The 112,841-nt window shown below is 44.9% G+C and carries 130 protein-coding genes, 1 tRNA gene and 29 pseudogenes (2 of these 160 only partly in view); 58 read left to right on the top strand and 102 right to left on the bottom strand.

What is annotated here, in order from left to right; all coding sequences use genetic code 11:
* Positions 1-565, bottom strand: a pseudogene (locus tag JCM11217_RS04545) (AMP-binding protein) (its annotated part extends 709 nt beyond the left edge of the window); the annotation flags it as partial.
* Between the two features lie 205 nt (positions 566-770).
* A tRNA-Val gene (locus JCM11217_RS04540) sits at positions 771-871 on the bottom strand.
* A gap of 91 nt (positions 872-962) precedes the next feature.
* Between JCM11217_RS04540 and JCM11217_RS13780 the strand changes: the two genes are divergently transcribed.
* From JCM11217_RS13780 to JCM11217_RS04530, 3 genes are all read left to right on the top strand, one after another.
* Entirely contained in the window at positions 963-1,322 is a 360-nt protein-coding gene (locus JCM11217_RS13780; RefSeq protein ID WP_243678343.1) for a PfkB family carbohydrate kinase, read from the top strand.
* A gap of 101 nt (positions 1,323-1,423) precedes the next feature.
* Entirely contained in the window at positions 1,424-1,936 is a 513-nt protein-coding gene (locus JCM11217_RS13775; protein WP_243678342.1) for a PfkB family carbohydrate kinase, read from the top strand.
* Positions 1,937-1,996: 60 nt separating this feature from the next.
* Positions 1,997-2,620, top strand: coding sequence for an NAD-binding protein (locus tag JCM11217_RS04530; RefSeq protein WP_243678341.1), 624 nt, complete (start codon positions 1,997-1,999; stop codon positions 2,618-2,620).
* On the opposite strand, the pseudogene JCM11217_RS04525 reads toward JCM11217_RS04530, so the two are convergent.
* Positions 2,595-3,937: pseudogene (locus tag JCM11217_RS04525) on the bottom strand (APC family permease). The gene JCM11217_RS04530 and the pseudogene JCM11217_RS04525 sit on opposite strands and share 26 nt — an antisense overlap.
* Before the next feature lie 118 nt (positions 3,938-4,055).
* Here JCM11217_RS04525 and JCM11217_RS04520 point away from each other — a divergent pair.
* Positions 4,056-4,628, top strand: coding sequence for a DUF4382 domain-containing protein (locus tag JCM11217_RS04520; protein WP_243678340.1), 573 nt, complete (start codon positions 4,056-4,058; stop codon positions 4,626-4,628).
* A 137-nt stretch (positions 4,629-4,765) separates the two neighbouring features.
* On the top strand, positions 4,766-5,068 hold the full coding sequence (locus tag JCM11217_RS04515; RefSeq protein WP_054842197.1) for a winged helix-turn-helix domain-containing protein: 303 nt from the start codon (positions 4,766-4,768) through the stop codon (positions 5,066-5,068).
* Here the strand turns inward: JCM11217_RS04515 and JCM11217_RS04510 are convergent.
* The gene (locus JCM11217_RS04510) at positions 5,018-5,620 is read right to left on the bottom strand and encodes a MarR family transcriptional regulator (RefSeq protein ID WP_054842196.1); all 603 of its coding nucleotides are present in this window, start codon (positions 5,618-5,620) and stop codon (positions 5,018-5,020) included. The genes JCM11217_RS04515 and JCM11217_RS04510 overlap by 51 nt on opposite strands.
* 98 nt (positions 5,621-5,718) lie before the next feature.
* Between JCM11217_RS04510 and JCM11217_RS04505 the strand changes: the two genes are divergently transcribed.
* From JCM11217_RS04505 to JCM11217_RS04490, 4 genes and pseudogenes are all read left to right on the top strand, one after another.
* Positions 5,719-7,218 (top strand): cobyric acid synthase, encoded by a 1,500-nt coding sequence (locus JCM11217_RS04505; RefSeq protein ID WP_054842195.1) that lies wholly within the window; start codon positions 5,719-5,721, stop codon positions 7,216-7,218.
* Between the two features lie 76 nt (positions 7,219-7,294).
* Positions 7,295-8,374, top strand: a pseudogene (locus tag JCM11217_RS04500) (asparagine synthetase A).
* A 98-nt stretch (positions 8,375-8,472) separates the two neighbouring features.
* The gene (locus tag JCM11217_RS04495; RefSeq protein WP_054842194.1) at positions 8,473-9,627 is read left to right on the top strand and encodes a cobalamin-independent methionine synthase II family protein; all 1,155 of its coding nucleotides are present in this window, start codon (positions 8,473-8,475) and stop codon (positions 9,625-9,627) included.
* Between the two features lie 293 nt (positions 9,628-9,920).
* A pseudogene (locus JCM11217_RS04490) lies at positions 9,921-10,504 on the top strand (MarC family protein).
* Positions 10,505-10,591: 87 nt separating this feature from the next.
* On the opposite strand, the gene JCM11217_RS13770 reads toward JCM11217_RS04490, so the two are convergent.
* The 4 genes from JCM11217_RS13770 to JCM11217_RS04475 all read right to left on the bottom strand — a co-directional run bounded on the left by JCM11217_RS13770 (position 10,592) and on the right by JCM11217_RS04475 (position 13,035).
* The gene (locus tag JCM11217_RS13770; RefSeq protein ID WP_243678339.1) at positions 10,592-10,756 is read right to left on the bottom strand and encodes a DUF2057 domain-containing protein; all 165 of its coding nucleotides are present in this window, start codon (positions 10,754-10,756) and stop codon (positions 10,592-10,594) included.
* A gap of 20 nt (positions 10,757-10,776) precedes the next feature.
* The gene (locus JCM11217_RS04485; protein ID WP_054842193.1) at positions 10,777-11,919 is read right to left on the bottom strand and encodes a hypothetical protein; all 1,143 of its coding nucleotides are present in this window, start codon (positions 11,917-11,919) and stop codon (positions 10,777-10,779) included.
* Positions 11,920-12,025: 106 nt separating this feature from the next.
* Complete coding sequence (locus JCM11217_RS04480) at positions 12,026-12,262, bottom strand: hypothetical protein (protein WP_054842192.1); 237 nt, start codon at positions 12,260-12,262, stop codon at positions 12,026-12,028.
* Between the two features lie 215 nt (positions 12,263-12,477).
* Complete coding sequence (locus JCM11217_RS04475) at positions 12,478-13,035, bottom strand: hypothetical protein (RefSeq protein ID WP_243678338.1); 558 nt, start codon at positions 13,033-13,035, stop codon at positions 12,478-12,480.
* A 94-nt stretch (positions 13,036-13,129) separates the two neighbouring features.
* Here JCM11217_RS04475 and JCM11217_RS04470 point away from each other — a divergent pair, with 94 nt between their 5' ends.
* Positions 13,130-13,657, top strand: coding sequence for a hypothetical protein (locus JCM11217_RS04470; protein WP_054842191.1), 528 nt, complete (start codon positions 13,130-13,132; stop codon positions 13,655-13,657).
* Between the two features lie 23 nt (positions 13,658-13,680).
* On the opposite strand, the gene JCM11217_RS04465 is transcribed toward JCM11217_RS04470, so the two are convergent.
* The 7 genes from JCM11217_RS04465 to JCM11217_RS13760 all read right to left on the bottom strand — a co-directional run bounded on the left by JCM11217_RS04465 (position 13,681) and on the right by JCM11217_RS13760 (position 18,956).
* Positions 13,681-14,619 carry a hypothetical protein gene (locus tag JCM11217_RS04465; RefSeq protein WP_054842190.1) on the bottom strand — a complete coding sequence of 313 codons (939 nt, stop codon included), beginning with the start codon at positions 14,617-14,619 and terminating at the stop codon, positions 13,681-13,683.
* A 191-nt stretch (positions 14,620-14,810) separates the two neighbouring features.
* A complete protein-coding gene (locus tag JCM11217_RS04460) occupies positions 14,811-15,122 on the bottom strand; it encodes a nucleotidyltransferase domain-containing protein (RefSeq protein WP_243678337.1) in 312 nt (103 codons plus the stop codon).
* Positions 15,095-15,487: a HEPN domain-containing protein gene (locus JCM11217_RS04455; RefSeq protein ID WP_054842188.1), complete on the bottom strand. Its 393-nt coding sequence runs from the start codon at positions 15,485-15,487 to the stop codon at positions 15,095-15,097. The genes JCM11217_RS04460 and JCM11217_RS04455 overlap by 28 nt, the downstream gene beginning before the upstream one ends.
* A gap of 79 nt (positions 15,488-15,566) precedes the next feature.
* Positions 15,567-17,291 carry a radical SAM protein gene (locus JCM11217_RS04450; RefSeq protein WP_243678336.1) on the bottom strand — a complete coding sequence of 575 codons (1,725 nt, stop codon included), beginning with the start codon at positions 17,289-17,291 and terminating at the stop codon, positions 15,567-15,569.
* Between the two features lie 17 nt (positions 17,292-17,308).
* Positions 17,309-18,163, bottom strand: coding sequence for a thioredoxin family protein (locus tag JCM11217_RS04445; RefSeq protein ID WP_243678335.1), 855 nt, complete (start codon positions 18,161-18,163; stop codon positions 17,309-17,311).
* Positions 18,164-18,199: 36 nt separating this feature from the next.
* Positions 18,200-18,481 carry a hypothetical protein gene (locus tag JCM11217_RS13765; RefSeq protein WP_243678334.1) on the bottom strand — a complete coding sequence of 94 codons (282 nt, stop codon included), beginning with the start codon at positions 18,479-18,481 and terminating at the stop codon, positions 18,200-18,202.
* Between the two features lie 61 nt (positions 18,482-18,542).
* Positions 18,543-18,956, bottom strand: a complete 414-nt coding sequence (locus tag JCM11217_RS13760) for a hypothetical protein (protein WP_243678333.1) — start codon at positions 18,954-18,956, stop codon at positions 18,543-18,545.
* A 133-nt stretch (positions 18,957-19,089) separates the two neighbouring features.
* On the opposite strand from JCM11217_RS13760, the gene JCM11217_RS13755 reads away from it, so the two are divergent.
* Positions 19,090-19,302: a hypothetical protein gene (locus JCM11217_RS13755; RefSeq protein WP_243678332.1), complete on the top strand. Its 213-nt coding sequence runs from the start codon at positions 19,090-19,092 to the stop codon at positions 19,300-19,302.
* Complete coding sequence (locus JCM11217_RS04435) at positions 19,289-20,512, top strand: DNA double-strand break repair nuclease NurA (RefSeq protein WP_243678331.1); 1,224 nt, start codon at positions 19,289-19,291, stop codon at positions 20,510-20,512. The genes JCM11217_RS13755 and JCM11217_RS04435 overlap by 14 nt, the downstream gene beginning before the upstream one ends.
* Positions 20,513-20,520: 8 nt before the next feature.
* Here the strand turns inward: JCM11217_RS04435 and JCM11217_RS04430 are convergent, their stop codons facing one another.
* Positions 20,521-20,985 (bottom strand): hypothetical protein, encoded by a 465-nt coding sequence (locus JCM11217_RS04430; RefSeq protein ID WP_054842187.1) that lies wholly within the window; start codon positions 20,983-20,985, stop codon positions 20,521-20,523.
* A gap of 49 nt (positions 20,986-21,034) precedes the next feature.
* A pseudogene (locus JCM11217_RS04425) lies at positions 21,035-22,300 on the bottom strand (molybdopterin molybdotransferase MoeA).
* Between the two features lie 84 nt (positions 22,301-22,384).
* Here JCM11217_RS04425 and JCM11217_RS04420 point away from each other — a divergent pair.
* On the top strand, positions 22,385-22,852 hold the full coding sequence (locus JCM11217_RS04420; RefSeq protein ID WP_054842186.1) for a hypothetical protein: 468 nt from the start codon (positions 22,385-22,387) through the stop codon (positions 22,850-22,852).
* A 14-nt stretch (positions 22,853-22,866) separates the two neighbouring features.
* On the opposite strand, the gene JCM11217_RS13750 is transcribed toward JCM11217_RS04420, so the two are convergent.
* From JCM11217_RS13750 to ilvA, 4 genes and pseudogenes are all read right to left on the bottom strand, one after another.
* Positions 22,867-23,136, bottom strand: coding sequence for a hypothetical protein (locus JCM11217_RS13750; protein WP_243678330.1), 270 nt, complete (start codon positions 23,134-23,136; stop codon positions 22,867-22,869).
* Positions 23,111-23,599, bottom strand: a complete 489-nt coding sequence (locus JCM11217_RS04415; protein ID WP_243678329.1) for a hypothetical protein — start codon at positions 23,597-23,599, stop codon at positions 23,111-23,113. Before JCM11217_RS04415 ends, JCM11217_RS13750 begins: the two co-directional genes overlap by 26 nt.
* 82 nt (positions 23,600-23,681) lie before the next feature.
* Positions 23,682-24,064, bottom strand: a pseudogene (locus tag JCM11217_RS04410) (RidA family protein).
* Between the two features lie 32 nt (positions 24,065-24,096).
* Positions 24,097-25,350 (bottom strand): annotated as a pseudogene (gene ilvA, locus JCM11217_RS04405) (threonine ammonia-lyase).
* An 85-nt stretch (positions 25,351-25,435) separates the two neighbouring features.
* On the opposite strand from ilvA, the gene JCM11217_RS04400 reads away from it, so the two are divergent.
* A complete protein-coding gene (locus tag JCM11217_RS04400) occupies positions 25,436-26,434 on the top strand; it encodes an AIR synthase family protein (protein WP_054842185.1) in 999 nt (332 codons plus the stop codon).
* Positions 26,435-26,489: 55 nt separating this feature from the next.
* Positions 26,490-27,662: a lactate utilization protein B gene (locus JCM11217_RS04395; RefSeq protein WP_054842184.1), complete on the top strand. Its 1,173-nt coding sequence runs from the start codon at positions 26,490-26,492 to the stop codon at positions 27,660-27,662.
* A gap of 20 nt (positions 27,663-27,682) precedes the next feature.
* On the opposite strand, the gene JCM11217_RS13745 is transcribed toward JCM11217_RS04395, so the two are convergent.
* From JCM11217_RS13745 to JCM11217_RS13740, 4 genes are all read right to left on the bottom strand, one after another.
* Complete coding sequence (locus JCM11217_RS13745) at positions 27,683-28,222, bottom strand: hypothetical protein (RefSeq protein WP_243678328.1); 540 nt, start codon at positions 28,220-28,222, stop codon at positions 27,683-27,685.
* Positions 28,192-29,679: a proton-conducting transporter membrane subunit gene (locus tag JCM11217_RS04390; RefSeq protein WP_243678327.1), complete on the bottom strand. Its 1,488-nt coding sequence runs from the start codon at positions 29,677-29,679 to the stop codon at positions 28,192-28,194. Before JCM11217_RS04390 ends, JCM11217_RS13745 begins: the two co-directional genes overlap by 31 nt.
* Before the next feature lie 235 nt (positions 29,680-29,914).
* Positions 29,915-30,955 carry a complex I subunit 5 family protein gene (locus tag JCM11217_RS04385; RefSeq protein WP_243678326.1) on the bottom strand — a complete coding sequence of 347 codons (1,041 nt, stop codon included), beginning with the start codon at positions 30,953-30,955 and terminating at the stop codon, positions 29,915-29,917.
* Positions 30,956-30,957: 2 nt separating this feature from the next.
* The gene (locus tag JCM11217_RS13740; protein WP_243678325.1) at positions 30,958-31,176 is read right to left on the bottom strand and encodes a hypothetical protein; all 219 of its coding nucleotides are present in this window, start codon (positions 31,174-31,176) and stop codon (positions 30,958-30,960) included.
* A 192-nt stretch (positions 31,177-31,368) separates the two neighbouring features.
* On the opposite strand from JCM11217_RS13740, the pseudogene JCM11217_RS04380 reads away from it, so the two are divergent.
* The 6 genes and pseudogenes from JCM11217_RS04380 (at position 31,369) to JCM11217_RS04350 (ending at position 36,621) form a co-directional block, all read left to right on the top strand.
* Positions 31,369-31,923 (top strand): annotated as a pseudogene (locus tag JCM11217_RS04380) (pyrimidine dimer DNA glycosylase/endonuclease V).
* Positions 31,924-32,086: 163 nt separating this feature from the next.
* Positions 32,087-34,469 (top strand): annotated as a pseudogene (locus tag JCM11217_RS04375) (tRNA(Met) cytidine acetyltransferase TmcA); the annotation flags it as partial.
* Between the two features lie 45 nt (positions 34,470-34,514).
* Positions 34,515-34,742 carry a hypothetical protein gene (locus tag JCM11217_RS04370; protein WP_054842183.1) on the top strand — a complete coding sequence of 76 codons (228 nt, stop codon included), beginning with the start codon at positions 34,515-34,517 and terminating at the stop codon, positions 34,740-34,742.
* Between the two features lie 469 nt (positions 34,743-35,211).
* Positions 35,212-35,583, top strand: coding sequence for a hypothetical protein (locus JCM11217_RS04360; protein WP_243678324.1), 372 nt, complete (start codon positions 35,212-35,214; stop codon positions 35,581-35,583).
* Entirely contained in the window at positions 35,580-36,086 is a 507-nt protein-coding gene (locus JCM11217_RS04355; RefSeq protein ID WP_243678323.1) for a hypothetical protein, read from the top strand. The genes JCM11217_RS04360 and JCM11217_RS04355 overlap by 4 nt, the downstream gene beginning before the upstream one ends.
* A 130-nt stretch (positions 36,087-36,216) precedes the next feature.
* Entirely contained in the window at positions 36,217-36,621 is a 405-nt protein-coding gene (locus JCM11217_RS04350; protein ID WP_054842181.1) for a hypothetical protein, read from the top strand.
* Here JCM11217_RS04350 and JCM11217_RS04345 read toward each other — a convergent pair.
* From JCM11217_RS04345 to JCM11217_RS04335, 3 genes are all read right to left on the bottom strand, one after another.
* The gene (locus JCM11217_RS04345) at positions 36,580-37,359 is read right to left on the bottom strand and encodes a hypothetical protein (protein WP_243678322.1); all 780 of its coding nucleotides are present in this window, start codon (positions 37,357-37,359) and stop codon (positions 36,580-36,582) included. The two genes, JCM11217_RS04350 and JCM11217_RS04345, sit on opposite strands and share 42 nt — an antisense overlap.
* A 114-nt stretch (positions 37,360-37,473) precedes the next feature.
* On the bottom strand, positions 37,474-37,791 hold the full coding sequence (locus JCM11217_RS04340) for a hypothetical protein (RefSeq protein ID WP_243678321.1): 318 nt from the start codon (positions 37,789-37,791) through the stop codon (positions 37,474-37,476).
* Between the two features lie 31 nt (positions 37,792-37,822).
* Positions 37,823-39,358 (bottom strand): type II/IV secretion system ATPase subunit, encoded by a 1,536-nt coding sequence (locus JCM11217_RS04335; protein WP_054842179.1) that lies wholly within the window; start codon positions 39,356-39,358, stop codon positions 37,823-37,825.
* Between the two features lie 105 nt (positions 39,359-39,463).
* Between JCM11217_RS04335 and JCM11217_RS04330 the strand changes: the two genes are divergently transcribed.
* Complete coding sequence (locus tag JCM11217_RS04330) at positions 39,464-40,456, top strand: hypothetical protein (protein WP_243678320.1); 993 nt, start codon at positions 39,464-39,466, stop codon at positions 40,454-40,456.
* The gene (locus JCM11217_RS13735; RefSeq protein WP_243678319.1) at positions 40,422-40,826 is read left to right on the top strand and encodes a hypothetical protein; all 405 of its coding nucleotides are present in this window, start codon (positions 40,422-40,424) and stop codon (positions 40,824-40,826) included. Before JCM11217_RS04330 ends, JCM11217_RS13735 begins: the two co-directional genes overlap by 35 nt.
* 39 nt (positions 40,827-40,865) lie before the next feature.
* On the opposite strand, the gene JCM11217_RS04325 is transcribed toward JCM11217_RS13735, so the two are convergent.
* The 11 genes from JCM11217_RS04325 to JCM11217_RS04290 all read right to left on the bottom strand — a co-directional run bounded on the left by JCM11217_RS04325 (position 40,866) and on the right by JCM11217_RS04290 (position 44,241).
* On the bottom strand, positions 40,866-41,276 hold the full coding sequence (locus JCM11217_RS04325) for a DHH family phosphoesterase (RefSeq protein WP_054842178.1): 411 nt from the start codon (positions 41,274-41,276) through the stop codon (positions 40,866-40,868).
* Between the two features lie 8 nt (positions 41,277-41,284).
* A complete protein-coding gene (locus tag JCM11217_RS13730) occupies positions 41,285-41,452 on the bottom strand; it encodes a hypothetical protein (protein ID WP_243678318.1) in 168 nt (55 codons plus the stop codon).
* A complete protein-coding gene (locus tag JCM11217_RS04320; RefSeq protein ID WP_243678317.1) occupies positions 41,421-41,858 on the bottom strand; it encodes a DHH family phosphoesterase in 438 nt (145 codons plus the stop codon). Before JCM11217_RS04320 ends, JCM11217_RS13730 begins: the two co-directional genes overlap by 32 nt.
* Before the next feature lie 95 nt (positions 41,859-41,953).
* Positions 41,954-42,139, bottom strand: a complete 186-nt coding sequence (locus JCM11217_RS13725) for a hypothetical protein (protein WP_243678316.1) — start codon at positions 42,137-42,139, stop codon at positions 41,954-41,956.
* Positions 42,132-42,521, bottom strand: coding sequence for a prefoldin subunit beta (locus JCM11217_RS04310; protein WP_054842176.1), 390 nt, complete (start codon positions 42,519-42,521; stop codon positions 42,132-42,134). The genes JCM11217_RS13725 and JCM11217_RS04310 overlap by 8 nt, the downstream gene beginning before the upstream one ends.
* 86 nt (positions 42,522-42,607) lie before the next feature.
* Positions 42,608-42,856, bottom strand: coding sequence for a hypothetical protein (locus tag JCM11217_RS04305; protein WP_054842175.1), 249 nt, complete (start codon positions 42,854-42,856; stop codon positions 42,608-42,610).
* On the bottom strand, positions 42,849-42,995 hold the full coding sequence (locus JCM11217_RS13720) for a hypothetical protein (protein WP_243678315.1): 147 nt from the start codon (positions 42,993-42,995) through the stop codon (positions 42,849-42,851). The genes JCM11217_RS04305 and JCM11217_RS13720 overlap by 8 nt, the downstream gene beginning before the upstream one ends.
* Entirely contained in the window at positions 42,974-43,189 is a 216-nt protein-coding gene (locus JCM11217_RS13715) for a hypothetical protein (protein WP_243678314.1), read from the bottom strand. Before JCM11217_RS13715 ends, JCM11217_RS13720 begins: the two co-directional genes overlap by 22 nt.
* Positions 43,190-43,197: 8 nt before the next feature.
* Entirely contained in the window at positions 43,198-43,440 is a 243-nt protein-coding gene (locus tag JCM11217_RS13710) for a hypothetical protein (RefSeq protein WP_243678313.1), read from the bottom strand.
* Between the two features lie 11 nt (positions 43,441-43,451).
* On the bottom strand, positions 43,452-43,730 hold the full coding sequence (locus JCM11217_RS04295; RefSeq protein ID WP_054842174.1) for a 50S ribosomal protein L37ae: 279 nt from the start codon (positions 43,728-43,730) through the stop codon (positions 43,452-43,454).
* Positions 43,731-43,779: 49 nt separating this feature from the next.
* A complete protein-coding gene (locus JCM11217_RS04290) occupies positions 43,780-44,241 on the bottom strand; it encodes a hypothetical protein (protein ID WP_054842173.1) in 462 nt (153 codons plus the stop codon).
* 105 nt (positions 44,242-44,346) lie between these two features.
* Here JCM11217_RS04290 and JCM11217_RS04285 point away from each other — a divergent pair, with 105 nt between their 5' ends.
* Positions 44,347-45,024, top strand: a complete 678-nt coding sequence (locus tag JCM11217_RS04285) for a DUF2848 domain-containing protein (RefSeq protein WP_054842172.1) — start codon at positions 44,347-44,349, stop codon at positions 45,022-45,024.
* A gap of 54 nt (positions 45,025-45,078) precedes the next feature.
* Here JCM11217_RS04285 and JCM11217_RS04280 read toward each other — a convergent pair whose 3' ends face one another.
* From JCM11217_RS04280 to JCM11217_RS13695, 5 genes are all read right to left on the bottom strand, one after another.
* A complete protein-coding gene (locus JCM11217_RS04280) occupies positions 45,079-45,453 on the bottom strand; it encodes a hypothetical protein (RefSeq protein ID WP_243678312.1) in 375 nt (124 codons plus the stop codon).
* A 15-nt stretch (positions 45,454-45,468) separates the two neighbouring features.
* The gene (locus tag JCM11217_RS04275; RefSeq protein ID WP_243678311.1) at positions 45,469-46,413 is read right to left on the bottom strand and encodes a hypothetical protein; all 945 of its coding nucleotides are present in this window, start codon (positions 46,411-46,413) and stop codon (positions 45,469-45,471) included.
* 90 nt (positions 46,414-46,503) lie between these two features.
* Positions 46,504-46,929, bottom strand: coding sequence for an ATP-binding protein (locus JCM11217_RS13705; protein ID WP_243678310.1), 426 nt, complete (start codon positions 46,927-46,929; stop codon positions 46,504-46,506).
* 29 nt (positions 46,930-46,958) lie between these two features.
* Positions 46,959-47,240, bottom strand: a complete 282-nt coding sequence (locus JCM11217_RS13700) for a hypothetical protein (protein WP_243678309.1) — start codon at positions 47,238-47,240, stop codon at positions 46,959-46,961.
* A 43-nt stretch (positions 47,241-47,283) separates the two neighbouring features.
* Positions 47,284-48,114, bottom strand: a complete 831-nt coding sequence (locus tag JCM11217_RS13695; RefSeq protein WP_243678308.1) for a DUF87 domain-containing protein — start codon at positions 48,112-48,114, stop codon at positions 47,284-47,286.
* A 267-nt stretch (positions 48,115-48,381) separates the two neighbouring features.
* Between JCM11217_RS13695 and JCM11217_RS04265 the strand changes: the two genes are divergently transcribed.
* Entirely contained in the window at positions 48,382-49,077 is a 696-nt protein-coding gene (locus JCM11217_RS04265; protein ID WP_243678383.1) for a protoheme IX farnesyltransferase, read from the top strand.
* Positions 49,078-49,113: 36 nt separating this feature from the next.
* Here JCM11217_RS04265 and JCM11217_RS04260 read toward each other — a convergent pair whose 3' ends face one another.
* Complete coding sequence (locus JCM11217_RS04260; RefSeq protein ID WP_054842170.1) at positions 49,114-50,283, bottom strand: hypothetical protein; 1,170 nt, start codon at positions 50,281-50,283, stop codon at positions 49,114-49,116.
* Between the two features lie 216 nt (positions 50,284-50,499).
* Here JCM11217_RS04260 and JCM11217_RS04255 point away from each other — a divergent pair, with 216 nt between their 5' ends.
* The gene (locus JCM11217_RS04255) at positions 50,500-51,165 is read left to right on the top strand and encodes a DUF981 domain-containing protein (RefSeq protein WP_054842169.1); all 666 of its coding nucleotides are present in this window, start codon (positions 50,500-50,502) and stop codon (positions 51,163-51,165) included.
* Between the two features lie 120 nt (positions 51,166-51,285).
* Here JCM11217_RS04255 and JCM11217_RS04250 read toward each other — a convergent pair.
* The 3 genes and pseudogenes from JCM11217_RS04250 to JCM11217_RS13685 form a co-directional block, all read right to left on the bottom strand.
* Positions 51,286-53,158, bottom strand: a pseudogene (locus JCM11217_RS04250) (threonine--tRNA ligase).
* Positions 53,159-53,218: 60 nt separating this feature from the next.
* Positions 53,219-53,854: a hypothetical protein gene (locus tag JCM11217_RS13690; protein ID WP_243678307.1), complete on the bottom strand. Its 636-nt coding sequence runs from the start codon at positions 53,852-53,854 to the stop codon at positions 53,219-53,221.
* Positions 53,794-54,375 (bottom strand): NAD-dependent epimerase/dehydratase family protein, encoded by a 582-nt coding sequence (locus JCM11217_RS13685; RefSeq protein ID WP_243678306.1) that lies wholly within the window; start codon positions 54,373-54,375, stop codon positions 53,794-53,796. The genes JCM11217_RS13690 and JCM11217_RS13685 overlap by 61 nt, the downstream gene beginning before the upstream one ends.
* A gap of 120 nt (positions 54,376-54,495) precedes the next feature.
* On the opposite strand from JCM11217_RS13685, the gene uppS reads away from it, so the two are divergent.
* A complete protein-coding gene (gene uppS, locus JCM11217_RS04240) occupies positions 54,496-55,212 on the top strand; it encodes a polyprenyl diphosphate synthase (protein ID WP_054842168.1) in 717 nt (238 codons plus the stop codon).
* Between the two features lie 5 nt (positions 55,213-55,217).
* Here the strand turns inward: uppS and map are convergent.
* A pseudogene (map, locus tag JCM11217_RS04235) lies at positions 55,218-56,125 on the bottom strand (type II methionyl aminopeptidase).
* Positions 56,126-56,232: 107 nt separating this feature from the next.
* On the opposite strand from map, the pseudogene dnaG reads away from it, so the two are divergent.
* Positions 56,233-57,610, top strand: a pseudogene (gene dnaG / locus JCM11217_RS04230) (DNA primase DnaG).
* A gap of 35 nt (positions 57,611-57,645) precedes the next feature.
* Here the strand turns inward: dnaG and JCM11217_RS04225 are convergent.
* Together JCM11217_RS04225 and JCM11217_RS04220 are read right to left on the bottom strand one after the other, a co-directional pair.
* A pseudogene (locus JCM11217_RS04225) lies at positions 57,646-60,013 on the bottom strand (DNA polymerase II).
* A gap of 75 nt (positions 60,014-60,088) precedes the next feature.
* Positions 60,089-60,553 carry an Lrp/AsnC family transcriptional regulator gene (locus JCM11217_RS04220; RefSeq protein WP_054842167.1) on the bottom strand — a complete coding sequence of 155 codons (465 nt, stop codon included), beginning with the start codon at positions 60,551-60,553 and terminating at the stop codon, positions 60,089-60,091.
* Positions 60,554-60,927: 374 nt separating this feature from the next.
* Between JCM11217_RS04220 and JCM11217_RS04215 the strand changes: the two genes are divergently transcribed.
* Positions 60,928-61,134: a UPF0147 family protein gene (locus JCM11217_RS04215; RefSeq protein ID WP_243678305.1), complete on the top strand. Its 207-nt coding sequence runs from the start codon at positions 60,928-60,930 to the stop codon at positions 61,132-61,134.
* Between the two features lie 2 nt (positions 61,135-61,136).
* On the opposite strand, the gene JCM11217_RS04210 is transcribed toward JCM11217_RS04215, so the two are convergent.
* The 9 genes and pseudogenes from JCM11217_RS04210 to JCM11217_RS13660 all read right to left on the bottom strand — a co-directional run bounded on the left by JCM11217_RS04210 (position 61,137) and on the right by JCM11217_RS13660 (position 67,243).
* On the bottom strand, positions 61,137-62,477 hold the full coding sequence (locus JCM11217_RS04210; protein WP_054842237.1) for an NADP-dependent malic enzyme: 1,341 nt from the start codon (positions 62,475-62,477) through the stop codon (positions 61,137-61,139).
* A 100-nt stretch (positions 62,478-62,577) separates the two neighbouring features.
* The gene (locus JCM11217_RS04205) at positions 62,578-63,642 is read right to left on the bottom strand and encodes an ABC transporter ATP-binding protein (RefSeq protein ID WP_054842236.1); all 1,065 of its coding nucleotides are present in this window, start codon (positions 63,640-63,642) and stop codon (positions 62,578-62,580) included.
* Positions 63,626-64,450, bottom strand: coding sequence for an ABC transporter permease (locus tag JCM11217_RS04200; protein WP_054842235.1), 825 nt, complete (start codon positions 64,448-64,450; stop codon positions 63,626-63,628). The genes JCM11217_RS04205 and JCM11217_RS04200 overlap by 17 nt, the downstream gene beginning before the upstream one ends.
* A gap of 13 nt (positions 64,451-64,463) precedes the next feature.
* Positions 64,464-65,395: pseudogene (locus JCM11217_RS04195) on the bottom strand (substrate-binding domain-containing protein).
* A gap of 38 nt (positions 65,396-65,433) precedes the next feature.
* Positions 65,434-65,619 carry a hypothetical protein gene (locus JCM11217_RS13680; protein WP_243678304.1) on the bottom strand — a complete coding sequence of 62 codons (186 nt, stop codon included), beginning with the start codon at positions 65,617-65,619 and terminating at the stop codon, positions 65,434-65,436.
* A gap of 80 nt (positions 65,620-65,699) precedes the next feature.
* Complete coding sequence (locus tag JCM11217_RS13675) at positions 65,700-65,888, bottom strand: hypothetical protein (RefSeq protein ID WP_243678303.1); 189 nt, start codon at positions 65,886-65,888, stop codon at positions 65,700-65,702.
* Positions 65,833-66,165, bottom strand: coding sequence for a hypothetical protein (locus JCM11217_RS13670; RefSeq protein ID WP_243678302.1), 333 nt, complete (start codon positions 66,163-66,165; stop codon positions 65,833-65,835). The genes JCM11217_RS13675 and JCM11217_RS13670 overlap by 56 nt, the downstream gene beginning before the upstream one ends.
* Positions 66,141-66,443: a hypothetical protein gene (locus JCM11217_RS13665; RefSeq protein WP_243678301.1), complete on the bottom strand. Its 303-nt coding sequence runs from the start codon at positions 66,441-66,443 to the stop codon at positions 66,141-66,143. Before JCM11217_RS13665 ends, JCM11217_RS13670 begins: the two co-directional genes overlap by 25 nt.
* Before the next feature lie 35 nt (positions 66,444-66,478).
* Entirely contained in the window at positions 66,479-67,243 is a 765-nt protein-coding gene (locus JCM11217_RS13660; RefSeq protein WP_243678300.1) for an amino acid permease, read from the bottom strand.
* 126 nt (positions 67,244-67,369) lie between these two features.
* Here JCM11217_RS13660 and cyaB point away from each other — a divergent pair, with 126 nt between their 5' ends.
* From cyaB to JCM11217_RS04175, 3 genes are read left to right on the top strand one after another with little or no spacing between them, the layout of a single operon-like run.
* A complete protein-coding gene (cyaB, locus tag JCM11217_RS04185) occupies positions 67,370-67,921 on the top strand; it encodes a class IV adenylate cyclase (RefSeq protein WP_054842165.1) in 552 nt (183 codons plus the stop codon).
* A gap of 23 nt (positions 67,922-67,944) precedes the next feature.
* A complete protein-coding gene (locus JCM11217_RS04180) occupies positions 67,945-68,658 on the top strand; it encodes a hypothetical protein (protein WP_054842164.1) in 714 nt (237 codons plus the stop codon).
* Positions 68,613-69,134 (top strand): hypothetical protein, encoded by a 522-nt coding sequence (locus tag JCM11217_RS04175; protein ID WP_054842163.1) that lies wholly within the window; start codon positions 68,613-68,615, stop codon positions 69,132-69,134. Before JCM11217_RS04180 ends, JCM11217_RS04175 begins: the two co-directional genes overlap by 46 nt.
* 50 nt (positions 69,135-69,184) lie before the next feature.
* Here the strand turns inward: JCM11217_RS04175 and JCM11217_RS13655 are convergent, their stop codons facing one another.
* The 3 genes and pseudogenes from JCM11217_RS13655 to JCM11217_RS13645 form a co-directional block, all read right to left on the bottom strand.
* A complete protein-coding gene (locus tag JCM11217_RS13655) occupies positions 69,185-70,363 on the bottom strand; it encodes a hypothetical protein (protein ID WP_243678382.1) in 1,179 nt (392 codons plus the stop codon).
* Entirely contained in the window at positions 70,255-71,172 is a 918-nt protein-coding gene (locus JCM11217_RS13650) for a helicase-related protein (RefSeq protein WP_243678381.1), read from the bottom strand. Before JCM11217_RS13650 ends, JCM11217_RS13655 begins: the two co-directional genes overlap by 109 nt.
* A 294-nt stretch (positions 71,173-71,466) precedes the next feature.
* A pseudogene (locus tag JCM11217_RS13645) lies at positions 71,467-72,046 on the bottom strand (DEAD/DEAH box helicase); the annotation flags it as partial.
* Between the two features lie 210 nt (positions 72,047-72,256).
* On the opposite strand from JCM11217_RS13645, the gene JCM11217_RS04165 reads away from it, so the two are divergent.
* Together JCM11217_RS04165 and JCM11217_RS04160 are read left to right on the top strand one after the other, a co-directional pair.
* Complete coding sequence (locus JCM11217_RS04165) at positions 72,257-72,418, top strand: hypothetical protein (protein WP_243678299.1); 162 nt, start codon at positions 72,257-72,259, stop codon at positions 72,416-72,418.
* Positions 72,419-72,442: 24 nt separating this feature from the next.
* A complete protein-coding gene (locus tag JCM11217_RS04160) occupies positions 72,443-73,018 on the top strand; it encodes a hypothetical protein (RefSeq protein ID WP_054842161.1) in 576 nt (191 codons plus the stop codon).
* Between the two features lie 175 nt (positions 73,019-73,193).
* On the opposite strand, the gene JCM11217_RS04155 is transcribed toward JCM11217_RS04160, so the two are convergent.
* From JCM11217_RS04155 to JCM11217_RS04105, 12 genes and pseudogenes are all read right to left on the bottom strand, one after another.
* Positions 73,194-73,751 (bottom strand): XTP/dITP diphosphatase, encoded by a 558-nt coding sequence (locus JCM11217_RS04155; RefSeq protein ID WP_054842160.1) that lies wholly within the window; start codon positions 73,749-73,751, stop codon positions 73,194-73,196.
* A gap of 47 nt (positions 73,752-73,798) precedes the next feature.
* Positions 73,799-74,551: a thioredoxin family protein gene (locus tag JCM11217_RS04150; RefSeq protein WP_054842159.1), complete on the bottom strand. Its 753-nt coding sequence runs from the start codon at positions 74,549-74,551 to the stop codon at positions 73,799-73,801.
* Positions 74,552-74,618: 67 nt separating this feature from the next.
* Positions 74,619-75,104: a hypothetical protein gene (locus tag JCM11217_RS04145; RefSeq protein WP_054842158.1), complete on the bottom strand. Its 486-nt coding sequence runs from the start codon at positions 75,102-75,104 to the stop codon at positions 74,619-74,621.
* A 297-nt stretch (positions 75,105-75,401) separates the two neighbouring features.
* A complete protein-coding gene (locus tag JCM11217_RS04140; protein WP_054842234.1) occupies positions 75,402-75,650 on the bottom strand; it encodes a 50S ribosomal protein L23 in 249 nt (82 codons plus the stop codon).
* An 8-nt stretch (positions 75,651-75,658) separates the two neighbouring features.
* Positions 75,659-76,497: pseudogene (rpl4p, locus tag JCM11217_RS04135) on the bottom strand (50S ribosomal protein L4).
* Positions 76,498-76,499: 2 nt separating this feature from the next.
* Positions 76,500-77,542, bottom strand: a pseudogene (locus JCM11217_RS04130) (50S ribosomal protein L3).
* Between the two features lie 52 nt (positions 77,543-77,594).
* Positions 77,595-78,463: pseudogene (locus JCM11217_RS04125) on the bottom strand (hypothetical protein).
* Positions 78,464-78,668: 205 nt separating this feature from the next.
* Complete coding sequence (locus tag JCM11217_RS13640; RefSeq protein WP_243678298.1) at positions 78,669-79,310, bottom strand: hypothetical protein; 642 nt, start codon at positions 79,308-79,310, stop codon at positions 78,669-78,671.
* 49 nt (positions 79,311-79,359) lie between these two features.
* A complete protein-coding gene (locus tag JCM11217_RS13635) occupies positions 79,360-80,115 on the bottom strand; it encodes a hypothetical protein (protein WP_243678297.1) in 756 nt (251 codons plus the stop codon).
* Positions 80,116-80,147: 32 nt separating this feature from the next.
* A pseudogene (locus JCM11217_RS04115) lies at positions 80,148-80,600 on the bottom strand (50S ribosomal protein L15); the annotation flags it as partial.
* A gap of 127 nt (positions 80,601-80,727) precedes the next feature.
* Positions 80,728-81,286, bottom strand: a pseudogene (locus JCM11217_RS04110) (50S ribosomal protein L30).
* A 52-nt stretch (positions 81,287-81,338) separates the two neighbouring features.
* The gene (locus JCM11217_RS04105) at positions 81,339-81,953 is read right to left on the bottom strand and encodes a 30S ribosomal protein S5 (protein WP_054842156.1); all 615 of its coding nucleotides are present in this window, start codon (positions 81,951-81,953) and stop codon (positions 81,339-81,341) included.
* 112 nt (positions 81,954-82,065) lie between these two features.
* On the opposite strand from JCM11217_RS04105, the gene JCM11217_RS04100 reads away from it, so the two are divergent.
* The 6 genes from JCM11217_RS04100 to JCM11217_RS04080 all read left to right on the top strand — a co-directional run bounded on the left by JCM11217_RS04100 (position 82,066) and on the right by JCM11217_RS04080 (position 86,053).
* Positions 82,066-82,509 (top strand): hypothetical protein, encoded by a 444-nt coding sequence (locus tag JCM11217_RS04100; RefSeq protein ID WP_054842155.1) that lies wholly within the window; start codon positions 82,066-82,068, stop codon positions 82,507-82,509.
* Between the two features lie 44 nt (positions 82,510-82,553).
* Positions 82,554-82,925 carry a hypothetical protein gene (locus JCM11217_RS04095; RefSeq protein ID WP_243678296.1) on the top strand — a complete coding sequence of 124 codons (372 nt, stop codon included), beginning with the start codon at positions 82,554-82,556 and terminating at the stop codon, positions 82,923-82,925.
* Positions 82,926-83,083: 158 nt separating this feature from the next.
* A complete protein-coding gene (locus JCM11217_RS04090; protein ID WP_054842154.1) occupies positions 83,084-84,406 on the top strand; it encodes a type II/IV secretion system ATPase subunit in 1,323 nt (440 codons plus the stop codon).
* A gap of 516 nt (positions 84,407-84,922) precedes the next feature.
* Complete coding sequence (locus JCM11217_RS04085) at positions 84,923-85,267, top strand: hypothetical protein (protein WP_054842153.1); 345 nt, start codon at positions 84,923-84,925, stop codon at positions 85,265-85,267.
* Positions 85,268-85,380: 113 nt separating this feature from the next.
* Positions 85,381-85,539, top strand: coding sequence for a hypothetical protein (locus JCM11217_RS13630; RefSeq protein ID WP_243678295.1), 159 nt, complete (start codon positions 85,381-85,383; stop codon positions 85,537-85,539).
* Positions 85,540-85,570: 31 nt separating this feature from the next.
* Entirely contained in the window at positions 85,571-86,053 is a 483-nt protein-coding gene (locus JCM11217_RS04080) for a hypothetical protein (protein WP_054842152.1), read from the top strand.
* On the opposite strand, the pseudogene JCM11217_RS04075 reads toward JCM11217_RS04080, so the two are convergent.
* The 8 genes and pseudogenes from JCM11217_RS04075 to JCM11217_RS04055 all read right to left on the bottom strand — a co-directional run bounded on the left by JCM11217_RS04075 (position 86,028) and on the right by JCM11217_RS04055 (position 90,156).
* Positions 86,028-86,529: pseudogene (locus JCM11217_RS04075) on the bottom strand (adenosine-specific kinase). The gene JCM11217_RS04080 and the pseudogene JCM11217_RS04075 overlap by 26 nt on opposite strands.
* 24 nt (positions 86,530-86,553) lie before the next feature.
* Entirely contained in the window at positions 86,554-86,988 is a 435-nt protein-coding gene (locus JCM11217_RS04070; RefSeq protein ID WP_054842151.1) for a hypothetical protein, read from the bottom strand.
* A 22-nt stretch (positions 86,989-87,010) separates the two neighbouring features.
* Complete coding sequence (locus JCM11217_RS13625; RefSeq protein ID WP_243678294.1) at positions 87,011-87,184, bottom strand: hypothetical protein; 174 nt, start codon at positions 87,182-87,184, stop codon at positions 87,011-87,013.
* Positions 87,185-87,216: 32 nt separating this feature from the next.
* Positions 87,217-88,764, bottom strand: coding sequence for a type II secretion system F family protein (locus JCM11217_RS04065; protein ID WP_243678293.1), 1,548 nt, complete (start codon positions 88,762-88,764; stop codon positions 87,217-87,219).
* A 32-nt stretch (positions 88,765-88,796) separates the two neighbouring features.
* Complete coding sequence (locus JCM11217_RS13620) at positions 88,797-88,985, bottom strand: hypothetical protein (RefSeq protein ID WP_243678380.1); 189 nt, start codon at positions 88,983-88,985, stop codon at positions 88,797-88,799.
* Between the two features lie 49 nt (positions 88,986-89,034).
* Positions 89,035-89,361, bottom strand: a complete 327-nt coding sequence (locus JCM11217_RS13615; RefSeq protein WP_243678292.1) for a hypothetical protein — start codon at positions 89,359-89,361, stop codon at positions 89,035-89,037.
* Complete coding sequence (locus JCM11217_RS13610; RefSeq protein ID WP_243678291.1) at positions 89,358-89,702, bottom strand: ribose-phosphate pyrophosphokinase-like domain-containing protein; 345 nt, start codon at positions 89,700-89,702, stop codon at positions 89,358-89,360. The genes JCM11217_RS13615 and JCM11217_RS13610 overlap by 4 nt, the downstream gene beginning before the upstream one ends.
* Positions 89,703-89,718: 16 nt before the next feature.
* Positions 89,719-90,156 (bottom strand): RNA-binding domain-containing protein, encoded by a 438-nt coding sequence (locus tag JCM11217_RS04055; protein ID WP_054842150.1) that lies wholly within the window; start codon positions 90,154-90,156, stop codon positions 89,719-89,721.
* Positions 90,157-90,242: 86 nt separating this feature from the next.
* Between JCM11217_RS04055 and JCM11217_RS04050 the strand changes: the two genes are divergently transcribed.
* Complete coding sequence (locus tag JCM11217_RS04050; protein WP_054842149.1) at positions 90,243-90,938, top strand: HAD-IA family hydrolase; 696 nt, start codon at positions 90,243-90,245, stop codon at positions 90,936-90,938.
* Positions 90,939-90,940: 2 nt separating this feature from the next.
* Here JCM11217_RS04050 and JCM11217_RS04045 read toward each other — a convergent pair.
* Positions 90,941-91,414, bottom strand: a pseudogene (locus tag JCM11217_RS04045) (ribosomal protein L13e).
* Between the two features lie 100 nt (positions 91,415-91,514).
* Between JCM11217_RS04045 and JCM11217_RS04040 the strand changes: the two are divergent.
* A complete protein-coding gene (locus JCM11217_RS04040; protein ID WP_054842148.1) occupies positions 91,515-91,868 on the top strand; it encodes a hypothetical protein in 354 nt (117 codons plus the stop codon).
* Here JCM11217_RS04040 and JCM11217_RS04035 read toward each other — a convergent pair.
* From JCM11217_RS04035 to radA, 7 genes and pseudogenes are all read right to left on the bottom strand, one after another.
* The gene (locus JCM11217_RS04035) at positions 91,854-92,228 is read right to left on the bottom strand and encodes a hypothetical protein (RefSeq protein WP_054842147.1); all 375 of its coding nucleotides are present in this window, start codon (positions 92,226-92,228) and stop codon (positions 91,854-91,856) included. The genes JCM11217_RS04040 and JCM11217_RS04035 overlap by 15 nt on opposite strands.
* On the bottom strand, positions 92,218-92,613 hold the full coding sequence (locus JCM11217_RS04030; protein ID WP_243678290.1) for an HIT family hydrolase: 396 nt from the start codon (positions 92,611-92,613) through the stop codon (positions 92,218-92,220). The genes JCM11217_RS04035 and JCM11217_RS04030 overlap by 11 nt, the downstream gene beginning before the upstream one ends.
* 50 nt (positions 92,614-92,663) lie before the next feature.
* A pseudogene (locus JCM11217_RS04025) lies at positions 92,664-93,679 on the bottom strand (transcription initiation factor IIB).
* Positions 93,680-93,748: 69 nt separating this feature from the next.
* Positions 93,749-94,739, bottom strand: a pseudogene (locus tag JCM11217_RS04020) (replication factor C small subunit).
* 23 nt (positions 94,740-94,762) lie between these two features.
* Entirely contained in the window at positions 94,763-95,236 is a 474-nt protein-coding gene (locus JCM11217_RS04015) for a hypothetical protein (protein ID WP_054842146.1), read from the bottom strand.
* Between the two features lie 41 nt (positions 95,237-95,277).
* Positions 95,278-96,457 (bottom strand): annotated as a pseudogene (locus JCM11217_RS04010) (TGS domain-containing protein).
* Positions 96,458-96,505: 48 nt separating this feature from the next.
* Positions 96,506-97,448 (bottom strand): annotated as a pseudogene (radA, locus tag JCM11217_RS04005) (DNA repair and recombination protein RadA).
* 100 nt (positions 97,449-97,548) lie between these two features.
* On the opposite strand from radA, the gene JCM11217_RS04000 reads away from it, so the two are divergent.
* Both JCM11217_RS04000 and JCM11217_RS13605 read left to right on the top strand, forming a co-directional pair.
* The gene (locus tag JCM11217_RS04000) at positions 97,549-98,265 is read left to right on the top strand and encodes a lysine exporter LysO family protein (protein ID WP_243678289.1); all 717 of its coding nucleotides are present in this window, start codon (positions 97,549-97,551) and stop codon (positions 98,263-98,265) included.
* A 22-nt stretch (positions 98,266-98,287) separates the two neighbouring features.
* Positions 98,288-98,485 carry a LysO family transporter gene (locus JCM11217_RS13605; RefSeq protein WP_243678379.1) on the top strand — a complete coding sequence of 66 codons (198 nt, stop codon included), beginning with the start codon at positions 98,288-98,290 and terminating at the stop codon, positions 98,483-98,485.
* On the opposite strand, the gene JCM11217_RS03995 is transcribed toward JCM11217_RS13605, so the two are convergent.
* Genes JCM11217_RS03995 through JCM11217_RS03990 form a run of 4 tightly spaced genes read right to left on the bottom strand, consistent with a single transcriptional unit; the run spans position 98,459 to position 101,538 of the window.
* Positions 98,459-98,962, bottom strand: coding sequence for a CBS domain-containing protein (locus JCM11217_RS03995; RefSeq protein WP_054842145.1), 504 nt, complete (start codon positions 98,960-98,962; stop codon positions 98,459-98,461). The two genes, JCM11217_RS13605 and JCM11217_RS03995, sit on opposite strands and share 27 nt — an antisense overlap.
* Positions 98,963-99,005: 43 nt before the next feature.
* Positions 99,006-99,527: a hypothetical protein gene (locus JCM11217_RS13600; protein WP_243678288.1), complete on the bottom strand. Its 522-nt coding sequence runs from the start codon at positions 99,525-99,527 to the stop codon at positions 99,006-99,008.
* Positions 99,515-99,724, bottom strand: a complete 210-nt coding sequence (locus tag JCM11217_RS13595) for a hypothetical protein (RefSeq protein WP_243678287.1) — start codon at positions 99,722-99,724, stop codon at positions 99,515-99,517. The genes JCM11217_RS13600 and JCM11217_RS13595 overlap by 13 nt, the downstream gene beginning before the upstream one ends.
* Positions 99,682-101,538: a V-type ATPase 116kDa subunit family protein gene (locus JCM11217_RS03990; protein WP_243678286.1), complete on the bottom strand. Its 1,857-nt coding sequence runs from the start codon at positions 101,536-101,538 to the stop codon at positions 99,682-99,684. Before JCM11217_RS03990 ends, JCM11217_RS13595 begins: the two co-directional genes overlap by 43 nt.
* A 113-nt stretch (positions 101,539-101,651) precedes the next feature.
* On the opposite strand from JCM11217_RS03990, the gene JCM11217_RS03985 reads away from it, so the two are divergent.
* Positions 101,652-101,927: a 50S ribosomal protein L35ae gene (locus JCM11217_RS03985; protein ID WP_243678378.1), complete on the top strand. Its 276-nt coding sequence runs from the start codon at positions 101,652-101,654 to the stop codon at positions 101,925-101,927.
* Positions 101,928-101,943: 16 nt separating this feature from the next.
* Here JCM11217_RS03985 and JCM11217_RS03980 read toward each other — a convergent pair whose 3' ends face one another.
* The 6 genes and pseudogenes from JCM11217_RS03980 to JCM11217_RS03960 form a co-directional block, all read right to left on the bottom strand.
* Positions 101,944-102,648, bottom strand: coding sequence for a hypothetical protein (locus JCM11217_RS03980; protein WP_054842143.1), 705 nt, complete (start codon positions 102,646-102,648; stop codon positions 101,944-101,946).
* 65 nt (positions 102,649-102,713) lie between these two features.
* The gene (locus tag JCM11217_RS03975; RefSeq protein ID WP_054842231.1) at positions 102,714-103,418 is read right to left on the bottom strand and encodes an AMMECR1 domain-containing protein; all 705 of its coding nucleotides are present in this window, start codon (positions 103,416-103,418) and stop codon (positions 102,714-102,716) included.
* A 46-nt stretch (positions 103,419-103,464) separates the two neighbouring features.
* The gene (locus JCM11217_RS03970) at positions 103,465-104,010 is read right to left on the bottom strand and encodes a Mut7-C RNAse domain-containing protein (protein WP_054842142.1); all 546 of its coding nucleotides are present in this window, start codon (positions 104,008-104,010) and stop codon (positions 103,465-103,467) included.
* Positions 104,011-104,016: 6 nt separating this feature from the next.
* Entirely contained in the window at positions 104,017-104,754 is a 738-nt protein-coding gene (locus JCM11217_RS13590) for an NFACT RNA binding domain-containing protein (RefSeq protein WP_243678285.1), read from the bottom strand.
* A pseudogene (locus tag JCM11217_RS03965) lies at positions 104,721-106,039 on the bottom strand (NFACT family protein). Before JCM11217_RS03965 ends, JCM11217_RS13590 begins: the two are co-directional and overlap by 34 nt.
* 42 nt (positions 106,040-106,081) lie before the next feature.
* Positions 106,082-106,339: a hypothetical protein gene (locus JCM11217_RS03960; protein ID WP_054842141.1), complete on the bottom strand. Its 258-nt coding sequence runs from the start codon at positions 106,337-106,339 to the stop codon at positions 106,082-106,084.
* Between the two features lie 56 nt (positions 106,340-106,395).
* Here JCM11217_RS03960 and JCM11217_RS13585 point away from each other — a divergent pair, with 56 nt between their 5' ends.
* From JCM11217_RS13585 to JCM11217_RS13545, 11 genes and pseudogenes are all read left to right on the top strand, one after another.
* Entirely contained in the window at positions 106,396-106,692 is a 297-nt protein-coding gene (locus JCM11217_RS13585) for a hypothetical protein (protein ID WP_243678284.1), read from the top strand.
* Between the two features lie 4 nt (positions 106,693-106,696).
* Positions 106,697-107,264, top strand: a pseudogene (locus tag JCM11217_RS13580) (hypothetical protein).
* Positions 107,230-107,448 (top strand): hypothetical protein, encoded by a 219-nt coding sequence (locus JCM11217_RS13575; RefSeq protein ID WP_243678387.1) that lies wholly within the window; start codon positions 107,230-107,232, stop codon positions 107,446-107,448. Before JCM11217_RS13580 ends, JCM11217_RS13575 begins: the two are co-directional and overlap by 35 nt.
* A gap of 175 nt (positions 107,449-107,623) precedes the next feature.
* Positions 107,624-108,127 carry a hypothetical protein gene (locus JCM11217_RS03950; RefSeq protein ID WP_243678283.1) on the top strand — a complete coding sequence of 168 codons (504 nt, stop codon included), beginning with the start codon at positions 107,624-107,626 and terminating at the stop codon, positions 108,125-108,127.
* 43 nt (positions 108,128-108,170) lie between these two features.
* Positions 108,171-108,443 (top strand): hypothetical protein, encoded by a 273-nt coding sequence (locus JCM11217_RS13570; RefSeq protein ID WP_243678282.1) that lies wholly within the window; start codon positions 108,171-108,173, stop codon positions 108,441-108,443.
* A gap of 2 nt (positions 108,444-108,445) precedes the next feature.
* Complete coding sequence (locus JCM11217_RS03945; RefSeq protein ID WP_243678377.1) at positions 108,446-109,018, top strand: hypothetical protein; 573 nt, start codon at positions 108,446-108,448, stop codon at positions 109,016-109,018.
* Complete coding sequence (locus JCM11217_RS13565) at positions 109,015-109,308, top strand: NTP transferase domain-containing protein (protein ID WP_243678281.1); 294 nt, start codon at positions 109,015-109,017, stop codon at positions 109,306-109,308. Before JCM11217_RS03945 ends, JCM11217_RS13565 begins: the two co-directional genes overlap by 4 nt.
* A gap of 29 nt (positions 109,309-109,337) precedes the next feature.
* Complete coding sequence (locus tag JCM11217_RS13560; protein WP_243678280.1) at positions 109,338-109,550, top strand: hypothetical protein; 213 nt, start codon at positions 109,338-109,340, stop codon at positions 109,548-109,550.
* Positions 109,547-109,747 (top strand): DUF86 domain-containing protein, encoded by a 201-nt coding sequence (locus tag JCM11217_RS13555; RefSeq protein ID WP_243678376.1) that lies wholly within the window; start codon positions 109,547-109,549, stop codon positions 109,745-109,747. Before JCM11217_RS13560 ends, JCM11217_RS13555 begins: the two co-directional genes overlap by 4 nt.
* 83 nt (positions 109,748-109,830) lie before the next feature.
* Positions 109,831-109,974, top strand: a complete 144-nt coding sequence (locus JCM11217_RS13550) for a hypothetical protein (protein ID WP_243678279.1) — start codon at positions 109,831-109,833, stop codon at positions 109,972-109,974.
* Positions 109,952-110,167 (top strand): hypothetical protein, encoded by a 216-nt coding sequence (locus JCM11217_RS13545; RefSeq protein WP_243678278.1) that lies wholly within the window; start codon positions 109,952-109,954, stop codon positions 110,165-110,167. The genes JCM11217_RS13550 and JCM11217_RS13545 overlap by 23 nt, the downstream gene beginning before the upstream one ends.
* Before the next feature lie 508 nt (positions 110,168-110,675).
* Here JCM11217_RS13545 and JCM11217_RS03935 read toward each other — a convergent pair.
* Positions 110,676-111,702, bottom strand: a pseudogene (locus JCM11217_RS03935) (ATP-binding protein).
* 324 nt (positions 111,703-112,026) lie between these two features.
* Between JCM11217_RS03935 and JCM11217_RS03930 the strand changes: the two are divergent.
* Positions 112,027-112,254, top strand: coding sequence for a hypothetical protein (locus JCM11217_RS03930; protein ID WP_054842139.1), 228 nt, complete (start codon positions 112,027-112,029; stop codon positions 112,252-112,254).
* Positions 112,255-112,376: 122 nt separating this feature from the next.
* A protein-coding gene (locus tag JCM11217_RS03925) for a PaREP1 family protein (protein WP_243678277.1) crosses the window boundary here: on the top strand, positions 112,377-112,841 show its 5' portion. It continues 60 nt past the right edge of the window; only the first 465 of its 525 coding nucleotides appear in the window; its start codon is at positions 112,377-112,379; the stop codon falls past the right edge of the window.

Genomic DNA, 112,841 nt, shown 5'->3' with positions numbered 1-112,841 from the left:
TACCCGTAGTACCGGATGTATAGCACGCACAGCATGCCGATCTTTCATCAATGAAAGGAAAATCGTACTTACTACCACTCTTTATTAGGTCTTCATAATCGTAAACCTTCAATCCGCTTAATTCAATGGGCTCGCTTACCTTACCCATAACCACTACCTTCTCAACATGCTTAAATTGCGGAATTACGCCCCCCCTAAATTGAGTTAGGAGTGGCGCATCTATGAAGAGCACCTTAACCTTTGAGTGGTTAGCCACATGCGCTATCTCAATGGGTGATAGCCTAAAATTCATCTCAACGAAAACGGCACCAATACCCGACACAGCAAAGTAAAGCTCGTAATACCTATGGGTATTAACACCGAGCGCGCCAACCCTATCACCAGGCCCCCCCACACCCAACTCACTCTCAAGCATGGAGGACATTCTCTGAACTCTATCATAAACATCGCGATATGTTAATCTAACAATACTACCATCGACATCCCTAGACACAACCTCATTCTCACCAAAATACAACGCGGCATGCCTTAATATTGCATGGACATTTAGTGGATAATCATCCATCATGGTTGATGGGAAACCCTTGATGAAACGCATAATGTTATTATTAATATTAATATTTATAAATTTTATCCATAAATCTAACTTATAGTATTATACATGTAAAAGAATTAATAATATCTAAACCTAAGCAAAACGCCATTATTAACATCGTGTAGATGAAGATTGATAGTCACGTAAGCCGAAACAACTTAGGTAGTAATAAACGTGGTGGGCCCGCCGGGACTTGAACCCGGGATCTCCCGCGCGTCAGGCTTGTACGGGGGGGCGTCAGCCCCTGGGCATCCTACCAGGCTAGACTACGGGCCCGATGATTCATTAATTGTGTTGTTTTTAAGGTTTTAGCTTCCCTGAATTTGTTAGAGTAATTCCTTAATAGGCCGCGGTCTTTACACCTTCAATGCCTGAGGTTGTGGCTTTGGGCGAGCCCTTGGTTCAGTTTAATGCCGTTACTGATGGACCGCTTAGGCACGTTACTTACTTCGAGAAGCACGCAACGGGTACCGAGGCCAACGTATGCGTTGCCCTGGTTAGGCTTGGCGTTAGTTGTGGGTTGATAACTAGGCTTGGTGCTGATGAGTTTGGTCTATTCATCTATAATTGGCTTAGGGGGGGCGAGGGTGTTGATGTTAGTCATATTAAGTTCGACCCTGAGAGGCCCACGGGCATATACTTCGTTCAGAGGAATTATCCAATACCTGGCGTCAGCGATGTTCTCTATTACAGGAGGGGGGGTTCCGCAGCCTCGGCCTTAAGCTGATGATGTGGACCCAGACTACGTTGGTAGTGCCAGGGTTTTTCATACGACGGGCATAACCATGGCCATTAGCGACACCGCTAGGTCAGCAGCATTTAGGGGGGTTGGAGATCGCCCGCGGTAAGGGTGTTACTACGTCATTTGATGTTAATTATAGGAGGAAGCTGTGGGTGCGGGTGGAGGATGCGATTAACGTGCTTTCGAAGGCGCTTAGTTTCGTGGATATTGTGTTCCTCGATGAGGATGAGGCAAATTTATTGCTTGGCGTGTCCGCAATTGATGATGTGTTTAAGGAGTTACGTTCAAGATTCGGCATTGATAGGATTGTGCTTAAGCTTGGCGTTAAGGGCTCGGTGGCATATTGGGAGGGTAGGGTTGTTAAGGTCGATGCATTTAGGGTACCTGTTAAGGATCCCATAGGTGCTGGTGATGCCTATGCGGGTGTTTTCCTTGCATCAATACTTAGAGGTCATGATGTGGAGAGTGCCATGAGGAGGGCTTCGGCAGCGGCTGCGATGGTGGTGATGGTTAGGGGGGGTGATGAGGAAAACCTGCCTAGGGAGGATGACTTGAGGAGGTTTCTTGAGGGTTATGGTAGGCAGGTTGACCTTAGATAAATCGGTTTTTAAATACAGCCTTGCTTAAGGCTTGTGCGTAAGGCGTTGATTATAGGGGGGGTGAATGAGATAAGCGTCGTAGTTGCTAGGCTATTAGTCGGTAATGGCTATGATGTAAGTATGATAGCGGGTAATGAGAATGAGGCAAAACTGGGTAGGGGGGGTGTCCCTGCCTATGTCCATGTAGGTAATCCAAGGGATGAATCAATACTCAGGGATGCCGGAATTGATGAGAGTGAGGTTGTGGTTCTATCCATGGATGATGAATCCAACCTGGAGGTTGCTAGGATTGCGAAGTCGAGGGGTGTACCAACAATAATAGCATTGGTTAGTAATAAGGAGAGGTACCTTGACTCATTCATTGAGTTAGGCATCTACGCAATACCTATTGTGGACGCCATCCTATCGAAGATTGCCCATTATCTAAGGTTGCCATTTAAGCAATTGCTTTATTCCGATGATAAGGTGCAGGCATATTACGTCGTGATTAGTTCGGAGTCGCCATACATAAACCAGGAGGTTAGGGATGTTGCCAGGAAGTGCGGTGTGGCAATACCACTGATTATAAGGGGGGGTGAGGACGTGATAATTAGTGATGAGGAACTTAGGATTGAGGCTGGTGATAAATTACTTATTGTTGGTGCCTCGGACTCCGTGGTCAAGTGCGTCGAGAAGATTTATTAAGCATGTACAGTAGCGTGCCTATGAATAACCATGACAACACCATTAACACGTATATCGCCTTAACTAGGGTTATGAGAATAATCGAGAATGTATATATGGCAATACCGACAATAGATACAATGGGTATTTCTAATTGCCCTACGACTATGCCCGGTATTCTGAAGTAACGCATTAGGTTGGGTTCCTTATTTCTATATATTATTAATGCGATCATAGTCATTAAATATACGATGGTTGAGGCTATTGCGTAGGAGTCCGTAATAAGCTCAACACTGCCTGGTATCACGAATAGCATAGCTACTAATGATGAGATTATTATTGCTAAATGAGGCGTTCTATACCTACCATGAACACTGCTTAACCTGCCTGGTAACAAGCCGTCTTCACTCATTACGTAGATACTCCTTGAGAAGTCCACGATGCCGGCATTGACGGATATGAGGAGCACTATTGCTATTGATATCGAGATATAGGTGGATAGATACGTATTATGGAGCAGGTATCTCGCCAGAGCACCTATGGGATCACCAACATTGCTGGAAACTATCGTTAACGCGCCCGATAATATCGCCAATAATGATAGCAGCAATGCCACGACAGTCGATAACGCAGATACCCCCCCAATTATTGCTCTTGGTACTGATATGTAAGGCGTCATGGCCTCTCCAGTTGACTGAGCAATAACGTCAATGCCTGTGTAACCCCTAAGTGAATATGTCAGTCCATGAACTAAATAATCATAATTGAATGTTAGCCTAGGCATGGCAACTCCACGATTAATCACCAGGTAATAACCGAATACTAATAATGCCATTATTCCAATTAAGTCAATCGTCAGTAGGGTTAGGTTAAAACGGGCTGAGGCCTTTACTCCAAGTATATTTATCACCATTATCATTATTATTACTAAATTATTACTAAGATTGATAATATGGAGTTAATGGGCCATCGTGAGGCAGGAGGTATAATTACGCTGAGGTAATTAATCGTGCCCAGGGCGCCGTATGCTATCATTAGTATTTGGTCAAAGCTCAATAGCCAACCTGCAATAAAGCCCCAGGTATTACCCAGTTCACGGCGTATGTAGTAGTAGGCACCGCCTGTCCTTGGTATTGAACTTCCAAATTCCACGTATGCTAGCCCAACGAGCCATAGGGATAGGGATCCTAGAAGCATCGTTATTGGCAGTAGAGGCCCTGAGTTAAGCGCAACTATGCCTAGCGTGAAGTAATAGGTTGATGATACATCCGAGTAACCAAGAGCTAGCAGCTCCAGTGTGCTTAGGTCCCTCTTTAGCCAGGTGATCCTTTCAGTCATTACGGTTGGGTTTATGTAATTTTCATGTTTTAAAATAATTAATGGTGCTTTTCACGGAAATTCCACGGTGGTTTCTCCAGTATACCTTATTAAAATTGGGGGGGTGTCGTGACGTTGGGTGGTTCAGGTGAAGGGTTGGGTCATAGGTGCAATAGTGGTTGTAGTGGTAGTAATAGGAGTAGTTGCATACTTAATGCTTAGTGGGCATGGCATAGGCATAGCACCTAGTGGAATTACAAGCCCCGCGAGTCAGGTATATGTTTACTTATCTGACAAGCCTGTTAAGGTTGATCACCTATACGTAACAATAAGTGAGATCGCCTTTCATAAGGAGGGTGGTGGCAACAATACTTGGGTAACCTGTAGCCTAACACAAACGACTTTTGACTTAGTACAGTTAGTTAATACAAGTCAACTCGCTGCCCAGTGCTCACTAACTAATGGTACGTATAACATAATACGACTATACGTTGTTAGTGTTCAAGCCGTAGCCAATGGGCAAACATATAATTGCACATTACCGAGCGGCAAGTTCGAAATACCCCCCCTTGGACCAAGCCCCATTATTGTTAATGGCACTAGTTACGACGTTAATGTGGACTTTGGTGCTGTGAATAATGTTGTCATTACGGGCAGTGGCAAGTGCGTGATGATTCCAGTAATTCATGTATCGGTTAAGAAGCACTCATAATTCCCTACAGTGTTAAAAATAATTTAAAATTATTGCGTGTTTTGCAACCTTAATAAAGGTTGCAATAAGGTTGCCGTTTAGTTGCCTGTGCGCCTTTACGATATGGTTAAAGACTGTTGCAGAGACTATGTCTCTTGATGTACAGGAAGAAACCGAGGACTAGGATTGAGATATACGCGGACATACTGCTTTCCCTAGATAAAATGGGGAGTTGTGATAAATTAAGTAGGCTTGCAATGATGGTTGGTGTACCTTATGATAGGTTAATACGTTACTTAAATGAGTTGAAGGGTCTAGGCCTAGTTAGGTGGGAACCTTACTCAGGGGGGGTTTACCTTACTAGGAAGGGCCTTGAGGCATTGATAAATGCTCAGAATAATAGGGATAACCTAGTTCTCATTCTTTCTGGGCTTGTCCAGGGTGTTAAAACCATTACGTAGAATTAAAACATTGGTGACACCAGCCCTCCTCCTCTCAATAACCCCCCCCTTCACCTCAAGTCTCTTCACAAGCCTTGATACCTGGTACTTACTCAACCCTAACTCACGCCCTAACTCCGCCTGCGTTATCATGCCACCCCCCCTCCTACGTATCACCTGAAGGGCTTTCTTCTCTAGACTTGATAATGCAATGGAACTTATGGCGTTAATGACCCTATCATCATTCACGCTGACGACTGAACCACCTTGATTAGCGGCATTGCCTCCATACCTACTACTCACTATTGAGGAGTAAATAAGTACCGAGGCTAGTGATGATAAAATTGCCGTCAATACTATGCTTAGTATGATATCGTATGCAAGAACGGGGCTTGTGAATGGCTGTATTGACCCAATAACCTTTAAAACGCCATCAGGGCCTATGGCAACAACAGGCACCTTAAGGCTTAGGAAGAGGTTATCATAAAGCTTAATGATTAGGTATGTGGATAACGCCATGAGGGCTAAGCCCACCCATAACCTATAATTCCTCATTGTGGCCCACTCGGTCATATAAACATCACTTGATAATTCTTTACGCTAAGGTACTTAAATTTTCTTCTTTAGATGATGAGGTAAAGATTTATTGCCTTAATACTATAACGCCCTTAGTGAATATATACATATTATCAACAATGAGCGATTCAGGAAAGACCGCAATAGTTAGTGCATTACTAAGAATACTTAGGGTCCGGGGCTTTCACGCATCACCGTTTAAGGCGCAGAACATGTCACTTAATAGCTACCCAGCCATTGAGGGTGGCGAGATAGCGCTGGCCCAGGCCATGCAGGCCTACGTGGCCGGCTTAATGCCCAGCATTTATCACAACCCAATCCTAATAAAGCCCATGTCAAGTGATAGGGCTGAATACGTAATACTTGGTAAGCCAAGGGCTCAACTATCCTTCAACGAATACCTTAACAATTATCCAATACGCCGCCTCGCAATTAATGCCGTTAAGGTCAGCATACGTAGGTTGACTGAGGAATATGATGTAGTAATTGGCGAGGGCGCTGGGTCGGCTTATGAACCCAACCTCGCTAATAGGGATATAGCTAATTTCAGACCCGCTGAGTGGCTTGGCGCAAACGTGTTTGTGGTACTTGACATAGATAGAGGTGGCTCATTTATTCAGGGGCTTGGCTTAATGAGGTCATTACCACCGAGGTGGAGGAGGTTAGTTAGGGGCTTCATCATCAATAAGTTCAGAGGTGACGAGAGACTACTTGATAGCGCAATAAAGTGGCTTGAGGAGAGGACGGGTAGGCCTGTCCTTGGGGGGGTTTTACCCTACGTTGATGACTTGTGGCTGTGGCCTGAGGATTCCATGGATTTAAGGCCAATTGGTAATGGACCACTAGATATTGCGTTAATTGCGTATCCATACATTTCTAATTTCAATGATGTTTACCCATTGATTCTCGAGGATGATGTCACGGTTAGGGTAGTCAGGAGCCCAAAGGAATTAGGTGAACCGCACCTCGTTATACTGCCTGGTTCCAAGAACGTTGTGGCGAGCCTTGATTGGATGAGGAGGGTTGGTTTGGATAGGGCATTAATGAGGATTAAGGGTTCAGCCGTTATACTAGGCATATGTGGTGGCTTTCAAGCATTGGGTAAGGTATTAAGCGATCCGCATGGTCTTGAGGCAGGTGTTCCAGGTAACTATAACGGGCTTGGCCTGGTCAATGTCAACACGGTATATGGCGTTGAAAAGATAGTATCGCTCTCAAAGGCTGTTGGATTAAGGGGGGGTGAGTTAGAGGGTATTGAGGTTAGGGGGGGCTATGAGATACATAGGGGCGTTCCTCAGTACGTTGGTGATGAACCATTGATAATGATTAAGGAGAGGAATGGAAGACCTGCGGAACAGGTAGATGGGGGGGTGTTTAGGGAAAGGGATTTGGTAATCGGAGTAACGCTTCATGATTCATTAGGTGATCCCAACTTCAGGAATTTCGTGCTTAATATGGCCAGGGAAATCGCTGGACTGCCTAAACGTAATTCACAGGGCTTAACTAGCATTGACTTGTTAATGAGGCAAATTGACAAGTTTTCCTCAGTAGTTAAGGATGCATTAAACATTGACTTCATGATTAATAACGGATAATATGTTGGTATTAACGCTGTTCTTATTGTCATTTTTTAAGGCATGTTTAAAAGACAATTAACATTAGAATTGCCGTATGGATAAGTGGCCCGAGAGGAGAGAGCCTTATTTCCACCCTGCCGTCCTGGAGTTTGAAAAGATGGTTTCTGACCAGGGTAAATACCTGGAGTTCCTCAGGGAGTGGCTTGTTCACTCGTGGAGGTGGGCCAGGGAGGATAAGTATAAACTCGTCTTTAAGGTCCAGGCCGAGATAATAGACGCGTTAAGGGACTTCCTAAACTCAAGGGGGGGTTTTACTGAGGTATTGGCACCAATAATAGGCCCAGTGACTGATCCAGGGATTAGGGGGTGCGAAGCAAGCCACCGTGGATTTCTACGGCATGGAGTATAAGGTTATGTCAAGCGCCATACTCTATAAGCAGTACATGGCTGCGTCATTAGGCAAGATCTACTTCCTAAGCCCTAACATTAGGTTTGAGCCAAATGATAGCGTCTTTACTGGTAGGCATCTTGTTGAGTTTTACCAACTTGATCTTGAGGTTTATGGCGCCACTTACGACCAGGTAATCGACCTTGCTGAGGACATGATTATATACGTGGTTAAGAGGGTTAAGGATAACTACGGTAAGGAACTTGAGACGAAGCTCAATAGGCAACTCCCAGATTTTAAGAAACCATTCAGGAGGTATACGCATAAGGAGGCTGTGGAGCTCGTTAATGAACTTGGATGTAAAAATCCGCCAAATACTGAGATTAGGTGGGAGTGTGAGAAGCTTCTTTCCGCATATCATGAGAATCCATTCTTCATAATTGATTACCCCAAGGGAGCTAGGGGGGGATTCTACGACCGTGAAGACCCGCAGAGGCCTGGCATACTTAGGGACTTTGACATGCTTTATCCTGAGGCTTCGGTGAGGCTATTAGCGGTGCTGAGCGTGAGTATGAACCTGTTAAGGTAATCGCTAGAATGAGGGAGGGTGGTGAGGACCCAAATAAGTATAGGTGGTACCTGGAGATGCTTAGGGAGTTATACCCACTGAAGACCGCGGGTTTCGGCATTGGCGTGGAGAGACTGACAAGGTATGTGTGCGGTTTGAGGGCTGTTTGGGAGGCTAGGCCGTACCCAAAGGTTGCTGGTATTGGGCCGGCGCCGTAAACTTTATACTCACATCTATAAATTCTAAATAATTAGTTGTTACCTCCGTGTTGGGCTTTGGCGTAATACTTTATAAACTAAGTAATTCGTACTAAGTAATGCAGGAGCTAACCTTCACAACGTCGGTAGTCGGCAGTTTCCCAAGGCCAAGGTGGTTGATAGAGGCCTTTGATAGGTATAATAAGGGTGAGATTAGTAAGGAGGAGCTTGATGAGTACTTAGACGATGCGGTTAAGTTGACGGTTAAGGAGGAGGAGCTCGCAGGTTTGGACGTCATAACTGATGGGGGGGAGCAGAGGAGGACTAGTTTCGTGGCGTTTGTCGGCCAGAAAATACCTGGGTTTAAGTTGATTTATGTGACTGACATTAATCCAAGGGCGATAGAGATAATGAAGCAGTATAAGGCTCAGTTGACCTACTGGAGGGCTGTGGCTGTTGAGCAGATTAGGGATGCCGTGATAGCGCTTGATGAGTTCAGGTTCACTAGGTCTGTCACGGATAGGAGGATTAAGGTCACGTTGCCAAGCCCGTACTTGATCATGTGGGAGACCTGGGACGCGAAGTACTCAAGGCAGGTATACCCACAGCCTGAGGATTTGGCCCAGGACTACATTAAGGTGCTTAGGCAGGAGATCATTAGGCTTAGAGACGCCGGTGTGGACTTCATACAGCTTGATGAACCAATGCTTGGCGACTTAATAGAGGCTAGGGAGAATGAGCCGGACAGGTATAGGAAGGTCATTGAGGCAATACATGGGCAGAAGTACAGGGGGTTTAAGAATGAGCTTTACCTGGCCAGGGACTTAATAAATGAGACGATAAAGGGGATTGACGGTGTTAGGATTGGCATGCACATGGATAGGTGGCCGAATCCAGACTCGCCGTTCTACGGTATAGGCTTCGAGAGGCTCGCGCCTGAGGTCTATGACATAAAGGTTAGGCAGTACGTACTTGAGTATGCAAGCCCAGGTAGTGGTGACCCGGCGGTCTTCGCTAAGGACTTGCCCAGTGATAAGGAGCTTGGGCTTGGCGTCATTGACGTTAGGAATCCGCAGGTTGAGGATCCGCAAACCGTGGTTCAGAGGGTTGAAAGGGTTGTGAGGGTTCTTGACCCGAGGAGGATTTGGCTGAACCCAGATTGTGGATTTGCGCCTGGTATGTATAGGAAGTTTGAGAGGAGGATAGCCTTCTCAAAGATACGCTCAATGACTGAGGCGGCAAAGATTTTAAGGAGTAAGTACGGTGAGAAGTGAGGTTGTTCCTTAAGTGATGAGTACGGACCGGCTCGATAAAAATGAAGAGTGCTATCCTTGCTGATCAGTTAGGATACCCATCGTCACTAATCAGTTCCCAATTCATCATCATTAATTACCCAACACCGTAAGGGCTTTAAGCGGGTTTTTACGCATTAATTATCGCACTGGTGATCAGTGAGCCACTTGCCCCCCCCACTGAGTGTGTGATGATATAAATGATTGAGTGAAAGGTTATTATAGTAATTATGCGTTAATTAACCGTGCCTGGAGCCTTAATAGACATTCTAAATATGACGGGGCAATTAATAGCAATACTCAACCCAATAGGTGCGATACCGACACTCTCCATATACATAATAAATATGGAACCAGAACAATTAAGGAGGGTCTACCAACTGGTTGGTATCAGCGTACCCCCCCTATTAATGGTGATATTCGCAGTCGGCGGCAGGTACATACTGCAGGCCTTCGGCGTTAACCTGGACGCCTTCAGGATAGCAGGTGGCATACTCCTCATGGGCATAGCATGGAGACGCTAATGGCCGGCGGACCCAGGGCGGTTGGCACTGTTAAGGAGCCTGAGGAATTCGTACTTGTGCCCATAGTGACCCCATTACTTGTTGGGCCAGGTACAATAACAGAGTTAATACTCTTCTCAGCACTATACCCAATCTACGAGGTTATAATAGCGGCGCTCCTAAGCTCAGCATTTACATACGTCGTAATCAGGTTCTCACAACCATTACTAAGAAAACTGGGCAGCAACACACTTAAGGTGCTTGGCAGGTTCATGAGCCTAATAATAGCCGCACTAGCCATAGGAATGATACTAACCGGAGCAACGAACTACATAGAATCACTACATATTGCCTAGAATTTGCTCGCCTTTATCTAGCTTATGCTAGTAAAATTATGTATTATGTATGTTGGTTTTTAACTCCATAAACTCCATTATCTCAACTTAACCACAGGGTGTTGCCTGCACGTTAGTATACACTATCGCTGGCCCTGAGGAATAAAACGTAATCGTACCCTCCTGCGTTGTGTAGCCATTGTAGTAAAATTCAATTTCATATTGACCAGGCGGTAATGATATACTTAACTGAGCCGTTTTATGGAAGGGCACGTTGATAGTACCCGAGGCAACTAGCTGTCCGTTAACCTCATTATAGACATAGTACGTAATCGTACCTCCCGGCACAAGTAGTGGGGGGGATTCATCAATGTATACATTAACGTCATAGGTGATTGTTGGTGGAGGTAAACACTCAGGCGCTGAAACACTGCTAGGACCCCCCCACGCAACAATGTTCGTTGACGCAGAATAACTACCTGGCGGTTCAACATAGAAACCACTAAGCACTGGGTAGAATGTCTGACCATTGTATTTATACTGAACATTGGCGCTATCCCCAATAAGTCACCGTAAACTAACGTATTTAAATAATCAGTTATTATTAAATTACTATACGTAACACTTACCGACTGCGTTTGCACCTCGGCGAATAACGAAGCCTCAATAGCCGGGTCAAACGGTATGGTCTCAGGACTTAATAAATTAAGTATCATGTCGCCAACGGGTATTGCGTAGAGGAATGGGTAGTCCTGCGAGTACTCCTGCATGTAGAGATAACTATACTCATATGCCTGCCCAGCGGATGACAGATCAAACTCGTCAAATGGTACCGTGACTATACCCACGTACTGGTTCAGGAAGTTCAACGCATTACTCACGTACTGCGTACCGACTTTATGCGCCGTATATAACATGCTTAAATTTGCGCTTTGAACATAGGCTTCATAAGCATAATAGTTGGGGGGGTTGCATGAATCTACGAACTCCGCCGTACCTAACGTGCCCTGCACGTAAATAGCGGCTATAGGCCACTCATAATCGAATCCATCAGCAGTATAATTATAACTAAAGGATTGATAAAATGACTCGCCACTAACTTCATATATGAATTCAGTGGTTTCTATACCCACTGATGCGTAAAAATAAAGTGTTGTTGATGATGACTGCGCAACACCAGCTGCCGTATCACCTATAAAGTTCGTATTACTGGTATACTGGTCCACTGCGAATATAAGCGGTATATAAGTCGTGCCGGTCTGCTTACTCCAGACAAGATTCCATTGGCAGAATGGGTAGCCTGGCGGAGGTGGCGGTGTTGGAGTGCTAAAGGTTGTGCCACTATTCACGTTAATAGTCCCCCCCAACCTCTCAAGTCTTATACTTACGGATCCATAGTTTAAGAATGGTATTGATAGCGATGCCGTGTTGAGCAAGTCCTTAGGATTATACGTTATGAAGTAGAAGCGTGAGTATAGCGTCGTCCCATTGACATAAGTTACTATTACCTCCAGACCAACGCCGGCATTACCGAAGCCCTCCTTAACCCACTCCCTGGCTATTGGGGGCTATACTATTTAGCGGTACGTAGGCCTGCCCAAGCGTGTTTGTCGTGCCATTCCACACCTCCACCAACGATTCCTTATAACCTGGCGGTAATAGTGCGAAGACCTGCACGTAGGCGTTCGTGATGGTCTTATTTTGTGGTGTTAGGACGGTTATCGTGATGTACGGCGTGGTTGGTACGCCCATACTCAATAACGTACCCATTAGGGACATTACAGATATCAAAACGAGTATAGGTACTAGGTATACAACCCCCCTTCTTCATTATCCTAGGCATAATCTCTTCAAGCTTAACTGATATATATATATCGGCTCGACTCACCAAGAGACTTGTAACGCATTATATATTGATAAAATTAAATGCATATATGGTGTATAGGATAATTATTTCCTAGGATATTTATAGAAATAATATAGACAAATACTCATTATGACTGCTGTTGCCTCTTCTTTCCGTACAATTTATAAGCCCTCACTATACTCGCCACCTGGAATACCTTGAAGGCTATTTCGGAGTTGTCCTCCCACCACCAACGCTTTGCAATCTCAATGACCCTCTCAAGCTCCTCAACGCTCATTTGATCAGGGTCCTTGGAGAACACGGACTTAATGAACTCAAGCTCCTCCTTACTAATTGGGTTAGCCCTAACCATACCGACGATCCTACTAACCTCATTAGTCAACACCTTAACCTCATCCTGCGAGAACAAGCCCTTAAGCCCCCCCATGTACTCAATAAGGAGTGAATTAACATTTACAACAGCCGACTTAAGCCCACCCTCTAAATTACTCATTCTATTCTCTAAATTAGCTACCCTATTCTCCAACCTAGTCTCTACCTCCTTAATCCTATTACTCAATCTCTCCTCCAAATCCCTAAACCTCCAATCAATGCCCTCGAACTTCCTGCCCAGCCAATACGTGAATGCCGCCAGGTAGGCTATTATCGTGATCAACAGACCAATCACGTAAATAATCTCATCCACAGTAACCACTTAGCAATAAGTTATTAATAAACTCTAATTTAGGCCCTGAGAAGCCCAAACAAGGCTTTTGAACCTAAATTAAGAAACTAACCTAATGAGTGAGCCAGTGCCAATACATGCCGAGGGAATATTCACGATGGGCATTGATGGCGGTGTTTGGGAAGATTTGATCTTTGAGTATTTAGATAAGGATCATTATTACAGGAACCTGCTTAGGGATAGGGAGGGACTACTTAATGAGTTGAGGACTATCATGGGGGGGAATATGCAGGGCTTCCTGGACGAGGAAACTATTAAAATTAATGGTGAAGTTATTAGGGCTAGGGTAGTTGATGTTGGTCTCGGCTTTAGGGGCTCCTTTGATAGGCCGTATCTCGAGTTTTATATTTACTTCAAGGGCAATTTAAGGAAAGGTATTAACAAATATGAGGATTATTATGAGGAGGAGGTTGCTGAGTATGACTATGAGATTGTTTGGCTTTTCCCACCTGGCTTCAGGATTATTGAGTATGAATTCGCCGGCGAGGGCTCCATACTGGGTGGTGGGAACATACTGAGGTTGACGGTAAAGAAGGGCCTTAGGGTTGGCAACTACGAGAGTATAACGTTTGAAGTTCCTTGATTAGACTTTGAGGTATTAGGTAATTAACCCTCACCGGGTAAAGGCGGTGGTGCTTCGAAGTAAAATGATGCACCAGTACATATGCATGCCGCCTCTATGGACTTGGCGCCGGGGGGGAATGAGGTTGGGTAATAAACATTGCCGTTGGCGTCCATGCCAACCCAAGGCCAGTTACTTAATACGACAGTAATTCCACAATCATAAAATGCGTAGCCTGCATCGGTTTGTGTTTGTGCAGCGAATGACCCAACACCATAATTAGTCCCTGGCGCATTTGTCGCGCCAGGACATAATGCATAGCCAAAACCTGGCTGGGCATTACCATCATCCAATATACTTTCAACGGAAACTCCCGGATTAATGAAGAACCAACCCGCGGCGGTGGTATTGGCGGCCACGGCACTGCCAATATACCACACGGCTGAGTAAGACTCAAAATAAACCTCTGGATCATTGGCGCTGCTTAGCCCTGGTAATGGCACTACGAATTTCTCAATCCTGAATATACCCACTGGCGTGAAGTTTCCTTCACGTGGATAAATAATTTCTACTCTCACGCTGGCCATTGGGCGCTTTACAACGGCATATAGTTTATAGTCGTTAGCGCTATTCCATAAGTACACGTATAGCACACCCTCATGAACGATAATCGATGCGTATCTATATCCATAGTTGTTGGGTAATTGGAATGTGACCAACGTATTTTTAAAGGGTTTGACATTAATTATTGGGTATGGTGGTTTGGTTAAAGTAATGAAACCACTCAGGGCACTACTAAATGTGTTCTTTATCATTTCCTGCATCATTGTTTGGTTAACATTTCCATCACTAAAGTTCGCAATAACGCTAAAGGAATATGTCGGTGTTAATGAGTTGTAGATACTTATTGGGTTTGTTCCATATATTGCCAATACCATGACTATGGCTAGGACAAGCATTACCGTTATTGCCGCGGCACCCACCCTCCAGTTTAATAGAGGGCTTGTGCGCATCATTTTTATCATTAGTTAGTGGGCTTTTTTGTTTCGGCTGTTCACTTAAAATACTCGTTTCTCAGGGATCGACCACCAACTACCCACTCTCCTAATTACTCCCTCATTAATGGCTTTCCTGAAAATCTCCCTTAGTTTCTCGAAGGTCCCATCATCATGTATTACAATGCCGTAGTCCAGAGCATCATAGAGTGAGATTGAGCCCTATTCATCAGCCTCTTAACCTCATCAAGCGTGTATGGGAAAACCTCAAGGGCTATTCTCGAGTCCCAGCAAGCCGTGAATTCACGAATCCTGTTAAGGAAGTCCTTACCCGAGTTTGGGACGATGATTAGTAAGTCAACATCACTATCAACTAGCCAGTCACCCCCCCTTACACGTGACCCAAACAGTACGACTGAGTTAATGCTAAAGCCACGATTAATTAGGCACTTAACGTATCTCCTCAACTCACTAATAATTTCTTCACCCATTCAATCACCCGAGAAGCAGACTCAACACAATGCTGAGCCTCCCTCTTTGAATAAACCTCGCTAGGCACGCCATTGGCTGCGTCAGGATAACGAGCGACCAGGTAATGGAGATTCAAATCTCTTAAATCGTCAATCACCTCATCAACAGGTATACCACTACTCCTCAATCTTTCAGCCAACTCCAGTAGATGGGTCTTTGGTGGTAATAGCCTTAACCTTGCTATGATTAACGCCTTTAACGCCTTCTCCGCAGCTTGATGAGAGTGAAACGCTGCATAATTGAGGTATCCAATCTCAAGTAAATGGCGCGCTAATTCAAGTTCTCTAGTCGCCTCCCTTAACCATTGCTCTGCCTCCTCACGCATTTCCCTTCAAACCCCCCCTACCTCTGAAGTACTTTATATCCTTAATAATGATTTATATAATTATAATTATGCGGAATCTTCATAACGTTAAATACTTACTTAATTCATCGTTATTATTTATTATATTCCTTAGCTGTTCATGGTCCTTTATTGGCCTTGCCGCAATTATTTTGTTCAGTATTTCCCTACTCATGTGGGGGGGAACGTACTTAAGAAGTCTCTTTGGTGCCTCATTAACGCTAACCGGATATGGCACGCCAATCACGGATCTAAAGCCGTGCTCTGACACAACAACGTCGATCCACCTCCCAAGCTCTATCCTTGCAGGTATGTAAATTAACAGTGGGTATGAACCGACTTGTCTCGCGTACGTTCCATTTCCATAGTGAACCTCCGTGAATACTCTCCTCAGTATTGTACCCTTAGGCACGACTCTCCTGAGCATTTCATGGTCGAAGTACCTCCTGACCCAGTATTTAAAGGCTAGAAAGTACTTCCTATGGTCCTTCAGTAATTGCCGGATGTCCTCTGCCTGGTTCCATAGTGGTGTTGGTGGTAGTACAAGGACCTGCCTAATGTTAACTCTCCTGACCCAAACATCATCATTCAACAACCTCCTAAGGAATTCAATATTCAATTTGAAGGTCTCCCTTGTCTCGCCAGGCAGTCCAATGACGAAGTTAATGCCGGGCAGTAACTCAGGCATTCCATTCCAACCCCCCCTAGCCCTACCCAACTCGCTGATTGTCTTAATTGCGAAGTAAGCCTCGTCAGGCATCACCTTGAGGTTATTCAACTTGACAACTCTAGGGTCCGCAGTCTCAATGCCCATCGCAGCCACGTCACCAGGCGTGTGGTACTTCATTAATATCTTCGTAACCTCAATACTCTCCCTAGGCCAATGATAAATTGTACCTGGATTAACATTATCAATATGCAGCGTCTCTAGTTCAGGCGCCACATTTCTAATGCCAACGAGCAACCCCTCAATAGCCCCCTGGGTTAGGCCTTGGGAAGTCCAGCTTACCCGTGTCGTGAGCCATGTAGGTGTAGAAGTCGGCCTGCCTACCAAGCCTAAAGTGCTAACCCCCCCGAGGCTATATAATGCCTCAACCTCCTCAACAATTGCCTTAGCCTCCCTATACTTAACTGGGCCATACCTAACAGTGGCGCAGAAGGAACAGCCGCCAGTGATGTACCTTGGGCAGGACTTATACGTCTCAAGCTCGATGATCAGGTTCTTGCCGTAATTGGGGTGTTGGGTGACTACTCGAGCGCCAAGCACGGCGAATTTATTGATTAGCCCGTAGTCAACGTGCATCAACGCGGGTGAGACCTTCGATGATTGGTAGCTATTCCTCAGTAATTCATAAACGACCAAATCAACATCACCCGTGACCACCAAATCATAATACCTCTGAAACCTACTCCTAGGAATAGCTATTGTACCACCTGCTGAACCATAGCCAAACCTGGCCACTGGGCCTCCGAGGATCTTTATGGGCTTGGTAATTATGTTGGCGATTCTTTCAATCTCCTCAAGCCTTATGGCTCGCCCCCCAAGGTACTTACCAGGCGTTACAATGCCTGCTATTACAATGAGTACCCTGGCATCATTGGCAATCCTAACAAAGCCTGCCCAATCATTCCTGACCTGATCTATCGTGAAATACCTAACATCGACGGACTTATCCACACTCCATACAGCACCAGCAACATAACGCGGATAAACATCTAGGTAAGGCGGTACACCAAGCCCTGCCGGCTCATCCGTATACCCATCAAGTATTACTACCCTATCCATGCCTCACCAAATCATGCTTAAGACCCCCCCTTTATACTTTTCATGAAGCCTTCAATGACCTCAACATACTCCGAATCACCGAATATACTTGTTTGCTCATCAACGACTTGCTTCATGTACTCATCAAACGTCCTACTCATGTATTCATAAACCCTCTCAACCTTCTCCCTAAACCTCTCATTACTGATTGGGTACGCCCTAAGGCCAACCCTGCCAAGGGCACTTCGTATGATCATCCAGTGGGCAATGACCTCCTTGCTATATAACTTCGACACCTCACTCCAACCCAGGAACTTATTATGAAGCCAATAAATCTCCCTGGCGAAGTTCTTGGTTATCACAGCTAGAAACCTATCCTCCCTACTCCTTATGGCCTCCCTACATGTGTTGACATCGCTTAAGTACCTACGTAATTCATCATATGCCTCATCACGATTACTGTAAATCGATATGTTCGTTATTGCCAACGTAAACTCCCTATCACGTAGAAAGGCATTGCAGTCTTCATTAACGTATAGCCATAATGCCGTTGCCACACTATCGAGAACGCCTCGGAAAAATCTCTCCTCAAGCTCCTTTAAGTCACCCTCAAACCTATTACCTAAATACTCACCGTCCAATAACGCCTTGAGTCTCTTGAAATCAACTATCCCAGCGAACACCAACTCACCATTAATGAATATGCTTGGCACTGATCTAACGCCTCTCTCCATGGCCGTGTATGGGTCCCTAGACGTATCTATTATCCTAACCCTATCCAGGTAACCCCCCCACTGCTTAAGCAACCTAATTAGTGTGTGGCACGTGCTACATGTTGGGTGCACAAATACCTCTACATTGGGCGTACTCACGGCATCACGGTTAATAAACACCTCCTTTTAAACTAATGGCGACTTACATTAAATTTTTCATCCTGTCTCATTAATGCCTAAGGACTCGAGTAAGGCTGTGGCGTTATTGCTTAGATAAACGCCATCCTGAACACTAATGGCCTGTAATGACTGAGTTATGTTTATTGGCGCCGAATACCCACTTATACTCAATGTCGTGAACACGCTCAGCTTTATTAGGAGTGGCACGCCGTCCTGTGTCATGCAGACCTCGCTCGTTACATTTACGGGTACTGAGCCAAGGCCTGCCTGTATGGCGCTTGGCATCACGTTACCGAGCATCGTAGTGTTCCTGGACATGTAGCAGTAGGCATTGTAACCAAGTATTTTCTGTTCACTGATTAATGTGAATGACGATGTATTAACTATGGGGGAGTGCTAGGTATACTAAATTGAATGTTTGATTTGTGGATGAGCAACCAGCATATAGGGGCTCAACTATGCACTGTATTATAGTGCCATTACTTAATTCGGTGGTTACTATGTATAGGCTCATTTGTGGAGCGCTCGTTGTTGTGACGACTATGTACCTATCCGTAGGTCCCCCCCTCTGGCTATACGTGAAGAGATAACTCTCAGTACTTACCTGCCCAGCAATGTTTGAGTAGATATAGTAGTTATAATTAGCCGTGTAAGTATTATTGCTTGTGTACGTAAATAATTCATTAAAGGTTGGCCCAGTCGGCTTATAGAGTATGCGCAATGCAAAGACCGCGCCTATTACTGCTACGGCTATTGTAATCACGGCAATCGCTATTACGTACTTTAGGTTCATAATTCATTACCGGCACTGGGGGGGCACAGGCCCTATTAATAAATGTTTACTTACACATCACCAAAACTAACACTAAGCTCAGCAGCACTTGAGTAAGCAAAAACTATTATAACGTTGCCTCGTTGATGGTTTAGTGGCCGACTTATTTTATGACATTTACTATAGGAGGTTAATGGAATTAAATAATGATCATAGGCTGGGTAGGATTAATGCAATGCATGGTACATTAAGTAAAATTATCGATGCCAGCGATGCCAAGGATCTCTGGAAACCCCCCTACCCATACCTAGTAAGTCTGATGGCATTAGGGCAACTGCCGTTGATGGGGGGGTGTGAGAGAGCTTGAGCTTAGGGATGGAAGCGCCATAATAATTGCGAGGGCCATCGCCGTTAATAATGCTGGTGAGCAGCCAATAAGGGATGTAATTGTCAATTGGGTACCTGTATTCGCGCCAACTATTAAATGGGTATTGCTGTCATACATAGAGAGCGAGGTTGCGCTGAGGGCGATAGAGGGTGGTAGGTATGACTTCCTATTGTTGGATGGTAGTTTATACGCTAAGATTACTGCGTTAATTCATGAGTTGATATTAACGAAGGGATTCCTAGACCTTTATTACGTACCCGAGGTCATAAGGGCTTTGGAGAGTTTATATAATGTGCTTGATAGGGCTAGGGAACTTGGCGTTAACGTGGTGTTCGTAGCCAAGGACTCTAAGTTGAAGATCTTTAAGGACTATATTCTGTTTAAGGCGCTTAAGGAGATCATACTTAGTGATGCGCCGTTCATTAACGTGAGTAAGGAGTTACTCGATATACTCAATAGGGGTATTGATTGGTACAGCATTGTCTGGATTAGGAATTATAGGGGGGGTAAGTTGATAGAATTAGCCAGGAATTATAATGGTGCGCACAGGGATCTAATAAGGGTTGGTATTAGGACTGCCCTTAGTCAGTCAATATCCGATGTAATGCTCCTGGAGGAGTTGGCTAGGATGCAGGGTATTAGGGTTGGTGTGACCAGGAAGTTATTAATCGGAGCCATGGATGCATACCTAAACCATAAATCGTTGACCCAGCTAGATAACCTCTTGAAGTTTATTAAGAATAGGATTGAGGACAGTGAGGGATTAAGAACTGTCGATGATTACGGCAACCTAGACATCAATCACGAACTGGACAGGGTTAGGAGGGTATTAATGAACTTCCCAAGGATAGTGATGACTTATGTTAAGTTCCATGAAAGCGATACGCCTTTCACGGTTGAGATTCCGTACTACGATTGGCCAATGTTTAATCAGGGAGTTCCCTGGAAATTATTTTATGATAAAATTGACATTAATGAGCACATAAACCTACTGATGAGTATGTACAGGGACCCAATACACTACAATAAATTACTCTGGCTGGCCCATGAGTATGCCAACTTTGGCGAGGATCAATTTCTTGAGTACGCAATGGCGGCTGTAAATAAATTGAAGATTCAGACAAAGAGGAGGTTTGGCTTGGCATTCAATGTTGATTTAAATCCTCAGCTTGACGATCTTCAAGCCTAACCCTAAGTTTAGAAGTGTATGAGGTATCTAACCACGCCCCTATAACCTGCAAGCCTAATTATGTCCACCTCAACGTAACTCACGTATTTAAATGCCACTATCTTGAGGAAGTTCTTAATACCATTTACATGGATGTAAGCTGAGTACGCCACATTACCCTTACCCTCCATTGACGTACCATCAACCTCATTATTAAGTAGATCGGGTAATTCAAGTTCATTGTACTGCCACGGCTCGGAATCCAGCCTTATTGCGTACAACTTCTCAATTGTTTTTCTACCAAGCTTTAACTCATTTATCTTATTTATCAGCACCTTCTCATCGACATTGAGGGGGGGCAGGGTTAAGTATGTTATTTCCTCATTAACGAAGAATTTATGCGGAGGCACCTTAAATGAGTTTATCTCCACACCATCGACGGTCTCCTTAACCTTAACCGACTGCCTTAGATATTCAGGAATGGAGGATGACATCGCCTCCAAGAGGAAGGGCTAAATGAATTAGGTTAAAAAGTTATCTTTGTTATATCTCCTCCACGAATAAGGGCCTTATTAACGTTACCTCAACCTCATCACCCTCATCAAAACCCTCCCTATTCTCAGGAACAACTAGGATCCCATTACCCCCCCTAACTAAAGTACTAAGTATGCCACTACCCGTTAATGCCAATGGCTCGACATAGACCCTACCATCCTTACCCAGGTAAGCCCTAACCCTAACGAAAGACCTGGTATTAACGGGAGTCGAAACCCTCCTAGTTAGGATTCCCTTAATGACTGGTTTGGGATCATCAATAGCGCCCATCATATGTAGCAAAATAGGTCTTACTAATACATCAAAACCGGTCGCCGCAGCCACGGGAAAACCACTAAGCATGAAGATGGGCTTGCCATTAACCACAGCTATACTATTTGGTCTTCCAGGCCTAATTGAAAGACCATGATTCAAATACTCAGGGTTTAACCTTGACACAGCCCTTATGGTATAATCGACCTTGCCCACGGATACTCCGCCTGTCGTAATTACAGCATCATAATCCTTAAGAGCATTACTCACGGTCTTAGCAATCTCATCTTCATTATCACCAACGATACCCAGGTAATTCGGTTCACAACCAAGGGATTTAAGTAATCCCTCAATCACGAACCTTGAGCTATTAATCACCCTGCCAGGCGGTGGTCCATTAACTGGTACATCCGTTACCTCCACAAGTTCATTACCAGTGCTTATTATCGCAACCCTCGGTGAAAACACTTTAACCCTGTAAACACCCATCGATGCCAGAACCCCTAAATCCCAGAAGAATCTTCATCCCCCCCCTCCTATACATCACTTCATTTGCCCTAACATCCTCTCCTCTCCTTGATACGTTACCCATGGGTGGTACGGGTCTCAGCACCTCAACGTAATCGCCAGACCTACGTGTATCTTCATACATGACCACGGCATCCGCGTTGATGGGCAATGGAGCGCCCGTACTTATCTCAACTGCCTCACCTGGATTTAATGAGTACTTACCTGGGTCATCACCGACAGCATGAATCCCACGACCCTAAGCGTTATCGGATTAGTTGGCGAAGCACCAAACGTATCCGTACTCCTCACGGCGTATCCATCAACTGCAGACCTGTTGAATCCAGGTACGTCAAACCTAGCCGTTATATCCTCGGCAATGTACTTATTCAGCGCCTCGCTTAGGGTTACCTCGATTATCCTAGGTACATGCCTAATGTACTTAATGGCGTCATTAAGTACTTGATCTACTGTCTTCGTCTCCTTGAAGCCCATGCTAAGGCTCAGTGTTTTTTATGGCATTTAACTTTAATTAGGTTATTAAAATGGCTTAAAAATGAGGGTTATGCAAGTAATTACGTGAGTTCCACCTACCTAAGGACGCCGCCTAGGATTAAGGTTCTCGAGGCTCTTGGGGCCCTTGCCGATGGTAGGGTTGAGGTGATTAATGATAAGGAGGCAGTGGTTAAGTCCTCTGATGGTACGAGGATGTATAAGGTCTATGTGGATGTTTCCAGAAGGGAGGTTGATAGTACGGATAATGGAACCGTGCATAGGGGGGGTTATGTTGGTTACCCAATAATATCATTCCTAATGGTGAAGAAGTTATTGCCAATTAATGAAGGATTAATGCAGTCATTGAAAGGTATACCCTGGAGGAGGTTAAATGAGGAGTACAGGAGCTATGCCAGGGTTATGGAGGTGATAATTAAGGATAAAGGGTTGAATGAAAACGAGGTGAATAAGTACATTGACCAGGTATTGTCAATGTTAAGGCGAATGAACCTAAAGCGTGTTCAAAAGTACAATGAGGTCGTTGAGGAGTAAAAAGGATGAGGCACTTATTGAGTTGATCCGTAGATCCTGAATGGGCACTTATAGTTAAACTCACATACAGCGCATTTACCAATTGATGGTGCGGCCTTAGGTTCTCTACGCATTAGCCAATAATCAAGGGCCCACTTAAGGTGCGCCTCTATTGACTTATCGAATTCGTTAATGTACATTGTATAGTCCCTAAACCTGACCTTGGCAGGCAATTCCACGGCGCTCATTAGGTACTTAATCGCATTAGAAAATACACTTCTACGTAGTTTCTCCGTAATACTCACGTCGCGCTTTACCTTCACCACCATAACGAGGGGGGTTAACACCCAGACCAAGTTTGTTGATTAGGTACGCGTACAGTTGTGCCTGTACATACTCACTATCAAATAATCTGTCCAACCACCTATTACTCGTCTTTAACTCAATGACTGCCTTGGCAACACCCCTCATAAACACTATGGCGTCTGGTATACCGATTATGCTAATCCCATCTATATTAATCATTAATGGTAATGTTGCGACCACAAGTTCATTATTCTTAACGGCTTTCATGAATTCCTCCTCATTAACCCTTCTCCCCCCCCTAAATACCTCATCGTGAATTATTATCCCTAATTCCATCGCTGGTGTTTGAATCCTACCCTCAATTATCGACATGTGTAACTTATACTCACAGAATAGTTGCTGGGCTATTTCGGAGACCGTCACATAATCCCTATTAAATCTAACCATCGAGTTACTTGCCAAGCAACGTTAGTTGATTACCTGGCCATTAATAAGAATAGCGTATAAATCATAACAATCAATTTGAAGATTAGGAATGAATTCATTAGTCCTTAACTGCTATAACCGATATCTCCACCAAGGCGCCACTAGGCAAATTGCTAACCTCAACGGTGATGCGCGCCGGCGGGCTCTCCTTAAAGTACCTAGAGTAAACCTCATTAAACTCCGAGAACTTACTCAAGTCCTTAAGCGCCACAAAGACCCAAGCAACGTTACTCAACGAGTAACCGGCGGTCTCGAGTATGGCCTTAATATTCTCGAGAACCCTCTCAGTCTGTTCCCTGATACCGCCCTTGACTAACTGCCCAGTGGATGGATCAATGGTATTTGACCACTAACAAATAGTAGGTTACCGACCTGCACGGCCTGTGAGTATGGGCCTATTGGTTTAGGCGCCTTCTCCGTAAATACCGTAGTCCTCGGCATTATTAAGGATTAATGCCACGTACTTTAAAGTATTACGGCTTCTCAATACTGAAGTTAAAGCCAAGCTCCTTAAGCTTATTAATGACCTTAACTGCGGCATCCTCCTCAGGCGGTAGTTCCACGATGAATGAGACCTCGGCATAGCCCGGCGTTATTGTTGGGTCAAACCTCTCATGGAAAACATCGAGTATGTTAACCCCCCCAAGCTCACCCAATACTGAAGTGACCTTACCAAGCATGCCCGGCCTATCCGGTAATAAACCACTTATCTTTACAATCCTACCCTCAAGGGCCAACGCCTTACTAATTACCCTAAATAGCATGTTCATATCAATGTTACCACCACTCACGACAACGACAACATTACCGCTGACCTTAACCTTATTACTAATTAAGGCTGCGACGCTAGCAGCGCCTGCGCCCTCGGCTATTACCTTCACGCTCTCGGCTATTGTGAGTATGGCCTTGGCAATCTCTAGATCATTAACGAGCACAATGTCATCAAGTAACTCACTCATTAATTTAAAGGTTAAGTCGCCAATCCTCTTAACAGCGATACCGTCGGCTATCGTGTCGACCTTCTCGATTGTAATTATCTTACCACTCTTAAGGCTTAGGTAAGCCCCCCCTGGTGCACCCTCACTCTGAACGCCAATCACCTTAACCCTGGGATTGATGGTCTTGATTACGGATGCTATGCCCGAGATTAAGCCTCCACCACCCACCGGCACTATTACGTAATCAACATTACTGAGGTCCTCAAGGATCTCAAAGCCTATGGTCCCCCCCTGACCGGCTATAACGTCTGGGTCATTATAAGCATGTACGTAGTAAGCCCCCCCAACTCCTTCGCTAATTTCATTGCATAATCCTCAGATTCACTGTAGGATTCGCCATGGAGTATTACGTCAGCCCCCCCATACCTCTTAGTCCTGGCTATCTTAATCCAGGGAGTGAACTGCGGCATGACCACGGTTGCCTTAATACCAACGAGACTAGCCGAGTACGCAACACCTTGTGCGTGGTTCCCTGCGGATGCCGTAATCACATGCTTAACACCGAGTTTATTAACGACATTATTAATCGCGAAGTAAGCGCCCCCTAACCTTAAATGACCCGGTTTTCTGAAGAGCCTCAAGTTTCAACCAAACATTTGCACCCGCCATACTGCTTAAGGTCTCAGACCTTATTAATGGCGTTCTATGTACGAGGCCTTTTGCCTGGGCCTCCTTAATTACCTTCAGCGCCTCAAGTGACCTTTCATAAATCTCGCGCGGTGTCACCATACCTCACTAATACGTTATTAATATTATATTAACCTTACCTACCCTAACCTGAACCTTTAAATGAGTTTAAGGGTAGCCCTAGGTAATGGTTAAACTAAGTAATGATGTTTTAAGGAGGATTATTTTTGCGAACCTAGGTATTGAGGATAGTGATGTAATTATTGGACCTAGGGTTGGCGAGGATGCTGCGATAATTAAAGTTGGTGATAAGTACATGGCGGTGCATACGGATCCAATAACGGGCGCTGTTGAGGGTATTGGCTGGTTTGCGATTAATATAGTGGCGAATGACATAGCGGTTAGGGGTATTAAACCAAGGTGGTTCTTACTCACCTTATTATTACCGCGCGACGTAAATGAGGACGGTATTAAGACCATAATGTCCGACGTCAATAAAGCACTTACTGAGTTGGGTGGTTCATTAATCGGTGGTCATACAGAGTACACACCAGGCCTTGATAGGGTTATTGCATCAACCACAGCAATGGGCGTCGGCGATCATTACGTAACAACGTCCGGCGCTAAGCCAGGTGATTTGGTTCTTGTGACTAAGTACGTGGCCTTAGAGGGAACGGCGGTATTAGCTAACGACTTTAAGGAAGAATTGATGAGTAGAGGTATTTCTAACGAGACCATTAATAAGGCGAGGTCGCTCCTCAAAGAGATAAGCGTTGTTAAGGAGGCGCTTGAAATTGCCGATATTGCAAATTCAATGCATGACCCAACAGAGGGCGGCCTACTTCAGGGTTTGCTCGAGGTTGCTGAGGCTAGTAATGTACGGTTAAGGATTAACTTGGATAAGATACCAATCTTACCGGAAACTAAGCTCATATTTAATGCGTTGGGCATCGACCCACTTAAATCCCTAAGCTCCGGTATGTTAATAGCCACTGTTCCTAGGGATCAGGCTGAGGTTGCAATGACTAGGTTGGGAAAGTTGGGCATTAATTACTCAGTGATTGGCGAGGTCGTGGGTGGTAGACCCGGCGTTGATTTGATGAGTAATGGTAGGGTGTTGGAGGAGGTTCATGAATTTATTGAAGATGATGTCATGAGACTGTGGCATTTAAAGTACGGCAAGTAAATGCAGTGCTGTTAGATTTCATATTTAAATACATGGCAATGTAGTGATTACTCATATGGAGTCCTTAGCACCACCGAATTGGGACGTAGCCATAAGTAGGGCTAAGGCATCAAACATACCGTCAGTCTTCGACATACTAAGGAGACACCCATACCTGTTGGACCTGGCCAAGGAACTCAGGAAGGCTAAGGAGGAGGTAATTAGGAACTTTGATTATTACATAGATTTGACGAAGAAATCCGTCGAGAGGATAGGCGGCAAGTTCTACCTGGCTGAGACGTCTGATGAGGCTAGAGAAATCGTGGGTAAGATAGTTGGTAGTGGTAAGATAATCGTTATGAGCAAGAATAACGTAGCCTCAGAAACAGGGCTTAGACCTTACCTGGAGGGGGGGTTGGGTAATGAGGTTTGGGAGACGGACCTTGGGGGGGAGTTCCTGGTGCAGATCGCCAATGAGGAGCCAAGCCACATACTGGCGCCTGCCCTGCACATGACTAAGGAGAGGATTGCCCAGGTGATGAAGGAGAGACTTGGGATAGACGTTCCACCAGACCCAGTAGCTATTGCACAGAGGGCTAGGGAGTTCCTCAGGGAGAAGTTTCTCAGGGCTAATGTGGGTATTACGGGCGCAAACGCGATAGCCGCCGACACAGGTGCGGTATTGCTTGTTGAGAATGAGGGCAACATAAGGATGACGAGTGTGCTACCCACCGTGCACATCGTCTATGACGGTATTGAGAAGATTGTACCGACACTATACCACGCAATGATTGAGACCCTCGTGCAAGCGGCGTATGCAGGGCTTTACCCACCAACATACGTGAACCTAACCGCCGGACCAAGCAGTACCGCCGACGTTGAGATGTACAGGGTATCACCCGCCCAGGGACCTAAGGAGTTCCACATGGTCCTTGTAGACAATGGTAGAAGAAAAGCCGCAAAGGACCCAGTGCTTTGGGAGATACTGCTCTGCATAAGGTGTGGCAGGTGTAGTATGCATTGCCCAACCTACTGGGCCATAGGTCCAAGATTCGGTAAGCCACCGTACACAGGGCCTATGGGTATTCCATGGACGGCCGTGACTAGGGGTATAATGGAGGCAGGACCAGCCGCAATGCTCTGCACACACTCTGGTAATTGTAAGGAGGTATGCCCAATGGGCATTGACCTACCCAAGTTAATATTGTATGTTAAGAATGAATATCTAAAACAAATAATGAGGAAATAATCATTTGAGATCTTTCAACTTTAAAGTAACGCAATTATTATTAGTATTATCAGTATCGCCACGGCCAGCGTAACCAGAATCATCTCAAGGTAAGTCCTTAAGTAGCCTCTCTGTATCGTCCTTATGTACCTCGATAATGCAGTCGTCGCGTCTGGTATAATGAAGTTGAAGAATATATCAATGCCCCTGTAAATGTAGAATGCAGCAAGCGTTAGTATAGAACCAAAGCCCGCTAAAATCACATCCATAAAAGCTTGTATATAATACCTTCTCTCGAAGATCTTCGTTATTAATCCTAAATTACCAACCCTAGGCTTTATCAGCGCAGCTACGAAAATTATCCATAAAACAATGCCTATGGTAATAACCACGGGATCTATACCTGCCTCAATGAATATGTGAGGCGTTAACACAAAGGGTATTGCCAGGGCTGCCAGCGCTGCGGTACCCGTTATTGTGTAAGCAGCAACCATTAATGAGTACTTCCCATGCTCCTCATGAATATGCGGTGCCTCACCCTTAACGAAGTTTAGGGATGTAAACCTTGCCAGGAAAGCCACGTAGCCAGACTAGCCAGTAACATCAGTATGTACGCGCCGTAGCCAACCACGGATATGGTCTCCGTAGCCACCTCATCCATTGCTGCGTGTATCCAATAACCAGCGAGCGGTGGTACGCCGCCAAGGGATATTGCTGCCGCTAACGTAGCATAGAATGCAAGCTTCATTCTCCTGCCCAACTCTAGGTTACCCATGTTAAACCTGGTATGAGTTACATGGATCAAATGCCCACTCACTAGGAATAACGTAGCCTTTGATAGGGCATGAAGTATTAAATATGAGAACGCGACTAATACCGCCAACGGCACGATGTACTCACCCACATGAATTACTTGAGGTATGAATGGAGTCAAAGCAGTCACGCCCATCATGAAGCCTAGTGAGGACATTGTGGATCCCGCCAGGATAACCTTCCTCTCATCAATCATCATCGCAAACAATGCGCCAAGTAAGGCCGTTAGGAGTCCTACGTAGACCGTCACTAGGTACATGATCTCAACGCCTGGGTAGGTGATAACGCCGGCTGCGTAGAGGGACTCGGTTAATCTCATGAATATGTAAACGCCTGCGGCGACCATCGTTGCCGAGTGAAGTAATGCTGAGACTGATGTTGGGCCTGTCATTGCTGTGAGCAACCAATCATTGAATGGAACTTGAGCGCTCTTGGTGTACGGACCAAGCATAAAAGCTAGTAGTAGGGCTACGGTACCACCAATGCCGAGTGTTGATATTACACGTGACCAGTTTATGGCTGAGACACCACTTACCGGTGTTAGTATTAGGGAACCACCCAGTATGCCTATTGCGGCTATTGCGCCGAGCATCGGCATGTCGCCGAACCTTATTGTGGCTATTGCTCTATAGGCTGCGTATGACGGTGTTGTCCAGGCTGGCTTATCGAGAATTAATTTCTCACCAAATCTACCAACGTAGGATAACTCATCATCATCCTTATACCAATGCCCTATCAATGCCCATGAACTAAAGCCAAGTCCTTCCCATCCAATAAACATGAATAATAAGTCATTAGCATACACAGTAAGTAACATGGATGCAGCAAAAAGATTATAGAAAAACCAGAACCAACCAAGTCTATAATCATTGGCTAGGTAATCAAGACTGTAAATACCAATTATGAAGGCCAGCCAAGCCGTTAGTAGGCCCATGTTTCGACTAAGGAAATTAACTACGAATGACACATATATGGTAATACTACCACTTGATGTTGGTAAAATCATCCATGGTATATTATAAGCTACAATTTCCCACGGGAATACAACCTCTATATATGTAGCTATTATTGCAGAGATCCCAAGACCAATAACTGCTAAGTAGGCCAGTGGCTTAGCCTTCCTTGGGTCTTGGTTAAATAACCAGTAAATAGCTATTGGTGCTGCAAGTATTATAGGTGATAATAGCATTAATCCCATTAATTCACCAAGTGAACTTGAGAACATTGCCATCACCTCATTATCATGCTAATACTCATTAATATTGAATGCACGATATACGTTGACGCTGGTGGGAATAAAAGTATTATCGCAGCGAGACCAAGCACGTATAATGGTATCACGAGCTTAGGATCAACATTAACCTTATGATAATTACCCCTAGGTTGCCCATAAAATACCTGCTTCAGCGTCCAAAAGCCGTAGTATCCCGTTAATACGAATATTGTGGCTAAACCAATGGCTAAGCCAATAAATACCCATAGTGGGTATGATGCAGTATGACGTTTACTAAGCCGAGAAATAGATAGAATTCAGCGAGCATTGATAGAGTTAATACTCCAGAAAGAGCCATCCAACCGAGCACTGCGGCCGCGCCAACCGATGGTATATATGTTTGTAGCCCACCCATCTTCCTTATATCAAACTCCTCATAGTAAACAATTATTGAGGCTGCGGTCATGAAGAGGACTGTTTTGCCGAATAAATGCGATATGTAATGCATTGTTAATCCAAGTATTCCGTAAGAACCCAATGCCAATCCTATTAGTAGGTATGTGGAGTTTGCCGCTGTTGAGTACGCCAGTAACCACTTATAATGATATTGATGCCTAATTACGCCAAGGCTTATTATTATACCACCAACTATGGCGTAAATAAGTATTGGTAATCTAAACTCATTAATGAAGTATGGGGGGGAGATGATGTAGATCCTTGCTAATACGTAAGCCATTAAACCAACGAGACCCGATATCAGGGCTGCGACCGGTGTCGGATGGGAACCATGGACCCAAGGTATCCACACATGCGGACCGAAGCTTGGCAACTTAATTAGTAACCCAATGAACATCAGTGCCCATGCTATGAGCGATATGTTCTTTATCGCGGCGAGGTCCATAGTATTATTCTCTAGGGCAACCAGGACTGCGCCTATTAAGAATAATGTGCTTGCCAGCATTCCATATACGAAGTACAGAAGCGCTATCCAGCGTCTTGATTTGCCCTGGGTATCATAGCCATAGTAATAAATTAGTATGACCGGTGTTATTAGTGATACTTCAAGGGCTATATAAATTAATAGTAGGTTGTATGAATATATTAGTAACTCCATGCTTGCAGCACATAATGTGAAGAGTAGGTAGTATACGTCGAATTGCTCAGGTAGTTCCAGAACATGGAATCTATGCTTCATGTATGGATAAGAGGCGATCTCTAGTGCAACTCCTACAAGCGCTATTGCTAAGCCAAAGGCGTTGCTAAGGCCGTCACTTATTAAATATATCATGCCTATTGGTCTCGGTAAAGAACCAAGGGGGGTATTAAGTAAGTTTTACCGAGCGCTAATAGGTATGATGCATATGCGAAAAGCGGTGCAAAAGAAGCTGAGGTAATTATCATGGCAGCCCTACTAAACTTTTTACCTATTGCCCCCCCAGCTATTACTGAGGCTATGAAGGGTAAGGCTAATGACGCTATTAGTATGGGGTCGCTGTGTATTGGTATCATGCGGTATCACCCTGGTTCAATGCCTCATTATTTAATGGGTCCTTTAACGTATTTTTTACGTAATATCTATGTAATTGGATGCTATTCATAAGCATACGTGCCTTAAGGAGAGACCGTATTTTTAAGTACTACCTTCATTAATTATTACCTTAAGGACTAAAAATAAAGACCTCCATAATTTACGTTCCATTAATGCAGGTGTTTAGGCCGTACATTGACCATGGGAGATCGGCGGGTTTCCTGGATGATTTAAGGCTTGGTAAACAGAGGGTTGAGGCTAAGCAGGTAATACTTGCAATACTTAGGAGGCTCGGCATTCTCAGGATGGCAGGACTGGCTGGCTTAATCACCCAATAGTCCTCATGTACTTTAATAATGGGCGCCATACCTAGATGACCTAATTAAGTACTTCTATTCCGTTGTTGATGAGTGGGAGCGCAGGGTTTTGTGAATAATATTTCGTTAAGTGATGTTGAGCCGTTAATCAAGCATATTAATTATGAGCTGGGGACGCCGGTTACTGAGGTTATGGCTCGGGAATACCGTAGGGTATTACTACTTAAGGACCCTTGTTATTACGTAAATAAGTTAAGTGCTGATGAGCTGCTTGAGTTATTGAATACAGAGCCTGTGTACTTTAAGGGTATTAATATGTGGATTAGGGATGTCTATGACTCATACACTAAGTTCATGAACATGCTTAGGAAAGGTGAGGTATCCTGCAGGTCAATATTCCCGAGGAGGTAGTCATCCTTCTCGCCCGTCACTCATCACTGCTCAGAACCAACGCGCCTAATCACCAATTAATGCAATTCGCATATGTTTATAAGCCCTAATTCACATTGGTAAGGCTGTACAGAGGATATGGGCTGGGTAGAACTGTTGCAGGGCTTGGTTAAGGAGGGGGTTATCCTCAAATCATAGAGGACTCGTAGTCCTCGTAGGCACTGATGAGGAAAAACTCGCCAAGTACGCCGCTGAAGTCCTCAGGGTATTCTCATCAATGGTTAAGGAACCGCATGGGCTGTACATGTATCAACCCGAATATTCAGATGCACAGAGGAGAATGAGTAAGTTTAAGGAGTTTGTTGAAGGGATTCCCGTAAGTATTGACTATAGGCCATATAAGGATACGGATAAGCTCCTCGGCACCACAGTCGACTTCGCAATCCTTGACTTAATGAATGACCTAAAGCCAAATGATGTCGGTAGGTTGGGCGGCATTGTTAGGGGGGGTGGTGGTGTTTACGTATTCATGATACCACCGCTGGATGAGTGGGTTAGGCAATTAACGAAGTTTCAGCAGAGCCTATTAGTTCCTCAGTACAGGCCTGAGGATGTTAGGCATTTCCTGAAGATTAGGTTCTGGAATAAGTTAATGGGCATGAGTAAGGCGTTAATAATTAATGTTGGTAATGATGAGGTAATCAAGGAACCTGTCATTGGCGATTCACAGCCCTGGAAGCCAAGGGAGATAGTAATGCCTGAGAGAATTAGGTTTTCAAAGGTCATTTACGAATTAGCGAAGACCCAGGACCAGGTTGAGGCCCTTAGGGCAATGGAGGTATTGCTTGAGAGACCTCCGAAGGGTAAAAAGGTAAATGTCGTGTTAATTGCGGATAGGGGGGGTAGGGGGGGGTAAGTCAGCAATCATTGGCTTGGCGCTGGCGGCTCTTGCTCATAGGCTTAGGAAGGCTAAGGGTAGGGCTCGGTTCGCAGTCACGGCAATGAACCCGAGCAATGTCTCAACGCTGATGGAGTTCGTGATAAAGGGCCTTAAGGCGTTGAATTACGACGTAGACGTGAGTTACTGGGGCGGTGATGTTGTTTCGGTCAAGGTCGGCATCTCCATCTTCATAGATTATGTGAGGCCATACGACATGCTCAGCGAGGAGGGTAGGGACATAGTGGTCGTTGATGAGGCTGCAATGATACCGCTCCCAGTACTATATGGAATACACGAGAGGTTTAACAGGGTTATATATGCATCCACAATACATGGCTATGAGGGTGCAGGTAGAGGCTTCAGCCTTAGGTTCCTTAAGTATTTGCGTGAGGATAGGAGTACGAAGGTTATTGAGTACGAACTCAAGGAACCAATTAGGTATGCACCAAATGACCCGGTGGAGCAATGGTTATTTGATACACTATTGCTTGATGCCGAGCCCGCAAAAATAACTGATGAGGATTATGAATTAATAAGTAAGCATAAATTCGAATACCTAATACCTAATCCCAAGGAGTTTTTCCTGGAAAGTGAGGATAGGCTTAGGCAATTCTTTGGCATTTATGTCCAGGCTCACTATAGGAATGAGCCTGATGACCTTGGCATGATGATGGACGCACCGCACCACTTCATAAGGCTCTAACACTTAGTAATGGAAAGATCGTGGTATCCGTGGAGTTGGCTGAGGAGGGTGGCATAAGCGATGACTTAATCGACATGGTTGTGAGGGGATTAAAATTGCCCGGAAATATAATACCAGATAGGTTGATTAAGTATTGGGGGGGGCTCACGGACTTCGCGAAATTGAAGGGTTGGAGGATTATTAGGATTGCGACGCACCCCCCCGAGCTTCAGGATAGGGGGGGCCTTGGTACTGAGATGCTTAGGAGGATTGAGGAGGAGGCCAGGGAAAAGGGTATTGACTGGGTTGGTGTTGGCTTTGGTGTAAATGCAAAGTTACTGAATTTCTGGATTAAGAATGGTTACATGCCTGTTCACATAAGCCCCCGAGAGGAATCCAATAAGTGGTGAGTATAGTGTATTGCTTGTTAAGCCGATAAGTGAGAAGGCTAAGGACGCTGCAATATATGCGAATAAGGAGTTTAGGCTAAGGCTACTTAATTCATTGCAGGGTCCATTCCACGACATGGAACCTGATGTAGTCAGGATGCTACTTACTGACTGGGGGGGTCAGGCCCTAGACCCAGAATACAGCCCTAGGCTCACGGAGGCCCAGGTTAGGCGCTTGGTCGCCTATTCATGGGGGGGTCCAATGACCTATGAGAACACGGCCGATGCAATAACGGAGCTTGTGAAGACTTATTACCTGAGGAGGGGGGGCATTGATAATATTGCCCTGCCCCAGTTCTATGAAGAGGCACTAATCTGTAAGGTGTTGCAGGCGAGGCCATGGAGGGAGGCAGCCAAGGTTCTTAATATTAGAAAGTCAACACTTATGTTGATGCTTAGAGAGGTAATTAAAGTCCTCATTCAATACTATGTAAAGTATGTCGAAATACCGGAATTCATGATCAGTGTTACAAAGTCGCTAAAAAGAGGTAAGTAGTTCTAGAAGGTTAACTTTAAAATTAGTTAATAGTCCATTAGCTGCATGGCTAAGAATGGCAAGAAGAGGATCGTGATAGAGGTTGATGAGCAGCAATATGAAGAGCTGAAAAAGCTTAAGCAGATATATCACTCAAAGAGCTGGGCTGACCTACTCATTAAGTGCCTTGATAATTCATTAATCATTGCAGAGATAGTGGCAATACATAATGATATTAGGGACATAAATAGAGCCATAAGTGAGATCTCCAGGTTAATTAGGGAGGAGACTTAATACACGGACTCACGTGGAATCTCATCATCAATTCCACAAGTAAAGAATAAATATAGCCTAATTAATGAGAATCTGAATGTTAGTGCTATTATTTAATACGGTTGAGGATGCAATAACTAAATTGAATATAATTAAAGAACAATTATTGAATCTAAGGGAACGTTATGGTGAAATTAGGGAGAAACTGAAAATAAATGCTGACACGGAAGAGAAACTCGCGAAACTTGGTTTTCAACCATCCCATCAGGTAATAACGGTGCAAGCTATACCACATGCACTGAATATACATATCGCACCCCCACTCAACATGGTTATTGAACAAATTAAATACGATAGATGGCAATATTAATTATGTAGTAGGTGAAATTGATAAGGTGAGTAAGTACTTAAGTGGAATTAAGGATAGAAATGCATCTGTAATGATCATGATAGACTATGCTAATAAGAAGACGAAGTTGGTGATAATGCCATGAGTGCGAGTCTCGATATAAGCATCGATGTAAAGGAATTGCATAGGAGGATACTCGAGAGTAAGAGAAGGGTTACGGAGTACGTGAAGAACTTATATGAAATATACAATAAGATTAATAATGAAGGCAATTTACCTGATAAGAGCGAGAAGTTGATCATTGATATACCTAATTCAATATCGATAGTCCTATATAAAAAACCGTCAAAGGAGGCTTATAGGGAGTTGTTTTTAAAGGCTGTTCAATTTCTTAAACTAGAATACGCAATTTATGAAGCCCTTGATGCCAGGTTAGGTAAGCTTAAGGATCATGAGCTTAAAGCCATGGTTAGGTACTTCGGTGATGTACCATCTAGTGGTGATCAACCTTGATAGTACTAAGAAGTGATAAGTTAAGGGATATAGTGCTGGATCTTGGCAATAGGCTTAATGAAATAATGCAGATTATTAATGAGATATATGCGTATAACCCTGATAACGAACTCATGAGCAAATTAACAAGAGAGTTAAGGGGCAAGTCCTCAGCTACGTATGTTAAGGGCGATTCTAACATAACAACTAAGGTTGATGATATTGAGGTAATATATGTATTAACGGCTAATGGCTACAAGGAGGTGATTAGGGACGCAATTAATTATTATACAAACGTGCTCATGTCCATTAAACAGGTCATGGAATTTGCCGAGAAGCTCGGTGTGAATGATGAATATTTGGTTATGATAGATGACTCATCAATAGACGTAATAATAGGCTACTCATTACCTGATATGTCAGACACATCATTGCTCTACTTACCCAGTATTAAGGAAACGACTGAGGTGCCGAGTATTCTAAACGGTATTATTGGATTAACGGCCGATGAATTGGCAGGATAATGAAGATGATTGATGACGCGATCTCAGCGATTAATAGTAACTCAAGGAGTTTTGAAACAACGATTAAATTAAGTGATATAAATTACCCGGAGCAGTTTAGGAAACTTGAGGAATTGATTGGTGAATCACCATGATTATAGAAATTAAGAGATTTAAGTCAATGAATGAGTTAATTCAAGCATTGAAGGGTGAATTAAGTAATTCGTATAGGTTCATGTATATGCTTAGGCAAAATTGGAATGAGGTGCTTGGTTCTGAGAATAATACTGCATTGGCGAGTGAGATTTCTGAGAATATTAGGTTTATTGATGGTTCCTCAGAGGTATTCTCCCTAAGGATTGTTTATAAGCCGGGTACTAACACAAAAAGTAATGTTATCAATGATGTTGCCGGCTATGTGCAGAGGAGGTCGGCAATTATAAAGTCAGTAATTGATAGGTTAGAATCACTTAATATTGATAAGAACCGCCCAATAATCGCCTTACTTGTTGATTCAATACCTGCAATGATTATTATGCAGAATGAGGAGGGTTAACCACCCCCTATTAATTGTTATGAACTTCCTAGGTATGCCATCCACATAGAGAACAAGTATTTGTGAATTAACCATGTACTGAGAGATCTCCTTATCGTGAATCAACTTTTCAAATATTTCGTTGAACTCATCAACATAACCACTCATTAACTGTGCAGTGGACATCAACTCACTAACTAGCTCCTCAGGCCTAACGTAGGTCACCAACCTCTCCTCACCGCCTTTAGCCCTTGACCTCCTCTGCTTCTTAAAGGCTGATTCCTCCCTAAGGGTTAGGCCAAGTGCTAGGGCCTTGCTTTCATATTGCTTAATCCTTGATAGGAATAGTGCATCCTTATTTATAATATCGGCACTCTCCTTAATATCAATAAACCTCCTGGAAATACTTATTATGGCGTCTGTCCAACCATCATAATACTCAACCCAACTACCCAATGCCTCATTGGTCGATATGCCAAGTCTCAATGCACTAATTGACTCATTAATGAGCTTATCTAAATCCTCAGGCTTAATCTCAGGCTTCTTTTCAATCTTTTGCTTACTTACGGTTTTTGGCCTCTTAACCTTCCTTTGAGGCCGCCCTAATCCAAGTAATGAACGTACATCAATATTCATATACTTACTTATTAATATGGATAATCCATAGCCAATTGCTAAACCTATTACTGGAAGTACTATGTATTTAATATTAAGGTATTGATTAATCATTAGGTTTGGTAATATGTAGGGTATTAACATTAATATTATGTAAATGCCAAGTAGGGGTAGTATTACCGTGAGGGGGAGGCCTAATTAGGCCTAGTATTATCATTCCGATCATTATCGCTATCACTAATATGGGTATTGGCACTATCATTGGAATTCACCCAGGGTTAAGGGTTGCGATAGCAACACTCGGTTTGGTATTCCATTATTGAATTCTAGCAATACAATTCCCGTGAAATTACTATCATTAAATTCCTCCTTAATCTCCTCAAGCAATAGGTTTATTTGTTCAATTCTACTATTAAGCTCCTTAATCATCCCGTTCATTATTTCTGATATTCTATCCCTCCTCATGTTAATATTACCATTGTTTCCTATCTCGATTACATCCACGAGAGAATCCTTCTTCATTTCCTCCTCCAGTACTTTCTTGGCTATTAATAATTTATTCAATTCCTCATTCAAATACTTAACTAGGGAGTTAAGGTCTTTAAATTTAAGTAGTACTTTCAACTTCACTCACCTTCCCAAAGACCTGGTTAAGTATCTTATCTGGGTTTGTATAGTACGTCTGTACGTACGTTGAAACATCCTCAAAATTGAATATTCCATTCTCCAACATCCAATTAACGATCTTAGCCCTAGTATCTATCTCCCTGAGAATTTCATCAACATCTTTACCCGTCATATCACTAATTTGCTTAACCAAAATACTCTTTTCAACGAAGGAATCATGAGTGTCAGTCCTCGGATTCCACCTAAATACCGTGTTAAACCTTATCTTATCACCATCCATGTAAACCTCACCAACCTCGGTGACCCTCCTTGTCAGCTTACCACCAATTTTAACCCTCTTAATCATGACGAATATGTTCATGGCGGGTATATATGCTGGTGGTATGTTCATTGGTGGGCTCATAAGCCTATTAACAGCTGCCTCGAAGGACTCCGCGTGCATAGTTGATATACCACTATGGCCGGTATTCACTGCTTGGAACAATACGTAGGCCTCCTCACCCCCCCTAATCTCACCAACGATTAGGTAGTCAGGCCTCATTCTAAGTGTTGCCTTGACTAGGTCAAATAGCGTGATTTCATTTATTTTCTCAGTTCCATAACTCTGCCTTGTGACGAGCCTAACCCAGTTCTTGTGAGGCAGGTTTATCTCTGGGACTTCCTCAACGGTTATTATCTTCATGTGAGGCCTGATGAATGTTGCCATGGCATTGAGGAAACTCGTCTTACCGGCGCCAGTGACGCCAAGCACCAGGAATGACCTGCCATTATCAAGCATCACCCAGAAGTAACCAGCAATCTCAGCACTAATGTTACCAAACCTAACGAGCTCCGTGAATGTTAATGGGTTCTTCCTAAACTTCCTTATCGTGAACGTCGAACCTCCAGGCGAAACCTCCCTCCTATACGTGACTGCTATTCTAGAACCATCAGGCAACTGAGCATCGACTATTGGCGTTGCTACCGAAACGTGCCTACCGGACATGTGTATTAACTTAACGACTAAGTCATCAAGGGCCTGGTCAGTCATTGGAACTATATTCGTAGGTATAGACTCATATCTCCTGTGAAATACATAGATGGGCCTACCAACGCCATCACATGATATATCCTCAATATTCTCATCCCTCATCAGGGCATCAATAGGTCCATAACCAAGTAAATCCCTCTCCATGTAATATAGGAACTTGGCGAATGACGATGGTGGCACGTTTCTAAAGAGTCTCCTGTACCTACCAACAATCTTCTTTAACTCGTTAAGCAAGTAATTCTTCACGTCACCCATTTTTGTCAATTCCTCAGGTGGTGGTAGCTCAAGCATTACAATCCTCACCAACTCCTTATATACCTGTTGCTCGATGGGGTCAAGTGTTATTTCCTCGAGGTAATACATTATATCCCCCCCGGTCCTCTCATCCTGGACTATTGTGGCGTATGCAAATGGCTCATATAATGGGTATCTCTCTAACTCCTTAAGTTGACCAACTGGTTTTATTAACTGAAAGTCTAGGCTCATTCAATTTATTAAGTAACAAACCCCCCCTAAAATACTTCTGTTTCATAATTTCAGTAACTCTTAGCGGTGAGAAACTTATATATAATTGTAGCACAACGTTAAATAATGATGATGACTAATAAGTGGATATTATTTACAGTATCTCTAGTGATTTTATTGATATTTATCTCATTTATTACCTACGCAGGTACTATTTATGGCCCAGCACCTACACCGGTAGTCTACACGACATATGTAATAAGCATGAACCTAACGGACTCAAGACCCACAGTGCAGTTCCTAAGTAACATCGTTAATGTGTACCCATTAACTTATCGTGAAGACTCATTGATTAGCAACATAACACCTATCTGGGTGGCAACGGCAGGTAGGGAGTTCACACTATACGTAATCAATGCGTCAAGAACCACCATACAACAGGAGGTTTTGCTCAATGCAACAGCTATCGCAAACGACACCGGCGGTATTACGTGGGCATTAAAAGTCCCGTTATACCTACTATATCCACAACCCACGTATGCGAATTGGTACGTATTAATAACCGAGGACTTAAATAACATGGAGTATGTGGTCTTCGCCTTCGAAACAAGCAATGAAAGTCTTGCGCAGGTATTAAGTGGGTTAAGTACGGTTGGTGGTTACTTGGTTGCCCTCAATGGTGAGCCGTATTACCTATGGAATTATTACTACGGCTATAACCCAGCCACCAATAGCGTCAGTGAGTATTACGAGGTTGGTTTACCTGGATTAAGCATATTCACCATGTGGGTTGGTCAAGGCATTAATGCGAGTTCATGGCCAAGCTCGGGCTTTCAGGAGGTACTTCAAGTCCTTAGCTACTCATTTAGTGAGTACGTTAATTCATCATTGATAACCCACATAACTCTTAGTCCTAATACAACCATTGGTGAAATAACGAATTATGGATATGCAATATACCAAAGACCGAGACTTGCGCTTCGGGCCTGTGATATATGCATCGCCAATACTCCTACTGTCAAATGGCACGTTAATAAATCCAACATGCTTACCAGGTACTTACTACCTGCTTCAGGTCAATTACGTGACGCAGAGCGGCTATTCAATACCTGTTTATGAAACGAAGGATTACCCAATGGGGGGGTTATACCTACTCAATGGCTCATTACTATTTGGAGGCTATTTGCAGGCGTATGATTTCTTCAACAAATCGGTAATACCGGTAACCCCCCCAACGCAATACCTATCGCCAATATATCAATCGCAGTTAAGTGAGGTTTCATGGTGCACACTGCAGTTATTTAACGGGGTAGCCAGGACGAATCAGTCATTTGATGCTCAGGTGGGTAATGTAGGTGTTGGAGTTGGTGTGAGTACCGTAAGCGTTAATGATGTTGTGATTAATGTAAATGCGCATCGTATGGTTAATGAACCTAGAGAACCAATGCCCTTAATTGACAAGGTTATTATGGAATTAAGATTAAGGTAATAAGCCCTAACGCGCCCAGCCATTAATAGTTAAAATAACTTATTCAATTATTCTCGACGCCTTAATACCAAGCCTCTCTTCAATACTATTCAAAGCCTTTATCAACATTGTCGTTGCGTCAATCCTGGCCTTAACACTTAAGGCAGCGGCCGTCGCGTGACCGCCACCCTCGCCACCGAAGTACCGTGCTAAGTCATTAAAGACCTCAGCCAATGAGACCCTCTCAGCAATTCTCCTACTACACCTGCCAAATAACCTCATTTCTCCATCATGCTCCGAAACCACCAATGCTACATCACAGCCCGACTTTATTAATACGTCAGCAAGTGATGATTCATAGGCGTTCACATTGCTTAGGCATATTATGTATTCACCAGCTCTATAGGCCCTCATCCTAAGTAAACCCTTAACCCTAGCCATCCTCTCAGAAAACGTAACCTCCTCACTCATCGCATTAATTATATCTCTATAATCCTACCTGCCAATTTGAGCAACCACGCTAATACCTCAAAGGTCTCAGGCCTAGCCCTACTCAACCTACCACTATCACTCAGTATACCACCAATAAGTAATGTGGCGCTCTCAATACTCGGCTCAAACCCCCAATTCCCTAAATACCTGGGCAATGATTTCAGAACAACTCGTGGCGCTAGGGTCGATAAGCGACACCGTAGGAATAGCATTACGCACCTCATGATGGTCAATAACCACCACAGGCTTATTGCTAATCACGTTCCGAAGCTCATTTAATTGGGCGTATGTACTGACATCAACCAGGAATATCAAGTCCGTCTCATTACAGTTGCCTAAGCCTTGGTAATTAATGCCGAGTTTAGTGATGAAGGATTTAACATCGCTGGAGGGGGGGCCCTCAGGAATTATGAGGATTGCATCGATACCAAGCCTATTAATTAATTCCTTAGTAGCCACCCCACATGCGTATGCATCCAAGTCTGCGTGTCTATGTGTTATTACGCAGGCTCTTTGCGTATTCCTCAGCAATTCTCTCAATTTCTCCAACTGATAAACCAATTAATTCACCCCCCCTCCTAAACTTATCCATTAGGTAATCCGCTATTTTAAACCCAAACTCAACCGCGTCATTAATGATGTCGTCAAGCCCCCCCTCAATAGTGGTTCGTCATCGCATCAATGCTTATCTCAAGCGTGTAATTACTAATGTCTGTAAACCCCCCCACATTAATTACTATGTCCTCAAGAAGCTTCTCAGGGAGCCTACGCATCAAGTACTTATAAACCTCCTCAGCAACCACATTAACTATTTCATTAAGCACTTCATTATTACTACTCATTAACCACCGCCTTTAGCACCCCCCCGCCGGCTCCACCCTGGAGCTTCGCCAACGCCTCATTTATCTGGGTCCTCAAATCCTCAATCTGCTTCATCAACATACTCTCCTGCCTAGACAAGGTCTTTATATGAAGTTCAAGGAGCTCCTTCCTATCCTTAAGCTCCTGAAGTGCTTGGTCCTTGGTTACCAGGACTAGGAATGAGCCGACGATCTTATAGACCTTACTCTCAGCCGGTATCTTCTCAATCTCCGAAATAGCCCTCTCAACCTCCTTAAGCTCGCTCTCGAATTGTTGCTTCCTAACCCTAACACTATTTAATTGATCCTGCAGTGCCTGAAGCTTCTCCAGGTCTGACTGTAGCGATGGTGGTAATGAACTCATTAAGGCGCCATTGATCTAAGCCTTAATAAATATTAATCCTCACGTTAATTATGGGTTACACCACCCTACACATGCGAATTCACGATTTAATCAAGCTCCTCAACCTTGAATATTAGGTATAGCGACTTCATAACCCCCCCACTAACTAGGCTCCTCAGGCTTGTTAAGTCCTTAGCGCAGACCGTTATTACTACGTCATTATTACGCACATCAACACTCACAAACCCCCCCCTCCCAAACCTCATCTCTTTTTCGAGAGTCCTAAATGACTTAATAACCAACTCCCTATCAACACCCTCCAAGTGAAACATTGCCCTAAATTCACACTCACTCAATCCTAATCACCCTAAGCCTTGTATACATAACATCGCTAATCCTCAGGAATGGACCGTAAGGCCCCAGGTCTTTACCATTTAATATTTGTACTTCATACTCACCATTAATTCTGTGAATCAGGAAAACAACATCATACATACCCCCCCTAATGCTCTCAAAGTCATAAACCTCATACTCGGCAGCTCAAGCTGTTCGCCCAATATGTCTATTAATTCCGTATACTCCCTCAGGGATACCACAACCCCCCCGCTACGCGCCTTTTGCCTATGCGTAACGTTAACGGGCATGTCCATAAGCAATTTAACACCAAATATCCTTATTAAATACGGCAATACCTCAATTACCCCCCCTCCTTAACTCTTAGGAACCGGATAAACCCTGGATTGCCGCCCCCCCTAGAACCAATATAAAGTATCTTATTAGCCCCCCCCAAGCTTAATGCCTTACCCGCAATCTCAATGATTGATGACTTACCCCCCCTATTCACCTTAACCGCATTTGGAATAACCAACTCCAATTCATTGAGGAATTGCCTCATTCTAATGCTGGCGTCTCTTGATGATGTTAATACTATAAGGCCCATTATGGCATTACTCACTTAGTGCCTTGCTTAGCCGCAGCCTCGGTAGCCAGTGTTTTACCCATTATCGTCTGTGGAACCCAGGCACCACCGGCGAAGGTATAACCGCACTTCGGGCACCTCCAAATGCCAAAGGCTATCCTCTCCATTTTAACCAGTGACTTACACCTTGGGCACCTATGCTTACCCCTCTGCTTAACCTCTATTTGTAGGACCTTCCTTCTAACGCCCATGCCATACCTAGCGCCGTACCTTCCCGTGGGCCCTACAATCTTTGTATGGCTAAATGGCATCAGGGACCTAGCATTTAACTAAATAAAAGCATTTCTATCGATGACTTCGTCAAATGATGACACCGCCCTGTCCCTTGGGCACGCTTGGTAATGGCTGCAACTCTACGTCAGAGTTCATGAAAACCCTGAAGAGAAGGAGTATCTTCTCCCTATCCCTACTCATCTCATCCTTACTCTTGTACATCTTTAGTATGGTTCCTCCTGAATCTAATACAACACCTATAAAGTTAATACCGCTCACCTTACTTATCAAGTCCTTAGACGTTCTAATTCTTATTAATGGCATCAGAGGTGAGTAGTGTATTGATATTTCGGCTTCACCATCGGCAGGCTTCACGAATATCGGTATCTCAGGTTTGACACTTTGAGCCAGGGCTGGGGGGGGTATTGAGGCCATCAAGCCTATTAGATTATTTAGCATTAGCCTTAGGTAATCAAGTGCATCATCAGCGCTCGGTATTGTTAGCCTAATCTCCGAGACGAGGCCCACCCTGACTATTTCAGAAATCATCTCGACAGTGTTGAATCAGGATTTTATTAGTATTTCCGTTCACTTAGGCTGAATATGGAACCAAAAATTTAATAAGGTTATTGCTTTATAAACCAGAGTTCGTCTATGCATAGACTTAATGTAACTATAGAGTTTAAGAACGGTAATGAGAGAGACATTGAAATCGCCGTTAGTGACCTAGTGATTTTTGTCTGGTCAGGGAGGACTACGGACATTATTAAGAAGGAGGTTGAGGAGCTAAGTAGGATAGGCATTAGTGGGCCTAAGAACATACCCGAAATATACATATTACAGCCGTACTTGGTAACCACGAGCAACTACATTAGGAAGGTAAGCGACTTGCACAGCGGTGAGGTTGAGTATGTATTGTTGATTAAGAATGAGGATGAGATCTACGTAACTGTTGGTAGTGATCACACGGATAGGGAGGCCGAGAGATGCAGCGTACTTGCTGGTAAGCACATGTATCCAAAGATTGTTGCGAGGAGGGCATGGCCGCTTAAGGAGATTGAGGATCACTGGGATGACTTGGTACTGAGGAGTTGGATACTTGAGGACGATAAGAAGACCCTATATCAGGAGGGTACCATGAAGTTCCTACTTACGCCAGAGAAGCTCGTTGACTTAATACGCGAGGTCGTGCCCGACCTGAAGAATGTGGTTGTTTTCTCAGGCACAATACCAACAATAAAGGGTCAGATAAAGCCCAGTGGTTACTTCGAGATTGAGCTCTACGACCCAGTACTTAATAGGTCCATAGATCATTATTACTGGATTGAGTGACATTAAGTGATGATGCTTGCAAGGCCTGACCAATGATGTGCTGGGCTAAGCTGATTACTTCAGTTTCTCATAACTAATGTTTACCGGTAAATCAATTGTTGATAATACGCTGTAACTATCACAACCACTGAATATGTTCTTATTGAGTTCATTAATTAACGAGTTCATATCGTCAAATTCGTAAACGAATACAGATACTGAGAAGTTATTAGCGACCACGGAATTCAATTCCCTAATATACTTATTAAAATCAAGCTCCTTACACTTATAAACCAGCACCCTCACCGCACCTCCAAAACCAGCCCTCCTAATGGCCGTATTCATAAAACCCTTAAACCTATCCAGGGTATCATTACAAACATCCACAATAAGCGTTAAGCAATTTTTCTGGGTTTTTCTCACGGTAATTACATGAGGATCCCTTAGCATTAATAAATATAATCCCTAACGCGCACCCTCGATTACCTGCTCCACAACCTCCCTCGCAAATTCTTCATACATAGCCCTAAACACGCCACTCCCCCCCGGCACTTCAAAACTGTTAAGCACAACCCACGCATTAACTAAGGCCCTATACTCAAAGCTCGTTGCGATCTCATTAAATTGATTAATCATAGGAAAGCCTGTGGCCTTAAGGAATGCGTATAACCTCGTCAAGTCATCATCCGTGGCCTCCTTACCTCCAAAGTTAATGGGTCTACCACTAACGTGCCTCTCACCACCGCCTGGCATAACAACCTTGCCATAGGCTGCCTTAACCCTCCAGGTACTTGTGTCAGTACTATCGACGTTAATTAGCTTAAGTATTGGATTTATTACTGGTGAGCCAAGGCCAAGTACGTGTATGCACATGCCTATCTCCTGCTTAATATTCAGTAAAAACCTCAGTGCTGACCTTCGCGAGTCCCTGGGCACGCCCCTACTTATTAATACGTAAGGTACCAAGCCGCCTATTGCTATGCAGTCTGGGTTGAAATCCAGGTACTTAAGCACGTACTTAGTGATTACGCTGGTTCTCCAGTGGTAATGAATTACTGGTAGGACGTTATCAAACTTCTTAGCTAAATACTCATAATTAATGAGTGACCTCCTTAATTTTAATTCCAGTTCATGTTCATCATCGGTTGGGCTTGGTGGATAATCAAGGTTTAGGAAATACCTAACATCCCAGTATTGATCATAGATCCTAGCTAAATCTTCGATGTCGGGTATTTTGCCGTGCCTTAGAAATTGAAAACCACCACTATCCATCCAAACCTCACCATCGTACTGCAGTACATTCTTTATAACGTGTCCCTTTCTATCGACTCTATTCCTAATAATGTCAAAGGCATTAACCATTATGGCAGGTACACGGAAATAAAGCCAGGGCTTGGGTCTCGAATTCACTGGTGTGCCGAGGATTATACGCACAATAACCGTTCACGAGAGTGCAATAAAAGTTTTACCTGACTCTATTATACTCAAATTATACTTGAATTACATTTTAGTAATATCGCCTCTCGGCGTTAATGTCGGCGTTACACCTCCATGCTCTGTTAACCTATCCCTAACCTTAACAGGTAATGGCATTGGTACAGCTAATCCCGTTACCAACGCATCATCCTCATTAAGTACCCTCACCTCCCATAGGTCCTCATCAGAGATGAACTCGACAACATTCCTCACGTACCTAAGGTCGACTGGGTTTATTATCCTCTTAAAGACTTGAGTCAAGCACTGACTTAATACGTCGGGGGGGTGCACCTTAGATGGCCTTTGACTAATTATGCATAGCCCAACGCCGAACTTACGGCCCTCCCTGGCAATCTTAATCAACGTTGATGTACTCAATGATGAGCCAACAGATGGCGCGTAGTTGTGGGCCTCCTCAACAACTATAAAGATTGGCTTATCCCTCCTCATTGTTGATAACCTAAATATGTTATTTAGAATCAGGCTACGAGAGCCTGCTGATCTATTAAGTCTAAACCGCTAAGGTCTAATACGTGGATTCCATACTCCATTAAGTCCTTAATGTCCAGGAGCCTTATTGGTTCATTGCCATAGAATTCGCCTGGCCTTGTTATGAAGAATGGCCTATTCTCGATGAGCATCTTAACCTTAGTCAGTAATGTGGATAGGGCTAGCTCATTGCCATAGCCCTTAACAGCCTTACCGCCACTCTTCTCTAGGTCATTAAGGAACTCGTCCAAGCCCGTTAACTCATTATCCATGCCAATGTACTGCCAAGCTTCCTCAAGAATCCTCCTCTGGGCATCAGTGAGTCCGTAATAGTGGTCTAGTAACCCCCTCCATGAGCCTTAGCGATAGTGACCTCGGATTAATACCAAACCTCACATACCTCCTCTCAACACCAAACCTAGCCCTGAAGTAATCATCAAGGCTTGTGGTATCCACCTTACCGGGTACGTATACCCTAACGAGGTTAGCCACGTACTTAGCATCATCGCTTAAGGACTTGGGAACCTGCATTGCCGAGTACTCACCGTGCGGGTCAATTATTACTATTGGTATTTCTGCCCTCAACGCCAACTCCTCAACAATGACCCCCCCAGCAAGCCAGGACTTACCGCCACCCGTGGCCGCCAGTATTGCGCAGTGGTGAGATACCAATTTATTCGCGTCTAACTCGGCAGGTATTGATAGTGACCTAATACTGCCAATGACAAGCCTAACACCATCATAATCAAGCCTTAGCAACTTACTTAATTCGCCCTCTGTTGGTAGGTATACGAAGTCCATGGGCTTTGGAGGCTTCAGCGGCTTAGAGAATCGCGTACCAACCCTATAGCCAATGATTGATGCCCTAGCCAGGGTTGATTGGGCGATATATTGAATGTCTATTCCATAGTCCCTAAATGTGTTTATAACGTCCTCATTACCCAACTGGGCAATGACCCTATCATCAACGAGGTAATTGTGCCTAATGACCCTGGTTATCCTGGCGAGTATTGGACCGTTAGCCCTATTCTCATAATTCTCCAGGGTTACGAACGTACCAACGTTTATTCTATCTTCAACATTATCAAATACCCTAAACCAAAATGCCCTGGGACTCTGTGCCTTAATTACGACACCAACCTTCACATTATTAATGAGCGCTGTTTAGGCTTTATTGTTATTAAATAAAATAAGGGGGGGTTGGGTTGTTAATGTTAAATTAATTGAACAGGTATTCACTAATTACCTTAGCATGGATTTTGAAATAAAGTTTTTAATGTAATAATTAATCATTATCGAATGTGGCGATTAAGGACTACGTAGTATTGATGAAGCAGGGTTATTTGGCTGCTTGTACTCGCTGCAATAGCTGGATACATATTCGCAGCAGCACCGAGCGTAAGCGTAACCTACATAGGTGAATTGGCCATTGTTGGATTATTAAGCACGGGCGGCTCTGCAGTATTTAACATGTACTATGAGAGAGATATTGATGCCAAAATGAGTAGGACTAGGAACAGGCCAATACCCGCAGGTCGGGTAAGCCCAGGCGCAGCATTAATTGAGTCCCTGGCCCTATCACTACTTGGCTTCGCCTTATCATACGTGTGGCTTGGCCTGTGGCCCACGATCTTCGTGGTGCTTGGCTGGTTCCTCTACGCAATAATCTATACGGTACTCCTGAAGTGCAGGAGCTGGAGCAATATCCTAATTGGCGGTGTGGCTGGTAATGCAGCTCTACTGGCTGGGTGGACCATAGCGAGACCACTGGACCTTGAAGCCTTCCTACTATCCATGGCCATATACCTATGGATACCCGCGCACATATGGAGCCTGGTAATTAGGGCTAAGGATGACTACTCAAGAACATGCATTAAGATGTTGCCTCTCGAGATGAGTGAGGAAAAGGCCATGATCATGGTGGCACTACTTAATGTATTCTCGAATGTATACATGCTACTCCTCTACATACTCATTCTTAAAAACCTCATTGGGTTAATCATACTGCTCATTACGGCAGCCTGGAGTAGTTACTACAGCGTTAAGGCCATAATTAAACCCAGTAGAGAGGTGTTCTGGCAAATGTTCAAGCAAGCTCGCCTGTACTGACTGTCTTCCTAGTAATCGGTATGGCACTATCACTCATTAAATGAGGAATTTAATCAAGTCACTCTTAAACTCCCTGATTAGTCGACTGTAATTAAGCCATAGACTCCCTGTTAGCAATGAGTTGCTCACGTAATTAATCGCCTCATTAACGTCCGAAAACCTCCTCACATTAATCCCCATGCTATTCCTAACAGTCTCCCTCGCCTGCCAAATACCAACGGGAACCTTATATTCCGGCGTTACCTCCCTAATTGCTATCGCCGATGCCTGCTTACCAACCTTATTGAGATATTCAAGGATGCCAAGCCTAATTGCGTAAAACGCGCCACCCGTACTCTCCGCATACCCCTTCATGCCTCTCGTCCCCTCGTAGTCTACGAATACCCTGGGCGAGCTACCGCCCCTATTCCATACCGAGCCGGGCATCTTCAACTCAATGAGTTCATACCTCCAGGGACCTGGCATAAGTATCACAAAGTACCTATTCCCCATGTACTCCATCTCGTGAACCTCCACCTGCCCAACCTCATCATACTCAATAACCTCATCCCTAAGGTGATCACCAATTATTGAGTCGACTGCCGTTATAGACCACCTGGTTGGAACCAACCTCCTAAACCTCCTATCACCCAACAACCCGACTGCGAAGATACGTTGTATGCGGGACACAGGTATTGAACCACGGTATAATTCAATGACTGCCGTCCTAGCATCCGCATCATAATCGTTTATTAACCTCTCAACTATTCTCTCGGCACTAACATTAGACGTTATTCTCAAATCCCTTAACTCACCAACATTACCAAGCGGCGCGTGGTAATCATCAGCCAACGCCCTAAGCACTAACCTCCTCAACCTAACCTCAACATCAACTGGGTTACGCCCAATGCTTAACTCCTGAATCTTATTGACTATGGAATTATTGAATGACCTAACCGAGACCTTAATCCTACTAAGTACTATCCTAGACCTAAGCTTAACAATATCCCATTGTGTGAAGCCATGCTTAAACCACTCCTCTGGGTTGTCAAGTATTGATGCATCAATGCTACCATCATTAATTAATGCACCAACATTAATGTGGGGGTAATTCATAGAACCAACGAAGTTCCCAGGCGGTGACAAGCCATTAAGCTCATTACCCACACTACGCCAAAGCCTAAATTCCCTCCAGAATTCAGGCGGTAATTCACTAAACCTAACCACTGCAAATAACTTGGTTCTGGAATTTAAATCGATTTTTCGTAAATTAAGAATAATCGAGAATACATATGAATATTTTTTATGTTCATAAACATTTATTTATATATTATTTAGTACAATATAAAACGATGAATTTTTAATTATAAAGATTAATGCACTAAATGCATCTATTCACTAGTTTATAAATTATAAACAAATGAGTGCACTTGGTGATGGATAATGGCTGGTCTCTTTATGGATACGCTGGACATCTGGTTAATGACACTTGGAATAACACTAATAACCGCTGCGTATGGAGTCTTTATGAACTTTATTAGAAGACCTAAGATGGCTACTGATGGAGCTAGGGTTGAAACAATGGAGAAGACACAGGGAGTTACTGTTTGCCCTAATGTGAATAAGTGCTTGAGTCTATTCTTCATTGGTGTTGGAATTTACGCAATGGCCACCGGCCTTTGGGCCACAATGACTTGGCCACTCCCAGGTCCATATAACCTAGTCTTCTCTGACGCTTGGCCAATATTTGGCCTAGTTACATTAATGCTCGGCTTAGCCATGTACGTAGGTGCGGACTTGAGGTATTTGGCATTACCCATAGCATTGTTTAGTATACCGGTTATTGTTTATGGTGTTGATATTCTGGTGCATGGGTTAACTACGGAGCCTTTATTTGCGAGCGCCATGTACATACTGCTTGGGCTTGCCATGCTCATTAGCCCAGGTGCCATGTTGCCAAGAGGTAATGTTGGCAGGTACGTGGGTATCATAGTCATGATCTTATTAGTACTATCTGGTATCCTGGCATTCTTCATAGGCATAAGCGCCACATTTGAACACACGCTAATTTGGTCTAAGTGGGTCCCCTGGTACGGCGTATCGGGCTGATGATTAATAACAATTCTATTTCAAAATTAAAAGGTTTAATTTTTCCTCCTTATAACCGTTTAAGTTGGTGAGGATAAGGGCTGCTGCCTGATGGGTGATGATTGGGAAGAGCACTGAGTATTAGGTTATTATGCTCGCAGGTCTCATGCTTAGGTACTTAGGCATTGTAAGTGGTCTCCTTGGATAACCCTTAATCTCCTCCTCAATCCTGCCAATGAGTTCGTCAACACTCATATCAACGGGCTTCTGAGTACCTCTAATCCTGACGCTCAATTTACCGGTCTTAACCTCCCTATCACCAATCACCACGATGTAGGGTACCCAGAAGGTCTCTGCATCCCTAACTCTCTTTGACAGCGTCTCGTCAAACCTATCATCAACGTCAACCCTAATCATCCTATCCTCAAGTTTCGAGGCAACGTCATTTGCAAAGGTTAGGTGCTCCTTACTAATTGGTATCACCCTAACCTGTATTGGCGAGACCCATGTTGGTAACCTCGGAACCTCACCCCCCCTAGACTCGGCAATTGCCGCAGTGTCGAGAAGTGCGTATATGTACCTTTCAACGCTACCTATTATTGCAGTGTGTATAATCACTGGGTACCTAACCTCCCCCCCATTCTCATCCCTATACTTAATACCAAATCTCTGGGCATTACCAACATCGAACTGGAACGTGGCTATCTCCCTCGGCCTCCTCAACTCATCAACTATGTGGAACTCAACATTGAGGACCCAGTAATACTTCTGCTCTGGCATTATCCTGACGAGTATTGGCTTACCCTCACGCCTAGCCAACTCGATTAGGTAATCCCTGTGCTCATCATAGAACTGCTTAGTTACGTTGTACAGGCTCACGTAATCCCTACCCAACTTCCTAATCTCTCTGAATATTATTTCATGGAGTTTTAGGGCGACCTCCATGGCGTTCTTGAGGTCCCTCGTGAATATATGGAGGTCCGGCATATAGAACCTCCTAAGTCTGAAGCATAGCACTGTTTCGCCAGGTTGCTCATACCTATAGCTATCAGCGACCTCAAGCATGCCAATTGGTATGTCCCTATAACTCAGCACCCAATCCCTAATCATTGCGAATTGCTGGAAGCAGGCGGCGTACCTCATTATTAACTCGTCCTTATCACCCTCAATTGTGTACATCCTCTCATTGAATAACCTGGCGTGCTCATCAATAGCCCTCTCACCACGCCTAAACATGTTGGTACCCCTAATCTTAAACACGGGTATGCCGAGCTCGTTAGCCAACCTCCATGCGTAGTCCTCGACGAGCTCCATCATCAACGTGGCCGCTGGGCCATACCTCATGTGACCCACGTCACTCATGGGCTCCCACTCAAAGCCGAATTTACGGCAGTAATCAATGTACCTGGGCTCCTTACCACCCTCAAGCTCCCTCTTCAAGACCTCCTTCTCAACCAATGCCTTTAGGTCATCCTCACCTGGCTTAAATGGGTACTTCGTCGCATCGTACTCCTCACCGTTCGGCGTTAGCACTACGTAATAGTCCCTACTAACCACTTGTTGCTGCACTGCCTGGGCGCTAACCATGTTTGGACTAAGGGACTTACTTAATTCCGATAGGGGGGTGCCCATAGCACTTAATGTCAAATGCCTTGTAGTAACCAAAGGGCGCCCTCGAAACAGGAACCGGCGACTTCTCCCTCAACTTATTATAAACCGCAAGCAACACACTCAATGCCTTACCTGGCTTGGCTAAGTTGGGGCTTAGGTGCGCGTATGGGTAGAGAACTATTTGCGATGCCTTGACCTTATTAAGTACGTCCAGAATCTCATCAGCTACGTAATCCACGTAGTTGGGATCCTCAGTATCGTTTTCCTCAACGCTCATGAATACCACGAGCGCATTCTTTGCGAAGCCCTTCTCAAGCTCTGGCGTTAGTGGTTCTGGATTCTCAACAGCCTTGTCTCTAACCTGGTATGAGAAGTCCTCTGCATGTATGAATAATAATCTCATCAATCTACGGCAAAAATAACTAATATTAATTTATTTAGGTGTTGCCAGATCACCTCCACCTCACCCTAGCTTAAACAATGCCTCAATCCTCTTAATTCTATCAGCGTATGGCTTAAGGTCCTTAAGCATCGTAACAACCTCATCCTCCATTATCCTAGTAAGCCCGTAAATACCGAGCTTCGGTAAAACCTTCTTCTCAGGCTCATAAAGAAGATCCTCCTCAGGCTCAACCCTTGGGTTGGGTAAATGCTCTATCTCAGGCTCATAACCAAGCACCTGCTTAGCAGCCCTCCTCACCAATTCAGCCATTTCATTCAACGTCTTTATCTCCCTATAGTGATGCACAGTCCTAAACTCACCAGGCTCCGGTGGATTCTCAATTAATGCCGCTAGTGCTGTTATCGTATCCTCAAGAGATGTGAATCCCTTCTTCTGCAGGCCGCTGCCGTATATCGTTAATGGATGGTTAACAACGGCTTCGGCACAGAACCTATTAATTACCGTGCCCCCCCACACATCATCAACATCAAACCTTGTGAACAACTCCTCAGAAACGATGTCCGTGGTCCTAGTCCCATAAACCGGTCCCTGGTGGAAATCGGTTATTGTTAAACCCCACAATTTATTCGCGTAAATCAGCATGTACGAGTCAAACACCTTACTCCAGTGATACCAGGAGCCGGCCCACCTGGGCACAACAATCCTATCCCTAACCCCCCCTGAATAATCGCGTCAACAAAGGCATCCTCAGGTATCCTAAATGCTGGGTAACCATACTCACCCAGGGTACCCATCTTAAGTATGTGAATATCCCTCTTAACTTCCCTGACTGCGTATATTACGTTTAGTGTTGATGTTAAGTTATTGATGATTGTGTACTTGGCATGCTCAACATCCATCATTGAATATGGAGCTGACCTCTGCTCGGCAAAGTGGACAATCGCGTCAGGTCTATACCTCTCAATGACCCTCCTTACCAAGTCATAGTTCGTAACATCACCCTCGATAAACTCAATCCTAGCACCAAAAATCTCCTCAACCGCCCTAATCCTGTCCTGCATCGAGAGTATGGGTAATGCGGAGTCGGAACCAACTTCATTCACGGCCTTTCTAGTGTAGAAGTTATCAATGCCAATAACCTCATGACCCCTCCTGACCAGCCTTAACGCCAATGCCCAGCCTAGGTACCCATCAATACCGAGTATTAATACCCTCATTACACAATCATTCTCAGGACTTAACGCCTTAAATTAAATGTATTACTCAGCGGTTAAGACCGTAGATTAAGCAATGCATAACTTTAAAAAGGTAAATATGCCCTCAAGAATGCAAATAGAATGTCAGGCGCAATACCAGTGCATATTGGCGTTATACCAGATGGTAATAGGAGGTGGGCTAAGAAGGTTGGGTTACCAATAACAGAAGCGTATAGAATTGGGTCGGATAAGGTTGAGGAGTTTCTTAATTGGTCTTTGGATTTTGGTATAAAGATCGTTACCGTATACGTACTATCCACAGAGAACTTCCTCAGGAGGTCTAAGTTAGAGTTGGATCTATTGTATAGGTTATTAAAGGAGAAATTAATTAAGGTTAGGAGGGATGAGAGGATTCACAGGAATAGGGTCAGGGTTAGGGTCATTGGCAGGACTTGGTTACTGCCTGAGGATGTACGTAGGGAAATAGAACTTACTGAGGAGGCTACGGCAGATTACTCGGATCATTATCTAAACCTTGCGGTGGTTTATGGTGGTAGGCAGGAGATAATCGACGCAGTTAAGAAAATACTCATTGACTACAACAGTGGTAAGTTAAACATTAGTGACCTTAATGAGGAGGCATTATTTAGGTATCTCTATGTTGGCGATGAACCATATCCCGAACCTGACTTAATAATTAGGACTGGTGGAGAGCATAGAATAAGTAATTTCCTGCTCTATGAAACTGCGTACTCCGAGCTATACATTCTGAATAAGTATTGGCCAGAGATAACCAAGGAGGACCTTAAGCAGGCACTTGATGATTATGCAAGGAGGGAGAGGAGATTTGGTAGGTGATTTCCTCACTTTAATAATGATAGAACATTCACGACGGGAATAGCCCCATCCTTAGTTATAATGAATGTATCCTCAACCTGAGCCACGAAGCCCTTACCATGCTCAATCAATACCGGGTAACCGTAAATGTAATCCCTCATGTACAACTCACTTATTACGTTACCAACACCCTCACCGAATTTTGAGACCAGCCACCTGGGGGGGTGAATGGCAATGGTCCAATTTCACTACTTATGTATGAGAGCACGTCGTAATGAGGATCCTTAGGACTTGGGTTCTTGAATAGGTGGTAAATAGTGACTTGAGGCCCATCATCCACGTAGCCAGCGCCATTCGTTGAGAATGGCTCCACCGCGTATACCTCGCCCTCAATTATCTTCTGCCTATCACCATTATCGTAATTAGGAATTGACTTACCCGCATGGAGCACGTACCTCCTTATTAAGTGACCGCTCAAGTTCTTAATTGGCTTAAAGCCAAAGGACCTTATAGCCCTCTCTATCTGAGCACCAATTGACGTCAGTGTGACTCCAGGCTTCATGCTTAATTGCGCCGCCTCCAGCGCCTTCATTGATGCCTTAATTAATTGATTATACATTGGGTTGAAGGTAACCGTTACTGCAGTATCCACTATGTAACCATCTATGTGGGCACCAAGGTCTATCTTCACCACGGCACCCTTCGGTATCACCGACTTATCGCCTATTGTGGCTGTATAATGGGCCGCAATCTCATTAATGCTCACATTAACTGGGAACGCGGGCTTCGCGCCACTCTGCCTAATCCTACTCTCAACCTTCTCGCATAGCTCAAGCACAGGCATTCCAGGCTCTACTATCGACATTGCATAACTAAGGGCATCCCTAGCAATGGCGCCGAGTCGCTCATAAATTTTCAATAGGTCCGTGGACACGCGATATGCCACATTAACTCCCTTTAAATAGCCTTGCCCTTTAACAACCGGCTTTGTCAAGAGAAACTATTTTAATCTGCTTTAGTCATGAAGTACTTGGTGTCGTAATGGGAGCCTTAACAATTGTGGCTAAGTACCTAATAGTCGCCAATGTGGAGGTTCAGGGAACTGTGGAGAAGTACGACATAATAGGCGCACTATTCAGTCAAACAGAGGGCTTGCTAGGCAATGAACTTGACCTAAGGGAACTTCAAATGAATGGTAGGATTGGCAGGATAGAGGTTGAGACAGAGTATAAGGGTGATAAAACCGTTGGTAAGGTCTACATACCATCAAACCTAGATAGGTATGAGACCGCCCTCGTCGCAGCGATGATAGAGACCGTGGATAAGGTGGGACCTTACAATGCAAAGGTTCAAGTGGTTTGAGATTAAGGATTTGAGGGAGGAAAAGAGGAAGAAGATCTTTGATAGGGCTAGGGAGTTACTTAAGCTCGTCGAGCATGAGGCTTTACCCGACACTAAGGAGTTGATTACGAAGTTCATGGAGAGCATTAGGGAGACCGAGGTTGTTGAGTATGGGCCGGAGAAGCTACCTGCAGGGCCTGAGGTCGATACGGCGGATACAATAATAATCGTTGAGGGTAGAGCAGACGTACTTAACCTGGTTAAGCACGGTTTCAAGAATGTGATAGGCCTTGGGGGCTCGAGTGGTGGTGTGCCTAAGACTGTTATTGAATTAAGTAAGAAGAAGACAACAATAGCGTTTGTGGATGGTGATAGGGGCGGCGAAATGCTACTCAAGGAACTGCTTAAGTACGCAGACATCGATTACATAGCCAGGGCACCACCAGGCAAGGAGGTTGAGCAATTAACGGCTAAGGAAATAACGAAGGCCCTTAGGAATAAGATACCGGCCGAGGAATACCTGGCGAGCCTTGAGAAGAGGGAGAGAAAGATGATTGAGGAGGCGAGACAGCAGGCTCAGCAGGAAATACCGCAGGCTCAGGCCATAGAGGTTCCAATACAGGAACAGCCGCAGCAGACTGAGAAGATCCAGGTATTGCCACAACCACAGCCAACACCACCGGCGGTGCAGACCCAGGTAACGCCACAACAAGCAGCCCAGCCTCAGCAACCAAGTCAACCAAGCCCTGAGGTACCTCAACTACCTCCAAATGTCATTGATGAGATGAAGAAGCTTGGTGGGACCCTAGAGGCCATAATATATGATGATCACTGGACTGAGATAAAGAGGATACCCGTGAGGGACCTCGTCGATACACTACAGCAGCTACCCAATGCGTATGCCATTGTATTTGATGGTGTTTGCACGCAGCGTCTCGTGGACGTCGCATCGAGCAAGGGCGTTAAGTTACTGATAATGTCGAGGGTTGGCAACATAACAAAGGTGCCCACTGACATGTTAATAATGACAATTGATGAGTACCTAAGTAAGGCCGGGACGAGTACAGGAGCCAAGTGACCTAGTAAAATATTGATTTATATTTATTTTCAATTTTACGAGAAGTAATCAAGTATTGATTTACCTGCCTTACCCTCCATGAGCTGTGACTCCTTAATCCCCCCCAAAACCTCGAGTATCCTCATCGCGGCAGGAACTATCTGCTTCTCAACATAGTAATCAACATCAATCTCCCTAATATCCTTAACAAGTATGTACGGCTTAACCTTATAGGCCAACTTAGCGCCACCGCCCTTAACGACTACGTAACCAATCATGTCACCCTTACCAACCTTATAACCAGCCTCCACCAACTGCTTAGCCGCAGCAACGTGTGGCGTTAAAACCTTATACTCATTCAACGACTTATCAAGCGTCTTCCAAATAATTACATCGTCGATGTCGAATTGATAAGCCTTAACCTTATCAATCACAGACTTAACGTAAGAAACCGCCTTACTAACATCACCCGTGGTCAATACTATCTCCGCGACGTTTTCCTGAACGTCCTTGGCAATTTCAGCCCAATCGCCCCTAACGGCCTCAAAACCAACAATATCCACCTCACCATCAATTGTTAAGCCAACATACCTCTTCTTAGCCTCCGTGAACAAGACCCTCCTATACACCTTATCAACCTTAACCTCAAAGCCAAGCTCATTATTTATGTAGTTGATTAATGCGTCAACCTTATCACTAATATTCTTAACGAATAAGCTATCGGTATCACCATAGATTATTGGTAGGCCCAGGGATCTGGCTTTCTCAATAACGGTCTTAAGCAGGTTCCTGCCCCCCCATGCCGTGACAGCCTCAGCCACCTCACGCCTATACCACCTAGCCCCCCCCAACCAACCACAGTATCCATACATGGCATTAGCCATAACCTTAAGCGCCCTCTGTCTCTCATTAAGTAGAACCCACTCAGGGCTATTCTCAGGATACTTCTTCATTAAATCCCTCACCCTACGCCTACTTTCAACAAGAATCTTAAGTAGGCCAGGGTACAATCCCTCAGGTGACTTTCTGAACTTATAATTAACCTCAGGCGCGACATAGCAATCTCCGCAATCCCCAAGCACCAGTGTGTCCGGTGAGACGTTATACTTCATCATTATGCTTGGGTACATACTGGAGAAGTCTATCACGCTATGTTCTCATGAAGCCCAGGCCTCGGCTCAAGCACAACGGCACCCTTATAGGTCTCGTATGGTCTCTCCTCACGGTTAGGAGCCAACTCACCTCTCTTAACCGCCTCGTAAAATATCATCCACTCAACCCTAGCACCAACGCTGGCCGCACCGACCTGATCAAGTGGAAGCCCTGATATCGAGGATAACTGAATCGCAAATGGAAGCAGCTTCTCCGCTAGTCCATAAGTACTGACCACGTCATCCCTGGCATACTTAAGAAGTAATTCACGCTTATTCTTGTCATCCCAATACTCATGTATTCTATGGCCAGGTATTAAGACACGCTCACTCCTCTTCATTATTCCGAAGAATTCGGCTGCTCGGTCCAGGCTCTTCACCTTTATCTCATTAATCTCCTCAATGAAGTTGTACAGGTCGACATTTGCCCTACCTATTATTGACCAGTGACCATACACACTGGGCTCTGGTGGATTACCCATCCTAGATAGGGTCAGCCTAACCCCCCCACCCTTGAAGACCTATTGATTAGGTAGGGCCAATCAAAGCCATTATTATTGTAACCAACCACTATGTCTGGATCGTACTTCCTGAAGTAATCCAGGAACTCCCTAATTATCTTAGCGTCATTCCTATTATCATCAGCCACAAACATTTTAACGCCATCCTCCTTAGTCATTGTCGATATTATTATTACGGGGTCCCTATCAGGGTTGGGCATACCCCCCCTTGGGTTATAAACCTCGATGTCGAAGGCAAGCACCTTAAAATTGGGCAATTTATGTTCCTCAATCATCCTAGGCTTAGTCTTAGCGAGACATACCAGGTCAACCTGGTAATTACCCTTAACCTCCTCACACTGATCAACAACAACCCAATTACTTGGTTTAACACCCATGTCCAGCAAGTACCTCTGCGAGAACCTAATGTCAGCCTCAAGCACATCCTCAACACCCGGAACCTCAGCAGCAAGTTCCCTAAGCTCCCTAACCTTCTCAGGTATTGTTGCAGTAACCTTAATGGCGTCAACTTCATTACCAAACAACCTGCGCTTAACAACCTCCACATTCAATACCTTACCCTCCAACTTACGCTTAACGTTATTAAGCACGGCATTCACGTCGCCCGTAGGTATCACGTAGAAGTACGGTCGGAACGACCTATCCAAAACGAGAACTCTCTTACCATCATCCGTAATACCAAATAACCTTAACTCCGGCGTGCTGCCCACGACGCCGTAGGTAATATCCAACAACCAAAATGTTAGTTCCATTATTAAGTAATTTGGGTGCAAGTATGTTAAACTTACTCTTCCTGATTTTAACTATTAGTTATCAACCATATAGCATTAAATGGGTAGTCTTGGATCCTCCTTAATGACCTTTGCAACTATTAATGTTGATGTCCTCTCAACCTCCTCCATATTCATTATCTGCTCAAGTATCCTAAGAATCTCATCCTTACCACTGGCCCTAACCTGAAGCACAAAGTCCCACTCACCAAATATGTAGTAAACCGTCGTCACACCACCAATACTCGCCAACTTCTGACCAACCTTCTCATGATAGCCAGGGCCATACTTAGCCTTAACGAGTATCACCGCCACATAGTCCTTACCCATCTTCTCGGGGCTTAACTTGGCATGACAGCCAAGTATTATGCCTAGTCTCTCGAGTTTCTTAATCCTATAGTAAACCGTTGATTTAGATATCTTCAACTTGTTAGCCATTTCATCGAGGGTTATCCTGCAATCATCCTGCAACATCTTTAAAATCTCAATATCAGTCTGGTCTATCTCCTCGGTTATTGACATCAATGAAGTAGCCACTGAACTCATTTAAAAAACATTCGCTTGTTATAAAAATATTCATATCGCACCTAATCACTTTACATAATTATCTTCTTCACGTACCTACCCCCCCAAAACTAATTAATCATTATTACGTTCATGAAGGCACAAATATTTCATGCATATTTAATCCCTGAAAAAATATGAATATCATAGGACATTCAATGAATTAAGCAAAGAAAATGTTTTTATATTTAGTTATCAACGACTGACCAGCAAAGAGGGCCTTTTTCGGTGATGCAACATGTCAAGTAGGCAAACCCCCTGGATTAAGCAGGGATGAGACTGACGAGAGAATAAAGCAGGCGCTGTATTACTTAACAAGGGTTGTTCAGGACATGGGAATCCCCCCCAGGAACATTAGGAGGGCGGCCAGCGAGGCCGTTAGGGTTTTAATGGACCCAAACATGAGCCCAGGCCTTAAGGCCTCAACCGTCATTAGCATACTTGATGAGGCATTGGCAGATCCAAACATGCCACTTTTTAGTAGGGTTATCTTCTGGCAGGTAATTTCGCTGCTTGAGCAAATTAAGGACTCTGTGTGATTTTACGCCAGGTCACTAAGTAAATCCTTTATTAATCCCTTGCCATAAAGCGTCTCAATCATTAGCCTGGCATTGGCGATGATCTCCTTAGCCATGTTATACTCATCCTTCCAAGTTAATGACCTTCTGGCAACACCCTGCTCCGCAGCCTTCACGGCAACCGCCGCAGCAACCCTTGGGTAGAAATCCCACTCCTCCATTGTCGGTAATATCTTATCCTCACTCAGCTTATCCCCAACGAAATTAGCAATCTCCTGGGCAGCCGCAATAACCATATCATCGGTTATCGTCTTAACCCTAGCATCCAATGCACCCCCCCTGAAAACCCCCCCTGGGAATACCAGGGAATTATTGACTTGATTGGGGAAGTCGCTCCTACCCGTCGCCACGACCTTAGCACCAGCCTCCTTAGCCTCCCAAGGCCAGATCTCCGGTATTGGGTTCGCTAGGGCAAAGACTATTGGGTCCTTATTCATTGCCCTGACCCACTCCTTCTTAATCACACCTGGTCCCTGGACTGAGGCGGCGACAACTGCGTCAACACCAACGAGAGCCTCCTTGATACCACCCCCCCTCCTTCTCTCGGCGTTGGTCTTTATCGCCAATTCGTACTTCCACGGATTGGTGAGCATTAACTTATCCATATCCTCCCTCTCCGGGTGCAGTATTCCCTTACTATCAACTAGTATTATATTGCCCGGCTTAACTCCGTACTTAATCAGTATCCTGGCAGCAGCTATGTTGGAAGCGCCGGCGCCTATTAATGCTATTGTTGAGTCCTCAAGCTTCTTACCGACTATCTTAAAGGCATTTATTAAGCCAGCAAGTATTGCGCCTGCCGTTCCCTGCTGATCATCGTGCCAAACAGCTATCTTCAACTCCTCCCTTAACTTATCAAGTACGTAGAAGCATTTAGGCGACTCGATATCCTCGAGATTTATGCCGCCGAAGGCTGGTTCTATGGCCTTAGCTATGTTGATAATATCTTCCTGGGTCTTTGCCCTAATGGGCAGCGGCACCGCATCAACACCACCAAGATACTTAAAGAGGAGTGATTTACCCTCCATGACGGGCATAGCCGCCTCTGGACCAACATTACCAAGCCCAAGGACCCTACTGCCATCGGTTAAAACCGCGATTGCATTCCACCTCCACGTGTACTCAAAGGACTTATCAACATTAGCATTTATTTCCTTGGAAACCGCGGCAACGCCCGGCGTATACCATATTGAGAAATCCTGTAAGCTCCTGACAGGTACCTTGGGTAATACCATTATCTTTCCTCCATACCTCCTTGAGGCTTCAATTGCTATCTTAAACCATTTACTTGATTCCTCACCCATCACGTAACGTTAAGCTTAAGGATTTATATTAATTTCTGAAGATGAATTCGACAATTGACCAATATAGAAGTTGCATGAAAAATATTTAACTGAATACTAACTATACACTAGCAGCATTATCAATCTTAATTATATGAATATTTTCACTCGGTATTATTAACAGGACTCTATCACCGGGTTTAAAGGCCGTGGTAGATAACGCAGTTAATACTAATACCCTGCCCACCGAAACCAATAATTGAAAGCCAATCCTACTCCTAATAACCTCATTAACAATGCCCCCCCTAAGAACATTCTGACCCTCTAAGTTAACGCCATTATCTACCATAACTCTAATCCACTCAGGCCTAATGCAAACGTAAACATCGCCATCAACTTCACCATTAATACTCAATTTAACCTCATCATTAAGTACCACTAGGTTACCCCCCCTAGCGGAACCTCTTATAATGTTCTGAAATCCGAGGAACCGAGCCGTAAAGACACTCCTTGGCCTATTAAATACCTGCTCAGGCTCTCCCTCCTCTATTATCCTGCCCTCGTTCATGATGTATACCCTATCAGCCAATGAGTATGCCTCGTCCCAGTCATGAGTTACGTGAATCACGGTAATACCATATTTCTTAGGTAACTCCCTGAGCATTAGTATTATCCTATCCCTGGTCTCCCTATCAAGCATTGAGAGAGGTTCATCCAGTAGTAAGACCTTTGGCTTAATAACAAGGGCCCTAGCCAACGCAACCCTCTGCTGCTCACCACCGCTTAGATTAACGGCTCTCCTACTAAGTAAGTAATCAATACCCAGGTCCTTGGCAATCTCCATAATGAGCCTACGCCTCTCCGGCTTGGGAATGCCCTTGAACCTAAGCCCATACTCAATATTCTCATAAACGGTCATGTGATCAAAAATTGCATAACCCTGAGGTACATAGGACACATTACGAGTCTCTGGTGGTTCCCTAGACACGTCAATGCCATCGATTACCACACTGCCTTCACTAACCCTATAAATACCCGCTATCGTCTTAAGTAACGTACTCTTACCTGATCCTGTGGGCCCAAGAATTACGTTGTACGTCTCACGATCAAAGGCCGTGCTTATTGGACCTAGGGTGAAGTATCTAAGCCGCACAACTACGCTCCTTAATTCAACCATACCAGGCATTACCACCACCTAAGCTAACCAGGACCCTATATATGATGAATATCACGAGCATGACCGCAACAAGCGCTGCCGAAAACTCCACAGCATTAACCAAGCCAATACCCACATAGCTCTCGTAGATGTATACCGAGGCTGGGTAAACAAGGTTCTTACCAAATAACACGTAATAAGCAACAATGAATAGGGCACCGGCTTCCGAGACTGACCTAGCCCATGATAATATGGCGCCGGTCGCCATTGACCTCCAAATCCTGGGTAGTATGATTGACGTGAAGACCCTTAATGGGCTAGCCCCTAGGGTCCTCGCAACAGCCTCCATTTCAGGGCTTATCATCCTAATCGATGCCTCAACAACCCTAATGTAGTATGTTGATGAGAGGAAGGCAACCGCGGTTGTGGCACCCCAAAGTGTGTTTATGAAGTTAATGCCGTGAGCCTTTAGGAACGGGCCAAGACCGTAGTATGAGGCGAAGGCCAGCACGACCATTATGCCGACGATTATGTGAGGTATCATTATTGGTATGTCGATTATAGCATCCACGACGCTCTTTAGGTGAAAGTCGTACCTAGCCATTACGTAGGCTATTGGTGTCCCCCCCATAATTATCGCTATTATTGCCGATAACGTCGACATGACCACGGTCACCTCAATCGCCTGTAGGAAGCTAATCACGGAGAGGGCCTTTGGTATCATTGGGAAGCCCAGGACTATGAGTAGGGCCAGTGGGTATATTATGAGGATTGAGAAGATGAATATGGAGATTAGTAGAATTAGGATAATTGGTATGTTAATTTTTAATGAATTCATGCCATTAACTCCCTTAGCCCTGGCTTGGGAATATGGATGCATACTGTGGGTACTGGCTTAATGGTGCAACAAAGGGTTTAATTGCATTAGGCACAGCGCTGTAATTGCCGTAGACAATGCCAGGCACTATGGGTTGAATACCATACTCCTTAAGTATCTTCTGACCAATTGGGCTATAGAGCAATAGTAGGAAGTACTCCGCGGCCTGCTTATTTGGTGCCTGGAACGGTATAGTTATTGTATAAACAACGGGGGGGTTGCACGCAAAGGTCTTTGTGACGCCGTTCTCAGTCCAGGTAACGCTAACCTGGTGGTAGTAATCAACATAACTTAGGTCGCCGAGGTTTATGAATGGCGGTAGTGTTATGAATACAGTATTATGATATGTCTGCGTCTGTGGTATTGCATTGCTCTCGTAGGCTGAGAGTATGAAGTCCACCTGCCCAGAAGCCATTAGTGTTAGTAGGTCTATTTCCGTATTTCTCATCATGTACTTGCTCGGGTTTCCATAGATTGCGTCGTATAGGTATGAGGCATTGTTAAAGAATGCTAAGCCGGCTAACTTAACGACGCACTGCGCCTGGTAGCCTGAGGGGTCTGTGAATGGGTTTGAAACACCAACCACAGTGTTCGGATTCAGAGCTATTATTTGCCAAATCTTTTGCCAGGTCTCGTTATACTGCGCAGACATTGGTGGGTATGACTGAGCCTGCTGCCATAATTGATAGACCTCCTGGCCGGCGTGGTGTTTAAGTTAACTATTATCACCATTTGAGTGATTCCAAAGGCAATCTCATAGTTAGTGTAGTTGGGGAATAATACGGAGGGTATTGTCGTCGTATCCGCAGAAGCCACAACACTGAACTGCTGGGTAGTCGCCTCTGTATGGGCAACCTCACCACTACCCTTAAACATGGCTGGGGCTATGGTTATGCCTGGATACATGCTCTGCATTACGTTGAGAATGTCCGTAAACGCGAACTTCAGGGTACCAGCGGCGCCAACGGCGAAGGCGCCGTTGATACTGCGGTCGTAACGGTAGTAGTGGTAACATTAACATATTTAGTGACGGTAATTACCTTAGGAGGCATAACCGCATAGCCAATTGCCACACCAATTACAAGACCTACTATTAAACCGACGACTAACCAAACGGTTGTACTCGCCATACAACTATTTCGTATTTTCTCCTCTATTAAAGTTTTATTAATTATCTGATAATTGATAATTAACATTCAATTTAATAATTTTATTCAGGCGGTATTTCGGCATAGGCCACGGATATGTCAATACCAAACCTCCTCATATTAACATAACGCGATATCAAATAGACGGTAATCCCCAACAGCACGGCGCCAAGCTCAACACCGTAGGCGAGCCAGTTACCACCCCCCCAAATCTGCGGGTAGGCTAGGAACTCGTACGTTAAATATGCCATTACCCCCAGCCATTAATAAGCCGAATACTATTAAAACCGCCCTAGATTTACTGCTTATGTTGAATGACGAGTACCTAAGCGTCGCAAGTATTACCGCTGCAATGCCGATTACCATGTAGTATATTATCGCCTCAACGACGGCGCCGTATAACGCCGTGAATGTGTTATAGAGGAAGCCAGCCGCGGCAATTAGTGCCGCGGTTACCGCTAGGTCGAATAGGTGTGCGTATATTGGTGTTCCGAGTCTTGGGCTTACGTAGCGAAGGCGCTCGGCCAAACCCTATCGAAGGCGAGGGCAAACCAATACCTAACAACGACAATGGCTCCATAAGCTAAAACCGCTAAGTACCAAGTGACTGATGAAATGCCAATGAACCAACTCAACACCGCATTATGTGATACGACCATCGCTACTGTCCAGAAGTTAAAGCTACCACTCACTAACCCATTAACGTTAGGATTAGACAAGGCCGCAGTAACGAAGCTAAAGCCCAGCGAGTAATACATGGCCTCGAAGCCGAGGGTTAAGAATACCAATGAGAATAGGAATGCCATGGGGGGGATGTTCCAGTGAAGGGCGCTTTTACCTTTTATCTCGGAGCTATTGCTGGTCCAGCATTCAGCCATGGATAAACGTATATTGCGAAGAAGGGTAATAACATTAGTATTGTATTCATGGAGAAGTAGGGCCCTGTATAACTGCTGGCTATTTTTGAATACGTATAGCCAGTTGGTAATAATGAGGATACAGCACTAATGACCTGCGCCTTAGGCGTTATGAAGAGCATGATTATGGCTGCCAATAGACCAAGTAGTGATATCACTGTTAGTGCTGTCATTAGCTTAATACCGTACTTAGTGCCCAATATGTTGGCCAGGACTATGATGGCGAAGAAGGCGATGCCTATACCAACCTCCTGAGCGGGCGTTAGTGAAATGGTAATGCCCAATATTGGTAATACCGATTCCAATTGAAAAACGGCTGCAAAGGCTATCAATGCGTAGTATGCCAGGCTCTCTATTATGAAGCCGAAGACGAGACCATTGGTTAGCCAGGCTAGTTTTGGTCCTAAGGCTCTTCCTAACCATACGTAGTCACCGCCAACCCTGGGTATGTACTTAATGAGAGTTGAGTAGACAATTACCTGTGGTATTGCGAGAAGAGCCGCTATTAACGATGCAAATACTAAATTCGCACCAACCACACTCGGTAATGCAGCCAATGTAAAGCCTATAGACGCCAAAGCAGCGCCTATTGACATGTTGGCGATATTTATCGACACGGCATCCCAAAAACCAGCCTCCTTAACCAAACCTGTAGACTCCCTAATGAAGACTTGGTATTCTCTATCCATTGTTATAATGGTTATTTTAAATAATTTATAAATCCTCTGTTCATTAATACCGTTTATTGTTTAATAATTTAATTAAACAATAAGCCAGGGCATAGTTTATAAATTAGTGGGCGCGGCTATAGTGCCGTGTTTGAGGTTGAGGTTAAGTATAGGGTTTCAAATCATGATGTAATTAAGGATAAGCTGAAATCATTAAACGCGAGGTTTCTCGAGCATACTGAGGAGACCGACATATACTTTAATAGTCCAATTAGGGACTTTGCGAAGACTGATGAGGCGCTTAGGGTTAGGATTTACGGTGACGGTACTATAGTGTTAACGTATAAGGGTCCGCGCATCGGTGATGTTGGTAAGACCCGCGAGGAATTGAGCGTTACTGTTAATGACCTTGACAGTCTCCTTGAAATTCTCAAAAGACTTGGATTTAAGGAGGTGGCTAAGGTGGTGAAGAGGAGGGATATTTATAATTATGAGAACTTCACGATATACATAGATACAGTCGAGGATTTAGGCAGCTTTGTTGAGGTTGAGACCATGGTTAATGATAAAGAATTGATAAATAGAGCCACGGAAGAGGTACTCCAACTTGGAGATAAGCTAGGCCTTAGGAGGGATTGGATTGAGAGAAGGACATACTTAGAGTTAGTGCTTGAGAGGCAGGGTGTGAATAAACCTTAATAATTACGGCTGTAATACTTATTGTGCAGTTTGATAATGTCGTAATAATCGAGGATAATTACAGGAACTATTACCCATTATCAATTAGTACACCGCTCAGTGACTTGATAATTGGTGGTCTTCGATACTACGAACACGTAGCATTATGGCTAATGAGCCTGGGATATGACGTGAATATATACGTTGTTACCCGCGACTATCTAGCTAGGTATTGGCAGGGCGTTGCTGATTCAATATTGTCTAAACTTAACCTGAAGTATTCAGTAAAGTATGTACAGAGTACTGAGGATATAAGTGGAGTAACCCTGTGGATGCGCACATCGTTAATTCCTCAGATAGATGTGTTAAATAAATTAATAAGTGATGCGAGGACTGGGCTCGAGATTAAATGCGGTGATAAGTCTCTACTCAGTATTACTAATGAGCGTGGGGGGGTAGGTGTGAAAGATGCGATTAATAATTGTGACTTACCAATGGCTAGTGGTATTTGGTCCATAATTAAGTGGAATACTGAATTACTCCGCAGTAATTCTAAGTATTTAGTGAAAGTTATTGGTGATAAGACCGTGAACTCCGACATTTCAGGTAATGCCATTATTGATGAGAGGGCGGGTAATGTAATAGCGATAGATGCCATTATTGAGCCATTGACTTATATTAAGGGCCCATCGCTGCTCGGCCCAGGTTCCAGGTGCTACCTCACGCATTCGTTAGGGAGGGCACAGTACTCTACATGAATAATGCGGTTGGTGGTGAGGTTAAGAATTCAATAATGGATATACATAGCCTCAAGGAGCACTTTAGTTACCTGGGCGACTCCTACGTGGGTAGGTGGGTTAATATTGGGGGGGCTGGATCGGTAACTTCGAATCTGAAGAATACAATAGGCATTATTAGGTATATGGGCATTGACACAGGCATGATTAAGCTTGGCTCAATAATCGGTGATTGGGTTAAGGTGGGGGGGATTAACACGTCGATAATGAGTGGTAAGTACATTGGGCAGGGGGGGAGTAGCGTCATTGGGCTTATTAGGAGGGATGTACCACCCTTCAGCATGTGCGTGAATAATGACTGTGAGAGGTTTAGGATTGAGAAGGCCGTGGAGGTTTATAGGAGATTTGTTGAGTTAAGGAGAGCTCGTGTTAATGAGAATGAGGAGGCATTGATTAAGGCTGTCTATGAGGCATCACTCCATGAATCTCCTCCTTAACTCCCTCTTCTCGAGTTCATGAATAACGAGTACCAACTTATCAATGTCGCCTATCTTTGGTAGGAATTCCTCAATATCGTCAATCCTAACCCTACTGGATAGTGCAAGCACGCAAGCTTGCCGTATCTACCAACGAGCTCCGCAGTCCTATTTATGTACTCAATTATTTCATTATCCTCAGACCTGGCCTTACCCTCCCTCCACCTCTCAACTACCTGCCTAACCTTCTCCTCATCAATCTTCAACGCGCCAAGCCTCTCCGAACCACACTTGGGGCACCTAGGCCTATCTGGTAAGTCTTTATTTCTGGCTGAGCCAACCCAACCGCAGTTGAGGCATACGAGCGTCATCGACTCATTCAATAGCCTAGCCTTAACACTCTCCCTAACAAGCTTATCAAGTCTCTCTGGAGCCATTACCTCGAGCCTATGGCTTATCTTATCCACAACCTCCCTACTCATTGGACTAAATTCGCTCCTCTCAATAGTTACTAGTCTCCTTTCACCATTAATTAACGATTTCAGGAATATGTAAGTATTATCTAGGTCGAAATCCCTAGTGAGAACCTCCTTAAGCGTTTCCGTGAATACCGGCGACCCCTTATAAAGCTCTATTAAATTCGTAATTGCTAAGTCACTCAATTCCCTATCCTTCTTAATGACATTAAACCTACGCGCCACATGAACAAACTTCCTCTTGAAAATCCCTGTCCTAGTTATTGCCCTCATTGCGTAGTCTATGAATGTCCTCTCATCCATACCCGCCACGTCCATTATCGTATGAAGAATGAGCGCCGTATCAATGCCAGGCCTCGGTAATTGCAGTATCACTGCATAGGCATCCTGCTGAACACCAACGGGGTAACCAAGCCTCTCCGTTAATACCTCACCAAGTATTCTGGCTATTGTCCTATTAACCAGCGTACCACCATGAGTATAAAGCACTATCAAGTCCCCAACACGCTCGAGAAGTACGAGCCTATGCGACGGCATTGGCACGCCACTCTCCATATGCTCCATTATCTTATCCACCACGTACCTAATCGTGTCCCTAGAAACGCCAAGCTTCATTGAAAACACGTCAGCAGTCACCTCAGGCCCAACCTTAATTATGTAATTGCTCATCTCCTCCTTAATACTACCAACATCCTGCGCCACCTCAAACGGTACGGGTATCTCCTCACCGACCCACGATGGTATTGCGCCAATAGTGTCCTTAGCAGGTGCCACGTAGATTGTGTCACCAACGATCTTCTGCAAAACCCAAACACCGCCTCTAAACACGAACTTAACGCCGGGCTCCCCCCCATACTCAGCGACGAATGCCTCATCAAGCACTCCAATGGCTCCTCATTGGCCTGGTTAATGACTAGGTAATGCTTCTCGTCAGGTATCATGGACATCTGATCGAAGAAGTACTTATACATCTCCCTCCTGGCCCTGACACCGCTGGGTTTAAGTACGACACCCTCATCCTCAATGAAGTAGGCGAGCCTTGGGTTGAGGACCTCACTCATGAACCTAAGCACGCCCTTAAGCTCCTCAATTGACAACTTCCTGTATGGGTAAGCCCTCCTTATTAAATCATAAAGTTCATCGATAGTCCACCTATTCTTAATCATTAATAGGCTGACTATTTGATGAACCAACACATCATATGGTTTATCAGGTATTTGCGTAGCCTCAAGAAGCCCCCCCGATTTAGCCCTATTTATTATCGCCACCGCCTCAAGCGTGTCATTAAGGTCTTCGGTTATGACGACGCCCCCCCTCGGAACCTTATCAAGCCTATGACCACTCCTACCAATCCTCTGAACAAGCCTAATAACCTGGTGAGGCGATAGATACTGTATCACGAAGTCCACATGGCCAATGTCAATGCCCAACTCAAGGCTTGATGTTGCTATAACGGCCTTTAACTTACCATCCTTAAAGGCCCTCTCCGTGGTTATCCTCGAAACCTTAGATAATGAGCTATGGTGTATGCCCACCGAGTCATAACCAAGCATTGTGAATCTATACATGAGTAATTCGGCCATTGATCGTGTATTAACGAAGACTATGGTCGCGCCATTATTACTCACGAGATCCTTAATCACCCTGAGCCTAGCGACTGCGTCTGGGTATAAGTAGACGTTCTTAGCCATCTCCTCATCCTCCTTCGTAGGCTCTGGGTGTAGTACATCCATCTTCATCTCCCTAACAATGCTTGACTGCACTATGTCACACTCATCGTCGTCGCCAACGAGGAATTTAGCAACCTCCTCAGGGCTACCAACCGTCGCCGACAAACCAATTATCTGCGGCTTCCTACCAATCAACCACTTAATCCTCTCAAGGGTAAGTGCCAATTGCGTGCCTCTTTTATCCTCAGCGAATTCGTGAATTTCATCAACGATTATCCACCTAAGCTTCGTTAGGTGCTCCCTCAACCTCTTACCAGCCAGTATTGCCTGAAGCGTCTCAGGGGTTGTTATGAGCATTTGAGGCGGGTCCCTACTCTGCTTAACCCTATCGCTCTGGTCCGTATCCCCCCCATGCCTAACACCAACCTTAATACCAACCCTCTCACCCCCCCACCAAACAAGCCTATCAAGTAAGTCCCTATTCAACGCCCTCAGTGGTGTGACGTAGAGAATGTATATACCTTATCGCGAACTCACCCTTATCCATACCCCACTTAAGCATTGAGAGGACTGGCAATACGGCAGCCTCCGTCTTACCACTACCCGTTGGCGCTATTATCAACACATTACGGCCGCTCAATATCTTTGGAATAGCTAGTTTTTGAGGCTCCGTAGCCCTCAGGAAGCCCTTCTCAACAAGTGCCGACTGAATTATAGGGTGAAGTAGCCTGTAAACATCATCCAACTCCTTATTTGACGTGGAGGATTTAACTTCGTAATTGCTCATCGCACCAACACTATACAATTAACACCATGGTCCCTACCCATTTTAAACCATTTGCTTCAGTTAAAGTGAAAGTCAAAACCACGAAACTTATAAATAAGAAACACAAATACCTCATTAGATATTACCTTTAATGATAACGTAAATCTAATATTAACCCAGACACTAAAAGTGAATTTAATGCTTAAGTGCAGCGCGTGCGGTTCAACTAAGGTGACTGTTTTAATAAATGGAAAGCCCTACTGCACATACTGCGGAACTAAGATACTAAGAACGCACTTAGTAAGGACATTATTGAACATGAAGAGGGAGGGATTAATAACGTCGGCCGTTAATGTGGAGAGCTACGTGGACCCCCTAGTGAGGAAACTATAATAAACCAGAGAAACGCACCCCCTAATGATGACTAGATATAGGTTAATAATCGCGATAGCCCTATTTACGGCAGCCCTAATCATCATTAACACACCACTAATGGGTTATTCCGCGAGTAATTCCTTCATAGTACAAATAAACAATAGTATTAATGAGGCATTAAGCAGGTGCGGGGGGGTAAATCCATCAACAACGTTTATCGTAACGAGAACCATCACCACAACAAACGCGACAGTAACACTCGACTTAAGCCTGAGCAATAACTACAATGTTAGAATAATTATGAGGCTTGCTGATGATCAATTACCAATTAATGAAGTAAATATAACAGTGATAAATAGTAACTCCGCTATTTGCTACTCAACAACAATACCAATAAGTAGTGCGTCAGGTACGTATAGCTATGCCATTCAAAGGACCAATTACTTCATAGAGTTACTATCATATAGTGGGTCAACACCTATAGTAACGAATAGCTCAAGTTCATTATTAACCTACGGGACAAAGATAAACTCCGCAATTGTGATACCAACGATCACGGGCAATGTAATATGTAATACGGGCTCTCCATCAATCCCAATATACATAGTGTATGCCTAGGTAGGCCCATAATCTATGTTATACAGCCAACCAAACCAGTAACATCAATACTTTGTAGGTATAGCCAAACACTAAGCAGTAGCTACCTACTAATGGCGCTGCTCATTGGCATAGCCGCGGCATTAATTTATGAAGCAATAGTAATAATCACAAGGGTTAATCGCCTAGAGATTACTCAATAGCCAATTGCCCAGGGCCTAAATGCCCTGGCCCTATGGGATAACTTATTCTTAATATCAATGCCTAATTCCGCGAAGGTCTTGTCATAACCCTCCGGTATGAATATTGGGTCGAAGCCGAACCCCCCCTCCGTACCCCCCCTGGGCTCCATCGCAATTCTACCGTATACAACACCCGAGAATAATTTAATACCGACCTTAGGTCCGCATAGACCAACTACGGACTTAAAGTAGGCCGTCCTATCATCAACACCACTCATTAATTTTAGAATACCTATTAGTCCTATCGTCTTATAAACATAGGATGAGTATGGGCCTGGAAAGCCATTCAGCCTATTTATGAATAAACCATCATCCTCAACCACGAAGTAATCACTGGAATTATCACCACATATAAACTGAAGCGCGTTGTTAACGATATCTTCAAGGTTATCGCTCTGTATCTCAACTTTCCTATAGCCTCTATTAATCATGAGGTCTATGCCGAATTCCTTAAGTACCAGGGAAGCCTCACGGAACTTAGCCTCATTACTTGTTACAAAGAATATTCTCATACCTGTTGCTTTTATAAGCGTGGATTTAATAATTTTAAAGGAGGAAGCTACTGAATGCTAACACCGCTGTAATCAAGGACCTTCTTTAATAGGTCACTTTCTGGAGGAACACCTATGAACTCAACATTACCAACCTCCTGATCCTCCCTCTTAAGCACAACAGTTGGTACAGCAGTTACCTGGTACATGTCTGCGATATCGCTCTCCTCATAAGCCTCAACCGTTATTGAAACAACCTTACCCTTACTATCATACGCAAACATGTTAGCCATTAAGACGGCGTATGGGCAGTACGGACATGATGGTGTGACAACAGTCATTACCTCAACCCTCTTATTACTACCTGAATTTACCAACGCCTCAAGACCCTTCTTCGTCCTGGGCCTGAGCTTCGTCTCGCCAACCGATATCCTAACTATAGTCTCAATAAACGCCCTTACCTCCTCACCAAGCGGTGCACCTAGGTACTTAATCGCACCATCAAGTAGGTATATTACGGGAACTCTCTGCGGCTCAACGTTGTACTTAGTGAAGGCATCGCTATTCTCCTCATACTTAATTTTCTTGAGCACTAACTTACCAGGTGGTGCTAATTCGGCTAGTAAGTCTAGTAATTCCTCAGTTGGTACGCACCAGTTCGTATCCCTGTTGCCACAAGTATTGCTTGTGAAGAACAGTATCTCGACTGGATTCTTCATTTGAGATAGTATCTCCTTAATTATCTCCTTAGTCTCTTCATCAACCTCTATGTGCGGTACCTCTACTGTGCCTTGAGGCTTCTCGAAGGGTGTTGCGGACATTCTATCTTCGTAGGAAGTAACCCCTATAAAAAGCCTTTTTTCCCATTATTTTCAATAATTAAGGTATTTACGAACTACTCCCTGAACTACTGGATTTCCTCTTAGTCTTTCTCCTCTTCCTCCTACCCTTAGACTTACTCGCGGTCTCACCAGCCCTTTTCTTACTTCTCTTCCTCTTGCTCTTCCTCGATTTCTTCTTCTTTTTCTTAGTCTCCTTCACCTCACTTGAGACTTTATCAATTAATTCCTTAATTATGCCATTTGAGATCCAGGAATCAACCTTACTAACCTCATTATCTACTACGTCATTAATCAGCGATTGCCCTACCTGGTCCGTACCCACCAGTAATACCTTAGCCAATGCCTTGCCTGAGTCAAGGCTTATTATCCCTGAAAACTCCTCACCAAGCCTATCCTTTATGTACTTCCTCAACTTCTTGTACTTCTCCTCACTAAAGCCCTTAACGTATAGAACCTCCACTAAAGCAGCTTGCTCATCCTTAATGAAAATGAACCTAAAGTCATCATTACTAACCTCCCTAATTACGTCCACGGTATCGATAATTAAAAAGAACTAATAAACCTTATCTAATGACATTAAATACCGACTAAATTAACATCAGAACTTAAAGAATTCCTCACAGCTCAGGGGGGGGTGAAGCATCATCACATAGTAAGTGCTACGCCTAGGATTATAAATACTTTTATACCTAGTAAGTACAGGGCTATTGAGTGATGCAAGGACTTAAGTGCTGATTGGTGACGACGAACCCACGACCTGACATCGCCTCAATACGATGAAGCCACGAATTTAGGATTAGCATTCTAAAGGTAGGTAAGGGGGGGATGATTATACAAGGCCTAGGCGACTAAGTAAGTCATACGCGTTGTACTCAGGGGTTAACTTAACATAGGCCTTCTTCTCCCCCCCAGTCATTGTTATTAATGTGTTGACCTTCTCAACCTTAACATTGTACGTCTTCTCCACGTAGTCCCTAATCTCCTTCTTACTGGCATTCCTCGGAACAATAATCGTTATCTTATTCTCCCTCTCGGCAAGCCTAAGGCTCTTCTCTGTAAGTACAAACCTCACTATCATGCCCCCCCTCACCCCCCCATGAACAAGCCCTTTCTCAATTCCTCAATCGCACTTAACGTCCACACGGTTAACCTACCAGGGACACCACCAGGCGCCAGGTATAGGACACTTAAGTTCCTCACTGGAATTGCGTCAACGCCAGGTAAATTCCTAGCGACCTTAATAACAGGCGCGTCGATCGTTGACGTGACTATGAGCAGGCTCTTGCCCTCCTTATACCTCCTACCCCCCCTCATCTTACCCTTGCCAGACCTAACCCTAATCCTCTCGGCAACCCTCTCAACATCATCCCAAAGGCCGAGTGACGTAAGAACCTTCTTTAGATCCGCCATAACACCAATCCTCTCAAAGTCATCACTAACAATGAGTGGTATTTGGGGAACCTTATCAACAATGTGACCCCCCTAGCAATGACTAGGTCCCTTATTGCCGTAGCGGCTATGGCGGATCTAATGGCCTTCCTACGCTCCCTCTTGTTAATCCTCTCATGAAGAATCTTCTCAACCTTGGGTGGGTGAGCTCTCCTACCCTTAACAACATTTGGTGCAAACCTGGCAGTTGGCCATAGGCTACCCTTAACCCTGGGAACCCTGGCCAGCCCAAGCCCTATACCGAAACTCACCGCCGTGGTCCTCTTACCAGCCATTGGATCAGTGCCCTTAGGCTGTAGTCGTGCCGTCAATGCGCTTATGTATGCCCTAAGTATTAGGTCTGGCCTTATTGGCTCGAGGAAATGTTGAGGTAATGAAACCTCGCTAATGGCGTTACCGCTTAAGTCGAGCACCTTCACTGTCGTTGGTATGGTGTACTTCGGCCTTATCAGTGGTGATAGGTCTAGGGACACCATGATCACGCACCCTGCAGTGGCTGTGTTGATAGCCAGACTATTTGAACCTTACCGGTTGGGTATGTAGGTGGCCTAGGTCTCACTGGAACCTGAGCGTCACAAGCCTCTTGACAACGCCGGGCACCGTGCCCTCGAGGACGATGTACGGCCCCCCCTTAATAATGCCGTAGTGCGGAAATCCCGAGCTTGGGGGGGTAACCTCCGCGCCATTCATGCCTATCCTAAGTATTCTCTTGTTATACTCAGTCCTCTTGTGCAACCCCCCCATTTGCCCAGGTCTTGGCGTCGTGAAGGTTAGGGCCGGGTTCTGTGGGCCTATGGCTCCAATCCTTCTATAGCCCTTCCTATGCTTATGCCACTTGGGCAGTATCTTAACGTTAAACCTCTTAACAACGCCCTGTAGCCCCCCCTTGCCCTTAGTTATTGCCGCGACATCTACGTATTGGCCCTCGCTAAATACGTCATTGATGTTTACGTCCTTACCAAGTATTGAATCAGCGAACTTAATTATTTGGTTAACGTCATCAACACCGCCAATCGGTATCTCGAGAATCTCCGGCGTCTTCTTACCAATACCACTAAGCCTTGGTTGTGTGGCTGCGATGGCCCTTACCTCCGTTATTACGTCTACGTTATCGAGTATTTTCTTCATCATCTCCTCCTTATTGAACTTCTCGGGGGGGAGTACCGGAATCTTCCTCAGTATATCCTTAGGTACGTCGGGCATCCAAACCTCACCAAGACTTAACTTCAGGTTTTTCCAGGGATCATATGTGTATGCCCTAAAGGCTATCACCTTAATGGGCGGCGCATCGAGTATTGTGACTGGCCTAACGACCTCCTTACCGTAGAATGGACTGGTGGGTCTATCATCAATTACCACGGCGTGGGCCATGCCCGCCTTATAAGCCGCAAAGCCGAGAAGAATGGGCTTGCCGGGGCGTGGGTCTGGCCATACCCTAAACTTGGCCACTAGGGACTCGGCTCGCTTCCTTGGGTAGTAGGCCATGGATCCGCGCTTGGGCCTATGAATCTTTAAACCCATAGTTCAGCCCTACGTAGTCACAACCCTATTTAAAAATTATTAGTTCCCTGGACTAGGGCAACGAGCCATGCAGGTACCTAATCAGGTTTAGTATTGATAGCACCGCTATCACGGCCTCCTCAGTCCTCACAGTCTCAACACCCTGGCCAGGTATGAAATTAATGAATGGATACCTCTTCAATGAATCCTCCATACCCTCAGCCCTCAGGATCTCATCAACACCGTGATATGGAGAACCAAAGACCACGAGTACCCTATCCCCCCCACTTAAGGCATTCCTTACCTGGTCAATGGCATCCCTAATGTTAATGCCCTCCTTACCCGTCAGGATTACGTAATTATAGCCATCAAATAACCTACTAAGTTCCATAATCTCCGTCTCAAAACCCCCAGTAAATACTTAGGCGGTCCCGGGGGGGAATAACATGAGCCCTATACGTATCGTCCCTCGCGGTTGGAGCATCAATCTGAATAACAACCCTAGTGCCCAGGGGCATTGGCCTAGGTACCTTCGCGTAGATGCCATCGCCAATCTTAATTATGGAGAAGTAGCCATCCCACCTAACGACAATGCCCTCCCTATACTCGCCCTTTTGCGGTATGCCCTCAGGGGGCGTGGTTAGGTGTCTTCAATGGCGGTAGTAGCCCGGCGTACCTAAGGTCCCTATCCAGTTTGAACAAGTCCTTCCTTAAGTATGGCGGTGTCGCCAGGTATTGAAGGTTCTTCAGGATGAAGTTAGCCCTGTCCCTCTCGCCAGCCAGCCTATGCCTATAAATGATTATTTTACTTACTTGGAATATCGCGGCGCCCCTGCCAAGGTAGCCAATCTTCCTAACGGCCTCCCTATCGTCAGGAGCCTCCGCGAGTAAGTCACTGGGTATTGCAATATCAATTATTGGTTTTAACCTTAATACCTTCATTTAAACTCACTAGAAAAGCTAATGGTTTTGAATTACTTCTTACCTCCCTTAGACTGCTTACCCTGTTGTTGCGTTGAACCACCGGTCTCGGTTAATGCCTTACCCAACCTCCTCTCCTCTTCCTCACTCGTCATGAATAGGCTAGTCCTTTGTCTGCCACCCACGAGGATTACAGGTATGGCCTTAATTTATAAACTTTTCATACCTACTCCTTACCAAGGAGTCTCTTAAGGCCTGGGTAAATCTCAAACAACTGCTCCTGCAGAGCCAGCGTGTAGTACTGTATCACGATCTCCACAACCAGTATCAGGCCAATACCACCGCCAAAGACGCCGGCAATATCGCCGAGGGCCGCTATAACGCCGACAATCAAGCCACTAATTATTGTGAGCATCCTGACGTACCTATCGAGGAACTTAGCAATGACCTTGGGACTAGGCCTAAATCCAGGTATGTGCATTCCACCCTGAACTATATACTTAGCCTGATCCTCCGCACTCAGGCCAGCTAAGTTAACCCACACTATGGCGAAGATTACGGACAACACCGCATACATGACTATGTGAACCGCTATGTAAGCGGCGTCGATGTTCCTAGGCACAACCGTGAAGTAATAAAGCAGTGAGTTGGGGCATGGTATCAGGCCTGTCGGTGTCATGTGGGCACAGGCCAACCAGTTGAGGAATGGGTTAGTGTTGGCTTTATTGTATGCACTCCAGAGGAGTGTTAGCCCCCCCTCGCCAATTAGATACACGGTGTATGCCGTGAATATTATGGGTAGTACCGACACGTACATGAGCTTCAGAGGCACTGAGTACCTATAGCCCCTATACTGAACGAGGGCCACTGGTATCGATACTCCATGAGCTCCAGGTAAAGTACTATGAGCGCCAGGGCTACCGTGCTATTAGGCCCGTTAGGCTCGGTAAATTCACCTGGTACAATATACTCATTAGGTAGGTTAACTTACCACCAATTGCGTAGTATATCGCCGCAGCTAACGCGGGGATTGCACCGTAGGGTATTACGGAACCTGGCAGGGTAAATGGTGAGAACGCCATTGCAAACATCTGCTTGACTATCGTCACCAGTATAAACAGCGATATGCCACTACCCAGTCCCCCCCATCCCTTGGATATCATGTCATCCATTAGAATTATTATTACTGTGGCTATAAACAGCTGAAGTACGATTAGGGCCCCCCCACCGAGGGCGTTAACGGGGACCAACTGCCCACTGGTCACCAGGGCCACTGCCTCAAGAAGCCCAAAGACTATTGCAAGTAACTTCAATAGTGCATTGAACTTAGCCTGGTCCTCCGGGTCCTCAAGGTCTATGTTTATCATGTCCGAGAAAACGAGTATCTCAAGTATTATGCCGGCCACGACTATCGGCGTTATACCTAATTGGGCGAGCGTGCCGAAGGTTATGCCCAGTATTGCCGCTATGGCCGGTGATAGGAAGAAGGACGGCGTCACAGGACTTAATCCGTAAAGCGGCGTTATGGACATTAATAAGTAAACGGTTACCGCCAGGAATGTCCAGAACAGCCTTGATCCCATGCTCAGGGCTTCCCTGGGCCTGGGCACGGTAGGTACATAACGCAGTATTGGCTCCACAACATCGATGAATCTACGCCCAGTATTAGCCATGCACTACCCCCCCCGCACCAACTCAACAGAGCCCCCCCAGCAGCCCTGATCTTCTCCTCAGCCTTCCTCGAAACCCAAACGGCCTTAACAACCATGGGCTTACTAACCTTACCCCCCCTACCAAGCAACTTATTAAAGCCAATCTTTAATAGATCAACGACGTACTTACCATCAACTACCTGCACCAACCCCCCCTTACTAACCAATTCATCGAGCATTGAGTCAAGCTCACCAACATTGATGCCAAGCCTTGCGGCAACTATGGTCTCGGGCTGCTTAAAGCCATGCTTACCATAGAATGGGTAACCACTTGAGTCCTCTGCGTACTTCATCACGAACGACCACTTATGCTTATGAAGCCCTGACCTACCCCCCCTACCACCGCTGGAACCGCTCTTCCTATGTTGGCCAACCCTACCCCCCCAGCCATGAGTCCTCGAACCCCCCCTATACTTCCTAGCCTTCTTCTCGAATCGCCTAACCATGACTACGATTGACTATTGAAACCCTTAATAAATTTTATGACCTTCCCTTCATCACGAGATGAAAAACGAAACCTAAACTAGGCGCATCATTCCGGAGATTGGTAATATTAATTGTAATTAACGGTAATTACAACATCCTAAGTATTAACTCATTAATGGCAATGCCCTATAACCCAAATCACCGCCCTCATTAAACCCCTTCTTAATACTTCTAAGACCGCCGGATGGCGGGTGAAGCCTAAAGAATGGCTTTAACCCAGGTATGCAGAGCACCTTATTGCCTGACTTTGGCCACGGCTTATTCTCCGGGCAGGATAATTGATTAACCTCACCCTTTATGTACGCCAGCGCGAATTCATCGATGCTCGACCACCCATACTTCCTAACCCAGTCATCGGTCAACGGCTTATCACCAATTAGCCTACCCCCTCCTCCTCAATAACTCGGCCAGGGTATCAGCGTCTATCTCGCCCCCAGGTGACCCAATCCTTAACGATGTTGAGCATACCCATGTATGATGGTCTTCCATCAATGACCACGCATGTATACCTCCTCCTCAGCCTGAGTAGGTTGAGGGTCTTCTCAACATCGGGTGGCGTATCTGCCAGGCCCTTAAGTCTAATTACGGCAATCCGCGTATAAGGCATCTCCCCCCCAACGCTTTGCGCACCCTCCTGAACCTGCATAGTCAAGGCCCAATAAACCAATGATTTATTAAGCTTTAGCCCCCCCACGGAATTAGATGGAGAAGGCGTAGGTCTTCCTTAATGCGTCGTACGTGGCCTTAACCAGGTTGTGCGTTGTCCTCGTCTCACCCCCCCACGCATATGACCATACATCCTTAATACCCGCCAGCCTCAGTACGACCTTAGCCGCGTCGGCAGCCACAAGTCCAACGCCCTTTGGCGCCGGTATTAGTATGACCCTAACACTACCGCTCTTACCAACAACCTTAAACGGAACACTATGTGGCTCATCACATGAGCAGTGCCACGAGCCGCAACCCCTCCTAACGGGTATTATGTTAAGCTTCGCCTCCCTAATAGCCTTCTCAATAGCTTGATTAACCTGCCTACCCTTACCCATGCCGACGCCCACGTAACCATCCTCATTACCAATAACCACAGCCACTTGGAACTGACTAACCTCACCAGCGTCTGTTTGCCTCTGCACAATGTTTATACTAACAACCTCATGCTTGAGATTCGGCAGGAAGAAGTCGATAATCTCAGGCTCCTTAATGGGCAAATTAAGCCTAAATAAATCGTCAATAGACTTAACCTTACCCTCCTTAACCAACCTACCAACCCACGTCCTAGGCTGCCAAGCCTCAACAGCAGACTCAGTACTCATCGGTCAAGGCGTAACTAAACCATTTAAAAACATTTACACTACGCACCAGACGAGGATCAACGGAAATAACCACTAAAGTCCCTTATTAAGCCTGCTGAGGATTACTAATAGGATGGCACTGGATAGATTAATCGCTGAAGTAATGCTATTAATAGGCTCGATATACCTAGGATACGCACTATTCATCGTACTCAGCCACATGGGACTAGCCCTCTCACTGGTGAATTCCATAAATCAAATGGCGAGCACGAGCATATACATACCGGACGCCGTGATAGTAACCAACGAGACGACAAACCAACTATACTTAGTAATCTATAATAATGGACATACACCAATAAACCTAGGTAAAATATACATGAACTGCCAAGGCAATACGATGGAAATAAGCATGAACAACACCTACCTAGCCCCCCCCGGCAATTACATAATAATAAATAGGCAAATACCCTACCAACAATGCATCATCAACACCGAATTCTGCATTGCAAACACCACGATATGCATGATCTACAAAACAAACACAACGCAATACGTAATTCCCCCCCAGCCTTAATTAACCATTAGTGACTTAAATATCAACTTGAGACTAACCTACTGATGTATTACGGAAGTAATACAAGAAAAATAAACAGACAAAAAAGAGGAGACTTAAGCGGACCAATATACACGATACTCATGATAGTCTTCGTAATAGTGGCTGCGATAATGCTGTACAATTACTTCCAATCAAGAACCTCCGTACTAACAACACAGGCACAAATAAGCATAATCAACCCACAACTGGCAGGTAATGTATACTCAATAACCGTAGAAAACATAGGTACAACCCCCCATAACCATAACCTCAATACTAATATACCCACAGAACTCACAAACACCCATAGTGACTCAGTCATTAAACACGGTATTAAACCCAGGCCAGTCAACAAGCATTGTTGGGACATCATCAACGCAATTCATAACAGGTAACAAGTACATAGTCGTTATTGAGGGGGGGCACACAGACGGTGGACAGGAGGTTGCTGCAGAGAGTATAGCAATTTCTCAGTAAAAGCAATCAAGTAGATTGGGTAGTTTATTAAAAATCACGTTAGTGGCTTATATCTTCAATTGAGATTATGTAATCGATGAGCAATTACATAGTTAATGTAAGTATAGATGGGTTTACCTTCAGAGTACCTGTCTCAATAGTTATGAAGGATGATGCGTACTACTACATAGTTAAAGAGCCCAAGTGCGATGTGCAGTGCACGGACATGAAGGGTAAAGTCATCGATTTCATGAGGCAGAGAAATACGTCAATACTTGATGCAATAAATGAGGTATTGAAGGATTTGAGCAATAAGCAATTGGCGGAGTCAATAATCTACTACTTATTAAGGGATTTAAGGGGGGGTTACGGGCCAATAACGGTGCCTCTCTTTGACCCAAATATCGAGGAGGTTGAGCTCAATAATTGGTCGTATCCAATAACCGTGGTGCATAGGGAATTGCCGGGGATTAGGTTAGTGACGAATATTAGGTTTAACTCCGAGGTTGAGGCTAAGGACTTCATAATGAGCATTAGCAGGAGAGGATTGCCGAGATCCGTCTCATTGTTGAAGCCGTACTTAGAGACAATACTTCCTGAAGGTCATAGATTCACTGGAACTATCGGTGAGATAACGATAGGACCAACCTTTAGCATAAGGAAGTTTCCACCACAGCCCTTAACACTCGAGGAATTAATCTTAAAGGGTACACTCAAGCCCAGTGCGGCTGCTTACCTATGGTTAATCGCCGAGCTTAAGGGCTTCATAATGATTAGCGGCCCAATGAGTAGTGGAAAAACAACATTACTCAGCGCAATAGCCAGTAAGTTGCCCACGTACTCAAAGATAGTGACGATAGAAGACACGCCGGAGATACGCCTACCACACCCACACTGGATTAGGATGTTCACTAGGGAGGGTGAGGATGAGAAGTCCAGGATTAGCATGTTCGACCTCGTTAAATTAGCCGTGAGGTATAGGCCGGATTACATAATAGTTGGCGAGGTTAGGGGTGAAGAAGTCCACGCCCTATTTCAAGCCTCGGCGCTCGGCCATGGCATGCTAACCACATTCCACGCATCAACGCCTGAGGAATTATTACTAAGATTAACAAACCCACCATTAAACGTTAACATTGGCAACCTACAGCTGCTCTCAAGCGTAGTCTTCATGAGCATAAGGAATGGCAAGAGAATTGTCAATAGCATTGTCGAGCCTGTGATAAATAATGGTACGTTGGAGTTCATAAACGTATTAACGAACACTGGCGATATAGATATTGAGAGAAGCATAAAACTAAAGATGTTAAGTAAGGCCTATGGAATAGACATAATTAAGGAATTAACAAAGATGGAAAGCATACTTAAGGGTGGTAATAATGATTATGAAATTGAAGAAATAACCTCAAGTAAGGAATAGGCAATCTTTCATTATCAATAACGCTCAATTCAATTATAATGTAATGACCAGTTACGTCATGTTAAAACGAAACAACGTGAGTTGAAATGGGACCCAACCCCCCCACGTACCACCTTATACGGCAGACCAGGGATTTCGCCGGCCCATTCTCCAACCGGCAACCCCCCCCTGAACGCGCCCACCCCCCCGACTTAGGGCCGCTCCCTCCCGGGCCTAACCCGGTTCGCCGGGTTCCGTAACCAGCCAACCTACGGTTGACCGGCTACGGCGTGGACGCCCCAGGGGGGGACCGGTTATCATCGGGGGGGTACCGGCGGTCCCTGACCTGCCGTATAGGGCGGTACGTGGGTTTCGGCCTCCGAACCCATCGGCCTGGGTTTTGCCCAGGGGGGGAGGGCTGGGTGGGCCCTCCAGGCCTGGTCCCTGCTCTTGCCTTGTTTATGGGGGGGAAATAAATTTTTTCATTTCATTGAATATGGGCGGTAGGTTTATTTTGCTGTTTTCGAGAGCCATTTGATGAGTAGTTCTGTTGTTGATGAATTTGTTAGGTCGTTGATTGGCGATGGTGGTGATGGTATAGTTAAGGAGGTTATTAGGATTAGTTATGCTGTTGCTTCATTTGTTATCTACGGTATGGCTTCACTCATGAGAGAAGGTAGGGGGGGTTCCAGGCTTTCCCTGGTTATTTCATTGTCCAGGATCTTTAATGCGGATTTCATGAAGGATATCTTTGAGGTTCTCTTTGCCTCTCAGGGTGATGGTGATGATGTGGTTGATGCCGCAGGTATTGTCTCTGAGACCTACATGGTTAAGTTGATTTATGGTAATGAGGAGGGGGGGAGGCTAGGCCGAGTTTTCTAAAGCCTGTTGAGGTTGATCACGGTGTCTACGCGGCTGTTTACGATGATGTTAGGAATTACATTGATGATTTCGAGGATAAGAATAACATTGCCTTTGGAATTATTGGCAATGTAATGGCTGTCTTACTCACGACAATAATTATAATGCTAATTATTGGTATGTGCCAGGGTGTGAGGAGTGAGGGTTATCCTGACGGTATTAGGGATTTCCTTGACTACGCACTTACACAGAGTACTCATATGGCCCTCTCCGAGTTGCTTAGTCATGGATAAGAATTTAATTGGGCATTAACCAGGTTTTTACGTGGTTAATGAGGTTATTGAGGCTAGGGATTACGTAACCCAATTAATCAATAAGGGTTGGTTTAGGCACGCAGTTGGTGAACGCGGTATTAAGTACCTGGTCACTTTGTTGAGGTTCATAGACCTTAACTACAGGGAGTGCTCTGTGAATCTAGACTTGGACTTCCTCGTGAATCTATTAGATGATTATTATAATACGGAGAGCAGGATTAGGTACTTCGTTAGGGAGTTAATGAGGATTCAGGGATATGATAACATTGCCAGGCAATTAATAAATGCCTACCCAGCACTACCACCCGACATCAGGGAATTCCTAGACAACATTGCTAAATCCCTACCCTCAGACGCAGCCCCCCCAAGTGCCTTGGTTGAGCAGGCAATTAATGAATTAATGAAGGAGTTGGAGGGTTTTAGGGAGAAGTTGGTTTCAATAATTAATGCCGCTAAGTCTCAATGTCCTAAAGCTTATAACCAAACCTCCTAACCAACTCCCTACGTTCCTTAATGTCGGCATCACCCTCAACACCAAGTGGTGAATGACCATCAACAACACCAACAACACCCCCCCTCCTCTCAGGAGCTATCTCAGCAACAATAACGGAGAGGGGGGTTCGCGGTAGCCGCATATATATTCACCACCTCAACCACGTGCTTAATAGCATTAAGCACGTTTATCGGCCATGCATTCCTTAGGTAAATCACGAACGTATGGCCAGCCGCAATTTTTCTGCAAAGGTCTATGGCCAGTTTTCTCAACTCATCATCAGTTCCTTCATGCCTAATTAATCTCTTACCGGATGCCTCGCAGAAGGCTAGGCCGAACTTTATGTTTGGTACTGAGTTTACTAAGGCTTCGTAAATGTCCTCAAGAGTCTTTATGAAGTGGCTGTGGCCTATTATTACGTTTGTACCCTCTGGTATTGGTACGTCTATTACCTCGAACTTAATGCCCTGGGACATTACGATTAATCACTATGGAACGCTTTAAGCATTACTGCCATGTAACCTCCTCACTATGTAACCAAGTGTCTCAAGCATACTACCTGGTGTGTAGCCCTTCCTAGTCCTCTTTAAACGTACCTTATTCTCACCATACGCAATCCTCACGCTCTTCTTCGTAATACTTATCGTTACCGTCTTCATGAGGTCCACGTAGGGCTCATAGACAAACCTATCACCACTATATGTATATCTACCAAGGAATGTGTAGTAATTCGTACTTGTTAACTTAATTACCTTACTAATAATGGGTGAGAATGCGAATAATAATTTTTCAAATTGCTCGTCATCAAGCTTTACATAGCCACGTTCGCTAACTATGGCTGATAGTAATACTTTATCCACTGCCTGCGATATGAATAAGCCATTGGGCCCAGTAATGCTTAGTGCCCTAATACCGTGCCCCTTTGTAAAGGACATCAAGCCCGTTAAGACGGTCATGTCACCTAGCCTCTAGTGGTGTTCCATCTGCTGGGCATTTATAGAATGTTTTCTTTGCGCATGTTGGGCAGTAAAGGGCATGGCACTTGGGGCACACGTAGTAATCATCATACTTAAAAAGCTTCTTACCGCATCTCCAGCACCTACCAATAACTAAGGTCCTTGGTACGTACACAACTACGTTTGATCCTTAGTGCTTTTAAAGTCTTACGCTAACACGGGTATTTCCACGGCCATGAACATCAAGGCCAGTGTTAATGGTATTGGTAATGCATACCTAATTGTTGGGTTTATGGTTAAGTTGCTAAGTAGTGATGTTAGTAGTGATACGGATAGGCTTATTATGTATGCCGTGAGTAGTAAGGGCATTAGTACCGTGTTAATGCTGGGTATTGACAAACCAACCAACGCATAAGGTGCGTTCTTAAGAATGGAGCCTATTGCTGAGATCACGAACCTACCCATATACGTAACTCCGGCAAATATTATTGGTAATGCATAATTAAGTAATTGCAGTGACCTTGACCCATAACTAATGCTTGTTATTATTGACTTCAGCTCCAGGAGGACCTCAACAAGCCTGTCGAGAGCCTTTGATGGGGAGCCAAGGTTAGATAATTCCTTTAGAATACCTATTGTGAACTTTATTATCCATGGACCATCAACCTTAACGTTATCATTAAGCTGATTCATTCTCTGTAGGTATGTAATTAATGGGCGTGGGTATGGATTATCAAGGACCCTCTCAAACGCCGCGCCCATACTCACGCCTGCCTTTACTATCTCTGACACATCACGCGCCAGGTCTGGTAATGCCATTATTGAGTTTTTCATGTCATTAATCCTGCGGGTTACCAATATGGAGAAGATAAGGGGCGGTAGCATTAGTAACATCATTCCCTTTAACCCGAGATAAGCCATTGAAGTGACGGTGATGATAATCGAAGTACCCAACGCCATGTACGTGTTCCTATCATGGGTGAGGTCTATGCGTATTATGTACGGTATTGATTGATAAACCCTCATTATGATTGCCGGCAATAGCAATGCCACGGCGGGCATGATGTACAGTATTGCGTAGTTCATGCCGAGTATTGTCGTGATTATCACAAAGAGTATTAATACTATTAATGATGAAACTATAGCCACCACTATATCTATTATTTGCTTTGATAGCGAGGATAACTTATTACTCAATGTTGATAGGTATGTACCCTCAACACTCCTCACGTAATTACTCACATCACCACTATAACCCCACACGGATACGTAGCCATTTATGAACCTCTGAAACTCAATACTCGGGTGAAGCCTAGCCCTTAATTGCATGGCTCTGGTTATTGAGTTTGTGGTTAGTGCGTATCTCTTAATTAATGACCACTCCCTACCAATCCACTTAAGCCCAACCTTACCACTTAACTCAAATGCGTGAGTTATGTCACCGCCAACATCATGCACTATGTCTAGCAGTACTATGAAGAACGGCAACTCCCACTCAACATTCTCCCTAACTGCATCCACCGCGTACATTGCCCAGATTAACGTGAGCAATATGGGCAATGCTGGTATTAGCACCAGAATTAATGATAGAAATAATGACTTGGTAATTAAATACGTGATGAGTGGGGGGGCCGGCATTAATAGGTACGTTAAAGCTTCAATTAATAGTGATATTTTATTAATATTCCATGAATAACCACCGGCAAGTGCCTTCCTGCGTAAGTAATCCAACACTGCATGCCTTAATGTCTTCACATAATTTATTTCCCAATATGGTTAATAAGTCACTACGTGATTAACCTCCTAAGTACGTCAATTATTAATTGATCCACGTTAACCTCGGAGTACTTTGTTGGTATTGTGTTGGAACAGGTTATTGAGGAGATCCCTGTCTCGAACATCCTTGAATCGGCCATATTTAGTAATAGACAGTGTGTGGCGATTGCGTGAACCTTAGTCGCACCTAGGGACTTCAGTATCTTCGTGGCTTCTATTATTGTGCTCCAGTCGCTATTATGTCATCTATTATGAAAACCTCCTTACCAGCGACATCAAGCTCCTTAGCTTCATTGTGATCTCGCCTGTGACCCTATCACGGAACTTCTCAAGGTAACTAAAGGAAGCACCTAGGTAATCACTAACCCTCCTAACCCTCCATAGTGAGCCTATGTCCGGGCTTAGTAGTACTACGTCCTTAATTCCCTTAAGCCTATTTGCGTATAATTCGAAGGGCTCAATATTAATGCACTGCGTATTGGCAGTCTTGAAGGCCTCAGGCTTGTGGACATCCACGGTAATTATGGATGATGCGCCAAGTGATGATAGTAATGAAAGCATTGTTTGTAGGCTCACTGGCTCACCGTCCCTAAACCTCCTGTCCTGCCTTGAGTAGGTAGGTAAGGAAGAATAACATGGACGTGCTTAACGCCTAAATCGCGTGCAGCATGTATCGCAAGCATAGCCTGAATAAGCCTGGTGTTCTGCTCGGGATAAGCCCTCTGAATGAGTATTAAGCCGTCATACGTCGACACGTCTACGGGATACCTAACGTATGATTCACCATCAGGAAACTGCTTCGTCTCAAGTACTACATGTGTTAATCCCAATGCATTTGCCACGTCAATACCCACGTCTGAAGACCAGGGAAATGATGCGACCAGGTACTTCGCCACGATTAATGAACTACCTACCACTTTTTAGAATTTATCTTCACGGATCATCAGGAGGCTGAACCTCATAGAGCCTCCTACCCCCCCTTGATGTCTTTGGCGCTAACCAGTCAATGAGCCTCTTGGGATCGTTGGTCTCGACTATGAATGTTATGGGACCTAATGGGCTTTCACCCTCCTCGGTCACAAACGTGAGGACACCGGCATACGCAGCCTGCTTATGCAGGTGAAATACGACCCTATTACCATCAATGCCCCTCATTAAGACTGAGCGTGCACTATCCTCAATACCCTGCTCCTTAATTAGGTTATGTACCTTAACCAATGATTTAAAGCCATTTCCCAGGGCAACGATGTATTTCTTACCCTCACTCTCCTCGATCCTAATCTCATCGTAAATAAACACATTACTTAACGCCCTCTTAACCTTCTCCTCATCCTCCGTGGGCCTAACCTCAACCCAAACCTCGGCCTTCACGTTGGTTAATCTAACGCTGTGTATTTTAAGGGTTTGGCATCGTGCACATTAATCTTTAAATATTCAACTAGAGTTTGGGTCTTCGTATGAAGACGCTGTTTTTTGAGGTACTCAACACATTAGTTAGGCTAACGCATTTTGAGGTTGAGAGCGCCAGGTTAATTAAGGATGAGTTGAATATAAAGGCGTCGCTGGATGAATTAACGAACCAATTCAAGAAGGAGTGGGAGGATAAGTATAACATGTTGATTAGTAAGGGTGTTTATAGATCATTAAGGCAGTTGGCCAGGGAGACCATGATATCGCTATTAAAGAAGTATTCACTGAGCTTAAGTCCGGCGGAACTTGATTACTTCGGTAATGCAATATCATCGCTTGTGGTTGAGACGTCGGAGTTATACCCCGACGTCGTCAGTGCTATAAATGCATTGTCGCAAATGAACGTACCCATGTACATACTCACGAACCTTGACAACGACGTTGCAAAAAAGATACTACTGAAGAATAACCTGCTTAGGTACTTCAAGGGTGTTGTAAGCTCGGACCTAACGAAGGTTGGTAAACCAGCTGTTAAGATCTTCCAGGCAGCCCTAAATAGGGCTGGTGTATCACCGGGTGATGCCTTAATCGTTAGTGGCTTGATTGAGGATGTCATTGGCGCCAAGTTCCTCGACCTCAGGGTGGTGTTTGTGAGGAGGACAAACGTGCAGTTGCCGGTTAAGCCATTCTATGAGATAGACTCACTAACGCAACTACCTGAAATAATAAGTAAGCTCGCTTAAATTTAATGACCGCCCTTCGCCCTAACAGCCTCATGCCTCCTCTTCTCAGCCCTCTCCCTAGCCTTCTTCCTCCACTTATGAACATGGGTCTCCCTTAATCCAACACTCATTAAGCCCCTCATCCTACGGCCAGCGGGTGTCAAGGCCCTGAACACCCTACCCTCTTACGCTTAATCTTAATTGCCTTGGGCAATGCTGGTTCAGGTGGTAATGCCTCACCCCTAATGATCTTATTCAACCAATCCCTGAGTCTCTGAACATTAACATCCCAAACACTATCCCTGTTTGTATCAACTAATGCCCAATAACCTAGCCTCATCAATGGTCAAACCAACAGCCTTAACCTCACCAATTGAGTAACCCCCCCTGCCAACCCTCCACTCATTACCTAAAACACCACCACTACTAATTAACCTAGGCCGCTTAACAAGCGGATCCGGTGGTGGTAAAACTGGTGGTTGCGTTGCCTGTGACATCCGCGTACGTAACCAACACCCCCTTTATAAGCATTAATACCACCCATGGCATTACCTGAGAGAATGCTTAATTAATGCTAAGGTCTCTAGGTCTAAGCCAATGTATAGGTTATTCACGTACATGGCGTTGATACGGTACGTGGAGTTCATACTCATAGTACTTGACTTTGCCTACTTAGGAATGCTTAACCCATTGAATAAGTTCTTAATAGCCATATTAATGACAGCCATTGTCTACTCACTACTGGCTGTGGCGAGTTACTCCTTTATCATGAGTATGTGGATAACATTAATACTCGTACTTGCGGTGACGAGCGCGGACGCGGCATTGCTTGTTCTAGCAGTAATAACCCCCCCATCAGCATCCACCATTGGGTTATACACGGCTTGCTTCATAAACATCATCCTCGACGTGCTCGTGACAGTCACGGTAATAGAATTAGTAAGGAGATAATGTAATGGTGCCCCCCCTGACCGGGTAGTCACCGAGACGGCCAATAATCACCGCCTCAATTAATATCTTTATCTCAGAATTACTAATGACATTGCCCTTATTAATAACCTTAATCATATTATCATGAACCTCAACATCAATGCCTTCGGTCAATGGCTTAACATTAACAATCCTAATATGAATTAATGAGGGATATATAGGCAGCATTAATTCGCGAAAGACTGAAACCTTAATATTCTTCCTAAGTATTCTTGATGCAGTTACCACAATCCTATAATCATTAACTAATGCCGTGAATACGGAAAATCCAATAATCAATATTATTATTGATATCACTAGATCAATGATTTCAAAGGCCATACTCCCTCACCGCGCTCCTTATCTTACTCACGGAATCCCTAACCGTTTCAGGAACAACCTTAACATTGTAGAAGAGAGTCATGAAACTAACATCGCCATTCCATCTAGGAACCACTTGAATATTAACGTGAGGCGTTAATGCTATGCCTACGTTAAAGCCATGTGGATTATAAACCCTCCCTAGAATGTTAATGAATTTTTTAGTCATGTCCATGAGCTCAATGAGCAATGATGCGCTTATCTCATTAATTGATTGATGCTTAATTGGCGCTATTATTAGGTGCCCATTATTGAATGGGTGTGGGTTGTGGAGGACTATTATCCTTTCGTTTTTCATTATTATCAATTCCTCATTACTCATCAACTCACAAATTTCGCAACCCACCTAGATCCCAGGAGGATTAAGGAAATTATTGATTTTTAAAGGCTTTTAACTTACTTTATCGGTATTTTAATGTTCAACTCCCTAGCCAACTCCTTATACCTATTCCTAACGGTGACCTCAGTAACCTGGGCAGCCATGGCAACCTCCTTCTGAGTCCTTACCTCACCCTTAAGTAGGGATGCTATGTATACGGCGGCTGCAGCGAGACCGGCTGGATCCTTACCAGCCGTTAAACCCTTCCTCTTTGCCTGCTCGAGTATGTTCAACGCCTCCTTAAGTATTTCACCACTTAGCTTCAATTGCTCAACAATCCTGGGAACATAGAGTTTAGGATCACTAAGTGGTAATTTAACGCCTAACTCCCTCGCAATGAGTCTGAAGCACCTAGCGACCTCCTTCCTACTCGCCCTAGTGTATTGGCTAATCTCATCAAGGCTCCTAGGCATACCGATCTTCCTGCAGGCCATGTGTAGGCAGGCAGCCACAATAGCCTCAACACTCCTACCCCCCCTAACCAAGCCCTTGGTTAATACCTGCTCGTAAATGCCCATAGCCTCATCAACGCACGCCTTAGGAATGCCTAGCTGAGATGATATCCTGCTCAACTCATTCATTGCCTGTATGATGTTACGCTCATAACTCGTCTGAACTCTAACCCTCTGCTGCCACTTCCTATACTTCAGAATCTCAAGCTTCCTCTTAATATCAAGCTCCTTACCACTCGCATCCTTAGTCGCCCAATCAATCGTTGTGGTCAAGGCCTCACTGGTTAACCTATTAAGTGGACCACCAGCCCTCGCCCTAGTCTCCTTCTCCTCAGCCGTGAAAGCCCTCCACTCAGGCTTAAGTCAATAACATGCTCAAGAACAACCGAACCACACTTGGCACAGATTACTTGACCATTCTCATAATCAAATATGAACGTGGTTGAACCACAGTATGGGCATACGAGTTTCTCCTCACCTTCAGATTTGAATTCTATAATCTTACCTGATACCTTCAACTTACTTAATAAATTAGAACCACCTTGCTGATCCTTCCTTTCCTGTTCGGGGGGGTTAGACATAAATATCCCCCCTATTAAAGCTTTTCGCGTATTGTTTAATTATTTATAAACCTTTCTCCCCGTAAAAAGTTATTTATAACCCTCACGAAGCAACCTCCTAATTCTGGCTAGCAAGCCATAGACCTGTAACTCACCACTCGACCCCCCCCTGAGTAACCTATAATGATGCTCACTAACAATATAAACAGCCTTAGGCTTAAGCTCCTCGGGAACCTTTAACTGCGATGTCGTTGAAACAACCTCCCTATGAATTATCTTAATAATGTCAAGCGGATCGGCACCCTCATCCCTTATTAACGACATAACCTCCCTAACGGCTTTACCAAAATCGCCAATCACAGCCTCAGTAATTATCGCCCTAACCCTGGTTGGGCTAACCTTGCCCAACGCCCTGTAAACTGCCTCCTCATCAACTAAACCACCTAATGATGCCGCTGCCTGTAGTGTGTTTATTGCTTTTCTCATGTCTCCCTGGCTTATGTCCCATATGGCCTCGAGGGCCTCATCAGTAACCTTAACACCCTCCCTCGAAGCAATCTCCCTAAGCCTACCAAGAACAGCATCCCTAGGTAAGGGAGAAAACCTGAATAGGGAGCACCTTGATTGTATTGGCTCGATAATGCCGGAGGGGGGGTAATTTGCAAGAAGGATAAATCTGACGGAGGTCGTGTACATCTCCATTATCCTCCTAAGGGCCTGCTGGGCATCAGGTGTCATGTTATCGGCCTCATCAAGAATTATTAATCTAAAGGGCGCTTTCACAGTAGGCATGGTCTTCGCGAACTCCTTGACCTTCTCCCTAATCATCGCAATGCCCCCTCTCGTCACTAGCATTGAGTTCTAGTGTGTTTTCACGCCAGGCATCACCATAAAGCTCATGGGCAATGGCAAGAGCCATCGTAGTCTTACCAGTACCAGGAGGGCCGAAGAATAGTAGGTGTGGGATATTGCCGTTTGCCAGCATCTCCTTTACCCTCGCCTTAACGTGATCCTGGTCAATAATGTCATCAATCCTCGTGGGGCGGTACTTCTCAACCCACAGTACTTCCTCAGATGACATGCGCTACCTCTTTTCTCCATTTCTTAAATAAATTCTTTTGCAGTCTCTGAAATTACGTACTTATTATCCCTCAGTAATACATACCCCCCCAACCTATTCAGTATTGTTAATAATTCATACTCCCTATCACTAAGCTTGTCAATGTCATTAATCGATATTGGTAATTTACTAAGCAACTTTCTAATAATCTCCTTAGTTGTGACCACCTCCCTATTTGCTGCCTCATCCCTTAGCACCACCACCTTCCCCCCCTCATCTATCAATCTCTTAAGGAGTCTCTTGGCCATCACATCCCTCGTATCAAGAAACAAATTATTACTTATCGCCTTAAGTAAGCCACCACCCAATTGCTGAGACCTTGCCTGTACCTGGGCGGTATCCCGACCATGTAACTCCCTCAATTCCTCCTTAATTAGGTCAAGCTCTCCCTCAATTGCCTCTAGGCGTTCGAGAACCTCCCTAATCAACCTAATGCACTCGCTATATTGTGAACTCATTACTTAATACATACGGGAACCAGTTAATAAGGGATTCATCACTACAATGATGAGTGTATTTCAACGATATCACCATCATTAAGGACATAGTTAATACCAACCCTCTTAACGCCAGATGGGAATCTATCAATTCTCCAAACCCTGGCGTATCTAAATCCCTCATAAAACCTACTATGGATTCTCTTCGCTAAGTCACCCACCGTTGAGCCTCTCTTAAGTACGAAGGGCTTTGGTGAGTACGTACTGGCATCCGGCTCCTTAGTGTAGACCCTTATCAAGTCCATAACCCTTAACAATGACTCACTAAGCACCTTAGAATCAATGATGCAGTTCCTGAGCGATGCAGTTAGCACTAACGTCTCATTACTCAGTTTAGTGGCGATGTTCCTTACATAGTCATTATCTGCTAGGTCAACCTTATTTATTAAAACGAGGGATGGTTTGTACACGATGTCCTTAAATATCGACTCCTCAACATCGTCCAGGGTGGCCTCGCCATTAATCACAACCAGGGCATTATTTATGCCATAACTAACCAATAGCTTCTTAACATCCTCAGCAGTTCCATTAACCAGCCTGCCAATAACCTGAATGCCACCAGTTGGTCTTCTTTCTATGGTTACGAAACCCCCTAGGCCTCACTATGTATATTCCATTCTCCCTCAAAATACTCTTCAGGGTGTTATACTGAACCTCAACGTCACCGCTAGCGTCAAGAACTACTATTGCACTATCTGCATTCCTAATCATTGATAACGCCATGGAGTTCACGTCTGAGTCTGCATCGTAAATATTTATTGAAGGCAATTTCACGAGTTGGAAATAGACGTTATCATAAATGAACATGCCAGGTATAGGTTCAATGGATGAGAATGGTACATCATCTGGTTCAACCTTAACATTTGTTAGGCACCTTAGTAGGCTTGACTTGCCTGATGATGGTGGCCCAATAACAACGACTTGGGCATCACCCTCCTTCTCAACGTAGATATTGACACCGCCGCCGGACCTCAACGATCTCTCCTTAATCCTCCTCTCCTCGATCTCCCTCCGGAGCTGAGCCATTCTCCTCCTAGCCCAGTGAACAAGGTTCTCCGTACCCTTATGCTTAGGTACTGCACTTAGAAACTCCTCAAGCGCCTTTAACTTCTCCTCTGGTGTCTTAGCCTCCATTACCTTCAACCACTTAGCCTTAGCCTCAGGCGGCAGGTTCGCAGGCATTACTAGGAATTAATAATACTCTATGAATTAAATAATTTACGAACCGAACTATACATCCTCAACTCCCTTATCCGTGATCCTAAACATGGCACTAGCCTTAAACGGTAATCTAGGTGAGTCGAGAACCTCCATGACCTTAATATCCTCCTTAGACTTCCTAAGGAATAGCCTGTGCGTAACCGCGTGGGCCAGCACATTACCACCAGCAGGTCTCTTAACTTCAATGTAGCCCATTGGCACGTCAAGAACTTGGTTTGTGAGTACCACATACACATTGTAGACTTTGGCGATCCTCATCAACCAATCAAGTATGTAATTAAGCCTCTGCTGCCTCTCAGCAAGTCTCTCCCTACCCTTAAACTCAGCCCTGTAAAGGGCTATTATTGAGTCAACCACGATAAGCTTAACGTTAGCCTGCTCAACAAGCTTGACAACATCAAACTTAATCCTATCCTCGAGGTCCGCGGCATTGACCACCTTAATGACGTATATATTATCCAGGGCCTCATTAGGATCCAGGTCAAACCTCTGGGCGATATTAACAATCCTATTTGGCGAGAACGCTCCTCAGTATCCAGGTAAACAGCTGAACCACCAACACCACCCCCCTATCCTGGCCCAACTGAACCGTCACTGAAAGTTGATGGCAAAGCTGGGTCTTGCCCGTACCAAACTCACCGGCGAATTCATAAATGGCCTTGGGCTCTAAGCCGCCCTGTAGTAATTCATCAATAGCCCTAACATTTGTCTTTAACCTAACAATGCCCTCGAAATTCTTGGCTAAGTCCGTTGCCCTTGAGACCCTATTGCTGCCAAACACGATGTCCCTTGCGGACCTCAGTATCTTCTCAACCCTATCAGGTGTCATGTCTGTTAACTCGATGAGCTCCTCAGGATTGAAAAGCGCCAAGTGCCTAATGCTGAGTATTCCCTTGGACTTAAGTAATTGCGCAGTCTTTGGACCAATACCCTCCAAATCCTCTAAATCCATGCTTTCCTGGGGGGGCATTACTCCTCAATTCATTAATTCGCAACCCAACAATAAATAGGTATTTGTTAAGAATTAAAAGTAGAGCCTTTTAGAGAGCCATGTGCTAAACATTGCCGACATTATTGGTGACCTATTCCTGGTGGTGTTTCCAATAACCATGGCCATTGGATACGCATTTAAAGGCAGAGTTAAGAAGCTTGGTATTGGTAATTACCTGCAATACGTGGTTATGGCGTTAATATTCACGATGGCCCTTTGGGCAGGCAATATCGTGGCTAGTAACTACGTTTTACGCATAATTCTTTACTCAGTAATCTATGCCATACTCTCTATAATAATGAGCCTAGTCTTTACAATGCCCATAGGCATCATAATCAATACCAAGCGTATGATGGAGATTAACGTGAATGGAGATTTCAATATTAACACTAGGTTGCCATTGACATTATTAATTATTTTAGTAATTGGTTGGTTGCTCGGTTATTACATTAGGTTCAGGTTAATAATGAATATAATTAGTTACTTAATAGCGTCTGAGCTATTCGTATTAATACTGGTGATTGGTCTTGATATCGGTTCATCAATAAGCATGTCATTGCTCACTCAGGGATACCTTGGTATAGTGATCGCAGTAACATCATTACTGGGTAGTTCCGTTAGTGGCTTAATACTGCACTACCTAGTTGGAATACCATTAGCGGCGTCTCTTGGAGTGTCAATGGGGGGGATGGGGGGGTGGTACTCATTGGCTGGACCCTGCTTAGCGTTAGGTTTGGGCCTGCCGTGGGCACCTGGCCTTTTTAGCCAATTTCCTTAGGGAGCAATTAACGTACTTATTAATTCCCCCCCTAATCGTGATTGCGGGTTTTAGGGATGTATCCCTGGTATCGATTGGTGGTGCAACATCTATGGATGATACATTACCGATCTATAGACTTTACATGGGTGAGACCGGTGGCTTCATAGCGTTTATTAATGGTTTCGTAATAACGATGGTACTTCCTGAGTTATTACCCTACGTAATAACGATTAAATAGCCTAAACCCCCCCTCATCAATATTTACGAGATCCCTAATCATGCTCACCTCCTCCTCTGTGGCGCCAAGCTCCTTCACGTTCATATCGACGAGAAGCCTCGCCAATGCTATTGCGGCATCCCTAATCGATATTATACCCACGACCTTGCCATCCTCATCAACAATTGGTAGGTGCCTAATACCGTGCTTAGCCATTATATGGACCGCCTTTATTAGGCTGGCATCCTCCTCGATGACTATGACGTTCCTCGTCATTACATCACCGACCGTTAATGCGTCAAGGCCTACGTTACTCGCAACCAATCTCAATAAATCTCGCTCAGTAAACACACCAACGGCTCTACCCTCCTCATTAGTCACTATTATTGATCCGATGTTCCTCTCATTCATTATCCTGATGACCTCAGTTAATGGTTCATCATCCCTCACGGTTATGAGAACCTCCTTCATCACATCCCTAACGCGGGGTATTGCCATGCAATTAATAAGTACCTTAAGGCCCTATATATACTTTTTATACCTAGACTATGAGAAGCCTAACCCACCTTAAGCCCAGTGTGAATGGTATAAATAATACACCGGCACCGCTGAAGAACTTCGTGTACATCTCATAGAAGTGAAGCCTAAGACTTTGCACAAAGGCTACAAAGCCCTCACCAAGTATTATTAATAGGTTGAAGACTATCAATACGGCTAAACCGGCTGGGGGGGTCAGTAACCCAAGGGATGTTGCCCATGCGTAAGTCATTGCCGTGAATACGGCGTGCATTATAGCCACAATACTCAGCCTCATGAAGGATATAGTATTCGTGAGACTTGGTATTGCAGCCTCAGCACCAACCTCAACGGCTAATTGCGCAACACTAAATCCAGGAACACCCCCCCTATACTTAGCCCTGAAGTAAAACAGTGAATACACTAGTATTACTAACGTAGCAAACACGGCGTATACCCAATACCACATTAAGCTCTTTATTACGTTGAATAGGGGGTATAACGGCTGTAATAGTGGGGTCTTTTCACCAATTCTTATGACTGGCACGAACCCCCCCGGCCCATTAGGGCAAGTACAAGGAATAAGAAGAAGAAGAACAGTGGTACATAGAATCCAATGGCCAAGTCCCTCTCACCACCCCCCCTGTAGGCATTAATTGCCTTAAATGCGAATGCCAACAATAATGATACTATACCAACAATTATTGACACCGTGAGCATTGCGTAAATCGAGTCGGAGAGCACCTCCAATGCCGTACCACTAACATGAACAAGCCTGAAGGCGCCGGTAATACCTCTATTCCAAATACCGTACCACTTTCAATGAAGGTGAATGCTATGGACCAAATACCCGCCATCAAGAATATCAACCCCCACGTTGAGTACTTACCACCGAATATAGAGCGTAGAAAGGCATTAGGTCCCTTGTAACGGGACTTGTACAGGGCATAGCCGAATAAGGATAGTACTACGCCGTGGCCCAGGTCTGGGTACATCCAGCCGTAGAAGGCTGGGAATAATATGAAGGTTAGTATTATTGGGCTTATCTCCGTGTACTTCGGTACTCCATACATGTATGTTATCTTCTTAAACGCATCAATGGGCTTCGGATACTCCTCAAGCGTTGGCGCCTTCTCCGGCTCTATTTCCCTGACATAAACGACCTTACTCTCCTTCCTAACCCTGGCATCAATGGCTAATTTACTGAGTAATGACGCTAATAAGTCATCGAATTTACTTGATAGGCTCTCCTTAACGTAACCCGCGATCGTCACTACATCACCACTGACCTTACTAATGCCATCAACGCCGTAAGTAGAGACCTCGTTAAACTCCTTCACAAACTCCTCATACTCCCTCTCCAGGTCCTTAAGCCTAGACCTTAGGTCCGTTAACTCCCTACCTGTTAATTCAAATGCCGACTTAATATCGACTAGGTAGTCCCTACCTATTTCATAAACCTCCTTACCCAGTGACTTCACGTCCAGGTCCTCTGGAGGCTCTATGAGCGTGAGTATTGATAGGTCCGTACCCTCAATATCACGTTTAATGTACATAAGTCCCTTAATGAAGTCCTCGTTCACGCCACCCTTAATCGCGAATACCCTGATCCTAAGCCTACTAAGGCCCTCGAAGGAGATACCGGCCTTCTTCATGTACCCTAGAACCTCATGCACTATCTCCAGCTCCCTAATTCTATTCCTAGCATCATTTACCGAATTAATTAACTGCGTTAACCTATCACCTACGTCCTTACCCTCAGGAATAGCCGAATCCATGTACTGCCTAACTATATTAGTTATTGTATCTGAAAGGTCAATAATCGCGTAAGCCCTATCGCTAACCTTGGTCAGGAAATCTCGAAATTCCTGCTCAAGCCTTCCCAACCTACTCTCCAACTCCGCCAACTTACTCTTCATGGAGCCCAGGTCAGCGTTGGTAGGTACTTCAAGAGGATTCGTGTTAAATAACTTATATGCATTTAATAGTCCCTGCTTAGCCCATTCAGGGTATACCACCAGTACATAAAACCTATCCTGAACCTTCACAGGCAGTGCCTCAGCACCGTAATTAGCAACCGCATTCCTAAACTCGCTAAAGTCCTCCTCACTTAATGGAACGATATCAACTAAGAAATGCCTCAGCCTTTCCATAATGACCTCACCAACGGATGACATAACATCGACGACACCTCTCAACCTCATGTATTCATTCCTAACACCCTCAATAGAGTCCAGGTATTGCCTAATCCTCGTAAGCAGGTCCTCGCCATCCTCAATTATGTACTCAAGGAGTTCATTGAATAGGCTAATCTTAACCTCATGCGGAGTTGATGGTGGTGGTATTGAGTATTGATTTAGTACTCTACCTAACTCCCTGGATATGTCCTCAACCCTCCTAATCTTCTCAGAATACTCACCTGGTACCCTAGGCGCCGGTATTACTCCTGGCCTATTTATTGGCATGAAGTAACCGGCGCTACCGATATTCATCAATAGGTCAAAGGCATGCTCTGACGGTAGTGCGATCTTATACTCAATAAGCCTCGCTATTGGCATTCGATAGGCAAAGGCTAATTGTAGAATTTAAGCATTATTCCTCCGGGGACTTAGCCACGATTACTCACGAAAGTAGCGCTTAAAAATTCTGGGCTGTGGTTTGTAACGTGTCGATGCAGGCAAGGACAGTTAAGGCTAGGATATACTCAATAAGGAGAGGCACTATTGGTTACTCAAGGGATGCTATAATCATAGTGCCGGGCGTTGAAACCGCGATAGACGCCGCTAAGTTCATTAATGCCAAGGTCGTGTGGAGATCAAAAACAGGGACTGAGATAATAGGGAGTGTACTTAGGGTATGGGGGGGTAAGCACGGTCAGTTACTTGTTAGGTTTAGGCGAGGATTGCCTGGGCAGGCCCTTGGCGATACCGTGGATTTAATACTATAAGTAGCTTAAAAGGATATTATGAGGACTTGCATGGAGGCCTTGTTGGGTCGACTATTTTATACCCAAATAATAGGCATGTACCTGTATTCGCGCCGTAGTAAATGCATTCTCTGCAATCGCTTGGTCTACCCACCACTATCTTTACGCCACTCGGTAATGGCGCTTGCGCCGTAGGTATTGGTGGTAATTGCGGTTTCTCGATAGCCACGGCCTCGGTCTTTGCGGTCTCGACCGGCTGCTTAGTCTCTATAGGCGGTGGTGGAGGTGGTGGGGGGGGTTGTACTGGCGGAGGAGTGCTTGGTGGTGGGGGGGGAGTTGGCTGTTGAATAGGCGCCACGGGCTGCGCTGGCTGTGGTGCTTGTGGCGGTGATAATGCGGTAACTACCTCATCCATTACCGTCTGCTTAACCACATCCGGCGGCGGTAATTGACCCTCGTATATCTTCCTACCGTTGATTATTAATGCCGGTAACGATGTCACGCCATCCTGCTTCATAGACTTGACCAGGTATATGAGGTTCTGCGGTACTTGGTTTTCAGGCATGTTTAATGCATTGAGAGCTGCATCAACAGCCTCAGGCTTTATCCTAATGAATGTGGCATTAACATTCCTCTCGCTGCCCTTAAATTTCTCCCTAACTTCCGTGACAACGCTTCTAATGGCGTTTTCATAAGCCTCATCCCTACCCACAACCATGTAAAACTTAATCATGACCGGCATATACCTCAATTCTTAATATAGGCCGATTTAATAAATCTTTAGTGTTTAAAATGTCGTTAATAATCCTACTGTCCATTAGCCACGGCCTGTTGCTTTAGATTATTGCTTAGTAACCTATTAAGGTAAAGTTTGCGTTCAATGACATTACCATCAGGGCGTAGTTCATATATTATTTGAGTCTTAAAGGCCTTAATGCTCGTGGGATTACACATCTTTAGTGAATCACATAGCTCCTTCATGAAATCACTAATGCCGAGTTGCTTATTCGTCCGTTGATAGTAATTCTCCGCAATCTCAATCACCTTTTGTGGAAGTAGGATTGTCGCCTTACCTGAATCAACGATGTACAGCCCGTGATATCCAAGCACCATGTTATTCCTAACCCATTCCATATCAACATCCATTAATGGGGGGGATATCACTGTAACCTCTAGGACGCAGTTCTTAAACTCGGCAATGGATATCGGCGAGAACCTTGGATCGTAAAAGGCCGCGTGTATTGCAGCGGTTACTGAATCCTCAAGTAAGTTCTTTATTGGCCTTATGGTACCCATACTACCCCCCCTAAGGACCCTCTTGATCATGCCGTCTGAGTACATGAGCTTCTCTATCGATACGAAAACGCCAAACTTAAGTTCAGCAATCCTAACTAGGTGTGTTGGGTCAATCTCATAATCAGCCTTAATGCCGAGTCTCTCGAGGATCTTAGCCCTCAGGTACTTAATGAGACTTGCGTATTCCTGCTCATTAAGTGGCCTGAATAAGTCCATGTAATATAGCGTTATAATTAGTAATTTATATGCAGTGCCCTCCTTATTACTCACGAATTATTAGTAAATTATTATCGACACACTGAGTACTCAACGCGCCCTGTATATCCCTCGCAATCTCCAACTCCCTAGCTATACGTATGTGGTGACTACCAACCCAATAAACCTTACCACAACCAGTACATAGCCAAAACTCACTATGCCTAAGCAATACACTCCTTGGCACCATATTAGCTACTGCATCCCTACTAACCCTAACCAGTCTTGAACCACAGACAGGACATAAACTCCTCTCCATATTAAGTGCCAGTGGGAAACCGAGGATTAATGAGAGGACTGCCAACCACTCAACGTGCATTGACGTAGTCAATAATAAACTCAACCTAGCCCTCCTCCTAAATAATTCCCTATCCCTGGTCACCAATAGGTGGTTAATACTTAGTAAGTCAGCATCGTGAAAGCTGGGATTATACGTAGCCTTAACGCCAAGCATCCTTAACCACCTAACTAACCAACCAAGCATGGAATCAACCACAACCTCATCATCACTTATGGGTAAGTCAATACAGGCATTAAGTCTAGCGATCTCCAAGGCCGGTCACTTCACAATATCCCTCAGCCTATCCCATGGGATTGGACTACCCTCATAAAGACCATCAATCACCGACGGACCAGGCACTACATCAACTACGTGGCTTAAGTCAATCACCTTGGTGATCCCTGGTACCCTACCTTTAAATAAGTCATAAATCTCCCTACTCACGGTAGTCCTATCCTTAGCTCCCGGCCTCGCTATAACGTAGTAATTAACCAACGAGCTTATAACGCTTGGTGGCGCAGTGATGAGACGGATAATTGACGCTTCACCAAAGTTATCAATTCTCACCCCCCCTATACCGAGACTAAGCTCTACGTTCCTAATCCAACCTCGAGTTCCATAAATCATGAAACTACCCTTACCTAAGTACTCACCCGACGGCGCCTTCTTAGTCACCTGCTCACCCCCCCTTACGTAGAAGGCATCAAGTACTGAAAGACCCATGACCCAGGCCCTTGAGTATGAAACAGCGTACTGGGCGGCCTCCTGAATGTCTCTGTCATTCACGTTATCACTAGGGTTAGCGAGCCGAATAACCACCGCGGCGCCTCCTGGTATGTCCGCATGCACGAATATGTCCCAGGGCCTCAGGTAATGCCTAACAATAACCTCATTCTGAGTGGCATCCCTACCAGCTATGACTAACCTGCCATTACTCGTTATAAACCACCTAAACCTCTCAAACCATTCCCTGGCGCCATAAATCACGCGGACCGAGCTCCCTCTAACGCTCTCCACGATCTTATCACCCTCAGCCTTAAGCTCCTCAATGCGCGCCCTAAGTTGATTAAGGCTCTCCTCGCAGTCCTCGCCTTCCGCTCAAGTTCCTTAGCCCTGTTAAAAAGGTCATTAATTACATCGCCCACGTCCGCATTCAAGGGTATGGATACAGTAACGCCACCAATTTCGAGAATCACAGCCTTACTCCTCGGATCAAAGCCCTTGACCCTAATTCCCTGGTACTCCATGCCCTTGACCAAATCCTGAAACTCATCCTTATATGAGGACCAATAACTCCTAAGCACATCGAGTAACTCCTCAATTACGTACTTCCAATTGAGCACGGTCTCCGCCTTAACTCTCAACTCCTCAGAACCCTTCTTAAAACCCTCGATACTCATAATCAACTCGTCAATACTCTTCTCAAGTCTCGCAATCTCCCCCCCAGATATGCTGGCTAATCTCTTCTCGGATTCCTCCTTAACCTCGATTTCGTGGAAATACTCATCAACTGCCTCGTTAAACTTCTTAAATTGCTTAATATCATCGTACTTAATTGATTGATACTTAATCGGTGTTACGGTTATCGGCACACCATTACTGTAATAAATTGTTGGTTCTAAATTGCCACTGCTAATCTTATTAATCATTGATTTTATCACAGATAATACACCATCAACATTAACTGAAGAAACAGGGGAATCACAGTTAATTAATGCCTCAGCACACACTTCATTGGCCACCTCACCACCTAGACCTAGCCCCCCCTGGCAATTGCCCTACCTATAGTATCGTAACTCCACAAAGCCTTAATCACACTTTCACGATCATCAATGGGCTTAACGAAATTTTGAGGCGGTGGCTTATACTCAAGACCAACATTCACAACCCGGTCCTTACCCCCCCTATACGCCCTTAAAACCCACTTGACCTTACCGTCATTACCCACGTAGACCACGTTCCAAGGCTCAAGAAGTTCAATCACTAAGTAGCCATCATCAAATGATAACTTAACGATCCTGTCAAAGTTCAACAACTCGAGACTTCTCAACCTTGACCCTTCAATCAACTTCCTAAGTGAAGTAACCCCCTCAGCCCCCCCATGTTCAAGGACGTAACTTGTCAATCCAAATCTATGTGAGTTAGCTATTACGAAGTACTTCTCAGAACCCTTCCTAAACCTAAGAAGTAATGAGCCGCCCATTGTGTATACCTTATCAATGATTGAATCCCTTAAGTCGCCAAGCTCTGTTAGGATTGCCAATAGGTCCAGGACATTCAACGACCTCTTTTGACTCGGCATTGAGCCTTAATTTTAAGTGGCGATAAGGCCTTTAAAAACGGTTCACTTCTTCGTAATCGTTGACTCCTGCTCCTTCAATAAACCAATCAACTCATTAATTGACTCCCTTAAGGACCTCAACTCCTTTATTAACTCATCAACGCCCTCAAACTCAACCTTAAACTTAACGCTGGTTTGTTGCTCGTAATCCTCATCCTCATCAACACGTCTCCTAACCTTACTCCTCACGTTACCATCATCATTACTCGTCAACTCCTGAAGAAGTTCCTCAAGGTCAACCTTCTTTTTCCTGCCGAACATATCAATTATGAAATCTCAAGTAAGTTAATAAGGCACTATGGTTGGATTTAATTATCATGATCGGCGTAATATACGATGACGCATACCTAGAACATAAACCGCCGAGAACTCACATTGAGAATCCAGGTAGGGTCTTATCGATTATTAAATCAATAAGTGATTACGCCATAGTCGAAAAACCCATCAGCAATGTTGATAAGTGGTTGCTTAGGGTTCATGATCCTAATTACGTGAGGCAGATCGATGAGACTTGCAATATGGGCTATGTATTTATAGATGCTGATACGTACGTAAGCCCAGGCACTTGCAGGGCGGCGAGGCTAGCCGTTGGCGCTGTTTTGAGGGGGTGTTGATAAGGTGTTAAGTGGTGAGTGGAGTGCCGCCTATGCTGTTGTTAGGCCGCCTGGCCATCACGTTGGCCGTAATGGTAGGGCATTAATGGCGCCCACGCAGGGCTTCTGCATATTTAATAATGTGGCTGTTGGTGCCGTGTACGCTATTGAGCAGGGCATTAATAGGGTTGCCATACTCGATATTGATGTTCACCATGGTAATGGGACCCAGGAGATCTTCTATGAAGACCCGAGGTCCTATACTTAAGTCTTCACCAAGATCCATTAACCATTTACCCGGGCACGGGATTCATAGATGATGTCGGTGAGGGGGGGGAGGGTGAGGGATTCAATGTTAATGTTCCGTTGCCGCCATTCACGGCTGATGATGCTACATGAAGGCCCTGGATAAAGTTGTTTGGCCAATAATTGAGGAGTTTAGGCCGCAGATTATCCTTGTCTCCCTGGGATTCGACGCGCACATGCTTGATAATATAGCTAACCTAAGGCTATCCCTAAATACGTACGCCCACGTGTTTAGGAGGCTGAGGGATATGATTGGTAGAATTAGGGGGCGTCGTCTTCGTGCTTGAGGGTGGTTATAACAGCGACGTACTGAGTAGGGGGGGTTCAAGGCTTTTGATTGACATCATGAGTAATAAGGATGTGGAGATTAATGAGGAGGTAGCACAGACAGACCCGAGGATTATGGCTCGCGTAAACTCGGTTATTAGGGATGTGATAAACATCCAGAGGAATTATTGGCGACTTGCTTAACGGCCTAAACATTTATAATTAATGGGTTAATGCATGGTTGTGTGATGATGCTGGGCTTGATGAGCGGTGATTTAGGTTAATAGCGCTGATGAGACTCTTTAATTAATTCCTGTGAGTTAGTGATTTATTTTCTCAGGAAGTAATAATGTAACGTGGCGAGGCCTCAATACCTAGCGTGATTACTGCGGTATTAATCGCGTTACTGGGCGTTGCCTTAGTCTCGTATGCGCAGCAAGTTCAATTACCAGTGTATATACCTGCCGTTAACGTGAGTATAACCGCACTCTCAGCAAATGGCATGCCACTGGCGAAGTACGCAATAGTGGGTTTGCAATGCGCTGGTTATAACGTAAGTAACCTGGGCCTCATTAGCGTGGTAATTCCAATACCGAGTACTGGCTCAATAACCTGTAAGGCCTATGCCTACTCCTTCGGTGTATACTCAAGCAAGACTGTGGTTCTCACCGCAAATGAAAGCGGGGGGGAAACAATATCAGTGACTCTAGTAGTACCAGTGAGTGGTTATTACGTACCGGGCATAGGCTTTATACCTGTGGGTACCTTAATAGCCATTGCCGTGGCAATCATAATAGCGGTGATACTCATAGCCATTGGCCTAATAGAATATGCCAGATGGAGGAGGGAGAGACTGGCGAGACTTATAAGGCCGCCTGAATAGGCTGAGTAATGGCTTAAGATGATTTGCGGCGTCATACTGAGTGGTGGATTATCACGGAGGTTCCAAGTACGTGGCGAACCATGGACTGATAAGGCGCTGTATAGTTGGTAATGAACCAATGATAAAACTTGTCTATAAAGCCGTGTCTCAAGTTACGGATAAGATAATCATAGCAGTGAATGATCCAGGTAGGACTGTGAGTTATAAATCTGTAATACCAAATGCCGATTACGTAATTGATGATGAGAGGTTCAAGGGGGGGCACTTGCGGGGGGGATATACTCAGCACTTAATAGGTGTGGTGAGGAGTACGTAATCATAGTCCCCAACGACATGCCCTACATAACGCCCGATACCCTTAAGCCGTTAATAGATGAGTTAAAAAACTTCGATGCAACAACCTACATATACCCAAACGGACACTTAGAGAATGCCCTAATGGCCGTCAGAAGGACCGTAACCCTTCAATTTATGAACCTCCTCGCTGATTACGGTAGGTCAAAGATCTTCGACTTAATTAGGGGGGGATTACCAAAGGCGCTTTTTCTAAATCCCTTGGTTCATGGAGTTGAATTAAAGAATCTCATAAATGTAAATACGCGTGATGAGTTAATTAACGTAAACGTTAATGTGCATGAGCAGGTAATAAAAAGTGATGTATCAATAGTTAGGGAGTACTCAATTAATGATGTACTTAGTAGGAGGCTCAACAAGATCATGGGCTCACTCTGGTATACCTTAATAACTGGTGATCCATGGCCTGAATTCAGACTGTACACCGAGGCTGGTCTGCACTTCCTAGCTGCCCACGTACTACTTGATTCTGTTAATGAAAATGTTAAGCAACTCGGTAGACGCATATTGACCTCTCTCGGTGTTAGTAAGGCATGAATATAGTAATAATGGCTGGCGGCATGGGAAGTAGGCTATCAAATCCAAATAAGCCATTAATCAATGTCTGCGGTAAATCGATGATCGAGCATGTAGCATCGGCAGTTAACGAATTTGGCAGAACATACATAGCAACCACGGCTAGGCATACCGAGGTAATTAACTGGGCTAGGCAACGTGGTTATGAAGTCCTAATAACCAGTGGCACGGGTTATTCTAAGGATTTACTTGAGTCCTTATTAATGGTTGGTGTACCAACCATGTTCGTACCAAGCGATATGCCTTCATAACCAGGGAGTTAATTAAGAGGTTCCTGGTCATGACTGCATACATAACATCACCAATGATAACCCTAATGTATGAGAGGAACCGTGAAAGAGAATTCACAGGAATAAGCCTAGTGAAGAGACTGGAGTTTATGCACGAGATCATACCCTGGGCATCCTTAGTAATTCCCTGGACAACAGAGCTACTAAATGTAAACACGCAGGAGGACCTAAAGCTCGCGTTCAGGTTATGTAAACATGCATAAATAAGCTATTAAACCAATATACGAAAAGGGACAAAAAGCCTGAAACCTACGGTGATGGCGTTGCTGATTACCTATCCAATAAACCGGGCCTAGGCGAGGACCTAAGGAGGTTCCTGAGGGGTCTTGCCGGCTTTAGAAATGCGTTGATTCATGGATATGCAGAGATTGATAGGGGGGGCCTTGAGGAGACAATTTAAGGAGATGGAGGAGAAGCTACTACCAATACTCGAGAGGCTCAGCAACTTCATAAGCAGCGTTGGTGATCCAGGGCGAGTAGACATTGAGGATTAAGTTAAGGCCCATGTTCGAGAAGCATGACATCAAGATGCGTTCCTATTCGGCTCAAGCGCCAGGCTGGGTGGGTAGGGACTACGACATTGCCATTTCAATAAGCATCAGGAGTGCCCCTGGGGGGGATTGGTGAGTTAACAGTAAATATAGCCGAGACGCTGGGTGCTACCGAGGACTTGGTCGACGTGGTACACCTGGAGAACGCAAGTGCCTTAATCCTCTACTCAGTGATTAGTGATAGCGGGTGGTCTACGGCAATGAGGACGAAGCCACAAACTACATATGGAGGAGGTACCTGGAGCTCCTGGACATCAATGAATACATAAACCACCTAGAAAGGCGCACAGGCACTTAATCAGAGGTCCTCGACGTGGCCCATTGATTACCTGCCCGCGTTCCAATCCCCCCCATCACCCAGCGGCTTAGTGTTATGGTTTGCCATTAATTCGCCAATGCTGCGAGCCGCGGTGTTGTCCCGATTAATCACTAACCAAGTTCAGAAAAATGCCCGAGGAAGCCGCCAAGCAATCAATGTTCAGTACAAACCATTAACACAATAAACCCAGCAAAACCATGAGCAAGACAGGGATCTGCATTAGCGAGGATTGCATGACAAACGCCGCCGCATAGGATATTGGGATGCCTGGCGGGGGGGGTTAGGTTAGTTTTTCTTCCTTGATTGCGTTTGGAAATTTCTAAACGTGGTGGGCAATACATAATTGCCCATGGCTTAGTCGTGGCGTTGTTGGGCCTTTAGCTGTTGTACTTAGTCCCTGTTTCCTGGCCTCGTGTTTTTCATCGTTCAGTGTGTTGGGGGGGTTTCCTTTTTGGTCCTCACTGTGTTAGTCCCTTTAGTGCCTTCCTCACGGCTTCCCTGTGTAGTGGCGTCTGCCAGGCCACGTACTTACCAATGCCCAGTTCCAGGTCCTTCTCTGGTGGCGGTACATCTACCCATAGGTAATCATACCTCCACTGCGGTATGTCGATTATGAGGTTCAACTCAATTAATTTATTCATTAGTGGTATTCCCTCCCTACTCATGAGTACGTCTGGGTCCTCTAAAGCCTTCATGAGCAATTCCCTATCGTCTTTATTGAGTGATTGTATGAAGCTTATCAATTCCTTACCCCTAACGAACCTATTAATCACATCATCAACGCTCCAATTAATCTCGTAGAGCCTACCCAGTAGTTTCGGGTTTCCGCCGGTTAATCGCCAGACCTCGTCGAAGTTCGGCTTAACGCCGGGTATCTGCTCATAAAGTTGCCTAAACCCCCCCTCCCTAGACATATTCCACATCGCCAGTAAATCAGCCCACCTATGGCGCCCAATCTCCCTCAAACTAGCACCCTCACTCGTAGCCGCCACGGTGACTATCCTCTCGTACGTCTCGGGCGGGTACTCGATTAGGTTCAGTAGGGCCTTAACGTACAGCGCGGACTCCCTCACCCCCCCGAGTATTTGGAATGCATCATCAACAATAATCGCCACCTTACCCCCCCTGGTTGCCTTTATCAAGTCATAGACCACGTTATAGGCTATCCAAGCAATTCTGGCTAGTTCATTTTGCGTAATAGCCTCCTTAATCAGCCTGAAGAACTCCTCCCTGAGGTCGCTAATACCAACTTCAGCCAAGGCAAGCCTATTAACCGGGTTAACATAAACAACCTCAAAACCAAGCTCCCTAAGCAACTCAACGGACTGTAGAAGCCAAGCAGTCTTACCACAGCCCTCGGTCCATAAACAACCTGAACCACGCCCCATCCCACGCCCGGCCCAATACTCAATAAGCCTAAGCTGAATCCCTATCCGCAAACTCAACCTGCAAGTCCGGGGCCAGGTTCAGCCTAATCCTCCTCACGTCAATCTCAATTAAAATTAGTAAGCTGTATAAATACTCCACCACGCCGTACAAAAATAACGAGTCATAAAGCCCATTAAGGCGAGCGCAGCAAGTACAGCCGCATCACCTTAAGCCAGCCCATAGCCAACCCAACAATGGCATTACCCACACTGACCGAACAAGTGATTAAACCATTAATGGGCCTGCCGTGGCTGGGCCGTGATTTTGCGTGTTTCTTTTGTTGCGTTTGGAAATTTCTAAACGTGGCTTAACACGTGACCCAACGCGGCGCTGGTTTTGCTTGAAGCCGGTTATTTTTCCTAGTGGGTTTCCCCTTTGTTGGTGGGTTTTGGAGCTTGGTTGGCTTGGGGGGGTTGGGCTTTGGGCTCTAGGTACGTGCCCCTGCACGTCTATGGCTTTAGAGGGCTTAAGGTGAGGTTGCTTAGGGAGTTCATGAATGGGTTTAGGGATGCTTCGGTGATTATGCCGTGTATGTCGATGCCCTGGGGGGGAGGGCGACCGATGCGTAGTGAGGTCGTTTCAATTGCCACTGGGCAGGTAACGCGGTGAGTGGCCCATATGGGCTGTAATGCTTCGAGGAGGGCGTAATTTAATGGGGGGGTGATTCACGGAGTCTAAACCGGGGGGGTGCGCAAGGGTTAATAGGTTGTGCCTGGTTATTAAGGGTTGGTATGAGTACCGTGATCGTCGACGTGCCGAGGACTCTCTATGATGAGGCTGTGAGGAGGGGGGGTCTCGACATAGGCGAGTTGGTGGTGGATGCGTTGGTAAAGGCCTTGAACCTAGACCCCGAGGTGGCGGTGAGGGTTAGGCTTGAGTTGGCCGTTAAGTACCTTAATGAGGGTAGGGAACTCATTGATAAGGACCCCGTGCAGGCCAGCGAGAAGCTCCACAAGGCTGCTGAGGAGGTTGTTAAGGCCCTCGCCCAACACTACGACCTGAAGGACGTATTGGGTAGGGTTGAGGGTAGGGGGGGTAGGTGGACGGTGACCGACCTGGCTAGGGCGGTGGCGGCAATAGCTGATAGGCTTGGTAAGTGGTTTGAGGAGGCTTGGGACACCGCGAATTACCTACACGTCTGGGGGGGATTTCACGAAGCAAAGCTTGACAGTGAATTGGTCAGGAGGAGACTGCCA

It is taken from the genome of Vulcanisaeta distributa JCM 11217 (genome assembly GCF_001316005.1).
In the GTDB taxonomy this organism is placed as follows: Archaea; Thermoproteota; Thermoprotei; order Thermoproteales; family Thermocladiaceae; genus Vulcanisaeta; species Vulcanisaeta distributa_B.
This window is presented reverse-complemented; position numbering and strand designations above follow the sequence as displayed.

Bases quoted from the DNA above. Each gene is read 5' to 3' on its own strand.
- JCM11217_RS13780 (WP_243678343.1), top strand. From the start codon at position 963: ATGCCTGAGGTTGTGGCTTTGGGCGAGCCCTTGGTTCAGTTTAATGCC.
- JCM11217_RS04515 (WP_054842197.1), top strand. From the start codon at position 4,766: ATGTACAGGAAGAAACCGAGGACTAGGATTGAGATATACGCGGACATA.
- JCM11217_RS04510 (WP_054842196.1), bottom strand. From the start codon at position 5,620: ATGACCGAGTGGGCCACAATGAGGAATTATAGGTTATGGGTGGGCTTA.
- JCM11217_RS04495 (WP_054842194.1), top strand. From the start codon at position 8,473: ATGCAGGAGCTAACCTTCACAACGTCGGTAGTCGGCAGTTTCCCAAGG.
- JCM11217_RS04480 (WP_054842192.1), bottom strand. From the start codon at position 12,262: ATGTCCCTAATGGGTACGTTATTGAGTATGGGCGTACCAACCACGCCG.
- JCM11217_RS04470 (WP_054842191.1), top strand. From the start codon at position 13,130: ATGAGTGAGCCAGTGCCAATACATGCCGAGGGAATATTCACGATGGGC.
- JCM11217_RS04460 (WP_243678337.1), bottom strand. From the start codon at position 15,122: ATGGGTGAAGAAATTATTAGTGAGTTGAGGAGATACGTTAAGTGCCTA.
- JCM11217_RS04455 (WP_054842188.1), bottom strand. From the start codon at position 15,487: ATGCGTGAGGAGGCAGAGCAATGGTTAAGGGAGGCGACTAGAGAACTT.
- JCM11217_RS04450 (WP_243678336.1), bottom strand. From the start codon at position 17,291: ATGGATAGGGTAGTAATACTTGATGGGTATACGGATGAGCCGGCAGGG.
- JCM11217_RS13765 (WP_243678334.1), bottom strand. From the start codon at position 18,481: ATGTCCAGGAACACTACGATGCTCGGTAACGTGATGCCAAGCGCCATA.
- JCM11217_RS13760 (WP_243678333.1), bottom strand. From the start codon at position 18,956: ATGAACCTAAAGTACGTAATAGCGATTGCCGTGATTACAATAGCCGTA.
- JCM11217_RS04430 (WP_054842187.1), bottom strand. From the start codon at position 20,985: ATGTCATCCTCCATTCCTGAATATCTAAGGCAGTCGGTTAAGGTTAAG.
- JCM11217_RS04400 (WP_054842185.1), top strand. From the start codon at position 25,436: ATGGTTAAACTAAGTAATGATGTTTTAAGGAGGATTATTTTTGCGAAC.
- JCM11217_RS04395 (WP_054842184.1), top strand. From the start codon at position 26,490: ATGGAGTCCTTAGCACCACCGAATTGGGACGTAGCCATAAGTAGGGCT.
- JCM11217_RS04390 (WP_243678327.1), bottom strand. From the start codon at position 29,679: ATGTTCTCAAGTTCACTTGGTGAATTAATGGGATTAATGCTATTATCA.
- JCM11217_RS04385 (WP_243678326.1), bottom strand. From the start codon at position 30,955: ATGATATATTTAATAAGTGACGGCCTTAGCAACGCCTTTGGCTTAGCA.
- JCM11217_RS13740 (WP_243678325.1), bottom strand. From the start codon at position 31,176: ATGATACCAATACACAGCGACCCCATACTAATAGCGTCATTAGCCTTA.
- JCM11217_RS04370 (WP_054842183.1), top strand. From the start codon at position 34,515: ATGGCTAAGAATGGCAAGAAGAGGATCGTGATAGAGGTTGATGAGCAG.
- JCM11217_RS04360 (WP_243678324.1), top strand. From the start codon at position 35,212: ATGAGTGCGAGTCTCGATATAAGCATCGATGTAAAGGAATTGCATAGG.
- JCM11217_RS04350 (WP_054842181.1), top strand. From the start codon at position 36,217: ATGATTATAGAAATTAAGAGATTTAAGTCAATGAATGAGTTAATTCAA.
- JCM11217_RS04345 (WP_243678322.1), bottom strand. From the start codon at position 37,359: ATGTTAATACCCTACATATTACCAAACCTAATGATTAATCAATACCTT.
- JCM11217_RS04335 (WP_054842179.1), bottom strand. From the start codon at position 39,358: ATGAGCCTAGACTTTCAGTTAATAAAACCAGTTGGTCAACTTAAGGAG.
- JCM11217_RS04330 (WP_243678320.1), top strand. From the start codon at position 39,464: ATGATGATGACTAATAAGTGGATATTATTTACAGTATCTCTAGTGATT.
- JCM11217_RS04325 (WP_054842178.1), bottom strand. From the start codon at position 41,276: ATGAGTGAGGAGGTTACGTTTTCTGAGAGGATGGCTAGGGTTAAGGGT.
- JCM11217_RS13725 (WP_243678316.1), bottom strand. From the start codon at position 42,139: ATGAGTAGTAATAATGAAGTGCTTAATGAAATAGTTAATGTGGTTGCT.
- JCM11217_RS04310 (WP_054842176.1), bottom strand. From the start codon at position 42,521: ATGAGTTCATTACCACCATCGCTACAGTCAGACCTGGAGAAGCTTCAG.
- JCM11217_RS13720 (WP_243678315.1), bottom strand. From the start codon at position 42,995: ATGTATGATGTTGTTTTCCTGATTCACAGAATTAATGGTGAGTATGAA.
- JCM11217_RS13710 (WP_243678313.1), bottom strand. From the start codon at position 43,440: ATGGGCCTTATAGTATTAACATCATCAAGAGACGCCAGCATTAGAATG.
- JCM11217_RS04295 (WP_054842174.1), bottom strand. From the start codon at position 43,730: ATGCCATTTAGCCATACAAAGATTGTAGGGCCCACGGGAAGGTACGGC.
- JCM11217_RS04290 (WP_054842173.1), bottom strand. From the start codon at position 44,241: ATGATTTCTGAAATAGTCAGGGTGGGCCTCGTCTCGGAGATTAGGCTA.
- JCM11217_RS04285 (WP_054842172.1), top strand. From the start codon at position 44,347: ATGCATAGACTTAATGTAACTATAGAGTTTAAGAACGGTAATGAGAGA.
- JCM11217_RS04280 (WP_243678312.1), bottom strand. From the start codon at position 45,453: ATGCTAAGGGATCCTCATGTAATTACCGTGAGAAAAACCCAGAAAAAT.
- JCM11217_RS13705 (WP_243678310.1), bottom strand. From the start codon at position 46,929: ATGAGGAGGGATAAGCCAATCTTTATAGTTGTTGAGGAGGCCCACAAC.
- JCM11217_RS13700 (WP_243678309.1), bottom strand. From the start codon at position 47,240: ATGGATAATGAGTTAACGGGCTTGGACGAGTTCCTTAATGACCTAGAG.
- JCM11217_RS04255 (WP_054842169.1), top strand. From the start codon at position 50,500: ATGGCTGGTCTCTTTATGGATACGCTGGACATCTGGTTAATGACACTT.
- JCM11217_RS13685 (WP_243678306.1), bottom strand. From the start codon at position 54,375: ATGAGGGTATTAATACTCGGTATTGATGGGTACCTAGGCTGGGCATTG.
- uppS (WP_054842168.1), top strand. From the start codon at position 54,496: ATGTCAGGCGCAATACCAGTGCATATTGGCGTTATACCAGATGGTAAT.
- JCM11217_RS04220 (WP_054842167.1), bottom strand. From the start codon at position 60,553: ATGTCAATAACCGAGGAGATAGACCAGACTGATATTGAGATTTTAAAG.
- JCM11217_RS04215 (WP_243678305.1), top strand. From the start codon at position 60,928: ATGGGAATCCCCCCCAGGAACATTAGGAGGGCGGCCAGCGAGGCCGTT.
- JCM11217_RS04210 (WP_054842237.1), bottom strand. From the start codon at position 62,477: ATGGGTGAGGAATCAAGTAAATGGTTTAAGATAGCAATTGAAGCCTCA.
- JCM11217_RS04205 (WP_054842236.1), bottom strand. From the start codon at position 63,642: ATGCCTGGTATGGTTGAATTAAGGAGCGTAGTTGTGCGGCTTAGATAC.
- JCM11217_RS04200 (WP_054842235.1), bottom strand. From the start codon at position 64,450: ATGAATTCATTAAAAATTAACATACCAATTATCCTAATTCTACTAATC.
- JCM11217_RS13680 (WP_243678304.1), bottom strand. From the start codon at position 65,619: ATGGCGAGTACAACCGTTTGGTTAGTCGTCGGTTTAATAGTAGGTCTT.
- JCM11217_RS13675 (WP_243678303.1), bottom strand. From the start codon at position 65,888: ATGGCATATTTAACGTACGAGTTCCTAGCCTACCCGCAGATTTGGGGG.
- JCM11217_RS13665 (WP_243678301.1), bottom strand. From the start codon at position 66,443: ATGGCATTCCTATTCTCATTGGTATTCTTAACCCTCGGCTTCGAGGCC.
- JCM11217_RS13660 (WP_243678300.1), bottom strand. From the start codon at position 67,243: ATGGATAGAGAATACCAAGTCTTCATTAGGGAGTCTACAGGTTTGGTT.
- JCM11217_RS13650 (WP_243678381.1), bottom strand. From the start codon at position 71,172: ATGGCCGAATTACTCATGTATAGATTCACAATGCTTGGTTATGACTCG.
- JCM11217_RS04160 (WP_054842161.1), top strand. From the start codon at position 72,443: ATGATGACTAGATATAGGTTAATAATCGCGATAGCCCTATTTACGGCA.
- JCM11217_RS04155 (WP_054842160.1), bottom strand. From the start codon at position 73,751: ATGAGAATATTCTTTGTAACAAGTAATGAGGCTAAGTTCCGTGAGGCT.
- JCM11217_RS04150 (WP_054842159.1), bottom strand. From the start codon at position 74,551: ATGTCCGCAACACCCTTCGAGAAGCCTCAAGGCACAGTAGAGGTACCG.
- JCM11217_RS04140 (WP_054842234.1), bottom strand. From the start codon at position 75,650: ATGATAGTGAGGTTTGTACTTACAGAGAAGAGCCTTAGGCTTGCCGAG.
- JCM11217_RS13635 (WP_243678297.1), bottom strand. From the start codon at position 80,115: ATGGCTAATACTGGGCGTAGATTCATCGATGTTGTGGAGCCAATACTG.
- JCM11217_RS04105 (WP_054842156.1), bottom strand. From the start codon at position 81,953: ATGAGTACTGAGTCTGCTGTTGAGGCTTGGCAGCCTAGGACGTGGGTT.
- JCM11217_RS04100 (WP_054842155.1), top strand. From the start codon at position 82,066: ATGGCACTGGATAGATTAATCGCTGAAGTAATGCTATTAATAGGCTCG.
- JCM11217_RS04095 (WP_243678296.1), top strand. From the start codon at position 82,554: ATGTATTACGGAAGTAATACAAGAAAAATAAACAGACAAAAAAGAGGA.
- JCM11217_RS04090 (WP_054842154.1), top strand. From the start codon at position 83,084: ATGAGCAATTACATAGTTAATGTAAGTATAGATGGGTTTACCTTCAGA.
- JCM11217_RS04085 (WP_054842153.1), top strand. From the start codon at position 84,923: ATGAGTAGTTCTGTTGTTGATGAATTTGTTAGGTCGTTGATTGGCGAT.
- JCM11217_RS13630 (WP_243678295.1), top strand. From the start codon at position 85,381: ATGGCTGTCTTACTCACGACAATAATTATAATGCTAATTATTGGTATG.
- JCM11217_RS04070 (WP_054842151.1), bottom strand. From the start codon at position 86,988: ATGTCCTTTACAAAGGGGCACGGTATTAGGGCACTAAGCATTACTGGG.
- JCM11217_RS04050 (WP_054842149.1), top strand. From the start codon at position 90,243: ATGAAGACGCTGTTTTTTGAGGTACTCAACACATTAGTTAGGCTAACG.
- JCM11217_RS04040 (WP_054842148.1), top strand. From the start codon at position 91,515: ATGTATAGGTTATTCACGTACATGGCGTTGATACGGTACGTGGAGTTC.
- JCM11217_RS04035 (WP_054842147.1), bottom strand. From the start codon at position 92,228: ATGGCCTTTGAAATCATTGATCTAGTGATATCAATAATAATATTGATT.
- JCM11217_RS04015 (WP_054842146.1), bottom strand. From the start codon at position 95,236: ATGAGTTCACAATATAGCGAGTGCATTAGGTTGATTAGGGAGGTTCTC.
- JCM11217_RS03995 (WP_054842145.1), bottom strand. From the start codon at position 98,962: ATGGCAATACCCCGCGTTAGGGATGTGATGAAGGAGGTTCTCATAACC.
- JCM11217_RS03990 (WP_243678286.1), bottom strand. From the start codon at position 101,538: ATGCCAATAGCGAGGCTTATTGAGTATAAGATCGCACTACCGTCAGAG.
- JCM11217_RS03985 (WP_243678378.1), top strand. From the start codon at position 101,652: ATGCAGGCAAGGACAGTTAAGGCTAGGATATACTCAATAAGGAGAGGC.
- JCM11217_RS03980 (WP_054842143.1), bottom strand. From the start codon at position 102,648: ATGCCGGTCATGATTAAGTTTTACATGGTTGTGGGTAGGGATGAGGCT.
- JCM11217_RS03975 (WP_054842231.1), bottom strand. From the start codon at position 103,418: ATGGACTTATTCAGGCCACTTAATGAGCAGGAATACGCAAGTCTCATT.
- JCM11217_RS03960 (WP_054842141.1), bottom strand. From the start codon at position 106,339: ATGTTCGGCAGGAAAAAGAAGGTTGACCTTGAGGAACTTCTTCAGGAG.
- JCM11217_RS13585 (WP_243678284.1), top strand. From the start codon at position 106,396: ATGATCGGCGTAATATACGATGACGCATACCTAGAACATAAACCGCCG.
- JCM11217_RS13565 (WP_243678281.1), top strand. From the start codon at position 109,015: ATGAATATAGTAATAATGGCTGGCGGCATGGGAAGTAGGCTATCAAAT.
- JCM11217_RS13560 (WP_243678280.1), top strand. From the start codon at position 109,338: ATGACTGCATACATAACATCACCAATGATAACCCTAATGTATGAGAGG.